Annotated in this window: 105 protein-coding genes, 2 tRNA genes and 4 pseudogenes (1 of these 111 running past the window's edge); 52 read left to right on the plus strand and 59 right to left on the minus strand. The window is 59.0% G+C overall.

Annotation, left to right across the window (positions count from 1 at the left end):
- Positions 1-922: pseudogene (locus tag B150_RS23385) on the minus strand (IS3 family transposase); the annotation flags it as partial.
- Between the two features lie 258 nt (positions 923-1,180).
- Here B150_RS23385 and B150_RS0111585 point away from each other — a divergent pair.
- Positions 1,181-2,611, plus strand: a complete 1,431-nt coding sequence (locus tag B150_RS0111585; protein ID WP_026168338.1) for a mannose-1-phosphate guanylyltransferase/mannose-6-phosphate isomerase — start codon at positions 1,181-1,183, stop codon at positions 2,609-2,611.
- Here B150_RS0111585 and B150_RS0111590 read toward each other — a convergent pair.
- The 4 genes and pseudogenes from B150_RS0111590 to B150_RS23635 form a co-directional block, all read right to left on the minus strand.
- Positions 2,603-2,959: pseudogene (locus tag B150_RS0111590) on the minus strand (IS66 family transposase); the annotation flags it as partial. The gene B150_RS0111585 and the pseudogene B150_RS0111590 overlap by 9 nt on opposite strands.
- A gap of 74 nt (positions 2,960-3,033) precedes the next feature.
- Positions 3,034-3,462: pseudogene (locus B150_RS20785) on the minus strand (IS21 family transposase); the annotation flags it as partial.
- A 555-nt stretch (positions 3,463-4,017) separates the two neighbouring features.
- The gene (locus tag B150_RS20790) at positions 4,018-5,229 is read right to left on the minus strand and encodes an Arm DNA-binding domain-containing protein (RefSeq protein ID WP_025896760.1); all 1,212 of its coding nucleotides are present in this window, start codon (positions 5,227-5,229) and stop codon (positions 4,018-4,020) included.
- A gap of 1 nt (position 5,230) precedes the next feature.
- Positions 5,231-5,449: a hypothetical protein gene (locus B150_RS23635; RefSeq protein WP_020400099.1), complete on the minus strand. Its 219-nt coding sequence runs from the start codon at positions 5,447-5,449 to the stop codon at positions 5,231-5,233.
- 116 nt (positions 5,450-5,565) lie between these two features.
- On the opposite strand from B150_RS23635, the gene B150_RS0111615 reads away from it, so the two are divergent.
- Complete coding sequence (locus B150_RS0111615) at positions 5,566-5,796, plus strand: helix-turn-helix domain-containing protein (RefSeq protein ID WP_025896761.1); 231 nt, start codon at positions 5,566-5,568, stop codon at positions 5,794-5,796.
- Positions 5,797-5,922: 126 nt separating this feature from the next.
- Here the strand turns inward: B150_RS0111615 and B150_RS0111620 are convergent.
- Positions 5,923-5,998, minus strand: a tRNA-Ala gene (locus tag B150_RS0111620).
- Positions 5,999-6,144: 146 nt separating this feature from the next.
- The gene (locus B150_RS0111625) at positions 6,145-6,477 is read right to left on the minus strand and encodes an FYDLN acid domain-containing protein (RefSeq protein WP_020400101.1); all 333 of its coding nucleotides are present in this window, start codon (positions 6,475-6,477) and stop codon (positions 6,145-6,147) included.
- A 144-nt stretch (positions 6,478-6,621) separates the two neighbouring features.
- On the opposite strand from B150_RS0111625, the gene aroA reads away from it, so the two are divergent.
- Positions 6,622-7,947: a 3-phosphoshikimate 1-carboxyvinyltransferase gene (gene aroA, locus B150_RS0111630; RefSeq protein ID WP_020400102.1), complete on the plus strand. Its 1,326-nt coding sequence runs from the start codon at positions 6,622-6,624 to the stop codon at positions 7,945-7,947.
- On the opposite strand, the gene B150_RS0111635 is transcribed toward aroA, so the two are convergent.
- On the minus strand, positions 7,948-8,340 hold the full coding sequence (locus B150_RS0111635) for a VOC family protein (RefSeq protein WP_020400103.1): 393 nt from the start codon (positions 8,338-8,340) through the stop codon (positions 7,948-7,950).
- A 139-nt stretch (positions 8,341-8,479) separates the two neighbouring features.
- Here B150_RS0111635 and cmk point away from each other — a divergent pair, with 139 nt between their 5' ends.
- The 5 genes from cmk to pyrF all read left to right on the plus strand — a co-directional run bounded on the left by cmk (position 8,480) and on the right by pyrF (position 12,761).
- Positions 8,480-9,121: a (d)CMP kinase gene (gene cmk / locus B150_RS0111640; RefSeq protein WP_020400104.1), complete on the plus strand. Its 642-nt coding sequence runs from the start codon at positions 8,480-8,482 to the stop codon at positions 9,119-9,121.
- A gap of 202 nt (positions 9,122-9,323) precedes the next feature.
- Positions 9,324-11,027 carry a 30S ribosomal protein S1 gene (gene rpsA / locus B150_RS0111645; protein ID WP_020400105.1) on the plus strand — a complete coding sequence of 568 codons (1,704 nt, stop codon included), beginning with the start codon at positions 9,324-9,326 and terminating at the stop codon, positions 11,025-11,027.
- Positions 11,028-11,277: 250 nt separating this feature from the next.
- Positions 11,278-11,556, plus strand: coding sequence for an integration host factor subunit beta (locus B150_RS0111650; protein ID WP_020400106.1), 279 nt, complete (start codon positions 11,278-11,280; stop codon positions 11,554-11,556).
- A gap of 65 nt (positions 11,557-11,621) precedes the next feature.
- The gene (locus B150_RS0111655; RefSeq protein WP_020400107.1) at positions 11,622-11,999 is read left to right on the plus strand and encodes a DUF1049 domain-containing protein; all 378 of its coding nucleotides are present in this window, start codon (positions 11,622-11,624) and stop codon (positions 11,997-11,999) included.
- Between the two features lie 36 nt (positions 12,000-12,035).
- Positions 12,036-12,761 carry an orotidine-5'-phosphate decarboxylase gene (gene pyrF, locus B150_RS0111660; RefSeq protein ID WP_020400108.1) on the plus strand — a complete coding sequence of 242 codons (726 nt, stop codon included), beginning with the start codon at positions 12,036-12,038 and terminating at the stop codon, positions 12,759-12,761.
- A 9-nt stretch (positions 12,762-12,770) separates the two neighbouring features.
- Here the strand turns inward: pyrF and B150_RS23260 are convergent, their stop codons facing one another.
- Both B150_RS23260 and B150_RS0111670 read right to left on the minus strand, forming a co-directional pair.
- Positions 12,771-13,169, minus strand: a complete 399-nt coding sequence (locus B150_RS23260; RefSeq protein WP_020400109.1) for a DUF3052 family protein — start codon at positions 13,167-13,169, stop codon at positions 12,771-12,773.
- Between the two features lie 9 nt (positions 13,170-13,178).
- On the minus strand, positions 13,179-14,039 hold the full coding sequence (locus tag B150_RS0111670) for a TraB/GumN family protein (RefSeq protein WP_020400110.1): 861 nt from the start codon (positions 14,037-14,039) through the stop codon (positions 13,179-13,181).
- Positions 14,040-14,266: 227 nt separating this feature from the next.
- Here B150_RS0111670 and rpmI point away from each other — a divergent pair, with 227 nt between their 5' ends.
- The 6 genes from rpmI (at position 14,267) to acs (ending at position 21,696) form a co-directional block, all read left to right on the plus strand.
- Entirely contained in the window at positions 14,267-14,458 is a 192-nt protein-coding gene (gene rpmI / locus B150_RS0111675; RefSeq protein ID WP_369408039.1) for a 50S ribosomal protein L35, read from the plus strand.
- A 37-nt stretch (positions 14,459-14,495) separates the two neighbouring features.
- Positions 14,496-14,855: a 50S ribosomal protein L20 gene (gene rplT / locus B150_RS0111680; RefSeq protein WP_020400112.1), complete on the plus strand. Its 360-nt coding sequence runs from the start codon at positions 14,496-14,498 to the stop codon at positions 14,853-14,855.
- 150 nt (positions 14,856-15,005) lie between these two features.
- Positions 15,006-16,085: a phenylalanine--tRNA ligase subunit alpha gene (gene pheS / locus B150_RS0111685; protein ID WP_020400113.1), complete on the plus strand. Its 1,080-nt coding sequence runs from the start codon at positions 15,006-15,008 to the stop codon at positions 16,083-16,085.
- On the plus strand, positions 16,082-18,481 hold the full coding sequence (gene pheT / locus B150_RS0111690) for a phenylalanine--tRNA ligase subunit beta (protein ID WP_020400114.1): 2,400 nt from the start codon (positions 16,082-16,084) through the stop codon (positions 18,479-18,481). Before pheS ends, pheT begins: the two co-directional genes overlap by 4 nt.
- A 130-nt stretch (positions 18,482-18,611) precedes the next feature.
- Positions 18,612-19,607, plus strand: a complete 996-nt coding sequence (locus B150_RS0111695) for an SAM-dependent methyltransferase (protein ID WP_020400115.1) — start codon at positions 18,612-18,614, stop codon at positions 19,605-19,607.
- A 151-nt stretch (positions 19,608-19,758) separates the two neighbouring features.
- Positions 19,759-21,696: an acetate--CoA ligase gene (gene acs, locus B150_RS0111700; protein WP_020400116.1), complete on the plus strand. Its 1,938-nt coding sequence runs from the start codon at positions 19,759-19,761 to the stop codon at positions 21,694-21,696.
- Here the strand turns inward: acs and B150_RS0111705 are convergent.
- The gene (locus tag B150_RS0111705) at positions 21,693-23,999 is read right to left on the minus strand and encodes a hybrid sensor histidine kinase/response regulator (RefSeq protein WP_020400117.1); all 2,307 of its coding nucleotides are present in this window, start codon (positions 23,997-23,999) and stop codon (positions 21,693-21,695) included. The genes acs and B150_RS0111705 overlap by 4 nt on opposite strands.
- A gap of 221 nt (positions 24,000-24,220) precedes the next feature.
- On the opposite strand from B150_RS0111705, the gene B150_RS0111710 reads away from it, so the two are divergent.
- Positions 24,221-24,901, plus strand: coding sequence for a glutathione S-transferase family protein (locus B150_RS0111710; RefSeq protein ID WP_020400118.1), 681 nt, complete (start codon positions 24,221-24,223; stop codon positions 24,899-24,901).
- A 37-nt stretch (positions 24,902-24,938) separates the two neighbouring features.
- Positions 24,939-25,778 carry a class I SAM-dependent methyltransferase gene (locus B150_RS0111715; protein WP_020400119.1) on the plus strand — a complete coding sequence of 280 codons (840 nt, stop codon included), beginning with the start codon at positions 24,939-24,941 and terminating at the stop codon, positions 25,776-25,778.
- 14 nt (positions 25,779-25,792) lie between these two features.
- On the opposite strand, the gene B150_RS0111720 is transcribed toward B150_RS0111715, so the two are convergent.
- Complete coding sequence (locus B150_RS0111720) at positions 25,793-26,416, minus strand: alpha/beta fold hydrolase (RefSeq protein WP_020400120.1); 624 nt, start codon at positions 26,414-26,416, stop codon at positions 25,793-25,795.
- Between the two features lie 90 nt (positions 26,417-26,506).
- On the opposite strand from B150_RS0111720, the gene B150_RS0111725 reads away from it, so the two are divergent.
- The 3 genes from B150_RS0111725 to B150_RS0111735 all read left to right on the plus strand — a co-directional run bounded on the left by B150_RS0111725 (position 26,507) and on the right by B150_RS0111735 (position 28,485).
- Positions 26,507-27,028, plus strand: coding sequence for a SixA phosphatase family protein (locus B150_RS0111725; protein ID WP_020400121.1), 522 nt, complete (start codon positions 26,507-26,509; stop codon positions 27,026-27,028).
- 126 nt (positions 27,029-27,154) lie between these two features.
- Positions 27,155-27,700 (plus strand): tetratricopeptide repeat protein, encoded by a 546-nt coding sequence (locus tag B150_RS0111730; protein WP_081611430.1) that lies wholly within the window; start codon positions 27,155-27,157, stop codon positions 27,698-27,700.
- A 119-nt stretch (positions 27,701-27,819) separates the two neighbouring features.
- Positions 27,820-28,485 (plus strand): hypothetical protein, encoded by a 666-nt coding sequence (locus tag B150_RS0111735; protein WP_020400123.1) that lies wholly within the window; start codon positions 27,820-27,822, stop codon positions 28,483-28,485.
- 29 nt (positions 28,486-28,514) lie between these two features.
- On the opposite strand, the gene B150_RS0111740 is transcribed toward B150_RS0111735, so the two are convergent.
- From B150_RS0111740 to tsaD, 6 genes are all read right to left on the minus strand, one after another.
- The gene (locus B150_RS0111740; protein ID WP_020400124.1) at positions 28,515-28,826 is read right to left on the minus strand and encodes a DMT family transporter; all 312 of its coding nucleotides are present in this window, start codon (positions 28,824-28,826) and stop codon (positions 28,515-28,517) included.
- A 114-nt stretch (positions 28,827-28,940) separates the two neighbouring features.
- Positions 28,941-29,324 (minus strand): Rieske (2Fe-2S) protein, encoded by a 384-nt coding sequence (locus B150_RS0111745; RefSeq protein ID WP_020400125.1) that lies wholly within the window; start codon positions 29,322-29,324, stop codon positions 28,941-28,943.
- 5 nt (positions 29,325-29,329) lie between these two features.
- Positions 29,330-29,737, minus strand: a complete 408-nt coding sequence (locus tag B150_RS0111750) for an EVE domain-containing protein (RefSeq protein ID WP_020400126.1) — start codon at positions 29,735-29,737, stop codon at positions 29,330-29,332.
- Between the two features lie 13 nt (positions 29,738-29,750).
- Positions 29,751-30,050 (minus strand): YciI family protein, encoded by a 300-nt coding sequence (locus B150_RS0111755; RefSeq protein ID WP_020400127.1) that lies wholly within the window; start codon positions 30,048-30,050, stop codon positions 29,751-29,753.
- A 26-nt stretch (positions 30,051-30,076) separates the two neighbouring features.
- A complete protein-coding gene (locus B150_RS0111760) occupies positions 30,077-31,069 on the minus strand; it encodes an NAD(P)H-dependent glycerol-3-phosphate dehydrogenase (RefSeq protein WP_020400128.1) in 993 nt (330 codons plus the stop codon).
- Positions 31,070-31,135: 66 nt separating this feature from the next.
- On the minus strand, positions 31,136-32,257 hold the full coding sequence (gene tsaD, locus B150_RS0111765) for a tRNA (adenosine(37)-N6)-threonylcarbamoyltransferase complex transferase subunit TsaD (protein WP_020400129.1): 1,122 nt from the start codon (positions 32,255-32,257) through the stop codon (positions 31,136-31,138).
- Positions 32,258-32,375: 118 nt separating this feature from the next.
- Here tsaD and hemC point away from each other — a divergent pair, with 118 nt between their 5' ends.
- The 7 genes from hemC to arfB all read left to right on the plus strand — a co-directional run bounded on the left by hemC (position 32,376) and on the right by arfB (position 38,774).
- Positions 32,376-33,335 carry a hydroxymethylbilane synthase gene (gene hemC, locus B150_RS0111770; RefSeq protein WP_020400130.1) on the plus strand — a complete coding sequence of 320 codons (960 nt, stop codon included), beginning with the start codon at positions 32,376-32,378 and terminating at the stop codon, positions 33,333-33,335.
- Positions 33,332-34,039 carry a uroporphyrinogen-III synthase gene (locus tag B150_RS0111775; protein WP_020400131.1) on the plus strand — a complete coding sequence of 236 codons (708 nt, stop codon included), beginning with the start codon at positions 33,332-33,334 and terminating at the stop codon, positions 34,037-34,039. The genes hemC and B150_RS0111775 overlap by 4 nt, the downstream gene beginning before the upstream one ends.
- Positions 34,040-34,057: 18 nt before the next feature.
- Positions 34,058-35,260 (plus strand): COG4223 family protein, encoded by a 1,203-nt coding sequence (locus B150_RS0111780; RefSeq protein ID WP_020400132.1) that lies wholly within the window; start codon positions 34,058-34,060, stop codon positions 35,258-35,260.
- Positions 35,257-36,639 (plus strand): heme biosynthesis protein HemY, encoded by a 1,383-nt coding sequence (locus B150_RS22425; RefSeq protein ID WP_020400133.1) that lies wholly within the window; start codon positions 35,257-35,259, stop codon positions 36,637-36,639. Before B150_RS0111780 ends, B150_RS22425 begins: the two co-directional genes overlap by 4 nt.
- A gap of 108 nt (positions 36,640-36,747) precedes the next feature.
- A tRNA-Thr gene (locus B150_RS0111790) sits at positions 36,748-36,823 on the plus strand.
- A 185-nt stretch (positions 36,824-37,008) separates the two neighbouring features.
- Complete coding sequence (locus tag B150_RS20800) at positions 37,009-38,247, plus strand: HD domain-containing phosphohydrolase (RefSeq protein WP_020400134.1); 1,239 nt, start codon at positions 37,009-37,011, stop codon at positions 38,245-38,247.
- Between the two features lie 32 nt (positions 38,248-38,279).
- On the plus strand, positions 38,280-38,774 hold the full coding sequence (gene arfB, locus B150_RS0111800; RefSeq protein ID WP_020400135.1) for an alternative ribosome rescue aminoacyl-tRNA hydrolase ArfB: 495 nt from the start codon (positions 38,280-38,282) through the stop codon (positions 38,772-38,774).
- Between the two features lie 11 nt (positions 38,775-38,785).
- Here the strand turns inward: arfB and B150_RS0111805 are convergent, their stop codons facing one another.
- From B150_RS0111805 to B150_RS0111845, 9 genes are all read right to left on the minus strand, one after another.
- Positions 38,786-40,246 (minus strand): TrkH family potassium uptake protein, encoded by a 1,461-nt coding sequence (locus tag B150_RS0111805; RefSeq protein WP_020400136.1) that lies wholly within the window; start codon positions 40,244-40,246, stop codon positions 38,786-38,788.
- Positions 40,247-40,387: 141 nt separating this feature from the next.
- Positions 40,388-41,374: a glycosyltransferase gene (locus B150_RS20805; protein ID WP_162139695.1), complete on the minus strand. Its 987-nt coding sequence runs from the start codon at positions 41,372-41,374 to the stop codon at positions 40,388-40,390.
- A 149-nt stretch (positions 41,375-41,523) separates the two neighbouring features.
- Positions 41,524-41,850 (minus strand): HesB/IscA family protein, encoded by a 327-nt coding sequence (locus B150_RS0111815; protein ID WP_020400138.1) that lies wholly within the window; start codon positions 41,848-41,850, stop codon positions 41,524-41,526.
- 35 nt (positions 41,851-41,885) lie between these two features.
- Positions 41,886-42,434, minus strand: coding sequence for an SUF system Fe-S cluster assembly protein (locus B150_RS23050; RefSeq protein ID WP_025896770.1), 549 nt, complete (start codon positions 42,432-42,434; stop codon positions 41,886-41,888).
- Positions 42,434-43,678 (minus strand): cysteine desulfurase, encoded by a 1,245-nt coding sequence (locus B150_RS0111825; RefSeq protein ID WP_020400140.1) that lies wholly within the window; start codon positions 43,676-43,678, stop codon positions 42,434-42,436. Before B150_RS0111825 ends, B150_RS23050 begins: the two co-directional genes overlap by 1 nt.
- An 8-nt stretch (positions 43,679-43,686) precedes the next feature.
- Entirely contained in the window at positions 43,687-44,985 is a 1,299-nt protein-coding gene (gene sufD / locus B150_RS20810) for a Fe-S cluster assembly protein SufD (protein ID WP_020400141.1), read from the minus strand.
- Between the two features lie 19 nt (positions 44,986-45,004).
- The gene (gene sufC, locus B150_RS0111835) at positions 45,005-45,742 is read right to left on the minus strand and encodes a Fe-S cluster assembly ATPase SufC (protein ID WP_020400142.1); all 738 of its coding nucleotides are present in this window, start codon (positions 45,740-45,742) and stop codon (positions 45,005-45,007) included.
- Between the two features lie 15 nt (positions 45,743-45,757).
- Positions 45,758-47,227 carry a Fe-S cluster assembly protein SufB gene (gene sufB / locus B150_RS0111840; RefSeq protein ID WP_020400143.1) on the minus strand — a complete coding sequence of 490 codons (1,470 nt, stop codon included), beginning with the start codon at positions 47,225-47,227 and terminating at the stop codon, positions 45,758-45,760.
- 48 nt (positions 47,228-47,275) lie between these two features.
- Positions 47,276-47,728 (minus strand): SUF system Fe-S cluster assembly regulator, encoded by a 453-nt coding sequence (locus B150_RS0111845; RefSeq protein ID WP_020400144.1) that lies wholly within the window; start codon positions 47,726-47,728, stop codon positions 47,276-47,278.
- 268 nt (positions 47,729-47,996) lie between these two features.
- Between B150_RS0111845 and B150_RS20815 the strand changes: the two genes are divergently transcribed.
- The 3 genes from B150_RS20815 to B150_RS0111860 are packed head-to-tail and all read left to right on the plus strand — an operon-like array spanning position 47,997 to position 50,612.
- Positions 47,997-48,941 (plus strand): thiamine pyrophosphate-dependent dehydrogenase E1 component subunit alpha, encoded by a 945-nt coding sequence (locus B150_RS20815; RefSeq protein WP_020400145.1) that lies wholly within the window; start codon positions 47,997-47,999, stop codon positions 48,939-48,941.
- Entirely contained in the window at positions 48,941-49,945 is a 1,005-nt protein-coding gene (locus B150_RS0111855; RefSeq protein ID WP_020400146.1) for an alpha-ketoacid dehydrogenase subunit beta, read from the plus strand. Before B150_RS20815 ends, B150_RS0111855 begins: the two co-directional genes overlap by 1 nt.
- A gap of 13 nt (positions 49,946-49,958) precedes the next feature.
- Positions 49,959-50,612, plus strand: a complete 654-nt coding sequence (locus B150_RS0111860) for a cytochrome b/b6 domain-containing protein (protein WP_020400147.1) — start codon at positions 49,959-49,961, stop codon at positions 50,610-50,612.
- Between the two features lie 60 nt (positions 50,613-50,672).
- On the opposite strand, the gene B150_RS22435 is transcribed toward B150_RS0111860, so the two are convergent.
- Positions 50,673-51,146, minus strand: coding sequence for a c-type cytochrome (locus B150_RS22435; protein WP_020400148.1), 474 nt, complete (start codon positions 51,144-51,146; stop codon positions 50,673-50,675).
- A gap of 134 nt (positions 51,147-51,280) precedes the next feature.
- Positions 51,281-51,697: a GcrA family cell cycle regulator gene (locus B150_RS0111870; RefSeq protein WP_020400149.1), complete on the minus strand. Its 417-nt coding sequence runs from the start codon at positions 51,695-51,697 to the stop codon at positions 51,281-51,283.
- Between the two features lie 182 nt (positions 51,698-51,879).
- Between B150_RS0111870 and B150_RS0111875 the strand changes: the two genes are divergently transcribed.
- Complete coding sequence (locus B150_RS0111875) at positions 51,880-52,713, plus strand: ABC transporter permease (protein ID WP_020400150.1); 834 nt, start codon at positions 51,880-51,882, stop codon at positions 52,711-52,713.
- 3 nt (positions 52,714-52,716) lie between these two features.
- Here B150_RS0111875 and B150_RS0111880 read toward each other — a convergent pair whose 3' ends face one another.
- Positions 52,717-54,039, minus strand: coding sequence for a mechanosensitive ion channel family protein (locus tag B150_RS0111880; RefSeq protein WP_020400151.1), 1,323 nt, complete (start codon positions 54,037-54,039; stop codon positions 52,717-52,719).
- Positions 54,040-54,362: 323 nt separating this feature from the next.
- On the opposite strand from B150_RS0111880, the gene B150_RS0111885 reads away from it, so the two are divergent.
- From B150_RS0111885 to B150_RS0111905, 5 genes are all read left to right on the plus strand, one after another.
- Positions 54,363-55,553, plus strand: coding sequence for an aspartate aminotransferase family protein (locus B150_RS0111885; RefSeq protein WP_020400152.1), 1,191 nt, complete (start codon positions 54,363-54,365; stop codon positions 55,551-55,553).
- A gap of 64 nt (positions 55,554-55,617) precedes the next feature.
- Positions 55,618-56,559, plus strand: a complete 942-nt coding sequence (gene argF, locus B150_RS0111890) for an ornithine carbamoyltransferase (RefSeq protein ID WP_020400153.1) — start codon at positions 55,618-55,620, stop codon at positions 56,557-56,559.
- 66 nt (positions 56,560-56,625) lie between these two features.
- A complete protein-coding gene (locus tag B150_RS0111895; RefSeq protein ID WP_020400154.1) occupies positions 56,626-57,615 on the plus strand; it encodes an Hsp33 family molecular chaperone HslO in 990 nt (329 codons plus the stop codon).
- 71 nt (positions 57,616-57,686) lie between these two features.
- Positions 57,687-58,430 carry a subclass B1 metallo-beta-lactamase gene (gene bla / locus B150_RS0111900; protein WP_020400155.1) on the plus strand — a complete coding sequence of 248 codons (744 nt, stop codon included), beginning with the start codon at positions 57,687-57,689 and terminating at the stop codon, positions 58,428-58,430.
- 116 nt (positions 58,431-58,546) lie between these two features.
- Positions 58,547-58,987 carry an NIPSNAP family protein gene (locus tag B150_RS0111905; RefSeq protein ID WP_081611431.1) on the plus strand — a complete coding sequence of 147 codons (441 nt, stop codon included), beginning with the start codon at positions 58,547-58,549 and terminating at the stop codon, positions 58,985-58,987.
- 101 nt (positions 58,988-59,088) lie between these two features.
- Here B150_RS0111905 and B150_RS0111910 read toward each other — a convergent pair whose 3' ends face one another.
- Positions 59,089-62,076 carry a TonB-dependent receptor gene (locus B150_RS0111910; RefSeq protein ID WP_025896777.1) on the minus strand — a complete coding sequence of 996 codons (2,988 nt, stop codon included), beginning with the start codon at positions 62,074-62,076 and terminating at the stop codon, positions 59,089-59,091.
- A gap of 295 nt (positions 62,077-62,371) precedes the next feature.
- Here B150_RS0111910 and B150_RS0111915 point away from each other — a divergent pair, with 295 nt between their 5' ends.
- From B150_RS0111915 to B150_RS0111925, 3 genes are read left to right on the plus strand one after another with little or no spacing between them, the layout of a single operon-like run.
- The gene (locus B150_RS0111915) at positions 62,372-63,532 is read left to right on the plus strand and encodes a DUF819 family protein (protein ID WP_025896778.1); all 1,161 of its coding nucleotides are present in this window, start codon (positions 62,372-62,374) and stop codon (positions 63,530-63,532) included.
- Positions 63,533-63,541: 9 nt separating this feature from the next.
- On the plus strand, positions 63,542-64,996 hold the full coding sequence (locus B150_RS0111920) for a C40 family peptidase (protein WP_211205943.1): 1,455 nt from the start codon (positions 63,542-63,544) through the stop codon (positions 64,994-64,996).
- A gap of 20 nt (positions 64,997-65,016) precedes the next feature.
- The gene (locus B150_RS0111925) at positions 65,017-66,111 is read left to right on the plus strand and encodes a dipeptide epimerase (RefSeq protein WP_020400160.1); all 1,095 of its coding nucleotides are present in this window, start codon (positions 65,017-65,019) and stop codon (positions 66,109-66,111) included.
- Between the two features lie 46 nt (positions 66,112-66,157).
- On the opposite strand, the pseudogene B150_RS0111930 reads toward B150_RS0111925, so the two are convergent.
- A pseudogene (locus B150_RS0111930) lies at positions 66,158-66,520 on the minus strand (sugar transferase); the annotation flags it as partial.
- A 677-nt stretch (positions 66,521-67,197) separates the two neighbouring features.
- Here B150_RS0111930 and B150_RS23320 point away from each other — a divergent pair.
- Complete coding sequence (locus B150_RS23320; protein WP_162139696.1) at positions 67,198-67,977, plus strand: O-antigen ligase family protein; 780 nt, start codon at positions 67,198-67,200, stop codon at positions 67,975-67,977.
- 171 nt (positions 67,978-68,148) lie between these two features.
- Here B150_RS23320 and B150_RS0111940 read toward each other — a convergent pair whose 3' ends face one another.
- Positions 68,149-69,693: a serine hydrolase gene (locus B150_RS0111940; RefSeq protein WP_020400163.1), complete on the minus strand. Its 1,545-nt coding sequence runs from the start codon at positions 69,691-69,693 to the stop codon at positions 68,149-68,151.
- Between the two features lie 21 nt (positions 69,694-69,714).
- A complete protein-coding gene (locus B150_RS0111945) occupies positions 69,715-71,097 on the minus strand; it encodes a Na+/H+ antiporter NhaC family protein (protein ID WP_020400164.1) in 1,383 nt (460 codons plus the stop codon).
- A gap of 152 nt (positions 71,098-71,249) precedes the next feature.
- On the opposite strand from B150_RS0111945, the gene lysA reads away from it, so the two are divergent.
- Positions 71,250-72,530, plus strand: coding sequence for a diaminopimelate decarboxylase (gene lysA, locus B150_RS0111950; RefSeq protein WP_020400165.1), 1,281 nt, complete (start codon positions 71,250-71,252; stop codon positions 72,528-72,530).
- A gap of 23 nt (positions 72,531-72,553) precedes the next feature.
- Here lysA and B150_RS20825 read toward each other — a convergent pair whose 3' ends face one another.
- The 6 genes from B150_RS20825 to B150_RS0111980 form a co-directional block, all read right to left on the minus strand.
- Positions 72,554-73,408 carry a MurR/RpiR family transcriptional regulator gene (locus tag B150_RS20825; RefSeq protein WP_020400166.1) on the minus strand — a complete coding sequence of 285 codons (855 nt, stop codon included), beginning with the start codon at positions 73,406-73,408 and terminating at the stop codon, positions 72,554-72,556.
- A gap of 156 nt (positions 73,409-73,564) precedes the next feature.
- Complete coding sequence (locus B150_RS0111960; protein ID WP_020400167.1) at positions 73,565-74,965, minus strand: serine hydrolase domain-containing protein; 1,401 nt, start codon at positions 74,963-74,965, stop codon at positions 73,565-73,567.
- Positions 74,966-75,119: 154 nt separating this feature from the next.
- On the minus strand, positions 75,120-76,616 hold the full coding sequence (locus tag B150_RS0111965) for an N-acyl-D-amino-acid deacylase family protein (protein ID WP_020400168.1): 1,497 nt from the start codon (positions 76,614-76,616) through the stop codon (positions 75,120-75,122).
- Positions 76,616-77,809 (minus strand): serine hydrolase domain-containing protein, encoded by a 1,194-nt coding sequence (locus tag B150_RS0111970; RefSeq protein ID WP_020400169.1) that lies wholly within the window; start codon positions 77,807-77,809, stop codon positions 76,616-76,618. Before B150_RS0111970 ends, B150_RS0111965 begins: the two co-directional genes overlap by 1 nt.
- A gap of 24 nt (positions 77,810-77,833) precedes the next feature.
- The gene (locus tag B150_RS0111975; RefSeq protein ID WP_020400170.1) at positions 77,834-78,997 is read right to left on the minus strand and encodes an NAD(P)/FAD-dependent oxidoreductase; all 1,164 of its coding nucleotides are present in this window, start codon (positions 78,995-78,997) and stop codon (positions 77,834-77,836) included.
- A 127-nt stretch (positions 78,998-79,124) separates the two neighbouring features.
- On the minus strand, positions 79,125-79,985 hold the full coding sequence (locus tag B150_RS0111980) for a LysR family transcriptional regulator (RefSeq protein WP_020400171.1): 861 nt from the start codon (positions 79,983-79,985) through the stop codon (positions 79,125-79,127).
- Between the two features lie 114 nt (positions 79,986-80,099).
- On the opposite strand from B150_RS0111980, the gene B150_RS0111985 reads away from it, so the two are divergent.
- Positions 80,100-80,312 (plus strand): hypothetical protein, encoded by a 213-nt coding sequence (locus tag B150_RS0111985; RefSeq protein ID WP_020400172.1) that lies wholly within the window; start codon positions 80,100-80,102, stop codon positions 80,310-80,312.
- Between the two features lie 5 nt (positions 80,313-80,317).
- On the plus strand, positions 80,318-80,941 hold the full coding sequence (locus tag B150_RS20830) for a 2OG-Fe(II) oxygenase (RefSeq protein ID WP_020400173.1): 624 nt from the start codon (positions 80,318-80,320) through the stop codon (positions 80,939-80,941).
- Between the two features lie 30 nt (positions 80,942-80,971).
- Here the strand turns inward: B150_RS20830 and B150_RS20835 are convergent, their stop codons facing one another.
- The 3 genes from B150_RS20835 to B150_RS20840 all read right to left on the minus strand — a co-directional run bounded on the left by B150_RS20835 (position 80,972) and on the right by B150_RS20840 (position 85,010).
- Complete coding sequence (locus tag B150_RS20835; RefSeq protein WP_020400174.1) at positions 80,972-81,949, minus strand: calcium-binding protein; 978 nt, start codon at positions 81,947-81,949, stop codon at positions 80,972-80,974.
- A gap of 189 nt (positions 81,950-82,138) precedes the next feature.
- The gene (locus tag B150_RS0112000) at positions 82,139-84,526 is read right to left on the minus strand and encodes a bifunctional diguanylate cyclase/phosphodiesterase (RefSeq protein ID WP_020400175.1); all 2,388 of its coding nucleotides are present in this window, start codon (positions 84,524-84,526) and stop codon (positions 82,139-82,141) included.
- Between the two features lie 232 nt (positions 84,527-84,758).
- Entirely contained in the window at positions 84,759-85,010 is a 252-nt protein-coding gene (locus B150_RS20840) for a DUF2934 domain-containing protein (RefSeq protein WP_020400176.1), read from the minus strand.
- Between the two features lie 541 nt (positions 85,011-85,551).
- Here B150_RS20840 and B150_RS0112010 point away from each other — a divergent pair.
- Together B150_RS0112010 and B150_RS0112015 are read left to right on the plus strand one after the other, a co-directional pair.
- The gene (locus tag B150_RS0112010; RefSeq protein ID WP_020400177.1) at positions 85,552-88,332 is read left to right on the plus strand and encodes a TonB-dependent receptor; all 2,781 of its coding nucleotides are present in this window, start codon (positions 85,552-85,554) and stop codon (positions 88,330-88,332) included.
- A 109-nt stretch (positions 88,333-88,441) separates the two neighbouring features.
- The gene (locus B150_RS0112015) at positions 88,442-90,106 is read left to right on the plus strand and encodes a family 43 glycosylhydrolase (RefSeq protein ID WP_026168349.1); all 1,665 of its coding nucleotides are present in this window, start codon (positions 88,442-88,444) and stop codon (positions 90,104-90,106) included.
- Positions 90,107-90,262: 156 nt separating this feature from the next.
- Here B150_RS0112015 and B150_RS0112020 read toward each other — a convergent pair whose 3' ends face one another.
- The 5 genes from B150_RS0112020 to B150_RS0112040 are packed head-to-tail and all read right to left on the minus strand — an operon-like array spanning position 90,263 to position 94,821.
- Complete coding sequence (locus tag B150_RS0112020) at positions 90,263-91,138, minus strand: DUF6807 family protein (protein ID WP_020400179.1); 876 nt, start codon at positions 91,136-91,138, stop codon at positions 90,263-90,265.
- Positions 91,135-92,415 (minus strand): TRAP transporter large permease, encoded by a 1,281-nt coding sequence (locus B150_RS0112025; protein ID WP_020400180.1) that lies wholly within the window; start codon positions 92,413-92,415, stop codon positions 91,135-91,137. Before B150_RS0112025 ends, B150_RS0112020 begins: the two co-directional genes overlap by 4 nt.
- Positions 92,405-92,929 carry a TRAP transporter small permease gene (locus B150_RS0112030; RefSeq protein ID WP_020400181.1) on the minus strand — a complete coding sequence of 175 codons (525 nt, stop codon included), beginning with the start codon at positions 92,927-92,929 and terminating at the stop codon, positions 92,405-92,407. Before B150_RS0112030 ends, B150_RS0112025 begins: the two co-directional genes overlap by 11 nt.
- A 42-nt stretch (positions 92,930-92,971) precedes the next feature.
- Positions 92,972-93,964 carry a TRAP transporter substrate-binding protein gene (locus tag B150_RS0112035; protein ID WP_020400182.1) on the minus strand — a complete coding sequence of 331 codons (993 nt, stop codon included), beginning with the start codon at positions 93,962-93,964 and terminating at the stop codon, positions 92,972-92,974.
- 17 nt (positions 93,965-93,981) lie between these two features.
- Entirely contained in the window at positions 93,982-94,821 is an 840-nt protein-coding gene (locus B150_RS0112040; RefSeq protein ID WP_020400183.1) for a 2-keto-4-pentenoate hydratase, read from the minus strand.
- 214 nt (positions 94,822-95,035) lie between these two features.
- Here B150_RS0112040 and B150_RS0112045 point away from each other — a divergent pair, with 214 nt between their 5' ends.
- The 7 genes from B150_RS0112045 to B150_RS0112075 all read left to right on the plus strand — a co-directional run bounded on the left by B150_RS0112045 (position 95,036) and on the right by B150_RS0112075 (position 102,938).
- Complete coding sequence (locus B150_RS0112045; protein ID WP_020400184.1) at positions 95,036-96,406, plus strand: pectate lyase family protein; 1,371 nt, start codon at positions 95,036-95,038, stop codon at positions 96,404-96,406.
- Between the two features lie 122 nt (positions 96,407-96,528).
- A complete protein-coding gene (locus B150_RS0112050) occupies positions 96,529-97,545 on the plus strand; it encodes a LacI family DNA-binding transcriptional regulator (protein ID WP_020400185.1) in 1,017 nt (338 codons plus the stop codon).
- A 126-nt stretch (positions 97,546-97,671) separates the two neighbouring features.
- On the plus strand, positions 97,672-98,514 hold the full coding sequence (kduI, locus tag B150_RS0112055) for a 5-dehydro-4-deoxy-D-glucuronate isomerase (RefSeq protein WP_020400186.1): 843 nt from the start codon (positions 97,672-97,674) through the stop codon (positions 98,512-98,514).
- Between the two features lie 11 nt (positions 98,515-98,525).
- Positions 98,526-99,284: a 2-dehydro-3-deoxy-D-gluconate 5-dehydrogenase KduD gene (gene kduD, locus B150_RS0112060; RefSeq protein ID WP_020400187.1), complete on the plus strand. Its 759-nt coding sequence runs from the start codon at positions 98,526-98,528 to the stop codon at positions 99,282-99,284.
- 11 nt (positions 99,285-99,295) lie between these two features.
- A complete protein-coding gene (locus B150_RS0112065) occupies positions 99,296-100,306 on the plus strand; it encodes a sugar kinase (RefSeq protein WP_020400188.1) in 1,011 nt (336 codons plus the stop codon).
- A gap of 43 nt (positions 100,307-100,349) precedes the next feature.
- Positions 100,350-101,915: a carboxylesterase/lipase family protein gene (locus B150_RS0112070; RefSeq protein ID WP_020400189.1), complete on the plus strand. Its 1,566-nt coding sequence runs from the start codon at positions 100,350-100,352 to the stop codon at positions 101,913-101,915.
- A gap of 12 nt (positions 101,916-101,927) precedes the next feature.
- Positions 101,928-102,938, plus strand: a complete 1,011-nt coding sequence (locus B150_RS0112075) for an alpha/beta hydrolase (protein ID WP_026168350.1) — start codon at positions 101,928-101,930, stop codon at positions 102,936-102,938.
- Positions 102,939-102,940: 2 nt separating this feature from the next.
- Here the strand turns inward: B150_RS0112075 and B150_RS0112080 are convergent, their stop codons facing one another.
- The 5 genes from B150_RS0112080 to B150_RS0112100 form a co-directional block, all read right to left on the minus strand.
- On the minus strand, positions 102,941-103,438 hold the full coding sequence (locus tag B150_RS0112080) for a hypothetical protein (protein WP_020400191.1): 498 nt from the start codon (positions 103,436-103,438) through the stop codon (positions 102,941-102,943).
- Positions 103,439-103,452: 14 nt separating this feature from the next.
- The gene (locus tag B150_RS0112085; protein WP_020400192.1) at positions 103,453-103,872 is read right to left on the minus strand and encodes an invasion associated locus B family protein; all 420 of its coding nucleotides are present in this window, start codon (positions 103,870-103,872) and stop codon (positions 103,453-103,455) included.
- 30 nt (positions 103,873-103,902) lie between these two features.
- On the minus strand, positions 103,903-104,409 hold the full coding sequence (locus B150_RS0112090; RefSeq protein ID WP_020400193.1) for a hypothetical protein: 507 nt from the start codon (positions 104,407-104,409) through the stop codon (positions 103,903-103,905).
- Positions 104,410-104,418: 9 nt separating this feature from the next.
- Positions 104,419-104,796: a hypothetical protein gene (locus B150_RS0112095; RefSeq protein ID WP_020400194.1), complete on the minus strand. Its 378-nt coding sequence runs from the start codon at positions 104,794-104,796 to the stop codon at positions 104,419-104,421.
- A gap of 272 nt (positions 104,797-105,068) precedes the next feature.
- Entirely contained in the window at positions 105,069-106,925 is a 1,857-nt protein-coding gene (locus B150_RS0112100; RefSeq protein WP_020400195.1) for a tetratricopeptide repeat protein, read from the minus strand.
- A gap of 284 nt (positions 106,926-107,209) precedes the next feature.
- On the opposite strand from B150_RS0112100, the gene B150_RS0112105 reads away from it, so the two are divergent.
- Positions 107,210-108,019 carry a ferredoxin--NADP reductase gene (locus B150_RS0112105; RefSeq protein WP_020400196.1) on the plus strand — a complete coding sequence of 270 codons (810 nt, stop codon included), beginning with the start codon at positions 107,210-107,212 and terminating at the stop codon, positions 108,017-108,019.
- 6 nt (positions 108,020-108,025) lie between these two features.
- Here B150_RS0112105 and B150_RS0112110 read toward each other — a convergent pair whose 3' ends face one another.
- The 6 genes from B150_RS0112110 to B150_RS0112135 all read right to left on the minus strand — a co-directional run.
- Positions 108,026-109,687: a hypothetical protein gene (locus tag B150_RS0112110; protein ID WP_020400197.1), complete on the minus strand. Its 1,662-nt coding sequence runs from the start codon at positions 109,685-109,687 to the stop codon at positions 108,026-108,028.
- A gap of 143 nt (positions 109,688-109,830) precedes the next feature.
- Positions 109,831-110,391, minus strand: a complete 561-nt coding sequence (locus B150_RS0112115; protein ID WP_020400198.1) for a TMEM165/GDT1 family protein — start codon at positions 110,389-110,391, stop codon at positions 109,831-109,833.
- Positions 110,392-110,622: 231 nt separating this feature from the next.
- Positions 110,623-112,014 (minus strand): P1 family peptidase, encoded by a 1,392-nt coding sequence (locus tag B150_RS0112120; RefSeq protein WP_020400199.1) that lies wholly within the window; start codon positions 112,012-112,014, stop codon positions 110,623-110,625.
- Positions 112,015-112,133: 119 nt separating this feature from the next.
- The gene (locus B150_RS0112125) at positions 112,134-113,102 is read right to left on the minus strand and encodes a LysR substrate-binding domain-containing protein (RefSeq protein ID WP_020400200.1); all 969 of its coding nucleotides are present in this window, start codon (positions 113,100-113,102) and stop codon (positions 112,134-112,136) included.
- 109 nt (positions 113,103-113,211) lie between these two features.
- Entirely contained in the window at positions 113,212-114,570 is a 1,359-nt protein-coding gene (locus tag B150_RS0112130) for a peptide MFS transporter (RefSeq protein WP_020400201.1), read from the minus strand.
- 18 nt (positions 114,571-114,588) lie between these two features.
- Positions 114,589-115,343 carry the 3' portion of a serine hydrolase domain-containing protein gene (locus tag B150_RS0112135; protein ID WP_020400202.1) on the minus strand. It continues 391 nt past the right edge of the window, so only the last 755 of its 1,146 coding nucleotides appear in the window; its start codon lies beyond the right edge, outside the window; its stop codon occupies positions 114,589-114,591.

The raw sequence follows: 115,343 nt of genomic DNA on the forward strand, positions 1-115,343 counted from the left end.
AAGGATTCGATGAAAGCATTGTCCGTAGGCTTACCCGGTCGGCTGAAGTCCAAGGTCACACCCTTCTGGTATGCCCACAGGTCCAGGTCACGCGAGATGAATTCCGAGCCCTGGTCGACCCGGATCGTCTTGGGGTAGCCAGTGCTGCGGCAGATCTGCTCAAGGGTTCGCACCACGTCTTCACCGCGATAACTGCGTCGCGGATCAGTCGCAGGCGAGAAGCGTGACCAGGTGTCCACCACCGTCAGGATGCGCAGCTTCTCACCGGTCACCAATTGATCATGTACAAAATCCATGGCCCAAACCTCATTCGGGGCAGCGGCCGCTTGCCGGTCATCCCTCAGCTTGGCCTTGACCCGCCGCTTCGGTGTTTTGTTCCTGAGTTGGAGCCCAAGTTCCCGGTACAGCCGCCGTATCCGTTTGATGTTCACCTGCCAGCCCTCCCTGACCAGAAGCGTGTGTATGCGCCGGTAGCCGTAGCGCACCCGCACCTCGGCAAGCTCCTTGATCCGTTTCTTGAGTTGGGCCTGATCGGGCCGTCTGGCCTTGTAGACATAGCTGGCGCGGCAGGCCTGCAGAACCTGACAAGCCCGCCGTGTGCTCACGGACCAGACGGCACGCACGTCATCGATGATCGTGCGGCACCGGTCAGGCCCTACAGCTTTCGTTTGATCACATCCTGCAGCATCGCCTTGTCCAGGCTGAGGTCGGCTACCAAGCGCTTCAGCTTGGCATTCTCTTCTTCCAGCAGCTTAAGGCGCTTCATCTCCGATGGCATCAGCCCAGCATACTTCTTGCGCCAGTTATAGAAGGTGGCCTCAGCGATGCCTGCCTTGCGGCAAACCTCCGAGATCGGTGTCCCTTCCTCGGCCTGACGCAGGATGAAGGCAATCTGCGCCTCCGTAAACTTCGACTTCTTCATGGAATTCTCCTCCTCCCCACACGGGGATCATAATTGGAAAATTCCAGCTCAAAATGGTCTAAATTCCGGGGGGCAGGTCAACCATAAGCGGTGTAACAAAAGCGCGCAACAAATACACCAGTTTTGTTGCGTTGATGTATTGGGCGAGTGTATCGGGTAAGGCTTGTTCGGTCGGGATAATTTCTATAGATTTGCGGCGGGAAGTCTTTTTTGGCCTTGGCCCGTTTGTGTTTTTATTTGCTTTATTCAGGACAGTCGATGTTTAGAGATATTTACCCGGTCGTCATGTGTGGGGGGTCAGGCACCCGGCTTTGGCCTTTGTCACGCTCTGGTATGCCCAAGCAGTTCCTGCCGCTCGCCGGTGACAAGAGCCTGTTTGTGCAGGCGCTTGAGCGTGTCGGCCACCGCTACGGCTTCAAGGCACCGATTGTCATTGCCAACAACGAGCACCGTTTCCTCCTCGCCAAACAGGCGGATGACGCAGGGCTTGCACGTGGCCGTATCATCCTTGAGCCCATGGGCCGCAACACCGCACCTGCTGTGATCGTCGCGGCACTCGAGGCTATCGCGCAGTCGCCGGATGCCAACATCCTTGTGCTGAGCGCCGATCACCTGATCACCGATGTGCCCGCCTTCCACGACGCGGTGGAACGTGCTGCCGCTGCCGCGCGGGGCGGCTATCTCACCTGTTTTGGTATCCACCCCACCTCGGCCGAGACCGGCTATGGCTACATCAATCCTGGCGAAGCGCTAAGCGGCACCGCTGGTGCGCACCGCATCGCAAGCTTCAAGGAGAAGCCCGACGCCGCAACCGCACAGGCGTATCTCGCGTCAAAGGAATATCTCTGGAACAGCGGCATGTTCATGTTTGGCGCCCAGACACTTCTGGATGAAGCCGAGCAGCATGTGCCAGAAATGGTAGCCGCCTGCCGCGATGCCTTCGGTGCGCTTGAGAGCGACCTGCAGTTCCACCGCTTGCCCGAAGACCGCTTCGCCAAGGTGCCTGCCAACTCCATCGACTATGCAATCATGGAGAAGACGAGCAAGGCGGCAGTAGTGCCCTGCGCCATCGGCTGGTCGGACCTTGGCAGCTTCTCCGCCCTTCATGACACCGGCGAGGCGGACGGGCGCGGCAATGTGACCAAGGGGGATGTCACCCTCCTCAATTCAAGCGACTGTCTCGTCTATGCCGACAAGCGCCTTGTCACTGCCACTGACATCAGCAACCTTGTCATTGTCGCGACCGACGATGCAGTCATGGTCACCCCCAAGGACAAGGACCAGAACGTCAAACAGATTGTCGAGGCACTCAAGGCCAACGGCCGGGACGAGGCCAAGCTCCATACCACCGTTTACCGCCCGTGGGGTTTCTACACCTCGCTCGCCATCAACAGCCATTTCCAGGTGAAGGAACTGTGTGTCTATCCCGGCAAGCGGCTCAGCCTGCAGTCCCACAACCGCCGGGCCGAACACTGGGTGGTGATCGAAGGTCAGGCCACCGTCACCCGTGATGATGACATCATCACCCTGAATGCCAACGAATCCGTCTACCTGCCAGTGGGGACACGCCACCGCCTAGAGAACAAGAACACAGGCATGCTCCGCCTCGTTGAAGTGCAGACCGGCGACTATTTCGGCGAAGATGACATCATCCGCTACGAAGACGACTACAGGCGGAGCTCAGTGTAAGCGGTGATTTTCCCCCATAGCCTTGATTGGACTACTGTTAACGGGATGCAACTTTTTGATGTTGGTTTCCCTGTTCTTGGCAACGATAGGCGAGAGTGTCCGGCTGAGCCAGTCCTTGAAGGCGTCCACCAGCGGTTTGGCCCGCGCGTGTCTCTCTTTCATGCGCACGGCGGCGCTCTGGCCTTGGATGGCGGCCTCGACACGATACAGGGCCGCGATGCGCTTTAGGCCCTCGTCGGCGATCGGAGCGAATTTGTTCTTGGCCACGTCCATTCGCTTACGGCGGGCACGGGCCCAGAAATAGGCGAGCATGAGCGGCGCCTCCACCCGCTTGGCCAGGCGGTTGTAGCCCGCATAACCTACAGAAAACCCTCGAAGCCATCGAGCTTAGTCTCGCCATGCCGGTCGCTGCGGCCGGGCGCATAGGTGAAGGCCACGCCTGGCGCGCAGGACAAGGGCACGAAGGTACCTCGTCCGCCCAGATGCTGCTGACGACGATAGTCCTCATGCCTGGGCCGGGCAAAAGCCGCCACACGTCCGTAAGAGCCCTCGTAGCCGAGGATCACCAGATCGGCATGCAATTGCTTGATCGTCTGCTTCTGCTTGCGGCGGCGGCCCTGTTCCCGTTTCAGCCAGAGCGAAAGCTGCTCGGCATATGGGTCCAGCTTGCTCGGCCGCTCCGGCACCCTGAACTGTGGTTCGATCGTGTCCGATGGCAGATATTTGCGAATGGTATTACGTGATAGTCCTGTCCGCCGCGCTATCTCCCGGATCGACAGATGATCCCGGTGATGCCAGCGCCTGATAACGCTCAAAACGCCATGTCCAACACTCCATCTTCCCCTGCTCATCAAAGCCAGGGGGGAGTTCCACATGGGTCAATGCTCAATGGAAATTTATCACTCTACCGGATCAATTCTCAGTCGAAATCAACAGACGACATTGCATGTGGTGGTGCGTTGTTAAGTGTCGGGGAATATTTTCTGGATCTAACGATATTGCAGAACGGTTCTCAGCATATATTTCTGGCTGCCAGAATAAAAAATTTCACAGATATGAAGAGTTCCTTGGAAACCATAAGCCAGCATATGATCCAACAGGCTGTTACCTTCAAGCGCCAGATTCGGTGTGTGTAGCCAAATGATGGCTTATTCGGTAGATGCATAAGCAATTGCGAGCAACCGATTTAGCTCAACGAGCGCTGTAAGGCGCTGGCATACATCGAGTCCTAACGTGGAGAACGCTTTATGTTTCCACATTTGATACTCAACCGGCTTTGCAACCCCGACAGCTTGAACTGGACGCAATCATCAAGCTGCTACTGTGTCATAATCACACAAGCCAATTCTGCGATGACCTTTTGGCGAAACGGATCCGGCATTAGAAAGTCTGTGTTTACTGCGTCTTCACTTGACATGTTTTTCATAGCGGCAATTTTTATCTGTCGTTTTGAGGTTGGTGCCAAATTCAGCTTTCAGAAGCTGTTCGAACGCGGAGCCATCTCTGCGGGTGAGGTTTGGTACATAGCGGCTGTACACCTCGAACAGCATTTTCGTGTTGCTATGGCCCATCTGCCGCGCAATCCATTCCGGATTTTCGCCGGCTGCCAGCCATAACGTTGCTGCGGTATGGCGGGTTTGGTACGGGCGCCGTTTTGCAAGGGACAAGTGGCGTAATAAAGGATACCAGACACGTTGTGTGACATTCCGATTTTGCAGAGGAGTGCCATCGCGAGTGCAGAACACAAACCCTGACCTGTCTGGCGTATTGTCATACATACGCTTCAGGCAGTCATGCACTTGCGTGCACATATCAACTTCACGGCTTGATCCATCTGTCTTTGTGCCCACCAGCCGACCCTGAACGAGCGCTTCCCGCACCAGAATTTGGCGTCGTTCAAAGTCCAGATATTTCCACTGCAGGCCATCGATTTCACTGGATCGCAAGCCAGAAAAAAAGCGAACGATGTAATATGGTTTAAATTCGGGCCGGACTGTTTCAAGAATCGCTTGAACTTCCCGCAGGGTAAAAGGATCAACTTTAGGCTTTGCTTCTTTGAGCCTTTTGATGTTTACCCACGGATTTCTGAAACCATACCGCTCGGCTGCTTCCGCCAAGATCATGCGAAGGGGGATCATGACGTGGTTGATTCTGGACGCTGACAACGTACCGTTACCATGCCCGGGTTGTTCGGCAAGAAAAGCGCGAAATTGCAAAATCATGCCTTTGTTGATTTCATCAAGCCTCTTGCCCTTGAAGTGCGGGATGATGTAGCGGTCGAGCGTGGCGCGGTTGATATCCCGATAAGACTGCCGCCATTCGACTTCTCGTTCGGTAAACCAAAGCTCAGCAAAGGTTTCAAAGGCATCAGCCGCACTTCTGGATTCAAGCGTTCGCATTTGTTGCGCCGCGAATTTACTTGCGGCGCGCCCATCAGGGAAATACTTGAGATAGCTAAACGTCCCGAGTGTAATCTCGGCTTCCATGCGCTTCAAAAGTTGCTGAGCTGCTCTTTGGTTCGCCGGTGTATCTTGTGCGCCGGTGTATTCTTTGTATCGAATTCCCTGGTAGCGGAAGTCAATATACAGTCGTCCATTCCGAGACCCGATTGCGGCCATCTTAAACCGCCAGACTCGAGAAGCTTGTGGGTAGGCTGTGCTGCTCGCGCATATCTCTTTCAATAGTTTCCCAGAGATAGAGAATTTTGCGCCCGCCGAACGGCCGAATGTAATGAACCCCCTCCAGAAGGACGCTATCTTTCAGGCGTTCACGGATAGTGCGGACATCGTATTTGATTCTACTAGCCAACTCTTCGGTTGTTAAGTATGTTGGGCTCATCTTTTGTTACTCCCACGCGGCTAATGATGTGTATACGCATCTTTTATATCGCCGCAATGATGTATGTCAACAAAAAAAGATGTTCATAAGCATCATTTGATGAGTGTAAGTTGCTGATGATTCGTTTTCGCTTGAGAGAGGTAATGGCTGACAAGGGCTTCAATGAAGGTCGTAAGGTCACATTTGACGAGGTGTCCCGGGAGACCGGCATTCATCGGACGACGTTGACCAAGGTCGCGAACCAGAAGGGCTATAACGCTTCGACGGAGATCGTTGACAAGCTATGCAATTACTTTCGGGTGCCGGTTGAAAAGCTGGTCGAGCATATTCCTGACCGTACCGACTAACTTGTATAGAGATCCGGAAATGTAGGAATGCGAGTTCTACAAACTTCACTGGTCCTGTCATGGTCCCTTTGGTGGTCCCACAAAGAATAAGGGCCCAGGAAATGCTTCCTAAGCCCTTGGAATTATTGGTGGAGCCGATCGGGATCGAACCGACGACCTCTACACTGCCAGTGTAGCGCTCTCCCAGCTGAGCTACGGCCCCATGATCAGATATGATCTGCTGGTAGTGTTCCGTCTCCGGAACGGCGCGGACTATAGGCGGAGCCTTTTGGACGCGCAAGAAAAAAAACGACCGCCGTTTTCGGCGTGTTCCGGGCGGCTTATAGGCCGCCCGAAGCCAAACTATGCTTAGGTCTCGTCGTCCGAGAGCGAAGTGTCAACCATGCCGGTGACTTCGTCATCATCGTCATCGTCGAGGCTCACGTCGCCGAGCATATCGTCATCGTCATCGATATCGATATCATCCTCGTCGTCGTCGAGGTTCACATCATCCTCGTCTTCGTCTTTGGCCTTGGTCGGTTTGTCTTCAACAATAACCGGCTGCTTGGCTTTCAGGATTGGCTCGGGCGCCCACTGGTTACCGCAATCGATGCAGGTTGCAGGGTCGTCCTTGCCCAGATCATAAAAGCGCGTGCCGCATTTCGGGCAGGTGCGCTTTGTGCCCCATTCGGGTTTCGCCACGTCTCTCTCCTTGCGTTTCCGCACTATCAGGCCTTGCGCTCACAGCGCTTTTCGGCCAAGAATTCGGCGCATCCCTTGCCATGATCGTTTGCGCCTGTCAAAGCATTAGTGTCTGTCCATACTTCTAAAGCCGGAATTCCCCTCGTGCCAAGCCTTATTTCTACTTCACGTAACCCGCTGACTGGTACTGTGAAAGTGCCGGGCGACAAGTCTGTCTCCCACCGTTCCATCATGCTTTCCGCGCTTGCGGTGGGCAGAAGTGAGGTCACGGGCCTTTTGGAAGGCGAAGATGTGCTCGCAACGGCCGAGGCCATGCGTGCCATGGGCGCGCGCGTTGAGCGACTCGGTGAAGGGCACTGGGTTGTGGACGGCGTGGGAATCGGCGGGCTGCAGACGCCTGATAATGTGATCGACATGGGTAATTCGGGCACCTCGACACGCCTGATCATGGGCCTGATCGCGAGCCATGATATCACCGTCACCATGACCGGGGACGCGAGCCTGCGCGGTCGTCCCATGGGCCGGGTGATTGACCCGCTCACCTCCATGGGGGCTGAATTCAGCGCGCGCGACGGCAAGTTCCTGCCGCTCACCGTAACAGGGTGCCAAAATCCGCTGCCGATTGATTACACCACGCCGATGGCAAGCGCGCAGGTGAAGTCTGCTGTGCTGCTGGCGGGCCTCAACACGCTGGGCGTGACGACGGTGCGCGAGAAGGTTGCCACGCGCGACCACACCGAACGCATGCTCAAATCCATGGGCGCGGAGATTGAAACATCAGAGGAAGACGGGCTTTATGTCGTGCGCCTCACCGGCCAGCCTGAGCTGAAGCCGGTGAACTTCGAGGTGCCGGGCGATGTGTCCTCAAGCGCGTTCCTGCTGGTCGCCGCCTCGATCATCCCGGGTTCCGACATCGTTGTTGAGAATGTGGGCATGAACCCGCTGCGCACCGGCATTGTGCATGCGCTGAAGGCCATGGGCGCTGACATTGAAATCATGAATGGGCGCACCCTCGGTGGTGAGCCGGTGGCGGACCTGTGTGTGCGCGCGGCGAAGCTCAAGGGCGTGTCCGAATTGCCGGTCGACCCATCAACCATGATTGATGAGTTCCCGGTGCTTTTCTGTGCCGCGGCGGTAGCTGAAGGTACCAGCCGCTTTAAGGGGCTTGAGGAACTGCGGGTCAAGGAATCTGACCGCCTTGCTGTGATGGCTGCTGGCTTGCAGGCCAACGGGGTTGAGCTGACCGAATTTGAAGACGGGATCGAGATCAAGGGCGCGGGTGGCATGGTCAAGGGCGGCGGCACTGTCGCCACCCATCTTGACCACCGTATCGCCATGAGCTTCTCGGTCCTCGGCCAGATGGCGGAGGGCGCCATCACCATTGATGACGCCGCACCCATCCAGACAAGCTTCCCGGTTTTCATCGACCTGATGACAGGCCTTGGTGCCGGGCTCGCGCTCGGGAGCTAACTAGCCCTCGGCTTCTTCCGCGAATTCAGCGAAGGTAACGATATGGCCGCCCGGCTCGCGGTAGCCGATTTCGCGTGCGCCATAAAAGGTGGTGCGCTCTTCCATCACCACTTCATAACCCTCCAGCGCTTTTTTGCAGGCCTCAAGGTCGTCCGTTTTCAGGAACATTAGTACGGGCGCGCCCTCGCCAGGGTTCGGGAGCATGCCACTGTCTTCCTGAATGCTGGTGCGGGTCTGGTACATCAGCTGCACACCACCCTGCATCAGAATGACAAAACCCAGATGGTCGCCCTCCGGCACCTCGACGATCTTCTCAAAGCCGACGCGGGCAAAAAATTCGAGGCTGGGTTCAATGCGGTCAACCGGCAACACTGCCGTTGCGCTCTCAATCATGGTCCGTCCCTTCTGTATAAATGTTCACTATTTGTTCTGTTTTTATCAGGACACATACGAAGAGTCGAATCCTTTTAGGCTGGTCACCTTGGCTGACTGCATTTATTAAAAAGGCAAGGAACAGGAAGGGTGATTCGCATTGATTATCGCAATTGACGGGCCGGCGGCGGCTGGCAAGGGCACTTTGGCGCGACGGCTGGCGGACGAGTTTGGCTTCGCCTATCTCGACACTGGCGGGCTATACCGTGCTGTGGGCCTCAGCGTACTGCGCGCAGGCGGCAACCCTGCCGATGCCGGTGTGGCGGAGGAGCAGTCAAAGGCCCTCGACCTTGCGCTGCTCAGTGACCCCGAGTTGCGCGCGGAGGAGACAGGCAATGCGGCCTCCAAAGTGGCGGCGCTTCCCGGCGTTCGTGCTAACCTTCTGGAGTTTCAGCGTAATTTTGCCGTGAGCCCGCCTGAAGGTCGCCCTGGGGCGGTATTGGATGGTCGCGATATCGGCACGGTGGTGTGCCCGAATGCCGACCTCAAGCTCTTTGTGACTGCGAGCGCAGAGGTGCGCGCCAAGCGCCGCTTCAAGGAGCTGGAGGAACGTGGCGTCGAACCCGATTTTCATGTTATACTCGCCGACGTACGCGAACGGGACGAACGCGATATGAACCGCGAGGATGCGCCCCTGAAGCCCGCGGAAGATGCCCTCTTGCTTGATACGAGCAATTTGGATATAGACGCCGTGTTTTTAAGGGCGGCGGCACTTGTGAAAGAACGCATGGCGCCCCAATAACCGATGACGCTTTACGAGAGCGACTCCCGGACCAGTAGCTTACCGATAAGGAAGCTTGGCCCGAGGGGTCAGAATTTGTTGGTGTTTGAGGCTTCCGGACCACAGAGAAGCGCGGGGTGGTCCCGCACTTGAGAAACCCGGAAGAAGACCGCCGGAGCCAACCGGCTGGCACGAATAGTATTGACCTGAAAGGAAGACATAGATGTCTGAAGCGGCAAAAATGCCGAGCCTCGACGATTTTGAGGCACTGCTGAACGAAACCCTCCCCTCGGAAGACGATGGCTTTGAAGGCCGCGTTGTACGGGGTACTGTCGTCTCCATCGAGAACGACTTTGCGATTGTGGACATTGGCCTCAAAGCTGAAGGCCGTGTACCGCTCAAAGAATTTGCCCCGGCTGGCAAAGCGGCTGAGATCAAAATCGGTGACACCGTAGAAGTATTCGTAGACCGCGTTGAGAACGCGCTCGGCGAAGCTATCCTGTCGCGCGATAAAGCTCGTCGTGAAGAAGCTTGGGAAATGCTTGAAAAAGCATTTGAAGGCGACGCACGTGTTGACGGCGTTATCTTCGGCCGCGTTAAAGGCGGCTTCACGGTTGACCTCTCTGGCGCTGTTGCATTCCTGCCGGGCAGCCAGGTTGACATCCGTCCGATCCGTGACGTGACCCCGCTCATGAACATCGAGCAGCCGTTCCAGATCCTGAAGATGGACCGTCGTCGCGGTAACATCGTTGTATCCCGTCGTGCCGTCCTCGAAGAAGACCGTGCTGAGCAGCGTGCTGAGCTCATGGGTCAGATCCAGGAAGGCGACGCTGTTGAGGGCGTTGTGAAGAACATCACCGATTACGGTGCGTTCGTTGACCTCGGCGGTATCGATGGCCTGCTGCACGTGACCGACATCTCCTGGCGTCGTGTGAACCACCCGTCGGAAGTTCTGTCGATCGGCGAGACCGTGAAAGTACAGGTTGTTCGCATCAACCCGGAAACGCAGCGCATCAGCCTCGGCATGAAGCAGCTTGCAGCCGATCCGTGGGATGGCATCGAAGCCAAATACCCGGTTGGCGCCAAGTTCACCGGTACGGTTACGAACATCACCGACTACGGTGCGTTTGTTGAGCTTGAAAGCGGCGTAGAAGGTCTCGTACACGTGTCCGAGATGAGCTGGGTCAAGAAAAACGTACACCCGGGCAAAATCGTATCCACGAGCCAGGAAGTCGAAGTTATGGTTCTCGAAGTTGATCCTTCGAAGCGCCGTATCTCCCTCGGCCTCAAGCAGTGTGGCGAAAACCCGTGGGAAGCTTTTGCTGCCAAATTCCCGACCGGCACCGAAATCGAAGGCGAAGTCAAGAACATCACCGAATTCGGTCTGTTCATCGGCCTCGATGGCGATGTCGACGGCATGGTTCACCTCTCCGACCTCGATTGGGAGCGTTCGGGCGAAGAAGCCATCCAGGAATTCAAAAAGGGCGACATGGTCAAAGCTGTTGTGCTCGACGTCGATACGAAAAAAGAGCGTATCTCCCTCGGCATCAAACAACTGTCCGGCGACCCGTTCACCAACGTTTCTTCCAAGAAGAAAGGCGAACAAGTCACCTGTGTGGTTAAAGCTGTAAACGAGAACGGCATCGAAGTTGAAGTTGGCGACACGGGCGTTACCGCGTTCATCCGCCGCTCTGACCTCGCACGTGACCGTGGTGACCAGCGCCCAGAGCGTTTCGCTGAAGGCGACAAGGTTGACGCCATGGTTACCGGCATGGACAAAGGCAGCCGCAAGCTGAACCTCTCCATCAAGGCCCTCGAAGTTGCTGAAGAAAAAGCAGCTGTTGAGCAGTATGGTTCCGCCGATTCGGGCGCAAGCCTCGGCGATATCCTCGGTGCTGCACTCGAGAAAGCCAAAGAAGACAAATAATCTGTTTTCATACAGATTGATGTTTCGGGAAGGCCGTCCAATTTGGGCGGCCTTTCTTATTTTTGCCGCACTCCGCACGACAATTTGATCAAATGTCGTCGTATTGATACAAAAAACCCGTGACAAAAGCCCTTTCCGTAGAAAGGCTTATCTTGACGTGTGCGTTTTCAGGTGGCACGCTTAAGCCACTGGACACGGGTAGCTTCGTTCTGAGTGTTGGTGACAAGATTGCCCCGAGGGGAGGACCTAGATGATAAAGTCCGAGTTGATTGCAAAAATTTCCGAAGCCAACCCCCATCTCTATTACCGGGATGTTGAGCGCATCGTTTCCAAAATTTTTGATGAGATTACCGCAGCCCTCGCTCGTGGGGACCGGGTGGAATTGCGCGGTTTTGGTGCCTTTTCCGTAAAGAAGCGGCCCTCAAGGGTTGGCCGTAACCCGCGCACTGGCGAGAAGGTTGAAGTGGCCGAAAAATGCGTGCCCTACTTCAAGACCGGCAAAGACCTGCGCGAACGTCTGAACGACTAGAAACCGACGGCAGCCGTGCGGGACGCGCGCGGCTGGAGCCGCAAATAACTAATCGAAAGAGTGTCATGGCACAGTCTCTTGGCAGCCTGATTCGCCGCGTTTTCTGGTTTGCGCTTGCGCTTCTTCTCATCCTTTTCTCGATTTCCAACCGCCAGCATGTGGTCCTGAGCCTTGAGCCCTTTGGCGCGCTGATGGCACCGGTGCCAGTGTATCTGGTTCTGTTCCTTGGCATTTTCATCGGCCTTGTGATTGCGGGCGGTGTCACCGGCTGGCTCCGGCTCAAGGGTTTTGCGCGCCGCCGCAAGGCTGAGCGCCGCGCCGACTATCTTGAAGGCCAGGTCTCGTCACTGTCTGAAGATGTGCACAAGGCGCAGGCGACACGGGCCCACGAAACCGTGAGCCGCGCCACCGAAGCCTTGCCAAAAGGGGGCAAAGAGGGCTAATCCGGGGCTCATGCCCGGCGAAGAAGGAATATGCCCATGCCCGAGACCCTGAAACCCAGTGGCCGCATCTACTGCGCGCTTGATACCGTTGATGTGGCGCAGGCGCGTGCGCTTGCCGAAGCGCTCAAGGGCAGCGTGGGCGGCATCAAGCTCGGGCTTGAGTTTTTCTGCGCAAACGGCGCGGACGGTTTCAAACGTGTGGCAGACGCTGGCCTGCCCATCTTCCTCGACCTCAAGTTCCACGACATCCCGAACACGGTGGCGGGCGCCATCCGCGCGGTGGCACCGCTTGGGCCCAAGCTTTTCACCATCCACACCCAGGGCGGGCCGGAAATGATGCGCCGCGCGGCTGAAACCGCAGCAGAGGAAGCAGACAGACACGGCCATGTCGCCCCGTGGGTGATTGGCGTGAGCGTGCTTACGAGCCTTGATGGCAGTGACCTCAACGCCATCGGCGTGGTGGACGCGGTTGAAGCACAGGTCGCGCGCCTTGCGGGCCTTGCCAGAACCAGTGGGATTGATGGCCTTGTCTGCAGCCCGCGGGAAATCACCTTGGCGCGCAAAGCGGGTGGCGCAGACTTCAAGCTTATCGTGCCCGGCATCCGCCCGGCTGGTAGCGCGGTCGGTGACCAGAAGCGGGTGATGACCCCCCATGACGCGGTGACAGCGGGTGCGGATATTCTGGTGATTGGCCGACCGATCACGCAGGCCGATGACCCGGCTGCGGCCGCGCGCGCGATTGCGGACAGCATTAACGGCTAAGGGCAGTGCCTAGCGCAGTTCCTTGCGGATGACGAGCTTGAGGCCGGACCACACCTCATCAACCGCACATACCTTCACGTCCACAAGGCCTAAGGGGAGCGCCACTTCGCGCACCACGTCCTCGGTCATGTCGGTTGGGACTTTCGATGCCTTCTTAGGCCATGAAATCCAGATCATGCCGTCCCGCTTGATCGCGCCCATCAAGCTTTCAATCTCATCGGCGAACAGCGCACGCTCCTTATAAAAGGCATGGATGAAGTCGCACTCGCGCGCTGCCTCCTCGGTACCAATCGGCAAGGGGCCGAGGAGATCACTGTACTGCTCTGGCGCGTGCTCAAGCCGCAGGCGGAAGCCTTCCTTGATTCCCAGTTTCTTGATGAGCGGTGTGCCGGAATAGCCTGCGGTCATGGCGTTTGCCTACTCAATGCGCGCCGCGGGCACGCCCATGCCCTCAAGCAGCTTGATGACCGAATCGTCCCCGGTAAGGTGCCCGGCACCAACAGCGACAAAAAACTTGCCGGGGCGGTCCAGCATCTGCATCAGCTTGTCAGCCCAGTCTCGGTTACGCGCGCTCAGCATCTTTTCCCTGAGTTCAGGCGCAATGGCCAGCGCGTCATTAAGGATGTGGTCAAGTTCCGCCACATTGCCGGAAAGCCAAGCGCCCTGCATGGAAGCATAATACACATCGAGCTGTGCGTTCTGCTGCAGCGTGTCGACCAGAAGCGCCTTCTCCTGCTGCACTGTCAGGCTCTGAAAGAGCGCAACCTGCTGTGCCGCGGTCTCGAGCCCAAAAACCGGTTTGCCCATGCCCTCAGCCTGCGCGATGAAAAACTTGTCCGCGCCGCTTGCCGGGTTATAGCCCGCTTTGACCAGCCCAATGACCGTGAGTGAAAGCCCGGTGAACCAGGGTGTGTTCTCTGCAAAATGGTTGGCAGGCAGGCCAAGTTTGCGCGATAGCCGCTCCACATCATTATATATGCCGTTGCCTACCAGTTTACGCAGGCTTTGCCCTTCGGGCAGCTTGCCCGCAACGGTGAACAGGGGCCCCGCGCGGTCAATCTCCTCACCGCTCAGCTCCACAATCAGGGCGCCCGAATCCATGAAAGCTACACGCGCTTCGGGTGACAGCCATTCCATCCCGTCCGAAAGAATATGCAGCGTGCCGAAGAGGTGGATTTCCGTGTCGCTGTCTGCTACCCGCCATAGCGCCGGCGTGGCATGGGCGGCCTGCGTGAACGCCATGAAAATAATAAGGAAACAACTGCGGATCAGACGCATGGTAAGCTCTCTCCGATGGGGGCGGTGTGTCTTCATCGCGCCAGTGTTTCACGGGGACCATGCGGATGCAAGGGAGCGAGGCGGAAATGCGCTGAATCTGCTTGCAAACCGGGCGTTCCGGCGCTATACACCCCACTTCATCGAACCGACCGGCTTGATTAAGGGCTGCCGTGCCGGTTCAAAAATGTCGAACTTGCAGTTATAGAAGTGAGGACAAAATGCCCAAAATGAAAACGAAATCGAGCGTGAAAAAGCGTTTCAGCTTGACCGCGTCAGGTAAAGTTCGTGCCAACCAGGCTAACAAACAGCACGGTATGATCAAGCGCACGAACAAGCAGATCCGTAACCAGCGTGGCACCACTATCCTTGCCGATTGTGACGCCAAAATCGTCAAGAAGTTCATTCCCAACGGCCTTTAAGGCTTTTCGGGTCCTTCAAGGTTAAGGAGAAAATACCATGGCACGTGTAACACGCGGACTGACGTCCCACGCCCGTCACAAAAAGGTTCTCGAGCAGGCTAAAGGCTATCGGGGCCGTCGTAAGAATACCATTAAGGTTGCTCGCCAGGCTGTTGAAAAAGCCGGCCAGTACGCATACCGCGACCGTAAAGCGAAGAAGCGCACGTTCCGCGCTCTCTGGATCCAGCGTATCAACGCCGGTACCCGCGCTCTCGGTCTCCAGTACGGCCAGTTCATGCACGGCCTCAAGCTCGCAGGTGTTGAGCTTGACCGTAAAGTCCTGAGCGACCTCGCGATCAAAGAACCGGCTGCTTTTGAAGCGCTTGTGGATCAGGCCAAGGCCGCCCTCGCGAAGTAAGCTGGTTTTTGCGACACTCGTCGCAGCACCAAGACATCAAGGGGCCTGGCCGTTGGCGGGGCCCCTTTTTATTTGCGCCTGTAATATTCCCGGTGCAGATTTCAGCGACTTTAGAAACACTTGATTAGATCATCCCGAAGCGGAAGAGACATGCAGGAACAAATCTCAGCCCTGAAAGAGGACATCACCGCCCGCATCGACGCGGCCAGTGACCTTGCCGCGCTTGAAGACATCCGTGTTGCGGCACTTGGCAAAAAAGGCAGCGTGTCGGAGCTGATGAAAGGCCTTGGCCGCATGAGCCCCGAAGAGCGCAAGGAAATGGGCCCCGCGCTCAACAGCCTGAAGAATGACGTGGCGGATGCCATCACCGCGCGCAAGGACGTGCTTGAAGAAGCTGCGCTTGATGCGCGCCTCAAGTCGGAGAAGGTGGACATCACCCTGCCGGTGCTTGACCACGCCGCGGGCAGCGTGCACCCCATCAGCCAGGTGATGGACGAGATTGCAGAGATTTTCGCCTCGCTCGGCTTCGATGTCGCGGAAGGGCCGGATATCGAAAGCGATTTCCATAACTTCACCGCGCTCAATATCCCGCCGGAACACCCGGCACGGCAGGACCATGATACCTTCTACCTGAAGCCGGACGCAAACGGCGACCGCAAGGTACTGCGCACGCATACGAGCCCGGTACAGATTCGCACGATGCTCTCCAAAGAGCCGCCGATCCGTATCATCGCGCCGGGCCGTACGTACCGTTCAGACTCGGACGCGACTCACACGCCGATGTTCCACCAGGTGGAAGGCCTCGTGATCGACCGCGACACCCACCTCGGTCACCTCAAAGGTACGCTCGAGGCTTTCCTCAAGGCTTTCTTTGAAGTGGACGCGGTGACGCTTCGTCTCAGGCCCAGCTATTTCCCCTTCACTGAACCGTCCATGGAAGTGGACGTGCAGTGCAGCTTTGAAGGCGGCACAGTCAAGATCGGTGACGGCAACGACTGGCTTGAGATTCTCGGCTCCGGCATGGTGAACCCGAAGGTTCTCGAAGCCTGTAACCTGGACCCGAACGTGTATCAGGGTTTTGCCTTCGGCTGCGGTATCGACCGTCTTGCCATGCTGAAATACGGCATGAACGACCTGCGTGCCTTCTTTGACGCCGACCTTCGTTGGCTCAAACACTATGGTTTCCGCGCACTTGATCTGCCCACGATTGCTGGAGGGCTCAGCCGATGAAATTCACCCTTAGCTGGCTCAAGGACCATCTCACCACGGATGCGAGCCTTGATGACATCCTGAAAAAACTGAACGCCATCGGCCTTGAGGTTGAAGGGGTCGAGAACCCGGCAGACGCGCTTGCGCCCTTCAAGGTTGCGCATATCCTCTCCGCCGAGCCACACCCGGACGCTGACAAGCTGCGGGTGTGCAAGGTGACGGACGGCACAAACGAGATGCAGATCGTCTGCGGTGCGCCTAACGCGCGCGCGGGCATCAAGGTCGTGCTTGGCCAGCCGGGCGACTATGTACCGGGCCTCGATTTCACCCTTGGTAAAGCCAAGATCCGCGGTGTCGAATCGTCCGGCATGATGTGCTCCTACCGCGAACTTGAGCTCGGTGACGACCATGACGGCATTATCGAGCTGCCGGAAGATGCGCCCGTGGGCACGTCCTTCGTGGAGTATGCCAAGCTTGATGAGCCGATGATCGAGATCGCGATCACACCGAACCGGCAGGACTGCCTTGGTGTGTACGGCATTGCGCGCGACCTTGCGGCGGCTGGTCTTGGTACTCTGAAGCCGCTCTCTGACGCTGCAGTCGCTGGCACATTCGAAAGCGACGTGAAGGTTGCCATCAACCTGCCGGCCGATCAGGCACATGCCTGCCCGCTGTTTGTCGGCCGCAAGTTCACGGGCGTGAAAAACGGCCCGAGTCCGAAGTGGCTGCAGGAACGGCTGAAGGCCATCGGCCTGCGCCCCATCTCGGCGCTTGTGGATATCACGAACTATATCTCCTACGACCTCGGCCGCCCGCTCCACGTCTATGACGCCAACAAGCTGAGCGGCAACCTGCAGGCCCGCCTTGCGAACGCGGGCGAGAGCTTCCTCGCGCTCGACGGCAAGACCTATACCTGCAAGGGTGGCGAGACCGTGATTGCGGACGACACAAACGTGCTTGGCTTCGGCGGCGTGATCGGCGGCGAAGACAGTGGCTGCACCGAAGAGACCACCGACGTGGTGCTCGAATGCGCGCTCTTTGACCCGATCGCCACGACGATGACCGGCCGCGCCCACGGTATCAACACCGATGCGCGCTACCGGTTTGAGCGTGGTGTCGACAGCCAGTTTGTGCATCAGGGTTTCGAGATCGCGAGCCAGATGATCCTCGACCTCTGTGGCGGTGAGCCGAGCGAGCGTTTCGAGGCTGGCGCGACCCCTGACTGGAAACACACCGTGCCGTTCCGCTCGGAGCGGGTGAAAACCCTCGGTGGTGTTGACCTGCGTGCGGAAACCAGCGTGGCGATCCTCGAGAAGCTTGGCTTTGAGGTTGTCGGCAGCGACCCCTACACCGTGCATGTGCCGTCGTGGCGCGTGGACGTGGTGGGCGAAGCCGACATCGTTGAAGAAGTGCTGCGCATCCATGGCTATGATAATATCCCGAGCGTGCAACTGCCCGCGACGGACCACAAAGCCGGCACAACCCTTAGCGCGCGGCAGAAAACCTCCCGCGCGGTCAAGCGCCGGCTGGCGTCTGTCGGCATGCATGAGGCGGTGACATGGTCCTTCATGAAGCGCGAAAATGCTGTGCTGTTCGGTGGTGGTGACGAGAGCCTTGTGGTCGATAACCCGATCTCATCCGAGCTTGATTGCATGCGCCCATCTGTGCTGCCAAACCTTATTGAAGCCGCTGGCCGCAATGCGGACCGCGGTGCGGCGTCCGTGGCGCTTTTTGAAGTGGGCGGCGTTTATAAGGACGACAGCGAAAACGGCCAGCACTTGATTGCGACCGGTATCCGCGCTGGCGACGCGTCCCCGCGCCACTGGGAAGGTGGTGCCCGCAAGGTCAATGTGTTTGACGCCAAACGCGATGCACTCGCGGCACTTGAAGCGGCCCTCGCGCCGGTTGCCAACCTGCAGGCCTTTGACGAAGCGCCGGATTATTACCATCCGGGCCGCTCCGGCACGCTGCGCCTTGGCCCCAAGAACATCCTCGCGAGCTTTGGTGAGCTGCACCCGCGTGTGCTGAAGGCGCTGGATGTGGATGGCCCGGTTGTCGGTTTTGAGGTTTACCTCGATGCGATCCCGGCGCAGCGCAAGTCCGGTGCCGCGAAGGGCGCGATGAATGTATCCAAGTTCCAGTCGGTCGAGCGTGATTTTGCTTTCCTTGTGTCTAAGGACGCAAAGGCGGGTGATCTCATCCGTGCGGTCAAGGGTGCGGACAAGCAGTTCATCACCGATGTGACGATTTTTGACCTCTATGACGGCAAGGGTGTGCCAGAGGGCCATACCTCCGTTGCGGTGACCGTTACGCTTGAGCCGAAGGGTGAAACCTTCGCCGACAAGGACATCGAAGCCATCGCAGCCAAGGTTGTGGCCGCCGCAGAAAAGGCGGTTGGCGCGACTTTGCGGGGCTAAGACGAGTAAAAATCGATAAAATTTGAATCGATCGGGGCTTGCAAAAAATTCCCGATCGGTTTTCATACTTATTAAGAAAGACTTCGGATGATGGGGTGTTATCCGAAGTTTGCAGATATGGGTGTGACACTTGGCAACAAAACCGCAGAAAGGCAAGGACGCTTCTGTCCCTCTGAAGCTGCGCCTTAAGGCGTGGTGGGAAGGCTATGATCCTGACGATATCAAAAAACGCCTGAGCGAGCGTCAGCCACACGAGGAACAAAAAGCGGATACACCTGCATTCGAGGCACCGAAGGCGCCTGCGACGGCGGAAAACCTTGACCCATGGGACAACGCTACCGTCGATATCGCTCAATATATCTGGGGTAAGGGTTTCTGTGGTCCGGGGGGGCCAGACTATATTGTCTCGCTCTCCAAACTCCTGGCGCTCAGCCCCGAGATGTCCATGCTGCAGATCGGTGCGGGGCTTGGTGGCCCGGCCCGCGTTCTTGTGGACCGTTTCGGCGTCTGGATCACCGGATTCGAGGAAAGCCAGAATCTGGTCGATAAGGGCCGCAAGCTTTCCAAGATGGCGGGTCTCGAGAAAAAAGCGCAGCTTGAACAGTACGAGCCGGAAACCTTTGACGGGTTTGACCGCAAGTACGACCGCGCGCTCTCGAAGGAAGCGCTCTATACCATTGAAGACAAGGCGGCGATGATCGCCAAGATCGAGGACAAGCTGAAACCCGGTGGGCTGTTCCTGCTGACGGAATATGTCATCTCATCCGATGCGGTGCTCGGCAAAGACCGCTACAAGGAATGGGTTGTCGGCGAACGTTCTCACCCTTATCCGGTGCTGTCAGACGACCTTGTCGAGATGCTGAAGAAAAACCGCCTGCAGGTGCGGGTGTCCGAGGACATCAGCATGCAGTATGTGGACATGATCAACAAGGCATGGGCCGGGGCGGACGAAGTGGCGGCCAAGCTCGCGAAGCGCGAGGACGGCACTATCATGATCCAGACGCTGATGCGCGAGGCCGAATTCTGGACCCGGCGCAAGAAGATGCTCGAGACCGGCGACCTCAAGCTGTGGCGTATTGTGGCCAACAAGAAGTCCGGCGGCCCTTCCATGATGTCTGACTGGTAGCTTCAGCTGCCGCGGACACCTTCTGATCACTCTTCCGAGCGCGCAGAAAACCGCCAAATCACAAAAATGACATCGTTGCCATCGAGGGGGTTGCAAGACCGCCCGTGAGCCGTCATGATCCTTCCCCAGCTTACTGGAGGGAGTAACCGGAATGAGTGAAGGTCTTAAGTTTCCGGTGCCTGCGCATGCGCTTGAGGGCACCCATTGCACCAACGAAAAATATCTGGAGATGTACCAGCGCTCTATAGACGCGCCAGAGGAATTCTGGGCGGATGAGGGCAAACGCATCGACTGGATGAAACCCTTCAGCAAAGTGAAAAACACGAGCTTCGAAGGCGATGTTTCGATCAAATGGTTCGAGGATGGCACACTCAATGCCTCCGCCAACTGTATCGACCGTCACTTGCCCGAGCGCGCGAACGACGTGGCCATCATCTGGGAAGGTGATGAGCCGACGGACGACAAGCACATCACCTATGGTGAGCTTTATGGCGAGGTTTGCCGGTTCGCCAATGTGCTCAAGGACCGGGGCGCCAAAAAGGGCGACCGTATCACCATCTATATGCCGATGATCCCCGAAGCGGTGTACGCCATGCTGGCCTGTGCACGCATCGGTGCGGTGCATTCGGTGGTCTTTGGCGGCTTCTCGCCCGAGGCGCTGGCGGGTCGCATCCTTGATTGTGGCTCCACCTTTGTGATTACCGCGGACGAGGGGCTCAGGGGCTCCAAACGGGTGCCGCTCAAGGCCAATGTGGACGAAGCGCTTACCCAGTGCCCTGATGTGAAGAGCGTTGTGGTGGTCAAGCGCACCGGCGCCAATGTGGCGATCACGGAAGGTCGCGATATTTGGTACCATGAAGCGAAAGCTGGCGTGGCTGCAGACTGCGCGCCCGAGGAAATGAAGGCCGAAGACCCGCTTTTCATCCTTTATACCAGTGGTTCGACCGGTAAGCCCAAGGGGGTGCTGCACACCACGGGCGGTTATATGGTCTGGGCATCGATGACCCATGAATATGTGTTCGACTACAAGCCTGGCGAGATTTACTGGTGCACGGCGGATGTGGGCTGGGTCACGGGCCACAGCTATATTGTCTATGGCCCGCTTGCGAACGGCGCTACCACCCTGGTGTTCGAAGGGGTGCCCACCTACCCTGACGCAGGCCGTTTCTGGCAGGTTGTTGAGAAACACAAGGTCAATATCTTCTATACAGCGCCGACGGCCATTCGCGCGCTTGAGCGCCTTGGCGATGAGCCGGTCAAAAAACATGACCGCAGTTCGATCCGGCTTCTGGGTTCTGTGGGTGAGCCCATTAACCCTGAAGCCTGGCTCTGGTATCACCGCGTGGTGGGTGAGGAGCGCTGTCCGATTGTTGATACGTGGTGGCAGACGGAAACCGGCGGTGTGATGATCTCCCCGCTGCCGGGCGCGACCGACCTCAAACCCGGTTCAGCCACCCGGCCTTTCTTCGGTGTGCAGCCAGCGCTGGTGGATCAGGACGGCAAGTTCCTTGAAGGGGCCGCGTCCGGCAACCTCGTGATCACAGACAGTTGGCCGGGGCAAGCCCGCAGCGTTTATGGCGACCATGAACGCTTCATCCAGACCTATTTCTCAACCTACAAGGGCCTCTATTTCACCGGCGACGGCTGCAGGCGCGATGAAGACGGCTATTACTGGATTACCGGGCGGGTAGATGACGTGATTAACGTGTCCGGCCACAGGATTGGCACGGCCGAAATTGAAGCGGCACTTGATGAACATGAAGGTGTGGTGGAAGCCGCTGTGGTTGGTTTCCCGCACGATATCAAGGGGCAGGGCATCTACGCTTTTGTCACCCCGCCACAAGGGGTGGAGCCGTCTGACGAGCTGCGTAAGGAGCTGGTTGCCTTTGTACGCAAGGAAATCGGCCCAGTGGCGACGCCAGACCATATCCAGTTTGCCCCCGGTCTGCCAAAAACCCGTTCCGGCAAGATCATGCGCCGAATTCTGAGGAAAATTGCCGAGAATGAGTATGGCAACCTTGGCGATACATCAACGCTTGCAGACCCGGGCGTCGTCGACGACCTGATCGCGAATCGCTTGAACCGTTAATGGGTAAGGCCCGGTGGTTGTGGCCGCCGGGCATATTCCGTCACAGTTTTGGCCAGCAGGTCGTATTTGATCGGCTTCGAGACAAAGCCGTCTATGCCATACTCTTTTGCCATCTGCCGTGTCTCGAAAGACGTGCTGGCGGTCAGGGCAATCACCGGGGTCTCTTTCGCGAGACCCATGGCCGTGCGGCGACGGTTAAACTCGAACCCGTCCATATCCGGCAGATTGATGTCGAGCAGGATGAGGTTGTAGCGGTTGTCGCGCAGTTTCTCGAGCGCGGTTTTACCGTCAAAGGCGAAGGACAGCTGTGTGATGCCCATGCGCGCCAGCATGCGTTTCACGATTTCCTGATTGAGCTCAAGGTCTTCGATGCACAACACGCGAACGTCCTTAAGGTCAGGCGCATCGCCTTCAAGGCTTTGTTTCGGCCGCGCCGGCGTCGAGGTCTGTTCAGCATCTTTCGGAATGTGCAGCGGCACTTTGATCCAGAACTGACTACCGCGCCCTTCCGCACTGCGAACGTCAATCTCACCGCCCAGTTCTTCAATAATGCGGCGAGAGAAGGCAAGCCCGATGCCCGAGCCTTCAATGGAGCTGGTCTCCACGCCAAGGCGTGTAAACGGCTCCCAAAGCTTGGGTAGGTCTTCCGGTGCAATGCCGCGGCCGCTGTCTTCCACACCGATCTTGAGGCTGGTGGCCTCTATGGAGGCACGCAGGGTTACGAAGCCACCCGCGTGGTTATATTTGATCGCATTTGACAGCAGGTTCAGCAGCACCTGCCGCAGCCGGGTCGGGTCGGTCCAGATATGGGGCAGGCTGCGCAGGTCGTCATTACCGCAGCGCAGGGCGATATCATGCTTTTTTGCAGCTTGCTCCATCATTGAGAGGCTCTCGGCGATGACGACACCCACAGGCACCTTCTCAAACCGGAAGGAAAGCGCGCCTAGGTCCAATTTGGCAAACTCCAGTACCTCGTCCACCAGCTTCAGCAAGTGTTCGCCGCTTTGGTGAATGTGGCCAAGCTGTTCCACATGTTCCGGGTTCGCCTGCACGCTTTTTTCCTGTAGCAGCAGGTCGGAAAATCCGATCACGGCATTCAGCGGCGTGCGCAGCTCATGACTCATGGAGGAGAGGAAAACCATCTTGGACTGGTTTGCATGTTCCGCCTGATCAAGTGCGTTCAGGATTTCCCTTTCCTGCGCATGGCGCTTCATGCGGTAGCGGTGCTGCAGGATGGCAAGGGTGATGAGCAACAGGATGATACAGCCAGCAAACAAGCGGATGGTCATCAGGCTGGTATCAAGGCCCGCATAGGCTTCCTTGACGCCAATCTCACTCGCCACACCAAAACCCAGATATTCGTCCCACGCCCAAGCGCCGAGAACTTCCCGGCCCAGATAGTTGCGGTAACCCGTCAGGTTCTGACCGTCCTCGAGCGTGAGCAGTTTTGCCGTCATGGCGGTGGGCGGGCTCATCGCCATATCCACCTCGCGGGAGCCGTCAAACGCGTTCACACCCGGATCATTGACAGGGATGTCCAGCATGCTGGTCTGACCCTGTTTGATGAGGCCGATGAGGCGCAGTGTGTCGCGGAAGCGGCTTTCGCTGATCATGATGCCGTCGCGGTTGACAGCATAAGTCTCGCCCGTGCTACCGCTGCGGTGCCGCGCGAAGATGGACGAAAACTCAGCCAGCGGGTTGATGCGCAGGGTAAACACACCAAGGATTTGCCCTTCAAGGTCGCGAATCGGTGCCATGGCAAACATGGTGGGTGCGGCAGTGGAGACTACGCCGTCAGCACCCACAACGGGCACATCGGTCCTGATCGGTTCGGTCACCAGCGCTTCACCTGCAAGCGCGCGCTCGAAGTAGGAGGTGGCATTTTCGGCAATCAGGTTGGTGGTGCCCACATTGGCGTCGCGCATGGAAGCCACGCTGCGGCCATCGGGTGCGATAATGAAAAAGCCAAGATAGCCGTAGTTGGCCAGCTGTTCGGTCAGATGGCTACGGGCTTGCGCAAGCGCGGAGGAGTTCAGCAGCGACTCGCGGTCAGTCTCACCCGTCAGGGAACGCGCTGAACGCAATAATGTCGGGTGCTGGGCAATATTGCTGATCTGGGTGATGTGGCGCAGTTCCCAACGCTTGGCTTCGGCGCGCGCGCTATCAACAGAGGCCTGAAGGCTTTGACCGATCTGGTCTCTTGCCATGCCTGTCAGCGTGCGTTCCTGCACATACGCAATGGCCAGCACTACAAGAGTTGCCACTACAAACGGGATGATCGTCTGCCACTTCCGGCCGGTCATAAATCCCCCATTCAGATCATGAGCCAAGAGATCAACTATAACCCAAATCAACGAGCAGTATAAGTTGTGTTTTATACATTATGGATATTTGACTGGATCACTTTATGAGGATTTGCCTCGCTCAATGCCTGTGGTCGCAAAAATGTTATCCCGCGTGATCTATGCGCGGGCGCCATACGCGCTATTTTATCGCGCTCAGACAATCCGGGAGCCCCGCCACCATGATCACACTCTATTCTGCCGCCACACCCAATGGCTACAAGGCCTCCATCGCGCTTGAGGAAATGGGCATCGACTATGAGCTCAAGGCCATTGATCTCTCCTCCGGCGATCAGAAGAAAGACTGGTTCCTTGCCATCAACCCCAATGGCCGCATCCCGGCGATTGTGGACCACGGCAACGACGACTTCGCGGTCTTCGAATCGGGCGCCATCCTTATTTACCTCGCCGAGAAAACCGGCATGCTGATGCCGGCGGATGCGCGCGGGCGCTCGGTCGTGCTGCAGTGGCTGATGTTCCAGATGGGCGGTGTAGGCCCCATGCAGGGCCAGGCCAATGTGTTCTACCGCTATTTCCCGGAGAAAATCCCGGCGGTGATTGAGCGCTACCAGAATGAGACCAAGCGGCTTTACGGTGTGCTTGACCGCCGCCTGCGCGAAAGCGCCTATCTGGCGGGGGAGGAGTATAGCATCGCCGATATTGCCAACTGGGCATGGGTGCGGGCGCACGCCTGGGCTGGCGTTGAGCTGGACGGGCTTGATGCGCTCAAGGCCTGGCTCGACCGTATTGGCGAGCGTGAAGCCGTGAAACGCGGTCTCCAGAACCCGCCGCGCCCCAATCTTGAGGAAAAATCCTCATCCGAGAAATTCGTCAAAGCAGCGCAGCAGATGCTGCAGCGATAAAACTGGTATCCAGAATTTTACCGAGGGAGAGTTGAGAATGAATTTTGTAAGAAACTGGGGTTTTGCGGCAGCTGCCGCAATCGGCATGACCCTTGGTGGCGCAGCGCTGGCTGAACACCATGAAGATGCCATCTATAAAGCCGTGCATGAAAACAGCGCTCGCAAGGACGGTGAAGCCGCCCGCGACAGCGCCCGCCATCCGGAAGAGCTGTTGCGCTTCTTTGGCATCACGCCGGACATGACGGTGGCGGAAGTGAATCCGGGCGGTGGCTGGTATAGCCGCATCCTCGGCCCACTCCTCAAGGACAAGGGTCATTATGTCGGGCTTGAGCACCACCCGGAGGAATACAAGGAATATGCAAACTATTCCGCGAACCTGCGTGCCTACCCTGAAAAATTTGAGGAAATGCGCGATGTGATGGGGCCCAATGCAAAGGCAACCTGGATCCCCGCGCAGGAAGGCCTGCCCGTGGACGCGGGCAGCCTTGATGCCATCATCATCGTGCGCGCGCTTCATAACTGGCACCGCCGCAATTTCTTTGACCGGGGGATGGAGCAGGCGCACGCCATGCTCAAATCCGGCGGCGTGATGGGTGTGGTCCAGCACCGTATGCCGGAAAGCTTCGAGGGTGACCGTGATGCAGCCGCGGGCAAAGGCCGCTGGAAACAAAGCGATCTTGTGGCCGCGATTGAGGCCCACGGCTTCAAGCTTGTGGAAGCGTCAGAGATGAACGCGAACCCCAAGGATGAAGCCAACTACGAGAAGGGCGTTTGGACCCTGCCGCCGGTTTACGCCCTTGGCGAGACCGACCGGGCAAAATATGAAGCCATCGGCGAATCGGACCGTATGACCCTCAAGTTCGTGAAGGTCGACTAAGCGTCAGCCGACAATTAACCAAAATACCGGGCGGCCGTATCCATTGCGGTCGCCCAATTTTTTTCCGCCGTCGTGCCGGAAGCCTTCCTTGGGCTCAGGTCATGGTTGCCGTCCGTGGCCCAGGCGGCCTCAAAGCTTGCGGGCAGTGTGATGCTGTCCAGAAGCGCACGGCCGCCAAAGGGGTCACGCTCGCCCTGCACCACCAGCGCCTTGCAACTGATATCGCTCAGGTGCTCAGTGCGCAGCTTCTCCGGCTTGCCGGGTGGGTGGAAGGGGTAGCCAAGGAGCAGCAGGCCATCCGCTGCCGCCTTATCCTCCGCCGCAACCATGCTCGCGATACGTCCGCCCATGGACTTGCCGCCGATGATCAGCTTGCTGGGTTTATGTTTTGCGCGCACCTCTGCAATCACCTCGCGGTAGGCATCCATCAGTTTGGGCGCACGGTCCGGCGGGCGTTTCTTGCCGTCCTGCCGCCGCGCTGCCATATAGGGAAACTCGAACCGGATGACATGGAAGCCCCGTGTGGCGAGGCCGGCGGCGAAGGCTTCCATAAAGTCGCTGTCCATGCCGGCGCCAGCGCCATGAGCGAGTATGACCGTGCCAAGCTTGGCCGTTCCGTTTTCCAGAAAATCTGTCATCATGGGTCTCCTCAGGCGTTTTCACGTGGAACATCAGGTTGGTGCGCGTGATGGCGGCAATGGGCGCGAACATGAAGTGGGTGGGTATTTATGGCAAATCTTTATTTGTTGCGGCACGCGAAATCCGACTGGGGTGACCCGAAGCTTTCGGACCATGACCGTGTGCTGAGCGAACGTGGCATCAAGGACGCGGGACGCATGGGGCGTGCGCTGGCGCGCCAATCCCTCGCGCCCGAGATTGTCATCTGCTCGACCGCGACCCGCGCGCGCCAGACGCTTGAACTTGTCATGGACGCGGGCGGCTTTGACTGGCAGGTGCAGTATGAACCTTCGCTCTATATGGCGTCGGTCAGCAATATCCTCAGTGTTATCAAGTCGGACGCGGGGGAATGCGCGAGCGCGCTTTTGGTCGGCCACAACCCGGGTTTCCACTCAGTAGCGCTTGATCTCATCCGCACGGGTGCGCCTGAGCTTGTGCATGCGCTTGACTATAAATACCCGACCGGCACCTTCGCCGAGATTACCTTTGACGAAGCGCGGCTTGGTGATGTGGAGCCGTCCACCGGTGCGTTGAAACAATTCCTGAAGCCCAAGGACCAAACCAAGGCTTAGTTGCTTTTGGGCTTAGCTTGTTATAAGGTAACATTAACCCACTAAGGTGAATACAATTACTTGTGATTGGCCAGGTCGGGGGAGACCTGTGGTATAGTGGGGTTCGGCACTTTGGGGGTCGAACTGATGGGGAGCAGTAAAGTGGAGGTCGTAATGCGTCTTACCTACCGTCTTATGCTTGCTCTGGCCTGTGTTTCTGGCACGGCTATAAGTGCAAGCGCTGACCGCATGGCATCTGAAGCGATGCCGAAGCTGGAGATTATTCTCCGTGCATCCGAATTTCTCAGTAAGGGCAATGAGCTGGTGATCAGGGGCGATGCCCTTGGTGCCCGCGAGGAATATGCCCGCGCGCTCCGTGGTGAGTTGACGGTGCAACAACGCGCCCGTGCCTACAACGGCCTGTGTGTCACGCACATCATGGAAGAAGAATGGTCCGATGCACTCAAGCAGTGCAACATCGCCATTGCCATCGCGCCCAACAATTGGCGCTTCTACAATAACCGCGGCAACATCTATCTGGAAACCGGCGAGATTGACCGGGCTCAGGAAGAATACCAGCGCGGTCTGGAGCTGGCGCCCAATTCCATCGTCATTCGCAACAACATCAAGCTGGCGGACGGTCGTGCGCGCGGCTTGAAAGTTGATTCGCCGCAAATGACCCGCCCGGCCTAAGCTGGCGCGCCTGAACACCCTTTCGGGCTGTGCACAGGGGGTGCACGGCCCTTGAGGCTTCCCAGCAACCGCGTTGGGTGATATGAGGGGCTTGAGGATAGAAAGTGGAGGCAAAGTGCGTGCCCGTCATCTCACGCTTGTTTGCAGCGTTGGCCCTGATATTTCTTGTCGCCTGCGACCCTGTCGCACGTGCGCCTGAAACACCGACCGCTATTGTCGGCACCCGCGCTGTCATCCAGCGTCACGGGCAGGAGCTTTATGCCGAAGTCACGGGCGTGAATGGCAAGCTCGTCACCACCGAATATTACTGGCAGGACGAACGCGTCGTCATCCACAACTATTACCGCGGCCTTTATAACGTCAGCGGGACCGAGTTTGGCTACCAGTATGAAGCCGACTTCGACTATTCCGTGCTTGAAAAGCTGTTCCCGCTCGCGGTCGGCAAGGAAGTCAGCTTCTCCGGCAACACCAAGAATATCAACCGTGGCAGCGCCATCGACTTCTGGGCCAACATCCATGTAATTGGCGAGAAGACGATTTCGCTCTCATCTGGCGACCGCAAGGTGTTTGTCGTTGATATCGTCACCGAATATACCAAGGGCAACAACTCCAAGCGCAAGACCAACACGGTCTATTATGACCCGGAGCTGTCGATGGTGCTCAAATCCGTCATCCATGAAGACGGCTACCAGAGCTATTGGCGCGTGGTGACGGTTGAACGCCCCGGCAATGCCCGCACGCCTTCCGCCATCCAGCAGCGCCGCGCTGGTACGGTGATGATCTAAACCGGGCTTACGCCAGTTTCATCCCCGGCCTAGGCCAGCTTCATCAAGGTAATGCCCGAGACAATCATGGCTGCCGCCATCACACGCATCGGCGTAAGCGCTTCACCCAGAAGCCACACACCGGCGATGAAGGCCCCAACTGCGCCAATACCGGTCCAGACCATATAGGCGGTGCCAAGCGGCAGGCTTCGCATCGCAAGCGCCAGCAGGCCGAAGGAGCCTATGGCGGCAATGGTCATGGTGATGGTGGGGATAAGCCTCGTGAAACCGTCCGACTGTTTCATCGCGAACGCCCACACAACTTCAAGAATACCAGCGATAATCAGAATAACCCAAGCCATGGTATGATCCTTCCATGATCGGGCCGTCCCGCATGATTCCCGTGCGTGGGGGAGGTCGTCCTCCTTACCCTCATATGGGACAGGATGCCCGGTGTTCAAGGCCAATTGGCGTGATCAGGCGCTATAGATCACACCGTCCTCGATCGTGACGGCAACGGGCCGCAGATAGTCACCCTTGCAAGGGCCGCGCACACATTTGCCGCTGTCCGTCTCAAAAAGCGCGCCGTGCGTGCGGCATATGAGCCGCCTGCCGGTGATATCAAGGAATTTGTCGTCGAACATATTAAGCGGCGTGCCGGCGTGCGGGCAGCGGTTCTCATAGACGACTGCGCTCGCGTAACCGGTGCGCTGCACGATAAGCCGTAGCACCATCGTGCCGTCACGGAACACCAGTTCCTTGCCGCCGTGGGGTGGCAGGTCTTCAAGTCGCGCCAGCAGGGTGCCTTTCGGCGGGCCAGCGGGCGCGTCCTCTAGTTCCAGGGGGCTTGGGGCTTGCATCGGCGCTAAAGCCCACCCTTGGCGCAGATCAGCTGCCAGCTTGCCGCGTCAATCGGCATCACGCTCAGGCGTGACTGGCGCACAAGCGCGAGGTCGTGCAGGCGTTCGTCGGCTTTGATGTCAGCCAGGCTCACCGGCTTTGGTACCGGGCCCTTGGCCTTGAGGTCAACGAGACAGAATTTGCCTTTCTCGTCCGCCGGGTCGTCGTACGGGCCTTTGGCGACAGTGCAGATACCCACGATCTCCCGCGCCTTGCCGGAATGGTAGAAGAACACCTCGTCGCCCACAGCCATCTTGCGCATGTTGGCTTGCGCCTGATAGTTCTTCACGCCGGTCCAGGCTTCGGTCTCTACCCCGCACTGGTCATCCCATGACCAGTCCTCGGGTTCCGATTTCACCAGCCAATAGGCCATCCGTCCTCTCCCGTCAGTCCTTCGGCACCCACTCGCCGGTCACCTTCAGCCAGTGACGGATTTCGACACTCTCGAACAGGCCCGCCGTGGCATAGGGGTCGTTTTCACAGAAAAGCTGAACGGCACCTTCGCTCGCGGCATCAATGATGATCATGCTGCCAATGGGCTTTGGCTCATCTCCCGCGGACAGGATAGGCCCCGCCACTTTGATACGGTTCCCCGCGCCCTTGATATAGTCCAGGTGCGCGGCGCGGTTCGCCATGCGCAGCTCGAGGCTGTTCGCCTTGTCTTTGGCCAGAATCATGAACAGCATGGCTGTCTCCCGCTTGTTGCTATTGCCTAGTTGTTTTCATTGGTGAATGGCCGCGCCATCAACTCGTCCATGACGGTTTTGGCGTCGCGCCCTTCCTTGAGGATATGGTAGACCGCGCTGGTGATGGGCATCTCAAGGCCCTTCTCAATCGCAATCTTGTGCACAATCTCGACCGTATGCGCGCCTTCGGCCACCGAGTTGCGCTCCGCCATGATCTCTTCCATCGTGCGGCCTTCGCCGATGGCTTTGCCAAGCGACATATTGCGCGACTGCGTGCTTGAACACGTGAGGATCAAATCACCAAGGCCGGACAGGCCCATGAGCGTTTCGGTTTTGGCGCCGTAAAGTTTGCCGAAGCGGATGATCTCCGCCAAGCCACGGGTGATCACCGCCGCGCGGGCGTTTTCGCCCACACCCAGCCCTGCCGCCATGCCGGTGGCAATGGCCAGCACATTCTTGACCGCGCCACCAATTTGCGCACCCACAATGTCGCTGTTGTAATAGGGGCGGAAGGTGGTGTGTCCAAAGGCTTCCACAAGCGCCATGCCAACCGTCTCGTCGCGGGTGGCAAGGGTCAGCGCGCACGGCAGGCCGCGCGCCACTTCAATCGCAAACGTGGGGCCGGAAAGCACCGCAACCGGGTTGTTCGGTGCCACTTCTTCAATGGCCTGGCTCAGCAGTTTACCCGTCGCAACCTCAATACCTTTGGAGCAGATCACCAGCGGCACACCGTCCGGCACATGGGCCTTGAGGCTGCGCACCATCGCGCGCAAATGCTGGGCTGGCGACACCACAAGGATCGCGTCGCGGTCAGCGAGGGCAGCGAAGTCACTGGTGGCCCTCAGTTTCGGGTCGAGGGTGACGGCAGGCAGGAACAGTTTGTTCACATGCTCGGTGGTGATGGAGGAGACAACCTCCTCCTCACGGGCCCATAAAATCGTGTCGCGTCCGGCGCGTACGCTCGCAACAGCAAGCGCCGTACCCCATGCTCCCGCACCCAGAACACCGATCTTTTGCAAGGCCCTCTCCTTTTATTTTTGTCTTGACCCTAGACTGCCCTTTCCGGGGCCGGGCGGCAAGGGCGCTTATGCTTTCGCGCCCTTTTTCCCTTTGCCTACCATGGGCTTGGCATCACCGTCGAGCGGCCAGCGCGGACGCACGGAAACATCCATGTCATCCCCAAAATCATCGCTCAGGAAACGCTCAAGCCCGGCCCATGCGATCATGGCACCATTGTCGGTACAAAGGCTGAGCGGCGGCGCCACGAAGGTCAGCGCGTTTGCGCTTGCAAGCGTCTCAAGCTTGCCGCGCAGGTAGGCGTTCGCCGCCACACCGCCCGCGACCACCAGCGCATGGTCGCCCGCGCCCACTTGCTCGCGAAAGAGGGTGATGGCGCGCTTCAGCCGGTCCACAAGGCAGTCGGCAATTGTCATCTGGAAGGCGGCGCAAATGTCCGCGCGGTCGGTTTTGAGCAGTACACCCTCGCGTTCCACACATTCTTCCGCCAAGCGCCGGACTGCGGTCTTGAGGCCGGAGAAGGAGAAATTGCAGTGCGGCTTGCCCACCATGGGTTTCGGCAAGCGGAAGCGCTTGGGGTTGCCTTCGCGCGCCGCGGCTTCAACCGCCGGGCCGCCGGGGTAACCAAGGCCCAAAAGCTTGGCGGTTTTATCGAACGCCTCGCCCGCTGCGTCGTCAATCGTGGTGCCAAGACGGGTATAGTCGCCCGGTCCCGCCACGCTCAAAATCTGGCAGTGTCCGCCTGATACCAGCAGCAGCAGGTAGGGGAATTTCACCTCATTGGTCAAACGCACCGTCAGCGCGTGGCCTTCAAGGTGGTTGACTGCCACAAAGGGTTTGCCCGCTGCCTTGGCCACGGCCTTTGCCGTCATCACGCCCACCATCAGGCCACCCACAAGGCCCGGACCGGTGGTGGCCGCCACAGCGTCAAGGTCGCGGAAGGTCAGCCCAGCTTCATCCATCAGGTCCTTCAACAGGTGGTCAAGGTGGCTGATATGCTGGCGCGCGGCAATCTCGGGCACCACGCCGCCAAACTCGGCATGGTCGTCAATCTGAGACAGGACCTTGTGCGCAATAACCTGCCGGTCGGCGGACACAATGGCCGCCGCCGTTTCATCACAGCTTGTCTCGATCCCCAGCACAAGCGGGCGCGTATAGGCCGCCTTCGTGCTTTCATTTGTCGCGGGCATGATAATTCCTGTCTTTGGGCTTGGGCCGCCGCTTCATAAGCTCTATAAGCCAAAAGGAGAAAAGCTTCAAAAGGAAGTGACGCCAAACAGGCGTCCGATAGCACCGAGAGAGGGTTCAGTGCAACACAGCATTAAAATCGGTACACGTGGCAGCCCGCTTGCGCTTGCGCAGGCCAATGACGTGAAGGCGCGGCTCATTGCAGCCCATGACGACCTGAACGCGGACAATGTGCATATCGTCGAGATCAAAACCACCGGTGACCGTATCCTTGACCGCCACCTGATGAACGCGGGCGGCAAAGGCCTTTTCACCAAGGAGATCGAGGATGCGCTTCTCGCGCGGGAGATCGACTGCGCGGTGCATTCCTCCAAGGATATGCCGACAAGCCTGCCGGACGGCCTCATCCTCTCCACTTTCCTTGAGCGTGAAGACCCGCGCGATGTGTTCATGAGCGCGAAATACGCGTCCTTCGCTGACCTGCCGGAAGGCGCGACCCTTGGCACCGCATCCTTGCGCCGCCGCGCCATGGCCCTCCGCGTGCGGCCTGACCTCAAGGTTGTTACCTTCCGCGGCAATGTGCAAACCCGTATGCGCAAGCTGGCTGACGGTGAAGCCGATGGCACCTTCCTCGCGCTCGCCGGGCTTAACCGCCTTGGCATGCCGGAAGCGGCCACAGAGGTACTTAGCTTGGCTGACTTTCTGCCCGCCCCCGCCCAAGGGGCAGTGACAGTCGAAATCCGTGAGGATGACGCAGAGATGGCCGCGCGGCTTGACCCGCTGCACTGCGCCAAAACGGCCGTGGCGGTTATTGCAGAGCGTTCCTTCCTCAGCGCGCTTGACGGTTCCTGCCGCACGCCGATTGCGGCTTACGCAAGCCTTTCGGGCGAAAGCCTTATGATGCACGCCATGCTGCTGTCGCTCGACGGGAAAACCGTGTTTGACCAGACAGGCACCTGTGCGGCCAGCCTTGATGCTGCCGCCATCCTCGGGCAGGATATGGGTGCCGCGATCCGGGGGGACGCGGGTGAGGCCTTCTTTGAGGCGCTCGCAAGCGATATCGAAGCGGAGATTGCATGAGCACAATCCTAGTTACCCGCCCGATTGATGAGGCGTCGGCCACGGCCGAAAAGCTGGAAGCCATGGGCCATACTGTGATCATCGCGCCGATGATCCGCATCGATCCGGTCTCGTTCGAGATCCCGGCGGACAACCGCAGCCTTATCGTCACCAGCAAAAACGGTGCACGCTACGGCCTGGCCAATATTGGCAACAAGGCGCGGCCTATTTTCGCGGTGGCTGAAGAAACGGCGGCGGAAGCACGCCGCCTCGGCTTCACCAATGTGGCGGTTGGCCCCGGTACGGTGCGCCAGCTTATGCCCATGCTGCTGGAGTGCGGCATCTCCGAGAAACGCAAATACAGCTACCTTTGCGGCAACAATATCTCCTACGACATCTCCTCCGCCCTCAATGCCGAGGGCATCGACAGCGAGAATGTCATCACCTACCAGTCGCGCCCCTTGCGGGCCTTCTCTGGCGGGGTGCAGGACGCCATGGAAGAAGGCGAAATCGATATCGCCCTCTTTTATTCGCCGCGTACGGCCACCACATTCGAGGAAACGGCAGCGGAATACGGCCGGTCTGATTGGCTGAACAAAATTGATGCTGTGGCGCTCTCGACCCGGGTGAAAGAACAGCTCATCGGCCCGTGGAAAAGCGTGCGCTACGCCATCATGCCGACGGAAAAATCCGTGATGGCGCTCATCGAGGATATCGCGCGCTAGGCGGCAGGGGACAGAATAGTGGCAAGCGACGACAAACAAACACCTACTCCGGACGTTGAAGCGGTCCCGGCGGACGAGAAAGATTTCATCGACGCCGAGGTGATCGCCGAACATCCCGCGCGAGACAGCAAACCGGCCCGCCAGGGTGCCAGCTTCATGGCCAAGGCCGGCTGGTTCCTCGCCTTTGGTGTCAGCGCGTTTGCGGCTGGTGTGTATTTTGCGCCGAAATTCGATCCCGGCCTCGTTTATCTGGGCCTCAAGGACGAAGCGCCGGCGGTGGTTGCTGCTGCGGGCGGTGACCGCACAGATGTCGCACAGATTATGCACAGTGTGCAATCGCTCGAGGACGCCCTTAAGCGCCAGCAGGAAATGCTCGCCCAGCATGAAGAAGCGCTGAAATCAGCCATGTCCGAGCGCCAGAAGCTCGCGTCCGACATGGGTGTGATTGCGGACGCGGGTTCGCGCACATCCGGCACAGTCACCGACGCTGCGGAAATCGCCAAACTCCAAGGGGATATCACCCGGCTGACGGAAGATATCGCCCGGCTTTCCGCGCTTGGGAACGCGGAGGACCCTGAGGTTTCCCGCCTCACCGGGGCGCTTGCCATCGCGCGTGCTGAAAGCAGCCAGCTCAAGTCCCGGCTCGATACACTTGAACAATCCATGAAAGCGGTGGAATCCGGCGCGCTTGAGGCCAGCCCGCGCGGCCGCCTTGTGCTTGCCCTTGGTCGCATCAAGGACCGCGCGCTTGTGGGCCTGCCGTTTGGTAGCGAACTCGCCGCCCTCCGGCCTGATTTTGCCGCCCTCCCGGCGCTTGACCAGCAAATGATTGGCGCTGACCTCGCCACGCTCACCGAACACGGCGCAGGCATCATGCCCTATGAAACCCTTGTGCGCGACTTTGACGCCATGGCCTCCGCCGCCTTGCAGGCGACCGACAAGGCCGAGGGTAATTTCCTCAACAAGCTTTTCACCGTGCGCCGCACCGACGCCGGCGCCACCGGGCTTGATGCCCAGCTTCTGAAGGCTGAGCGCGCGCTTGCCGCCCGTGATATCGCGGGTGCGGTCGCGGCGCTTGAAAGCCTTGAAGGTCCGGCGCTTGAAGCCACAGCCACATGGCGCACGCAGGCCAAGGCCCATGTGGCAACCGCACGCGCCTTCGACCGGCTGGTGACAGGTGTGGCGAATGCTGGTGAGGCACGCGAGGGGCAACCGTCGTGACGCGGATCGTTCTCTGGTTCATTGCCATCCTCGCCCTTGCCATCGGTGCCGCCTGGCTTGCCGACCATCCGGGCGACGTGGTGATCGACTTTGAAGGCTGGCGTTTCTACACGTCTTTTGCAGCGCTCGCGGCATTTGCCGTCATCGCCATGGCGCTCGCAGCGCTCATAGTGTGGCTCTATGGCTGGCTCCGGCGCGATATGCCCTTCTTTGGCTCCAATCAGGTGGTGAAGCGGCAGGGGCGCGGGCTCAAGCTTCTGAACCAGTCGCTTGTGGCACTGTCGGCGGGGGATCACCGGCTCGCGGCCAAGCTGATTGAACAGGCCGAAGTTCTGCTGCCGCCGCAGCCAATGGTGCATCTGATCGCGGCCGAGGCTGCCGCGCGCGCTGGTGACCACGCGGCCGCATCCAAACGCTATCAGGCGCTTGAGAGCACCGACGATGGCCGCTTCCTTGGCCTGCGCGGCCTTGTGGGTGAAGCACAGCGGCAGGGGCGTGAGAACGAAGCGCTGCGCCTTGCCCGCACCGCCTTCAATGAAAACCGCAAAAGCCCGTGGGTTTTGCGTACGCTCTTCTCGCTCGAGGTCGCCGCCGGCAACTGGGCGGAAGCTGGCACAGCGCTTGATAAAGTGGTGCGTGAGAAACTGATCGACCCGGCTCGGGCCAGCAAACATAGGGGCGCGCTCGCGTTCGCGGAAGCCACAGAAGCCAACCTGCGCGGCGATGTGGCGGCGGCCAAAAAAGGCTTCAAGAAGGTGCTGTCACACCGACCGGATTTTGCGCCCGCGACCGCGGCGCTCGCCAAAATCGAATACGCCAGCGGCAACCGGAAACGCGCCACCAAACTGATTGAGGACGCATGGCAAAACCAGCCGCACCCCACGCTTGCACGTGTGTTCAAGGAGCTGGACGCCGCAGAATCGGCGCGTGATTGGCTCGCGCGGGTGCGTGCACTGACAGCGTCCAAACCCGATCATCCGCAGTCGATGATGCTGATGGTCGATGCACTGATGGACGCACGCGAGTATCAGGTGGCAAAACCGCTCCTCGACAAGCTCATCAAAGCCGCGCCCACACGCGCCGCGTGGCAATACCGCCTCGCACTTGCCCACGCGCTGGGCGAGGACCCGGACCCGATTGAGGCCGCGCTCGCAACGGCGGAAGCAGGCGAAGGCTGGCGCTGTGATGCCTGTGGGCACACGCCGCACGCATGGTCGCCGCTCTGCCCATCGTGCGGGGCGTTTGATACCGTTGACTGGCAGGATATGGGCGGCACGGTCGCGCCGCGTAAAAGCTTCCGCGCGGAGGAGACCATCGCGCTTCTCGGCAGCGACAGCGCGACCGATACCCCTCGCGGGCGGGACATTCACAGCCCCTGATCGAGGGTACCGGGCACGGGGCAAAAAAGGCTTGCCCAGCGCCCGGCCATCCGTTATACAGCCCGCCTGTAACGCCCCTATGGGGCCCATTCGCACGCAAGCTGCGACGCCGCTTTAGCTCAGTTGGTAGAGCACATCATTCGTAATGATGGGGTCACGTGTTCGAGTCACGTAAGCGGCACCACTTTCCTCCATATAGTCTCTCCGCGATATTGTTTCGGGCGTCAAGAAAGCGCGAGGCATTGACGGTTTATTAATCTGCCTGAGATAGAACTGCCCACTACAGGCGGGTGTGACAATTTTTCATCTCTCATCTTTCTCTTCATTACTTCATTAGACAGCCAACCCTTTTTTCTTTCGGGGAAAAATATGAACAAGCGTAGGTACCAGAGGCTGGTGTTCACTTATATGTTCACTTGTACTCTTTGGGTTGCAGGTAGCGACTGGCTTCTGGCGATGCTGATAGTCGACGATGCTTTGGCGGCGAGCGTTTCAGCGGCTAAGGGCGTTGTATTTGTCATCGCCATGTCGGGCTTGCTCTATATCTTGCTGATGCGTCTCAACCGTGCTGAGCTCACGGCGAGCAGGGCTGATATGTCGAACCAGATGCTGCTCGACAAGATTCCCCGCTTTTTTTCCGCCGTGCCCGTGATCATCTACGCGGTCGAGATTCATGAGAAGCGGCGCCGCACCCTGTGGGTCAGCGAGAATGTCCAGCGCATTATGGGATATGGCGTTGATGAAGCAATGGAGGCCGAGTGGTGGGAACAACAGATTCACCCAGATGACCGGCTTCGGGCTCTTACGGAAGCTGAAGAAATTTACCGAAAGGGCGGCGGCGACCAGAAATACCGTGTGCGACACAAGGACGGCCACTATGTCACCGTACATGACGAGATTAGGTCGATCCAGAATGGCGAGGGGCCGCAACGCTTTATCGGAGTGTGGGCGGATGTCAGCAAGGAGCAACTGGCGGAAACCAAGATCCAGACCTATTCGCACCAGCTGGAACGGGCCATCTTCGGTACAGTATCGTCGGTTGCCAAAATGGTGGAACTGCGGGATCCTTACACTGCGGGCCATGAGCAGAGAGTTGGTAATATCGCTGCAAAAATCGCTGCTGAAATGGGGCTGGACGAGAATGTTCAATATGCGCTTCGCATGGCAGGGCTTGTGCATGACATTGGCAAGATCAGTATCCCGCCGGAATATCTGACGAAACCTACGCGTTTGACCGAGCATGAGTATAACATCCTGAAAACGCACGCTGAACATGGCTATGAAATCCTCAGAAATGTGGATTTTCCTTGGCCTATCGCCGATGTGGCGCATCAGCACCACGAACGCATGGACGGCAGCGGCTACCCGCGTGGGCTGAAAGGGAAGGAGATCATTCTCGAAGCCCGGATCATCGCGGTCGCCGACGTGATCGAATCGATGGCGACGCCAAGGCCCTACCGTACAACGCTCGGTTTGGACAAGGCGTTGAAGGAAATCGAGGATAATGCAGGCAGACTCTATGATGCCGAGGTTGCGGCCGCCGCGATCAGGCTGTTCCGCGAAAAGGGCTATAATCTGAGCTTGGCGGGCCAGACTGTCAAAGCCTAGTCGGTCATAGAATATATACCCGTGACCTTTATATGGCGCCGATCAGCACCGGTGCTGCAAATCCTGCAATTGCACGCTTTGTTAGCTTGCCTTACAGTCGCGGCATGATCGAGATTGCACCCCATATCCAGATTGATGAGGCGGAGATTCTGCTGTCGGCCAAACGCGCGTCGGGGCCGGGCGGTCAGCATGTCAACAAGGTCTCAACCGCTGTTGAGCTGCGGTTTGATGCGCGGGCGTGTGCGGCGATCAGTGCCGAGATGCTCATTCGCCTGCGCAAGATTGCCGGGAGCCGCATGACGGCGGACGGCGTGATTGTGCTGACGGCTGAGGAAAGCCGCAGCCAGATTGATAACAAGCGCGCGGCCACCAAGCGGCTTGTGGATATGCTGAAAAAGGCGAGCAAGCGGCCCAAGTTCCGGGTGCCGACGAAGCCGTCAAAAGCCGAGAAAGAACGCCGCATTACCGCCAAGAAAACCACGGGCGAACGCAAGAAGATGCGCGGCAAACTGAAGCTGGTGGACTAGCGCGTCCCGCCTCAGTCACGCCAGAAGTGTGGGTCAAAGAGCAGCAGCAGGGTGAAAATCTCCAGCCGGCCAAGGAGCATGGCGAAGGAGAGCACCCATTTGGCCGCGTCCGGCAAGCTGGCGAAATTGCCCGCCGGGCCAATGATATCGCCAAGCCCCGGCCCCACATTGGTGATGGCGGTGGTTGCGGCGGTGAGTGCGGTGACAAAGTCAATCTCAAGCAGGGTCAGGAGGATGGTCACCGCGATGACCGACGCGAGGAATACCGCAAGGAAGGCGAGGACCGAGACCGGCAGGTCCGGCGGCAGGCGGCTGCCATGGTAGCGCATGATCACCACCCGGTTCGGGCTTGAGAGGCGCAAGAGCTGCTCCCGCATCGTCACCCACAGCACCTGAAACCGGTAAATCTTGATCGCGCCTGAGGTGGAGCCCGCGCAGCCGCCCACAAAGGTGAGAATGAAGAAGGCTGCCGCTGCAGCCGGACCCCATGTCGTATAGTCGGTCGAGGCAAAGCCCGTGGTGGTGACGACCGAGACCACGTTGAAGGCCGTGAGCGTCAGCGCGCCAAAGAAGGAGATATCCTGCCGCAGCATGAGGTAGACGGTCATGATCACGATCACGATAAACAGGAAACGCACAAATGTCTGGATCTGCGGGTCGGAAATGAACGGCCGCCGGTGTCCGCGCACAAATTTGATATAGCTGATGAACGGCAACCCACCCGCCAGCATGAAGAGTGTGCCCGCCCACTGGGTGGAGAGGTTGGGGAAATAGCCAAACGACGCATCGTGTGTGCTGTAGCCACCGGTCGACAGCGCGGTCATGGCGTGGTTGACAGCGTCAAAGCCCGTCATGCCGGTCATCATGAAGACGATGGTGGCGAGGAGCGTGAGGCCCGCATAAACCCCCATGATCCATTTCACCATGCTCGCCGCTTGCGGCATGATCTTCTCTGATTTGTCAGAGCTTTCGGTCTTGAAAAGCTGCATGCCGCCGATCCTGAGGAATGGCAGCATGATGATCGCCATCACGATGATGCCGACGCCGCCAATCCATTGCAGCAGCGAGCGCCAGAGGAGGAGGCCGGGCAGCAGGCCATCAAGACCGCTCATGACCGTCGAGCCGGTTGTCGTCATGCCGGAGACGGTCTCGAACACTGCGTCGGTGAAGGTGAGGCCAATGTCAGGCGAAAGGCCAAGGCCCATCAGCGGCAGCGCGGCAAAAACGGGCAGCACAATCCACGACAGCGCGGTCAGGAGGAAGGCCTGCCGCACATCAAGGCTGAACGGCTGGTTATCTCGCGTGGCGAAGGTGGCAAAAAGCCCAGCGGCGGCGCAAAAGGAGGCGGAGAAGATGAACTCATAGGGCATTTGCCCGGTCATCATTTCCTCAACCACGGCCGGGATCGCCATGATGACGGCAAGGCTCGTGAGCATAAGGCCAAGCACGTGCAGGATAGGGTTAAGGCGCATCGGGAGTGTCATTGCTGGTCAAGTGGCTGACGCGTAACGCGTTCGCGGGTCCCTGTATGGTGGCGGCATGGTGGCCGAACAAGTCCTTAAAGAACGGGAAGATGCCCGTTTTGTCAAACACAGAAATCTTGTCTAGAGGCCCTAGGCCTTCAATTCAGGAAAGTCCCGGACGATGGCGGCGGTGCGCTCATACCGTTCCTGCCAAAGCATATCATACCATTCAAGCCGCTTGTGGATGTGCTGGCTCAGCATCCGCTCAGTGCGCACATAGCGGTGGGCGTTTGTGCTCAGCCGCTCGCGTTCTGTGTCATCATCCAGAAGGCGAGTGAGCATGTTTTGCCAGTCGTCGGGCGTCTTGGCGATCATGCCGGTTTCACCGTGCCGGATGGTGTCGCCGTAAACCGTGGGGCTCGCAAGGCTTGCGGCGCCGCAAATGGAAGCCTCAAGGAATTTGATATCGCTTTTGCAGCGGTTCTGCGGGGTGTCGTCCAAGGGCATCAGCACTACATGGGCGCATTTGAGCTGATGCATGTAATCCTGGTAGCTGGCAAGGTCGATGAAGCTTTTATGGTTTACCGCCAGCGCGTCGTGGAAGGCGCGGTCATGTAGCACAGTCGCGCTTACATCGTCACGCCCATTGAGGGCGGCATTGATGGCGGGCATCAGTGGCTGCCATGTTGCCTGACGGTTCAGTGCAGCGAACACGATGTGTTTTTTCGCAGACCTCTGAATCATGTGAAGCGGGTAGCTGTATATCTGGTTGGGGAACATGCCCACACGCGGGTTCAGCTCGCTAAAGAAGCGTTCAAGCTGCGGGGTGCTGGTTTGCACGCCGTGGCACATGCGCAGTGAATCCAGTCCCATTCCGGCATTGAACGTTTCCTTGATGGGGCTTGGCAAGAGCTCCGGGTGGTCATCAAATTCCACCACCAGAACCCAACCGCGTTCAATAGCGGTGCGCACAAGGCTCAATCTCACGCTGCGGTCCAGCATGGGGCGCTGTACCACGAGGATTCGCTTGGCTCCCTTTGGTGCCCGACGCGGCACGTTCAGCGCTCTGTCGATGCGCCGAATCTCGCAGCCAAGCCCGGCCATGGCGGCGAGGGGGTCATCCACCCGCACAGTCATAAAGGATGGCGCCATGGCGCAAAGGGTGATGCAGAAGTCGTGATACATACGCACCGGCTGATGGTTGCAAATTACACTTCTGCCTATAAGGCGCGGGGTGCGCCCCTGTCAAAATTTACTATGTGAAAAGTTCGCGTGAGGACGCGGGGCTAGACGTGGAAGCTTTCGCCGCAGCCGCAGCGGCCCTTCTCGTTCGGGTTGGTGAACTTGAAGCCGGTTGCGAACATGCTGTCTTCCCAGTCCATCTGGGTGCCGAGCAGGAACAGCAGCGACTTGCGGTCGACAAAAACCTTCACGCCCTTGTCTTCAACGAGTTCATCGTCCGCTGATGGTTCCGACACATAGTCAACCGTATAGCCAAGGCCCGAACAGCCATGTTTGCTGGTGCCGAGGCGAATGCCCACAGCGTTGTCACTTTTAGCGAGCAGCGCGCGGATATGGTCTGCCGCCTTGTCGGTAATATTGATCACTGCCACTTTAAAAACCTCGTTTCATACGTGTTAACGTGGGGTCAAAGAAGGCCGAGTTCAAGCCGGGCCTCGTCCGACATCTTGGACATATCCCACGCCGGTTCCCATACAAGCTTCACATCGCAGCCGTTCACGCCAGCCACGGTGTTGACCTTCAACTCCACCTCGCCGGGCATGGATTCTGCCACCGGGCAATGCGGTGTGGTGAGCGTCATGGTCACGCGCACGCGCCAGTCGTCGTCGATATCCACACCGTAAATCAGGCCAAGCTCATAGATATTGACCGGGATCTCAGGGTCGTAGATTTCCTGGAGGGCTGCAACAATATTGCCTTCAAGCTCTTCCTTCGATGCGGGCTTGTCGCCAGCGGGCGCGGGTGCTGCGGCTGCAGCTTCCGCTTCCTCGGCGGCCTTTTTCTCGGCGTCGCCTTCGAGGAATTTATTGAGGAAATAGCCGCCCTCTTGCGGGCTAACGCCCGATGTATCCACACGCGGACGCTCAACATCCTGCTTCGGCATATTCTCTGCCGGATAGTCAGGGGTTTGAGGGGCGCTGACGTCCATGACGTCCCGTTTTTGATCGTTATCCATCATCCAAAGATGTCCACAACTTTCTTGAGGCCCGCCACCAAGCGGTCCACGTCGGTTTTGTCGTTATAAATGCCAAAGCTTGCCCGCACGGTGCCAGGAATGCCGAAACGGTCCATCACTGGCTGCGCGCAGTGGTGCCCGGCGCGCACGGCAATGCCCTGCCGGTCGAGGATGGTGCCGATGTCATGCGGGTGTGCGTGCTGCATGGTGAAGCTCACGATCGCGCCTTTGTCGGGCGCGGTGCCGATGATTTTCAGGCTGTTGAAGGCCGAAAGCTCACGCGTTGCGTATTCCAGCAGCTCATGTTCGTGCGCGATGATATTCTCGTGGCCCAAAGCCGTGATGTAATCGAGCGCGACCTTCATGGCGATGCCGCCCGCAATGTTGGGCGTGCCCGCTTCGAACTTGTGCGGCAGGTCGTTATAGGTCGTCTTCTCGAACGTCACGACCGAGATCATATCCCCGCCGCCCTGCCATGGCGGCATGGCGTCCAAGAGCTTTTCCTTGCCGTAAATCACGCCGATACCCGTGGGGCCATAGGCCTTGTGGGCGGAGAAGGCGTAAAAATCGGCATCAATATCGCGCACATCCACCTTGAGGTGGGGCGCAGCCTGACAGCCATCGATGAGGATCACGGCACCGGCTTCATGGGCCAGGCGGGCGATTTCCTTCACCGGGTTCATCACGCCGATCGCGTTCGAGATATGACCCACGGCAACAATCTTGGTGCGCTCGGTGAGCAGTGTTTTGTAAGTCTCAAGGTCGAGCGAGCCATCGTCGAACATGGGGATGACCTTGATGGTTGCCCCCTTTTCCTCAGCCAGCATTTGCCACGGCACGATGTTCGAATGGTGCTCCATGTAGCTGAGGATGATTTCGTCACCCGCGCGTACATTCGCCCGGCCCCATGTCTGCGCCACAAGGTTGATGCCCTCGGTGGCGCCGCGCACAAAAATGCACTCCCGCGCTTTTTCGGCATTAATGAAGGCGCGCACCGTTTCGCGGTTGGCTTCATAAGCCTCGGTCGCGTCCTGGCTGAACTTATAGACCCCGCGGTGGATGTTGGCGTAATAGCCCTCATAAAGCGCGGTCTCAGCCTCGATCACCGCACGCGGTTTTTGCGCGCTCGCCGCCGTGTCGAGGAAGGTGAGCGGCTTGCCGTAAACCTCTTGCGCGAGGATCGGGAAATCCGCCTTGATCTTCTCGACATCGAGACCGGGTTTTATGATCGCTTGAGTGTTCATCACGTCGCTTACGCTTCCTGTACTTCTGCTACCGTGCGGTCAGCGCGGCTCGACATCCAGGTGCCGATCCGCTCCATCATCGCGTCGCGGATGCTGTCTACCGTCACGCGCTCCAGCGCGCCTGCGGTGAAAGCTTCCACCAGCATGCGGCGGGCGGTGACCGGGTCAATGCCGCGGGAGGTCAGGTAGAAAATCGCCTTGGCGTCCAGCTCACCAATGGTGGCACCGTGGCTGCATTTGACATCGTCGGCGAAAATTTCAAGTTCCGGCTTGGCGTTCGCTTCCGCCGTGCGGTCGAACACCAGCGCCTTGAAGCTCTGGTCCGCTGCGGTTTTCTGCGCGTCCTTGGCGACCGTTACCTTGCCGGCAAAAGCAGTTTTGCCGCGCGCGTCGGCCACAGTGCGGAAAATCTGGTCGCTGGTCGCGAACGGCACCACATGGTCAACATGCGTGAGCGTGTCATGCACTTGCCCCGTGCCGGTGAGTGCAACACCGTCAACAGTAGCGTCAGCCTCTTCACCCAGCATGCGCACGTGCGCTTCAAAACGCGCCATCTTGGCGCCCATGGTCATATTCATGACGTGGTACTGGCCGCTCGCGTCCACATTCACATAAACCTTGGCGGTATGAACGGCGCCCAAGCCCTCTTCCTGAAGGCGGAAATGGCTGAAGCTTGCGCCTTCGGCCACACGGGCCTGCAGGATGATATTTTGCCAGTAAGCGCTGTCGTCGCCAATGAAACGTTCCAGCACCGTTAGTTTGGCACCCTCACCAAGCTCGATCACATGGCGGAGATGCGCGGCCTGACCGGCGGCTTCCGTCATGATGTGCACAATCTCGACCGGATCATCAATCTCGACACCAGCGGGCACGGAAATCACCATGCCGTCGCGCAGCAGCGCGGTATTGAGAAGCGCGATACCGTCCTTGCCGCGCACCAGTTCGTCGGTGCGGGCGCTGCTCGATGAGAAATGGTTTGCAATCGGGCGGATCGAGGCCGCCTGCCACAGGTCACCAAGGTCAGAGAGATCTTCCGCATAGCGGCCGTTCACGAACACAAAGCGTGCAGCGCTCTCGCCCATGGCTGCAGGCACTTCCGGCGCTACCTTCGGTGCATCCACAGGCGCATAAACACCAGCGCGCAGCGCCTTGAGGTCGCTGTAGCGCCAGTCTTCGGCCTTCGCATGCGGGAAGCCTTGGGCGCCAAAATCTGTCATGGCCTTGGCGCGCAGCGCGTCAGCGCCCGGTACGGTGCCCTTCAGGGCTGCCGATTGTGCGCTATAGCCGGTTGTCAGGTCGTCTTGCATAAACTGCTACCCTTAATCCTTACGCGACGTCAGCGTAGCCTTTTTCTTCAAGCTCAAGCGCCAGTTCCTTGCCGCCCGATTTCACGATGCGGCCGTCGATCATCACATGCACCACATCCGGCTGCACGTAAGAGAGCAGGCGCTGGTAGTGGGTGATCAGCAGGATCGCTGTATCATCGCGGCGCTGGGCGTTGATGCCCTCGGCGACGGTTTTGAGCGCGTCGATATCAAGGCCGGAATCGGTCTCGTCAAGGATGGCAAGCTTGGGATCAAGCACAGCCATCTGTACCATCTCGTTCCGCTTCTTTTCCCCGCCCGAGAAGCCCACGTTGACAAAACGCTTGAGCATTTCAGGGTCCATGTTCAGCGCCTTGGCTTTTTCGCGCACCAGCTTCATGAACTCGGCCGCTGACATCTCATCAAGCCCGCGATATTTGCGGATGCTGTTGAGAGCCGTGCGCAGGAAATTGAGGTTCGACACGCCGGGAATTTCCACCGGATACTGGAAGCCGAGGAACAGGCCTTCACCCACACGCTCGTGCGGTTCAAGCTCCAGAAGGTCCTTGCCTTCGAACTCGATGCTGCCGGAGGTCACATCATAATCGTCGCGGCCCGCGATGGTGGCGGCGAGGGTGGATTTACCCGCGCCATTGAGGCCCATGATCGCGTGGGTTTCGCCCGGCTTGATCTCAAGGCTCAGGCCTTTGACGATTTCCTTGTCGCCGACACTGATATGAAGGTCGTTGATCTTAAGCATTTTTCTTGTCCGTCCTTAACCCACGCTGCCTTCAAGGGAGATACCGAGAAGCTTCTGCGCTTCGACGGCAAATTCCATTGGCAGGTGTTGCATTACTTCCTTGCAGAAACCGTTCACGATCATTGCGACGGCTTCTTCTTCGCCCAGACCGCGCGCCCGGCAGTAGAAAAGCTGGTCTTCCGAGATCTTGGAGGTGGTGGCCTCATGTTCGATCTGCGCGGTGGGGTTTTTCACTTCGATATAGGGCACCGTGTGCGCGCCGCATTCGCTTGAGACCAAGAGGCTATCGCACTGGGTATAGTTGCGTACGTTCTCAGCACCCGACAGCACCTTCACAAGGCCCCGGTAGGTGTTCTGGCTTTTGCCTGCCGAGATACCCTTGGAGATGATGGTGGAGCGCGTGTTCGGCGCCATATGGATCATCTTGGTGCCGGTATCGGCCTGCTGGTAATTGTTGGTGACGGCAACGGAATAGAACTCACCCACGCTGCCTTCGCCCGCGAGCACGCAGGATGGGTATTTCCACGTAACGGCGGAGCCGGTCTCAACCTGCGTCCAGCTGACTTTCGAGTTCTTGCCTTTGCAGAGCGCACGTTTGGTCACGAAGTTATAGATGCCGCCCTTGCCGTTCTTGTCGCCCGGGTACCAGTTCTGCACCGTTGAATATTTGATTTCCGCGTCATCAAGTGCCACGAGTTCCACCACAGCGGCATGAAGCTGGTTTTCGTCGCGCATCGGCGCGGTGCAGCCCTCAAGGTAGGAGACATACGACCCTTCATCGGCCACAATCAGCGTGCGCTCAAACTGGCCGGTGTTCTCCGCATTGATGCGGAAATAGGTCGAAAGCTCCATCGGGCAGCGCACACCCTTGGGCACATAAACAAAGGTACCGTCGGTGAACACAGCGCAGTTGAGCGCGGCGAAATAATTGTCACGCACCGGCACGACGGACGCGAGGTATTTTTTCACCATGTCCGGATATTCGCGGATCGCCTCACTGATCGACATGAAAATCACGCCGGCTTTCTTGAGCTCTTCGCGGAAGGTGGTCGCGACCGAGACACTGTCGAACACTGCGTCCACGGCGACCTTGGCGGAGCCCTGAACGCCTGCGAGTACTTCCTGCTCCCGGATCGGGATACCAAGCTTCTCGTAGGTGGCAAGGAGCTCAGGGTCTACTTCGTCGAGGCTTTTGGGGCCGTCTTTCTTCTTCGGTGCGGCGAAATAATAAGCGTCCTGATAGTCGATCTTGGGGAAGCTGACCTTGGCCCAGTCCGGCTCTTCCATCTTGAGCCACATGGCATAGGCCTTCAGCCGCCACTCAAGCATCCACTCGGGCTCTTCCTTCTTCGCGGAAATGAAGCGGATCACCTCTTCGGACAGGCCTTTGGGTGCCATATCCATATCGATATCGGTGACAAAGCCGTATTTATAGTCGCCGGTGACTTCAGCGATCTGTTTTTGTGCTTCAGCGGTTCCAGCCATAACGGCGGCTCCTTACATCAAAGTTCAAACTCATACGCCTGAAATGCTTCAGGCAGATTTCGCGCGTTTTTCAAACCGCGCTGCAATTTCTTCGCCCGACCCGAAGGAGGCGATGGCGGACAGTTTCACATCTGCCAGTGCACTTTTGACCGCGCTGTTGATCACCTGCCAGCGCGGGCGCATCTGGCAAATGTCGTCAAAGCAGCAGTCGCTTGTGCCGGTGTCGGCGCAGTGGGTCAGCGAGATCGGGCCATCAATGGCCTCAATGATATCCGCGACCGTAATCTCGTCCGCACTGCGTGCGAGTGCAAAACCGCCCCTGAGCCCGCGGTGGGACTTCAAAAGCTCCGCCCGCCCGAGCGCATTCAGGATCTTGGCGACCGTCGGCGCGGGGATGCTGGTGGCGGCGGAAAGGTCCTGCGCGCTCAGCCTGTCATCCGTGTGCGACATTTCGCACATCAGCACCACGGCGTAATCTGCTAGGTTTGTAAGCCGAATCACGGCATCGATCCTTGTGTGATTCTCTGTTATCGCGGCGCAACACTTGGGTTTCCAAGGCTGCCGGATAAATCATACCAATTTACTCAGGTTTTACATATGGGGAGCGAGGGCTCTGAGTCAATGGCAATTTCACGGGGAAGCCGTGGGCTTATGACCTATTTTGCCAAGGATTGCACCACTTTATTGTGATTTTGATAACCAACATGGTTAACACTGGGCGAAAGGCCCGGTAGAAACAGAGGTAAGGCCGCATAGACCCTGAGGATATATGAACGATACCGAGCTGATATCATTCTTTGAAAAGGCGCATTTCATTCGCGCGTTTGAGGCGCGTATTGCTGTCGCGGCGGACGCGGGTGCAGTGCCCGGTCTCGTGCATCTGAACTCAGGCGCCGAACTTGTGGAACTTGCGGTCATTAACCTCCTTGATGGCCCGAAGGATCAGGTCACCGGCTCGCACCGCAGCCATGGCCTAGCGCTGGCCTGCGGGGTGGACCCGCTGGCACTTGCGCGTGAAATTCTCGGTCGCAAGGGCGGGCTGTCGGAAGGCCTTGGCGGGACGCAGCACCTGATGGCCCCTAGCGTGGGTTTCCTCACCTCGAACGGGATTGTTGGCGGGCAGGTGCCGCTGGCGGCGGGTGCGGCGCTCAGCGCCAAAACCAAGGGCACGGGCGGTATTGCTGTCACCTTCATGGGCGACGGCGCCGGCAATCAGGGCGTGGTGATGGAGACGCTCAACCTCGCGGCCTCCCTCAACCTGCCGCTTCTGTTTGTGGTTATCAACAACGGCTTCGGTCAATCGACGCCCAGTGAAAAGGTCACCGGCGGGTCGCTCATTGGCCGCGCGCGGGCCTTTGGTCTTGCTGCCGATCAGGTGGACGGCACGGACCCCGTGGCCATGTTCAAGACCGCGGACCGTATGGTCGGCTGGGTCAGGAAAACCGCAAGCCCCGCGTTTATCGAGGCCAAGATCTCGCGCCTGAGCGGCCACTATCACGGTGACGCGGAAGTCTACCGCGCGGACGGTGAGCGGCAGGACGCGCTCAAACGCCTGCGGGACATGCTCATCAAGAAAGAAACCGATGAGGCAACGCTCGACACCATCGTCGCCGCTGCTACCTCAAAGGCGGACAAAATTGTCAGCAAGGCCGAAAAGTCGAAGGACGGCAGCGCTGAAGCCCTTGCGGCATGGCAAGCGGCGGGAGGTTTCTGATGGCCAAAATGACGATCAGGGACGCGCTGAATACCGCCATGCATGAGCTGATGGCCGCGCATGACAATATGGTGGTGCTGGGCGAGGATATTGTGGGCGGCGCAAGCGCTGACGGCACGGACGAGATGGGCGGCCCCTTTGGGGTGACCCGTGGCCTGGCCGCAAAGTTTGGCCGCGAGCGGGTGATAGACACACCCATTTCCGAGGCTGCTTTCCTTGGCATGGCCACGGGTGCGGCCATGACCGGGCTCCGGCCCGTGGTCGAGATCATGTTCTCCGACTTCCTCGGTGTGTGTTTCGACCAGCTGATGAACCAGACCGCGAAATTGCGGTTCCTCTCAAACGGGCGGGTCAAGCTGCCGCTTGTCATCCGTACCACCATGGGCGCGGGGGACGGCTCAGGCGCGACACATAGCCAGTCCTTGCACGGCCTCGCAGCCAGCATTCCCGGCCTTATTGTCGCAGCACCGGCAACAGCGGCGGACGCTGCGGGTCTTCTCAAGGCCGCTCTCGCCAGCGACGCGCCGGTGATGCTGTTTGAACACAAGGGGCTCTATGGTCTTGAAAGTGAGGTCGCGGACGGCCTGCCTGCCGCGAGGCTTGGCGAAGGGCGCATTGCCCGCGCGGGTGAGCATGTGACCATCGTCGCGGCCTCCGCCATGTTGCATCAGGCACTTCAGGCGGCGGATGCGCTGGCGGCGGACGGCATCAATGTGGAGGTCATCGACCCGCGCACCATCCAGCCGCTTGATGCAAAGCTGATCCTCTCAAGTGTTATGAAAACCGCGCATCTGCTCGTGGTGGATGAAGGCGCGGCCTTTGGCGGTTTTGCCGATGCGGTACTGTCGCTCGTCGCGCAGGAGGCATTTGGTGCGCTGAAGGCAGCACCGAGGGCGCTGACGCCGCTGCATACGCCGGTGCCCTATGGCCGTGCGGCGGAAGCGGCGTGGCTACCGAACGCAGATAATATCGTGACGGCCATCGAGGCCATGTTGGCTGACTAAGGGGAAACGCGAGATGAAGATCAAGGTTTGGGACGGTGGCACACGGCTTTTTCACTGGGTGCTGGTTCTCCTGTTCGCACTCTCCTCCTATTCCGCCTTTCAGGACAAATTCGGCATCTATGCCGACATCCATGTCTATTCGGGCGTCGCGATCCTCGCGCTCGTGATCTGGCGCGTACTGTGGGGTCTGATCGGCTCGGAAACGTCACGCTTCAGCCATTTCCTGCGCGGGCCCAAGGCAACGCTTGATTATGCCAAAGGTGCCATGCGCGAAGCGCCCTATGCGCGGGTTGGCCACAACCCCCTTGGCGGGTTGTCGGTTCTACTGATGCTCCTGCTCCTCGCGGCGCAAACGGTGCTCGGGCTTTATTCAACCGATGCCATGCTTTTCTCTGGCCCGCTCGCTGACAGTATCGACAGCGGCTTCGCCGAAGACCTTACGGAAGTGCATGAGATCATTGGTTTCACCCTCATGGGCCTTGTGGGCGTGCATATCCTTGCGATCATTGCCTATGGGGTCAGGCGCAAGGCCAACCTTGTCGGCCCCATGATCACCGGCACACGCGAAGTGAATGAAGGCGTTAGCGCGCCGAAGATTGCTAATCCACTTCTTGCGCTTGTGCTTTTCGCCGCGGTGGCAGCTGCCGTCTGGTACGGCATTTTCTAACCAATAAAAAAGCGCGCCCGTGGTGGCGCGCTTCTCTGTCTCTGCTGCAGGAGAGACCGCTTATTTGCGGTATTCGTCGTGGCAGGATTTACAGTTGCTGGTCGCTTTCTTGAACGCCGGGCCGATCTGGCTCATGTCGCCAGACTTCGCAGCGTCAGCCAGCGCACGGGTGTCAGCGGCATATTTGTCCATCCGGTCCGCGAAATCGTCCCAGTTGTCCCAGATGCCGTCTTTGGCTTCGGTGTGGCCTTCCATGCCGCGTGTGTCTTTTTCGAACGCCGCTTTGGACATTTCAGCCGACAGCGCCATCACTTCCGCAAGTTTGGCCACGTCGCCTTCCTGGGATGCCTTGCCTTGCAGGTGCTGCACAATGTTGCTGAGCGAATATTTCGCCAGTTCCATCACGTCATGACGGTACTGCGATTCGGCAAAACGTTTTTCCTCGTCGCCGTGCGCGGACGACATGCTGCTCGCGGCAAAAACCACGGCGGCGGTCGCGGCGGCTACCAGTGCACGTTTGCTGGTCATTTTCATAAAATCCCCTCCTGAAGGATGCCTGACAGTTGCTGATAAGATTAGCGCCTGCCCTTTGGGGGGCAAGCGCTAACTAAAAATCTGACAAGTTCGTGATGGCCGCCGGCCTACCGAATCGAATCAGCGACTGCCTATTAAAGGATCTGCTGTTTCGGTTGCGGGCGACGGTCGCGCCGCGGCGGCTGCGCCTGATAGGCTTCCGCGCAGTGGCCTGCGCAATATGGCATGCCGGGCTCGGACGCCTTGCCACAGAAATGGAAATCAGCATCACCCGGGTGGCCAAGCGGCCATTTGCACATGCGGTCCGTGAGGTCGAGAAGCGTGACAAGCTGCTTGTCCGACTTCTTGGCGACCTTCTTCGGTGCGGCTTTTTTCTTCTCTTTGTCGGTTTTCACCGGCGACGGGCGGGACTTGAGACCAAGCCGGTGCGCCTTGCCGATGACCGCGTTCCGCGTCACACCTTCGCCCAGTTCCTTGGCGATCTGGCTTGCGCTCAGGCCGTCGTCCCAAAGTTTCTTGAGCTGGTCAATCCGCTCGTCCGTCCATGCCATGATGGTATCCTTATCTTGTTACCTGGGGGTGCGGCGCTCTCGCGCACCCGAGTCTTTCCCCGCTTATATCGCCCTGATAGGGCACTTGCCAAGGGAACATTCATACCCATATGGTGTTGCCGGGTCATTCGGCCCCCTAATGCCCACAAGAGATAAGCACGCGAGCGGAAGGAACAAGTCCCATGAGCGCGACCCTGCATGACAATTCGGAAAGCTTCCCCGACCTTGGCGCCCGCACCATCGGTGCAGTGAACTGGATCGGCCTCTGGACGCTTTACCTGCGCGAAACGCGCCGGTTCATGAAGGTCTGGGCGCAAACGCTTGCGGCACCTGCGGTGACAACCATCCTCTTCATGATTATCTTCACCCTCGCGCTTGGCGGTGAAGGCCGCCAGATTGCTGGGCTTCCTTACGCACAGTTCCTCGCCCCCGGCCTGATTGTCATGGCCATGCTACAGAATGCGTTCGCGAACACATCGTCCTCCATCCTTATTGCCAAGGTGCAGGGCAATATTGTCGACACGCTCATGCCACCCCTCTCCGCGCTTGAGCTTACCATCGGTTTTGTTGCGGGCGGCATTACGCGAGGTCTTGCGGTTGGCATGTCGGTCGGTCTTGCCTTTGTGCTGATGCCCGGTGTGCCCATGACGGTCGCACATATCTGGCCGATCCTCTATTTCTCGGTCGCGGCCTGCACCATGCTGGCGCTTGTTGGTGTGTTCACCGGCGTGTGGGCGGAGAAGTTCGACCACGCGGCCGCCATCACCAACTTTGTGATTGCGCCCTTAAGCCTTCTCTCCGGCACCTTTTATTCGATTGAGCGCCTCTCCACCTCGTGGCAGGTGTTCAGCCACCTGAACCCGTTCTTCTATATGATCGACGGCTTCCGTTATGGCTTTATCGGCACCGGGGACAGCAACCTCATGATCGGCCTTGCCTATACGCTCGGCATCAACCTTGTGCTCACCTTTGCGGTCTACCGCGTGTTCAAAACCGGCTACCGCCTGAAGGCTTAGGGCTCACTCCTGCGCGGCATGTTCGCTGAGTAAGTCCTCGTCGCCGCCTTCGTCACGTTCGGCTTCCACTTTCTCTTCCACCGGGTCGGCGAGGCTCGGGCTATGCACATTGACGGGCGGTGCGGCGCTTTCCGGACTCCTCGGCTTTGCGGGTTTTGGCATGGGCTCCGCAATATCCTCCTGCACCATGCCGGGCATCATGCCCTCGAGCTTGAGGCGGTAAATCGGCTCAGGCAGCTCAAGGCCGCCGGCCTCCATCGCATCCTTCGTGACGCGGATCGCTTCACCGCGCGCGGCAAAGAAATTGGTGGTGCGTTGGTCGATCCAGCCGCCGAACCAGAGGATGATACTCGAATCGCCCACTTCCTCCACGCGCACCATGGGGGCAGGGTCCTTCAGCACAAAGGCGAGTGAACCCAGCGCCTCAAGCCCCAGATGGATGGCTTTCTGGATGTCCCCGTCCGCATTGATGCCAAGGGTGAAATGGAAGCGCCGCTCTGGCGCGCGGGTGTAGTTGATGATCACGCCCTTGAACACCTTGGCGTTTGGGATGCGCACATGGTTGCCTTCCTGCGTCATCAAAATCGTCGCGCGGGAGGTCAGGCGCATCACCCGTCCTTCAAAGCTGTCGATTTTCACAAGGTCATTGGGCCGGAATGGTTGCCGGACCGATAGCATGACGCTGGCGATATAATTCTCGATGGTGTCCTGCACCGCAAACCCGATGGCAAGGCCCACAATGCCTGCCGCCCCGAGGATGGTGCCGAGAAGAGCTGTCGCGCCAACGATGTCGAGCGCGACGACAAAAGCGACAATGAAAAACACAATGCGCACAAGCTGGCGCAACAGGTCTTCCACAAATTCGTTGGGTGCAATGCGGCTATAAGGCCACTCGAACCGGGTGAGGATAAAGCCAAGCGAGATGATGACGGCAAACACCACAATACCGACGCCAATCAGCGGCAGCATGCTGATCGCCTGCGTGGTGCGTTCGTGCAGGCGTTCAAACGCGGGGCGCACCCGTTCCGCGACCGACGTGTCGAGCGTGATGTGGTTCTCCACATCAATTACGCCACCTACCTTGCGGGCAAGCTCTTCCGCTTCGCTGATCTGTGCGGTCTCGAGCACGGTGCCCGACAGGGTCACCACCCCGGCGCTAACCGCTGCTTCCACCTGGGAGAAGCGGTCATAACTGGCGTAAACGGCCTCAATCTGCGCTTCAATCGCACGGTCGTCGCGCCCAATGCTGGCCTCCTGCGCCCGAAGCGGTGCCGTCAGTGCAAGGGCACTGAGAATTATGAAAAGAAAGAATGCGCGCAACTGCATAAAGCCCCCATAGCTTGTGCCTGAACCATCTGTACTGACAGCCTATCATGAAAGAGGGGTAAGGCAGTAATGGGGCGGCCTGTCAGGCGATAGCCGAACTTACGCAACGCTCCAGAAAATAAAGCGAAAAAGCCCGGTTTCCGCCGCGTCACCCCATTGACTTCGTTTGCCCATACCGGCATCCTCTGGCGCTCAAGCCGGGGCGCGACCGCGTTCCGGCTATCGCCTTTTTTTCGCACATCATTTGCACACGCGGGAAAGAGGGGAGGGACCCCAATGGACAAGGATCGAGGAGCCCGAAGCGGCCCCGAAGGAGAGAAGACGTGATTGCGCCCCTGATGCCAACTTATGCCCGTATTCCCGTTGCGTTCGAGCGCGGGGAAGGCATGTATCTCTTTGACGAAAACGGCAAGAAATACCTCGATTTTTATTCCGGGATCGGTGTGATGTGCCTTGGCCACAGCCACCCGACGCTTGTAAAGGCGATCCAGGATCAGGCCGCCAAGCTTTGGCACACCGCCAACACGTATGAAATTCCGCTGGGCAACAAACTGGCGAAACGCCTGACCGAAGCCAGCTTCGCCGACACGGTGTTTTTCACCAACTCGGGCGCGGAATCGATCGAATGTGCGATCAAGATGGTGCGCAAGTATCACTATGACAAAGGCAACAAGGGCAAATACCGCCTGATCACCATGGCAAACGCCTTCCATGGCCGTACGCTTGCGGGTATCGCTGCGGCGGGCCAGGAAAAGCTCACCAAGGGTTTCGAGCCGCTGCCGGACGGTTTTGACGTTGTGCCTTTTGGCGACATTGATGCGGTAAAGGCCGCCATCGGCCCCGAGACAGGCGGCATCATGGTTGAGCCGGTGCAGGGTGAAGGCGGTATCCGCCCACTCTCAAAGGAAAAGATGCAAGCGCTCCGTGACCTTTGTGACGAGAACGGCCTCCTGCTTGTATTCGACGAAATCCAGTGCGGCATGGGCCGGACCGGCAAGCTGTTCGCCCACGAATGGTCCGACATCAAGCCGGATATCGTAACCGCAGCCAAAGGTATCGGTGGTGGTTTCCCGCTCGGTGCCTGCCTTGCAACCGAAGAGGCCGCCAGCGGCATGACTGTTGGCACCCACGGCAGCACCTATGGCGGCAACCCGCTCGCTATGGCTGTCGGTAACGCGGTGCTTGATGAGATGCTGAAACCCGGCTTCCTTGAACACGCCAAGAACATGGGCGACAAACTGCAAGCCCGCCTGGGCGCCCTGCAGCAGAAACACGGTGACTTTATCTCGGAAGTGCGCGGCATGGGCCTGATGGCTGGCCTGCGTATGCCGGACGTGCCGACCCGCGGCGCGGTGGTGGACCTGATTGGTCGCGGCATGCTGCCGGCGGTTGCCGGTGACATGGTTCTCCGTATGCTGCCGCCGCTGATTATTGAAGATGAGCACCTCGATGAAGCCATCGAGAAGCTTGATAGCGCCATGAACGATTGGCGCGAAAAAGGTGTACCGGCGTAGATCGCCGGTACTTTTTATGCCCGGTGGAAGGTTCCCGGGCCCTGTAGATGAGGAAAATGACATCATGACAACTGTGCCTAAAACCAAACACTTCCTTGACCTCAAGGATATCCCTGCGGCGGACCTCCGCCTCATCCTCGAGACTGCCAAGGAATGGAAAGAGGCACGACGCGGCTGGCCGAAAGGCAAGGTCGACGCGAATGCCCCGCTTGAGGGCTATAACCTCGCGATGATTTTTGAAAAATCATCCACCCGCACCCGCATCAGCTTCGAGGTGGCAACCCGCCAGCTCGGCGCATCACCCATCATCCTGCAGGGCAGTTCCATGCAGCTTGGCCGCGGGGAAACGATTGGCGATACCGCCAAGGTGATGAGCCGCTATGTGGACGCCATCATGATCCGCGCCAACACGCACGAGGCTGTGCTGGAACTGGCGGAAGAAGGCGACGTGCCGGTGATCAACGCGCTCACCAACCATTCGCACCCCTGCCAGTTGATGGCGGATGTGATGACGATCGAGGAACATCTGGGCCCGATCAAAGGCAAGAAAGTTGCCTGGGTCGGGGACGGCAACAATGTCGCTACCTCGCTCATTGAAGCGGCGGTGAAGTTCGAGTTTGCCCTTGTGCTCGGTTGCCCTGAAGCGCTGGCGCCCTATGACGATGTGCTCTCATGGGCGGAACGCGAAGGCGGCGACGTGCGTGTGGTCACCAGCGCCGAGGAAGCCGTGTGGGACGCGGACGCTGTCATCACCGACACCTGGGTGTCGATGGGTGATGACCGGACTGGCTCCCGCGTGCGCGCGCTCGAACCCTTCCAGGTGAACCGCGAGCTGATGAGCAAGGCGGCCGAGGGTGCCGTGTTCCTGCACTGTCTGCCCGCGCACCGCGGCGAGGAGGTCACCAATAACGTGCTGGATGGCCCGCAGTCCGTGGTGTGGGACGAGGCGGAAAACCGCCTGCACGTGCAAAAAGCCATCCTTGCATGGTGCCTCGGGAAGCTATAAAAGCGCCCCGAAACGTGAACAAACGGGCTCGCGGCATGGTCGCGGGCCTCAAATGGAAGAGATCCCATGGTCGATATCCCGTCTCAGGACAATATCCAGCGCCCCATCGTCATTCAGGACCCTGAAGGCAGCCGCGACAATGAAGTGCGGCCCTTTGCCATTGAGGGCATGGACGTGCGCGGCCGCGCGGTGCGCCTCGGCACGGTGACAGACCAGATCCTCTCCGCCCACAATTACCCGGAGCCGGTGGCGCGTATCCTGGGTGAGTTCATCACGCTCGCCGCCCTCCTTGGCAACATCATGAAGTTTGACGGCATCGTCACCCTGCAGACCAAGTCACAGGGCCCGGTGCCGATGATGGTCGCGGACTATGAAGCCAAGGGCGACGGCCTTGGCCGCCTGCGCGGCTATGCCCAGCTTGATGAAGAACGCCTCAAAACTTACGGCAAGAACCCGAGCTTCGAGGGCCTCATCGGCTCCAAGAACGGGTACCTCGCGCTCACCATCGACCAGGGCGCGGATATGGAGCGCTATCAGGGTATCGTGGAACTGAAGGGCGAAACGCTCTCTGACGTGGCGCGCAACTATTTCCTCAATTCCGAACAGACGCCGACGGAAATCCGCCTCGCCTGCGAGCGTGACGCCGTGACCGGTAACTGGCGTTCGGGCGGCATCATGGTGCAGCATCTGGCGCGCGGTGAAGTGGGGCAGGAACGTATCCTCGACCGCGAAACCGAAGAGCAGTGGAACCGCGCCTCGGTGCTGATGCACAGCGTGAAGACGGACGAGCTTCTCGACCCCGCGCTTGACCTCGACCAGCTCCTGTTCCGGCTTTATAACGAAGACGGCGTGCGTGTGTTTGAAAGCGCCCACATGATCAAGGGCTGCCGGTGTGAGCGCGAACGGCTCCTGAGTGTGCTCAGCCAATTCCCCGAAGACGACATCGACCATATGATTGAGGGCGGCAAAATCGGCATGAACTGCCAGTTCTGCAACAAGACCTTCGATTTCACCGGCGAAGAAGCCCACGCCGCGCGCAAGGCAGCGATGGAATAGGCCTGCCGCGCCATGTTTTTGCCCCGGTTGATGCCTAGCAATTCCTATGCGTTTTCACCGGGGAGGATTTGATGCGCTTTCTTCTGGCTTTTGCCCTCATGTTGCTCGCGCCCATCGCCCATGCGGCGGATGAGGATGATGTCAAACTTGTGCCGCTCATGGACGGCGTGTGGATGCATGTGTCCTATGGTGACTTTAACGGTCACCGGGTCTCGGCGAACGGGCTTGTGGTCAAGGAAGGCGATACACTTTTCATCGTCGACAGCGCCTGGGGTGACGCCAACACCGAAATCCTTCTTGATATGATCGAGCGCGAGATCGGCCTGCCGGTTTACGCCGCCGTCGCCACCCACTTCCATGAAGACCGCGCGGCGGGGGCGGAAGCCTTCAAGGCGCGCGGTATCCCCTTCTACGCGTCGGCCAAAACGCGCGAACTGGTTGAGAGGGCGGGTCGCGTGCCGCCAGCGGACGTTATCACCGTCAGCCCCCGGCCGGGTGGCATGTCCCCCCTCGGGCCGCTCACGGTCATGTACCCCGGTGCCGCGCACACGACCGACAATCTTGTTGTTTGGCTGGCTGAACAAAAGCTGCTGTTTGGCGGCTGCGCTGTGCGCGCGGCCTCAGCTAAGAACCTCGGCTACTATGCCGATGGTGACCCGGCGCACTGGGACGACGCCATGGAGCGGGTGCTGAAAACCTTCAGCGAGGCAGAGACCGTGGTGCCCGGCCATGGTGCCGTGGGTGGGCCGGAGCTTCTGACCCACACCCGCGACCTTGCGCTTGCCTTCAAAGCGAAGGAGAAAGCAAGCGATTAGCGCTTGGCCGCATGCGTGCAACGCTCCGTCGCATCACCCCCTTGCGGCGCTGTGCTACACTGGGTGAGGGTTCGCGCACGCCCATTACGCCACCAATGAATGCTCAGGAGGCAACCATGATCACTAGACGGTCCCTTACAGGATTTTTTGCTGCAAGTGCTTTGGCGTTTGCGGCATCCACCCTCACGCAGGCAGCGGCGCTGACCGAGAGCCCGATCCACCAGCTACGCATCTATGAGATTTTTGACACCAACAAGGATGCGTTTCATGACCGCTTCCGCGACCATGCGGCGCGCATCATGAAAGACCGCTACGGTTTCAATATTCTTGAAATCTGGGAATCGAAAACGGCGCAGAAAACACGCTTTGTCTATCTGCTCAGGTGGGATAATGAGGCCGCGCTTCAGGACGGCTGGGCAGGTTTCATGGCTGATGAGGAATGGAAGCAGATCAAACGCGAAACCGGGGCGGTGCATGGGTCCTTCGTAGGCGGCATTGACGACCTGACACTGAGGATGACCGACTATTCACCCGGCAAGGTGAAACCGGTGGAGTAAAGAATACTTCGGCCAAAAAAAGAAGGGCACCCTTGGGTGCCCTTTTGTACTCGGAACTCAGTTTCTTTGGGAAACGCGTTACGCGTTATCGGCTTCGGAACTTAGAACTTGAAGCCGACATTCAGCCGTACCGAACGCGGTTGTGCCGCGCTACGGACCGCGAGGAAATCCTCGTTCGGGCCGTTGAAGCCGTCGGTGATGATTTCATACACACGGAAAGCTTTCTGGGTGTTCAGTACGTTGAAGATGTCAAGACCGGCATAGAACTCGTAACCGTTGATGTCGGTCGTGTAGTCGAAGCTCAGGTCAAGGCGAACCTGCCACGGCGTGGTGCCGTACTGGCCGCGCTTGATATACTCGAACTCACGGTCCTGGCTCGTCCATGTGCCATCACCCGGATCGATACAGTTGGCAACGCAGAGGTAGTTGCCTTCTTTACGGGTCTGGCTGTTGAACGGGTTGCCGTACGCACGGGCGTTGATCGGCGCGCCGGAGATCAGGGAGAAGTTTGCACCCATCGTCAGCTCAGGCGTGATGGCATAAGCGCCGTAAGCCTTAAACTGGTGACGGTGGTCGTTCGCCATGACGCCATAGTTGGAGTTGATGAACATCACGTCATCGCCGGATTCGGTCCATCCCGGGATGTCGTTGCCGGTGTCGGAGTTCACGCCGCCCTCATAGTTACCCGTGCTTTTCGACAGGGTATAGGAGAGGCGGGTCATCCAGGTGTCATCCCAGTGACGGTTGGCAACAAACTCGAGCGCGCGGTACTTGCGGATCGGGCGGTCGGAGCCAATCGGGTCCGGGTTGCCGTCGCCGTCAAGGTCGTAACCGAAGGCCTGTGCTTCGCCAAGGTCAACCGTCACGGTCTGAACGTTGCCGTTGTCGCACTCATGGTCGATCGTCAGCTCGCGGCCCACGTTACCGAACACCCACTTGGAGATGTTGCCGCAACCGGCCACGTCCACATCGATGCGCATGTCCTCGATTGCGTCACGGAATTCACGGTAGATACCACGAACGCCGAAGTCCCACTGGTCGTTCATCTGCATCTCGAAACCGAGGATGAACTCGTCCTGACGCGAAGCCTCAAGGTCCTGGTCGACAACAAATTTTTTGTCGTCACGGCCTTCGCCGCTACCGAACTGAACCACCTGGCCGATCTGCTGGCCAAGTTGTGGCGTGATGTTAGTCAGGCCGGAAGAGGTTTCGTTTTCAAGGAGACCCTGAAGGGCATAGTAGGTGCGGGTATCAACCGTACCGCCACCTTCACGCGCCGCAAGACCGTTCGCAATCGGGAAGTAGTAACGGCCAGCGTTGGCATAAAGCTTCATGCGGCCTTCACCACCGATATCCCACGCAACGCCAAGACGCGGCGAGAACATGTTGGATACCTTGATGAAGGAATTGCCTTCAGCGTCCTTGCTGTCGAAGCGGTCCCAGCGAACGCCGAGAGTTGCGGTCACTTCGTCGTTCACCGTCCATACGTCTTCGAGGTAGGCCGCGGAGGTGTTGGCATCAAAGGTGCCGCCGCGGATTTCCTGACGCGCGAGAACATAGGCGTAAACCCCGTCTGGTACGGAAACGTCGTTCACGCTGTCGCCCGGCTGGGTGTCATAGATGGTGAAGTTCGCCATCTCTGGGCCCACGGACGCCCGCTCCATGAAGGTGGTGCGTTTTTCGTGGTCGAAACCGAAGCGCAGCAGGTGATCGCTCACTTGCCATTCAACGTCCACACGCAGCGCATCGCGCGAGTTGATGCGGTTGTCGTTCCGGAACTGCGTGGTACAGCCGATGTTGGTGTCCACACCCTCGCGGTCGTCATACACGCGGTTACACTCGGTCGAGATGTTGGTGTAGTCGTTCGAGTTGCGCTTGTTCTGGCCATAAAGGACCTTGGCGGTCAGATTGTCGGTGAACTGGCCGGTGTAGGTCAGTGCCCAGTTGGTGCCGCCGCGTTCGCTCGTGGCCGTCTCGGCATAGGTGCCGCTCTGGAAACGGTCGGTGACTTCCTTGTACTCGTCCGAGAAGATGAAACCCTCGATCGAGTGGTTGTCGGTGATGAACCAGTCAACCTTGCCGCCCCAGAAGCTCGAATTGTCTTTATAATCCGAGAAGCTGGTGCCGGTGTTGTTGTAGTATTCGCCGTTGTTGATGCGCGGCTGGAACAGGGCGTAGAAGAATACCTTGTCCTTGATGATCGGGCCGCTCAGGTGGATGTTGGCTTTGAAATTGTTTTCAACATCGTCGCTGCGGTAGATCGTTTTGTCGCCATCACGGTTATAGAAGTCGTTGGCGGAACCGCGGAGCGCATTTGGCTCCCAGAACACTTCGCCGCCACCGTGGAATTCGTTGGTACCGGACTTCAGAACCGCGTTCACCACGCCGCCTGTCGTACGGCCAAATTCAACGGAATAACCGCCGGTCTTGACCTGGAATTCCTTGAACATGGCAAACGGTACGTCGGAGAAGCCGACACCCGTTTCCACGTCGGATACGTTGAGGCCGTTCACGAAGATGGAGTTTTCACCCACCGACGAACCGCCGAACGAGATACCGCCGAAGGCCGGGCCCTGCACCACGCCGGGTGCCAGAAGCGCGACCGCGTCCGCGGAACGAACGATCGGCAGATCCTCAAGGGCGGCTGCCGTGATGTTCAGGGACGATTCGGTTGATGTCATGTCGATGCCGCGCATGGAGCCGGCGGAGACAATGATCTCCTCCATCGCCATGTCGCCTGCGCTCATGGCAACGTTGAGGTCCGTGGTGCCACCGATGGTGACGCGCACTTCCTCATATACCGCGCGCTCGAAGCCGTCCTTGGAGACGGTTACCTTGTAGGTACCCACCGGCAGGCGTGCAAAACGGAACTGGCCGTCCGACCCTGCGGTGACCGAGCGGCGGAAGCCGTTCTCTTCATTAAGGACCGTAATGGTGGCCCCTGCCAGCGCAGCATTGCTCTCGCTGGAGACGACACCCGCGATGGAGCCGTCGCTGTTGGCGGCAAAAGCGCCATGTGTTGAAAGGGCGGCGGTGCTGACCCCCATCCCCAGTATCAGTGCGTATTTTCGCAAATTCCGTGCGTTCATTTCCTCACCCATTCGCTTTTGTTGCTGCGGCAGCGCCCCTCCGCCCCGCCACAAGAATATGGAAGAATAATTTATGCGATGAATTATTCCTTCTGTAAAGAATTTTTATTCCTAGCGTCCTTTTTCTGTCAAAAAAAGAGGCTTTTCTGCAACGTTTCTATCTGATAGAACCGGTCTGGGAAGATGGAATAAATAATTCCGGGCACAATTCAGGTCGAACGTGCAACTAATAGAGTTCAGTTTGGCGGGAATGAGCGCGAGTATCGCGGCTCAAGGTTACTGGGAGGTTAACACCTTGATCACAGACGGATTTCAATATCTGGCGCTTCTGATGCTCATCGGCGGGTCGATCCGCCTTTTCGAGACCAAGAGCAAATCGCGTCTGTTTGATTACCTGCCCGGTGTGGTTGCGCTTTATTTTATTGTCATGGTCATGGCCGCCGTCGGTGTGTGGGAACAGTCTGAGAGCGTGAACAAGACCTATTCGGGCGTGAAGAACAATCTCTTGCCCGCCATGATCTTCCTCATGCTGATGAAGGGTGATCTCAGGAAGATCATCGACCTCGGCCCGCGCATGCTGCTCGCATTCGCTATCTCAGCCATCAGCATCGGCCTTGGTTTTGTCATTACCTATGCCGTCCTTGGGCACTGGCTCGCGCCCGATGCGTGGAAAGCCTTTGCGGCCCTTTCCGGCAGCTGGATGGGCGGCATGGGCAACATGGCGGCCATCCAGGGCGCACTTCAGGTACCCGATACCGCCATGGGTTACGCACTTCTGATGGATTCGGTTGATTATGCGCTCTGGGTTATCCTCCTCCTCGCGCTCGTGCCCTATGCGGCGGCCTTCAACCGCTGGACAAAAAGCAACACCGATACCATCGACCGTATCGGCGAGAAGCTTGAGGCTGAAGCGGCGGAGGCCGACAAACCCATCGATTTCACCGCGCTTGTGTTCCTTCTGGGTGCGGCGCTTGGTGCCAGTGCCATAGCGCAAGCCATCGCGGGCGTGCTGCCAGCCACCAGTTTCTTTACCGCCACCACATGGGCGGTGCTGATTGCCACCGTCTTTGGTGTGATCGCCGCCATGACGCCCATGGGCCGCATGGCGGGCTCAAGTGAGCTCGCGAATGTGATGCTCTATGCCATCATTGGCCTGATCGCCTCCCGCGCGGATCTTGCCGGGCTTGGCGCCGCGCCCATTTATGTTGTTGCCGGGCTTATGGTGCTGGCGGTGCACGGCCTTGCCATGGTGGCGGCGGCAAAAGTCTTCAAGCTTGACCTCTTCTCGCTCGGTGTGGCGTCGCTTGCCAATATCGGCGGGGTGGCGTCGGCGCCTATTCTTGCGGCCGCCTATTCCCGCGCGCTGATCCCCATCGGCGTCCTGATGGCCATGCTTGGTTATATCATCGGCACGGGCGGTGGCCTGCTTGTCGGTAAAATCCTGTCACTGCTTTGATTGAGGTTCATGATGTCACGTTCACTCCTGACAACCGCCCTTGCCGCCATGGTGGCACTCGCCGCCTGCAGCCCATCGGACGAGCAGAAAACGGACGCGCGCGAGGTGCATGACGCGGTGATGGAAGGCCTTGCCGACCCGTTTGTCTCGGACGTGATTGGTGTTGAGGAAAAACACCTGTCGCAGGATTTCTGGACAGCTGCTGCGGGCGCGGATAAAAGCGCGAGCGGTGTGCTCTTGAGCGCGGCAGAGATTGACGCGATGAACGGCGAGAGCGTGGCGGGCGACCCCACCATGTTCGACCTGGCAAGCTTCCCTGAGAGCCTTTCGGGCGAAGAGGTGAAGGCGCGCCTGCGTTCGATCAGCAATGTGCCCTCGTACCCGCGCATCTATATGAACGGCCGCACGCTGACGGAAGCGGACTTTGCCGCCTATGAGGCGACGCTTGCGGAAGATCAGATTGCTGATGAGGTGCCGCTACGCTTCGCGCTGGCTGTCCGCCGCACGCCCATGCGCACCTACCCGACGATGGACCGCATCTTCAGCGAAGGGGCTTCCAACTTCGATATCGACCGCTTTCAGGAATCGACCCTGTTCCCCGCAGACGTGGTGGTCATCCTCCATGAAAGCGCCGACGGGCAGTGGTATCTGGTCCAGAGCCACAATTATATCGCCTGGGTGCAGAAGCGCGATCTCGCCATCGGCCCCAAGGAAGCCATCCTTGATTATAAAGCGGCGGAGAATTTCCTTGTGGTGACGGGGGCGAAAGTCTTCACCGTCTATAACCCGGAAATGAGCGCGGTCTCGGAAGTGCAGCTTGATATGGGCGTGCGCCTGCCGCTCGACCGCCCCGCGGAGCTTGCACATAACCTTTACGGCCAGAACCCGTATCTCTCCCACATGGTGGTGTTGCCCACGCGCCTTGATGACGGCAGCCTTGAGTTTCGCCACGCGCTTATCCAGCGCAATCAGGATGTCCGCATCGGCAGCTACCTGCCGTACACAGAAGAGAACATCATCCGTCAGGCGTTCAAATTCCTCGGCGAACGCTACGGCTGGGGCCACAGCTACAATGGCCGCGACTGCACGGGGTTTGTGTCGGAAGTGTACCGCAGCATGGGTATCATCCTGCCGCGCAATTCGGGTGATCAGGGCAAAAGCACGATCGGCATCAACAGCCGGTTCGAGAAAGATACCCCGCGCGAGGACAAGCACAAGTTGCTGCGCGCCGCGAACGTGGGTGACCTCGTCTATATCCCCGGCCATGTGATGATGATCCTCGGCCAATATGAGGGCAACCCCTACGTCATCCATGACGTGACAGGCCTCAATTATCTCGGTGAAAATGGCGAAATCTACAAGGGCACCCTGAACGGTGTGTCGATCACGCCGCTTCTCACCCTTCAGTCTTCACTTGAACGCACCTATGTTGATGCGGTCTATAATGTAAAATCGATCCGGTAAGCTGACAGGTAGGCAGTCCCATGAAAATAACAGGCTATAAACTAGGTATGCTGCGGGTGCCACTTGTCACCCCGTTCAAGACAGCGCTCAGGACCGTCGATCATATCGAAGACATCGTGCTGACGATCGAGACCGACACCGGCCACACCGGCTACGGCAGCGCGTCCGCGACCGCGGTGATCACCGGCGATACGCACGGCTCCATTCTTGAAGCCATCCGCACCTATATCATGCCGCGCCTTGTCGGCATGGAAATCACCGCGCTCAATGAGATCACACAGATTGTACAGGGTGCGCTCGTCAACAATTTCTCCGCCAAGGCGGCGGTTGAGATCGCGGTCTATGATCTCTTTGCGCAGTTCTACGACGCGCCGCTTTACAAAATTCTGGGTGGCGGGCAGCCGCGGCTCTCGACCGACCTGACCATCAGTGTGGATTATATCGACAAAATGGTCGCGGACAGCATCCGCGCCTGTGACATGGGCTATGAGACCCTCAAGATCAAAGTCGGCAAGGACATCGGTGTCGACGTCAAGCGCGTGAAAGCCATCTATGCCGCGGTCAAGGACCGTGCGCTCTTGCGCCTTGATGCCAACCAGGGCTGGTCGCCGCGTCAGGCGGTGGCCGCGCTCCATGAGCTTGAAGCCGCGGGCGTTGAGCTGGAGCTGATTGAGCAACCCGTGAAGGGCGAAGACCTCAAGGGCATGAAATATATCACCGAACGTGTACGCACCCCGGTGATGGCGGACGAAAGCACTTTCGGCCCGCGTGAGGTGATTGAGCTTATCCAGATGCAGGCGGCTGACATCATCAACATCAAGCTGATGAAAACCGGCGGCCTCTCGAACGCGATCAAGATCGCGGACATCGCCTCCGTCTACGGTGTGGAATGCATGATCGGCTGCATGCTCGAGAGCAGTATTGCCGTCACCGCCGCCGCCCACCTCGCGGTCGCCAAACCGAACGTGATCACCAAGGCTGACCTTGACGGCCCGTCCCTATGCCAGTTCAACCCGGTTGGGGGTGCTGCGAACTTTGACGCGTCCGAGATCACCCTGCCGGACACGCCAGGCCTCGGCATCAAGTCGATTGAAAATCTGGAAAAGCTGGGCTGATCATCCTCTGAATAAACCCCCGTGCGTCAGCGTGCGGGGTTTCGCTTTAGTAAGCGTTGTCTTTCTCGAAAAACAGCACATAAGCGGTTTTAAGAAGAATGAAGAGGTCAAGCAGCAGGCTCCAGTTGCGGATATAATAGATATCGCACTCCACACGCTGTTTGATCTTGTCTTCCGTATCAGTCTCACCACGCCAGCAGTTTACTTGTCCCCAGCCGGTCACGCCCGGTTTTACCCGGTGGCGTACGGCATAGTTGTCCACCCCTTCCTCAAACAGCTTGCCCGGCGCCTTGGTGGCTGTGGCATGCGGTCGTGGCCTCACCAGCGACATGGAACCACCGAGCACGTTCAGAAGCTGCGGCAGTTCATCAATGCTGGTTTTGCGGATGAACTTGCCCACACGGGTTACCAACCAAAGCTAGAAAATAAGACAGTCAAGTTGCCAATTCACTTTAAATCACAGCGCCTTTGTGCGACCAGTATACAGCGCGAATTTTGCTAAGGGCGTGAGCAATCAACGGCATGAAGATTATATTATACTCATTAATACTTCTTATCCCACTACCCTTTGCTAGCGCCAGACCCATTTGGCAATGGATTTGGGTGGTACATGTGGCTCTCAGTGGTCTCATTTACCTCTATTGGGCACGCAAACGGTCGACACCGCAGCTGCCCCCGCCATTTTGGTTTGCTGTAGCGACGGGTATTGGACTCTCCCTTTGGGGACTGGCGCAGACTCTGCCTGTATTGGGCGACAGAAGCATAATAAGCGCGAACGTGGTGTTGACCCACGACTTTTCGCTCTTCGTTTTAGCACATATTGTGTGGTTGGTTCTTGTTGCGGCGTTTGCGACGCCGCGACGGTCTGGCCGCGGGAGCGGCGCGCGCGCGCGCAACCTTATTTTATTTTTTGCCCTGACTGGCATTGCCTATGCGGCATATGGGCTCGTCGCCTATGTGTTTGGAGACAATTACATTCTGTGGTTTAAGAAGGAATTTTCTAAGGGCTCTCTGACTTCTACTTTTGTCAACCGCAACAATTACGCAGCTTACTGCGGCCTCGCACTGCAGTGCCTTGCGGCACATATGCTCTATCGTTTCCGCATCAGCGGCGGGGAGTGGAGTAGGGGTGCTTTCGGGCATGAGGCCGTGCGCTTCGCATGGTGCTGCCTCGGGGCATTCCTGTTGGTCTCGGCCCTGTTTCTGACCGGTTCGCGCGCTGGGGTTTCCTCCTCGCTCCTCGGGCTTGGTCTACTGCTGACGTGGGGCTTTCAGATGCCGCGGGCCGGGGTGGCACCACAGGCAGGCAAGGACGGCCTGCGCAACTTCGCTTTTGCCGCAGCCTTTATCACCGCTTTTGTGCTCATCTACTCGGTCAGCGGATCTCTGCTCGATAAGCGACTTGCTGGCGGCGTCGATGATGAGGTGCGCTTCCAGGCCTTTGCCCATATGATGCGCGCAATTGCTGACCAGCCATATACGGGTTTTGGCCTCGGAACCTTTGAGGAAGTGTTCCGTGGTTACCGCGGCACAGACATCCCTGTGGTTTTCGACCGTGCCCATAGTGAGTATCTGGAGCTTGCCATGACGGCAGGCATCCCGATGGCGGCGCTGGTGTGCCTCGCCACGCTCCTTGTCTGTGTCTATTTCATCTTCGCTACCCGCGCCTCTACCCGGCATGCCATTTATGTGCTGCTGGGGCTCACCACCAGCATCCAGATTCTCACCCATGCGGTGATCGATTTCCCGGTACAGATTCCGGCGGTGGCCTATAGTTACCTGCTGATTGTCGGCTGTGCTTTTGCGCTCGCGCCAAAAGCCGAAAAGTCGGACACACGGAGGCGGTCGTCAGGTCAGCGTGGGTAAGGCGGGGGCATGTGCGGGGCCTTGGAATAATCGCACACTTCCCGCACAAAACCCGCGCATATCCCGCACACTTTCCGCAAAAAATCGGGCTTTTTGGGCCGATTTCACGCACAGGTTTTGCGCAATTTTCGCGTAGGTTTTCAGGAATATTCCTGAATATGCACCCTCTTTTTATTCCGCACGAATAAAGTTGAGATCCTGGATGTCGAAGCTGAAATCAAAATCGCTGGTCATATGGTGCATCGTCATGCCGGTGACCTTGCCGGAAATATCGGTTTCAAACCGCACGAAGGCGTCCTCGCCCACCAGCTTGTCATCCCAGCGGATGATGAAAGTGTTTTGCTCATAAGGCTCCAACTTGCCTGTCAGTTTGGCTGACTTTTCGCTCGCGAACCGCAGTTCTGTGCCCTTGAGCGCGACCTCGGCTTTGCCGAACCAGGTATCCTTGTAGGTGCCGGCGTATACCTCGAGGCTCAGGAACATCTGGCCTGAACCCTCGCGCCGCTCATCTTTCTGGGCCTTGGCCGCTTCGCGCGCGGCCAGCCAATCGGCGTAGGTTTTCACCCAGTCGCGTTTCTCACCGCCCAGATAACCATGCAAAATCGCCTGCATCACCGCTGTCCGCGCCCCATAGTGGCTGCCGTTATTCAGGAGGATGATGCCAAGGTCCAGCTCGGGCACGAGGCTCAGGTAGGCCTGCATGCCGGAGAGTGTACCGGTGTGGGAAATCACCTCATAACCCAGCACGTCAGCCTTGCGCCACGCCAGCGCATAGGTGCGGAAATGGGTGTTGTTCCAGTCGCGGTCGAGGCTGCCAACGCCAAGAAGCGTCTCGGATTTCCACATCTCGTCGCGACGTGCTTCGGAGAAAATCCTTGTGCCATTAGGGCTTACACCGCCCTCAAGCTGCGTCAGCATCCATGTGGCCATGCCGCGCACATTGCAGACCATACCGCCCGCAGCCGCCGACACCGTGGCTTTGCCGGTGATGGCGTTCCGGGGCACCGTGACCTGTTTGCCGTCCAGCCAGCTATGGGGCGTTGCCACATCGCCAAGCGCTTCCATCGGCGCGTCACCCGAATAGCAGCCCATCTGAAGCGGGTTCAGGATGCGGGTTTGCACGAACTCTTCCCACGACTGGCCGGTGACAGCCGGCACAATCTCACCCGCCACGATATAAAGCAGATTGTCGTAGGCATAGTCGCTGCGGAAACTGGAAACCGGCTTCAAGTGCCTGAGATTATGGAGGATTTCGTCGCGTGAGAAGCCCGAAGGTTCCGGCCACAGCATCAGGTCGCCCGCGCCTGCGCCAAGCCCGCTCCTGTGGGTCAGGAGGTCACGGATGGTAAACTCGCGCGTCACCCATGGGTCCATCATGCGGAAGTCGGGCAGGTGGTCGATCACCTTGTCGTCCCAGGTGATTTTGCCTTCATCCACAAGGATGGCGAGCGCCGCAGATGTGAAAGCCTTGGTGGTGGAGGCAATACGGAACAGGGTGTCGGGCGTCACCGCCTCTCGGCTGTTCATGTCCTTGATCCCGTAGCCCGCGAGATGCACCACCTTGCCGTCTTTGACGATGCCGACAGCCATGCCCGGTGTCATGAAGCTCTCGAGCGCGTCATCAACGACAGCTTTGATCTCCGTGTTCTTGAGCGCGTCCGCTTCCGCCACGGGCGCGGTGAGAAGGAGGGTGGCGAGAGCAAGCTGTCTAAGCATGGTGGTTGCCTTTTTCGGGTGTTAGATCAGGAAGATACCGGTGACGAGGTAAAGCACGATGGTGATGGCGCCTGCGGTCAATGCGTATGGGAGCTGCGTGCGGACGTGGTCCAGCAGTTCACAGCCCGCTGCGAGCGAGGAGACGAGCGTGGTGTCTGAAATTGGTGAACAATGGTCCCCAAACACGCCGCCACCGAGGATGGCCGCGAGCAGGAAGGCGGGCGGCAGGTCGAACACACCCACAAGCGGCATGGCAAGCGGGATGAGGATGGCGAAGGTGCCCCAACTGGTGCCAGTGAAGAAGGAGATCATGCCGCCCGCGATAAACAACAGCGGTGCGAGCAAGAGCGGGTGCAGGTTCTCGCCCACAATACCCGCGATAAACTGGCCGGTGCCAAGGCTCTTGAGGCTGGCGCCGAGCGCGATCGATAGCAGCAGCAGGAGCGTGATCGGCAGCAGTTCGTTCATGCCCTTGATGCCGATGTCGACAATATGTTTGTGGCTGAAATTCTTGTCCATGATCAGCAGGATATAGCCGGTGAGGCAGCCAAGTGCGGTGGCATAGAGGATCGAACGCGAGCCGCTGCCTGCTGCCATATCGCCGTTCCCGGTCCAGAGCATGAAGCCGATCATGCTGGTGATCATGACAAAGAGCGGCAGGATCATGAAACGCGCGCGGGTGGCCTCATACTGCTCCTCCACCACTTCGTTTTCTTCCAAATCCGACACGTCCTTGTTCTCGGACCGCGCGAGCGGGCCATAGAATTTGCCGGTGATGGTCGAGTAGAAGACGATAATGAGCGTCACAATGGCGTAGAAGTTGAAGATTACCGAACCCCAGAGGATCTCGGCCGCGCTCATCTCGAAGTCATAGGCGTTCAGAAGCGCAAGCACAAAGGCGCCCCAGCCGTTCAGCAGGATAAGGATGCACACGGGGGCCGAGGTGCTGTCGATGAAATAGGCGAGCTTGGCGCGGCTCAGGCCGTAGCGGTCAAACAGCCCGCGCGAGACAAGGCCCGCGGTCAGCACGCTCAGGTTCGATTCCACAAAGACGATCACGCCCACGATGGCTGAGGTGAGGCTGGCCTGCCGCCCGGACTTGACCCAACCGCGTGAGACGATGATATCCACAACAGCCGCCACCCCGCCGGAGCGGTACATGAAGGCCAAGAGCGCACCGATCATCAGCGCGAAGGTCAGCAGGCGGGCGTTGTCAGCGTCCGTGAGCACCGCAACGATACGGTCCATCATGGCGAGGCCCGCGATGGGCATGTCGGTGATGATGTTGGCCTGCTGCAGCACTTCCGATGCGAAGATGGCGAGGATGAGGGCCAGTAGCACCTCCTTGCGCCAGAGCACGACACTGATCGCGATGATCGGCGGCAACAGTGATAGCCAACCCATGAATAGTCCTCCCCTCAGACGGAATTATTCCGCTTATTCTTGAGCAGACTGCCCAAGTTTCCTGTTGTATTCAAGCCAATTATTCCTGTAGGAATAATATATTCAATAATGGTATCGGGCCCGATTGTCCCGACAGCGCGAGGAACATGGCCATGGCGGCTGACTATAAAGATGGCGACCTGATGATGGAAGGCGTGAAGCTTGCCACTGTCGCAAGTGTGATGGGCACGCCGGTTTATTGCTATTCGCGTGGCCGCATCGAGGCCGCCTACCGCGCGTATGAGGATGCGTTCGCGTGCTTGCCCGGCACCATGATCTGTTATGCCGTCAAGGCCAACACCAACCAGGCGGTGATCGGCACGCTCGCCGCCCTTGGTGCGGGGGCGGATGTGGTCTCTGAAGGCGAGCTTCGTCGTGCGCTCAAGGCAGGTGTGCCCACAAGCCGCATCGTATTCTCGGGTGTGGCAAAAAAGCCAAGCGAGATGGAATTTGCGCTTAAGGCAGGCATCTACCAGTTCAATGTGGAATCAGAACCTGAGCTGATGGCGCTCAGCAAAGTGGCGGCGCGCTTGGGCCTTGAAGCCAGTATTGCCCTTCGGGTGAACCCGGATGTGGACGCACGCACGCATGAAAAGATTGCGACCGGCAAGTCGGAAAACAAGTTCGGTATCCCGTGGCGGCGGGCCCGGGCCTGTTACCGGCTTGCCGGTTCGCTGCCCGGTATTCGCGTGCAGGGTATCGCCATGCACATTGGTTCCCAGCTGCTGTCGCTGGAGCCCTACCGCGAAGCGTATAGCCGCCTCGCGGAAATGGTGGCCGAGCTTGCAGAAGACGGCATCAAGCTTGAAAGCATCGATATCGGTGGTGGCCTTGGCATCGCTTATGAAGACGGCACTGTGCCGCCAAGCCAAGCGGCGCTTGCGGCACTTGCTGAAGAATGCCTGGGGCGTCTGGATGCCCGGCTGATTATTGAGCCCGGTCGTTCCCTGGTGGGGGCGGCAGGTGTGCTGCTGTCTGAAGTGATTTACGTGAAGTCAGGCGAAAGTCGCGATTTCATGATTATCGATGCGGCGATGAACGACCTGATCCGCCCCGCCATGTATGACGCGTATCACGGCGTAAAGCCGCTCAAGACAAAGGCAACCGCCGTGCGGTCCTATGATATCGTGGGCCCCGTTTGTGAAAGCGGGGACACCTTCGCCAAAAGCCGTGTGGTGCCTGAGGTGAAAGCCGGTGATCTGATCGCTTTCTTGGGCGCGGGCGCATACGGCGCGGTGATGGCCGGCACCTACAATAGCCGCCTTCTGGTGCCTGAGGTGATGATCGCGGGGGACAGCTTTGGCGTGATCCGTCCACGGCCAACCTATGATGACCTCATTGGCCTCGACACGCCGTGGCAGGTGATTGACGAGAAGGAAGAAAGGTCCGCCTGAGATCTTGGTCTTTGGGCGGGCCTTTAGAGGTTTTCGACTGCACGCTGGCTAAGGATCAGCAGCTCACGTCCGTGGGTGTCGCGGCTTGAAAGCACCATATAAAGCGCATCAATCAGGTGTTGCAGCGCAACGCGAGCCACAATATGAGGTGCGCCGCCAAACTGTGTCGCTGCGCGGTCGTCAAAAGTGAAGAGGCTATAGTCAGCCATCAGGCTCAGCGGGTTCACATCATATTTGGTGAGCGAGACAATGGTCAGCCCGGCTTCCTTGGCCGCTTCCGCAAGCTCGTTCACATGCGCGTTCTGGCCCGAGACCGAGAGCGCAAACAGCACATCGCCGCGGCGCATGGATGCGAGGTTAGCGCGCTGCACAAAGGGGTCGCTTTCCGCCACCACCGACTTGCCCATGATCATAAGTTTGAGCGCGAAGTCCTTCACCACAAGCGAATAACCGCCGGCCGCCACAAACTGGATGCGGTTGGCTTGCTCAATGGTGCGCACGACTTCAAGCAGAGCATGTTCGCTATTCAGTTCGGCGATTGAGCGCACAACGTCGGCTTTGGTTTGCGCCAGCTCTTCAAAGATGGTGCCGCCACCCTCAACCGGGCTTGGTGTCGGGATCTGGCTGATGTCCACCTGAGCGCTGCCACGCGCCAGCTCCTCGCTGACAGCAAGCTTGAGCGCGGGATAACCGCGGTACCCGAGTTTCTGGCTGAATTTGACGACGCTCGACTGGCTGACACCAACGGCTTCGGCGAGCTGCTGGGAGGAATAGTCCCTCAGGAGTGGTGCGTTGTTCAGGATAAACTCGGCCAGCTTACGTTCATTTGCAGACATGCCGCTCACTGCCCGCCGGATATTTGCCAAACAATCGTTCATATGAACCGCTCACCCCGCCTTGTGTCGCACCGTGGTGGACGAAACCTGTTCGCCCCTGATGGTGTGCCAAACTCCCTCTCCTTCATTCGTTTAGGCTGAAAGCAGCCTTAACTCAAGCATTACGGTGCGCGGGCCGGTTTACCGTCGCCCGCGCGCTCAATCGTCGGCCTTGTTGCCAAACCAGCGCCACCACCAGCGCAGCACTTCGTCTTCCGCGCGGTACATCGGCGTAATGCCGGTGCCGGCTGCCGGGTCGTCCGCTGTGCCGGTGATGAGCGCGATGAGCGCTGCGTTATTTTCAAAGTCGATCCAGAATTGGCCCATCAGGCCGTAGGCGTCGCCAAGGTGGCCAACAAGCACATGGCTGTCGTCGCTCACGCCCCAGTCGCGCAGATCAACGACATGGGTCGAAAGGCCGTAAGCGTTCATCAGGCGTTTTGACGGGCCGTTCGGGTCCAGGTCTTCGCCGGTGGTGTTGCCGTTCTCGGCGCGTGCATCATAAACCCAGATCGGCTGCGCCATTTCGCCCACGGTTTGTGGGTCGAGGAGGCGTTTGCCATCTGTGGTCTCGCCACCCGCGAGCAGCAGCTGCGCCACTTTCGCGAGATCGCGGGCAGAGGCGCGCAGGCCCCCTTGTGGGGAGAAAAGCGTGGGGTTCTGCCCCGGCGTGTAATCTTCAAGGATAGCGCCGGGCGCTTCGCCGCGCGCCACAGGCTCCATACCGTAGTAGCAGGAGAAACGTTTGTCGTCGAGTTGCGGTACCCAGTCGCCCTCCGGGCGCCAGTTGCCGTCCTCGTCGCGCTTGCGGAACAGGCTGGCCATGGTTTCTGGCTCGTTGGCGCTGACATCGCACACATTATAACTCGCGCTCAGGCCAAGGGGCTCAAGCACGCTTTCGCGCATGTAGCGGTCGAAACGTTGGCCGGTGACCTTCTCGATCACCCCGGCCATGATGCCGAAGTTGAGGTTTGAATAGGTGAAATATTCACCCGGACCCTTGTTGCCGCCGTGTGCGAAATGTGCGCCGCCGTCATAATGTTTGCCGTAGGGTTTGAAAAATTCCTCGAACTCTTCACCGCCCTTCAGCCAGTAATAGTCTCCGTCCCGGATGCTGGAAGAATGAGACAGGATTTCCCTCAGCGTGATTTGATCATTCGGGAAGTTGGGGTTGCGAAGCTTGAAGCCAAGATAGTCCGACACGTCGGTGTCCAAATTCACCTTGCCGGCTTCTACCAGCCGCATCAGGCCGATGGTTGCCACCAGTTTGGAAATGGATGCGATACGGACCTTGTGGTCGAGGTTAAGGGGAATGCTCTTCTCCCCGTCCACCCGCGCGATCCCGGCGGCATATTCAAATGTCGCCTTCCCGTCCTTGATGACAACCATCTGTAACCCGCTGATTTGTGGGGAACCGGGCACCTTGCCAGCCACGATGGCATCCAGTTCATGGCGCGCGGTGGGGGGAAGCGCGTCATGTGCCATGGTGGCGGGTGCAAGGGACAGGAGGAGCCCCGCAGCTGCAGAGACAGCCCTGGATTTGAGAAGGAGTGTTTTCAAAGGCTGTCTATGCATGGGTGCGGACCTGTGCGCTAGGGTTCTGTGGATGACCTGAATACATTATTCAAAATCGGGCACCGGCCCGCAAGTCATATTGAATATATTATTCCAATATCGTCAAGCCATATTCCCTTTTCCGTTACGGAATAGCTATTTATTCTGGCTTCAGCACATGGCCGGGCCGTGCGCCTGTGGGCTGGTTATTGGAATAGCTTATGACGCCGCCTACCATCACAAGGTCGAATCCGGTGGCGTTTTCGTGCGGGCTGACGAAGCTGGTTTTCTCCTGCACCTGTGTTGGGTCAAAGAGGACAAGGTCCGCTTTCATGCCGGGCTTGATGATGCCGCGGCCTTTCAGCTTCATGATTTCCGCAGGCAGGCCGCTGGCTTTATGGATGGCGGCTTCGAGGCTGAGCCCATGCCCGCATTCAACATAATACTCAAACAACCGGGCATAGGTGCCGTAGCCACGCGGGTGGCGCATGGTGGGGCTGCCGTCAGTCGAGAGCGCGACTTCGGGTGCTATCACAAGCCGGTCGACGAGCTTGCGGTCCATGACAAAATGCGCGGCGGACCCACCACGAGGGCCAAGGTCGGCGATAAGATGCGCAGGATCCTTGCCTCCAGCTCTGGCAGCGTCGGCGAGCGTTTGTCCCGCAAAAGGTTTGGTGCCGAAAAGCAGCGCTTCGGGCCCGCCGCGTTTGGTAATGCGGGCATTCAGGTAGGCGATCAACTCATCCTCACGCTCCGCGCGCACGGCTTTATAGTCCGTTGGTGGTAGTGCCCACTCGGGGAACAGGATGCCGATGCCGGTGAAGCTGGCGGCATAGGGGTAGATGTCAGCGCTCAGCTTTGTGCCCGACGCACGCTTGCCTTCCATGAAGGCAAGCAGGTCATCGGCGCGGTCCTCGCCCTTGCCGTACACCACCTTGAGGTGGGAAATATGCACACGGCCTGTGGGCGCCATGGCGACAAGCTCATCAATGGCATCTTCCACATCCGCGTCATCCTCGCTGCGCATATGGCTCATGATGATGGCGTCATGATCGGTGATCACATCACCGAGCGCTTTCATCTCAGCGGCGTCCGAATAGACGCCGGGCACATATTCAAGCCCCATCGAAAGGCCGAACGAACCGTCAGCCAGCTCCTGCGCCATGGCGGCTTTGAGCGCGTCTTTTTGCGCGGACGTCAACGCCCGCACGCCGTCGCCGATGCCAGCCATCTGGCGCACGGTGCCGTGCCCAGTCATGGGAATGACGTTGAGCTCAAGGCCTTGCGTGCCCGCGCGGGCCTTCCAATCCACGTCCAGCCCGTCGCTGGAGCCGTCCATGCCCAATGTTACGGTAGTGACTCCCATGGCCAGGAAATTGGCGAAGGAGGTTTTGAGCGGATCACCGTGGGTATGGAGGTCAATGAAACCGGGCGCGAGCACACGGCCTTTGGCGTGAATCACCGCCGCATTTTCCGCCTTGCCTTCGCCGGGCGCGTAGATTTCAGCAATCAAACCGTCTGTCACCAGCACGTCGCCCATGAAGGCTTCAGCGCCGGTACCGTCAACGATTTGTGCATTGGTGAAAAGTGTGCTGTCGGCGAGGGCGCTGCTGGCCAGCAGGGCGGAGGCCGCGAGTGCGGTGATCAGGCGGCGCATCAGTTTTTCCTCTTCCTAAGGAACAGCGGGAACAGATGTTCCATCACATCCGCGCGGATGATCTCCCGCGTGCGGAAGGAGGCATCATCCGCTGTGTTGTTATTATAAATGGCGGCTGTTTTCGTTTCAGGGTTCACATAGACAAAGGCGGTGAAGCCAGCCTGGTCGCCGGTGTGACCGACAAGACGGAACGGCTTGCTGCTACCCGGCGCCTTGGCGTTGATGGTGAAAAACACCATGCCGACATATTCCTCCACCGACGCATCATCGGTGCGGTAGAGGGTTTGCCACATCTCGTCCAGAGTCTCGCGCTTGAGAATGGCGGGCGAGCTGCTGTCTAGCCCCAACCAGAAATTCAGCCATTTCACCATGTCCGCTACCGGGGCATTGAGGCCGCCATTACCGCTTGTGGCGCCCGTGTCGAAATCAAGACCGAAGGGAACCGGCGCACCGTCCTTGATGGCGTAGCTGTTCGCGCGCTCAGGCAGCAGGTGGTAGGGCGTGGTGTCAAAATAGCTGCGGGTCATGCCGAGCGGCATAAGAATATTCTTGGTGATATATTCCTCCACCGTGTCCCCACTCACAATCTCCACCACGCGGCCCAGCATGCTGATGCCGGGGTTCGAGTAGGCGTACCGGCTGCCGGGCTCGAAGTGGATGCGCGTGTAGGGCATCATGGCCGCGACCTGAGACCACTCGTGCGGCTCAAACGGGTACCAGTCCTCGCCCCAGCCCCATGGGAAAGTGCCGGAGCGGAAGCCGCCCACGTGGCTGATAAGCTGGCGCAGGGTGATGGTTTCCATACGGCCATAGGGGTTATGTACCTGCCGCACTTCCGGCAGGTATTTGACGATGGGATCGTCGAGCGAAAGCTTGCCACGGTCGCGCAGCTGCATCAGCGCGGTGGCGGTAAAGGTCTTGGTGATGGAAGCCCAGTGGAAAATGCTGTCGGCATCTATCTTGCGGCCGCTCTCTAGGTCGGCATCGCCGCGCAGGTGGCGGGCGATGATGTTGCCGTCCTCGAGGAACACAAGGGTGCCACCAACGCTGCCCACCTCATCCATGCGGGCGTCAAAACGCTCGGTCACACTTTGCCAGGCGGCATCAAACCCTTTTGGGGGCTCGGCGCTGGCAGTGCCAAGGCTGACGCTTATCGTGAGCGCGACCCATAGTCCCTGATACCGTTTCACCATCGTTCCCCCCTTTGTGCGTTTCCCTCAGCCTGACGCCAGCAGCCGGTCAGGTGCGAGCGCTGATGCGTCGACACCAAAGTCCGCGAGGCGCGCAGGCACCGTGCCGTCAAGGATAAGGCTGGCTGCCAGTTCGGCCATTGCGGGCGCGGTCTGAATACCGTAACCGCCTTGGCCTGCGAGCCAGAAGAAACCTTTGAGCTTCGGATCATAGCCTGAAACCGGGGTGCGGTCGGCGACAAAACTGCGCAGGCCCGCCCAGCTGTGGCTCACGCGGCGAATTTGCAAGGTGGTGGCGGTCATTACCCGGTCGGCGGCAATGGCGACATCCAGCTCTTCCGGTTGTGCGTCGCAGGCCGGGCTCTCGGTCTCGTCGCATGGTGAGACGAGCAGCATGCCTGCGTCCGGCTTGAAGTAAAATTCCTCGCCCACATCCATGATCATCGGCCAGCGCGCCGGGTTCATGCCCGCTGGCGGCTCGACCAGAATAGCGGTGCGGCGTTTCGGCATCAGGCCGATATCCTGTGCGCCCGCAAGCGCGCCGATCTGACCGGCCCACGCACCTGCCGCATTCACCACGGTTTTTGCTACGAAAGTACCCACGCGGGTTTTCACCTGCCAAAGCTCGCCTTCACGCGTGATGGCTTCAACATCTGCACCAAGCGTGAGCGCGCCACCGAGCGCACGGAAGCGCTTGAGGTAGCCCTGATGCAGGCCGTGCACGTCAATATCCGCCGAGGCGTCTTCAATCAGTGCGCCGATCAACTCATCGGCGCGTAGGATAGGGCACAGCGCAGCGGCCTCCGCCGGGCTGATCCAGCGCGTGCCGGCTTTGATATCTTCCTGCTGTTGCATCACGTCAAAGGCTTCAGCCTGCGCGGCGGTTGCCACAAATACCGTTGGCCGCGGCTCCAGCAGTGTGTGGGCGGCGAAGCTTTCGGGCGGGTGTTCAAGGAAGGCGCGGCTCGCACGCGTTAGCGCACGTACAGGCGCGCTGCCATAGATCTCGGAAAACAGCGCAGCAGACCGACCGGTGGAGTGGTAACCGGGTTGATCTTCGCGTTCAATCAGGTGGACGCTGAAATTTTCTGGACACTTTTCGGCAAGATGGGCGGCGACCGATGCGCCAGCCATGCCCGCGCCGATGACCAGAACGTCATGGACGGGACTTTCAAACTCGGGCGACTTCATGTGTTGACCTGTAAACTAGCCTCTGGCGGCCCCATACCGCCGTTTGGAATAATTTATACAAAAATGATCAGTCAAGGAATAAAAAATTACAAATTCGATATAATATAATCTTTTCAGATACTTGAGTTTAAATAACCGTGGGTGTGCGCTGTGCAACGGTCTCAATGCCCTCAAAGATCGTCGCCATCAATTCAGCGTCATGGTCTTCGGGGTAGGCTGCATAGACGGGATAGGTGAAGCTGGGTGCGTGTGCCACGAGCGTAAGGTCGCCTTGTGCCAGAAAGGGTGCCGCAATACGCTCCGGGAAATAGCCGGATGCCTTGTTTTCCAAAAGGAAGGAGATGCCGAGCGAACCCACGTTCAAGTTAAGGGGCGGGATAGCATTATCGGGGAAATTGAGGGCATGATCGGCCTGAAACTCGGGCCCCCAGTCGACAAAGATATAGTTGCCGCTACTCGGCCCGCCGCTGTGTTTGTCGCTGGTGACAAGCACCAGATGCTCCTCAAATATCTGCCGGATGATGATACCCGGGCGGGCGACAGGGCGGTACAGCACGGCCATATCCAGAAGGCCGTCCAGCAGTTGCTGCATAAGCGCGGGGGAGGAGGCAGTCATTTGCGCGCGCACAGCCAGTTCCGGCATGTGGGTCCTGAGCCACGGCAGCAGGCGCAACAGGAAGCCGTCCCAAAGGCTGGGCTGGCCACCAAGGGTAAGGCGGCGCTGCTGGTCTTCCGGCAGGGCAAGGGTGAGGCGGGCCTGGTCCCACATGCGTACAATGGCGGCTGCGTGACGGGCAAATTCGCGTCCCACCGGGGTTGGTGTCGCGCCCGATTTGTTGCGAATGAAAAGCTCCTGCCCGAGTGCATCTTCCAGCGCACGAATGCGGGTGCTGACGGTCGACTGCGCCACATTCACCCGCTCGGCAGCATGCAGGAAGGAGCCGGTTTCAAGAACGGCGAGGAAGGTGCGGGCCTGCGTTATATCCATGCTTTTGCTCAAGTATCGGAAATGCCGATATTATCTATCAAATATATCCGCTTTTCAAATACTAAAGACAGGAGCAGAACAAAAGGAGTGCGTTAATTCACAAGGAATACCAGAGTGCGCCGTGCAGAACTTTATGTGGATGGTCCGTCTTACGGCTATGGCGAAAACCCGTCCCAACCCTTCGATGTACAGTGGCCGCTGAGTGAGGTCATGCTCGAGGCGGAAATAAGCTGCGACCAGTCGTTCGAGGATATTGCGCAAAAATACGGGGTTACCGTCGCTGATGTGATGGCCCTGCGCGAGAAATACGAACTGGACTTCTGTTAAGCATCATGGCGCCCCGCGGCGATATCGCTTTTGCGCGGCCCATGGGCGGCGTGCGGCAGGCTTTCAGCCTTGAGCCGGCGATCCTTCATGGCTTTTTGAACGCGGATGAATGTGCGCTGCTGCAGCAGTATGCGGCAGAGCACATGATGGCACGAGCACGTCTTGCGGGCGGCATGAGCGAGCATGCGGTGCGCTCGGCTGGTGCACTGTGGCTTGATGACGACGAACTGCCTTGGCTGACAGCCAAGCTTGTGCGCGCACTATCTGACCTCAACCGCGAGCATTTCCCCTTTGCACTCGACGGCTTTGACGAGGGCTTCCAGCTCCTTCAGTATGACGGTGCGGTGGACGGTGCTTCGCGCGGCGATTTCTACGACTGGCACATTGATATCGGCACATCAGGCACGACCATGAGCCGCAAGCTCAGCATTGTGGTGCAGCTTAGCGACCCGGCTGACTATGAAGGGGGGCGGCTTGAGATCAACGCGGGCGGTGACGTGAAGGAAATGCCGGTTACCCAAGGCGCCTTGATCGCGTTCCCGAGCTTCGTGCTCCATCATGTGTCGCCGGTAACATCCGGCCGCCGTTTTTCCCTCGCCGCCTGGGTGCATGGCCCCGCCTTCCGCTGAAAGCAGGGCCTGCGGTTCTTTTATCTGAGCCTAGAAAAGCAGCGTGATATCGCCAAAGTCGTCGAGCGAAAGCCCGACGAGGAAGATGCTTCCATCTGCGCCGAGGTCGATCATCAAACCCTCTTGACCATTCACCACGGCCTCACCTGATGCCGCCAGGATGTCATCAAGGCTATCGAAGCCAAAATCACCGGAACGAAGGTCGAGTGTGTCGGTGTCGGTATCGAAGTCGGTAACGGTATCGTCGCCCACATTGTTGCCGAAGGCGAACCGGTCTGCGCCGTCACCTCCGAGCAGCTGGTCATCGCCCGCTCCGCCCCACAGCACATCGTCCCCCGCGCCGCCATCAAGGCTATCGGTGCCAGCGCCGCCAAAGATGGTGTCATCCCCCGCAGCACCAATGGCGAGGTCGTTGCCGCTGCCGGCATAAAGTGTGTCGTCACCATCACCTGCCGAAAGCGTGTCATTGCCGCTGCCGCCACCGAGGAGGTCGCTTTTCGTGCTGCCGAGCAGGCGGTCGTTGCCTGCACCACCCCAAAGCGTGCTGGCCATATCGCCCTGTTTCGCTTCGTTCACGTCAAACTGGTCATTGCCGTTCTGGTCAATCCAGTGACCTGCGAGCAGGCGGTCATCGCCTGCGCCGCCATAAAGCGTGTCGTGGCCCGTGTCGCCGCTCCAGGTTTGTGCGTTACCGCCGATCAGGAAATCGTCGCCCGCGCCGCCATAAAGGATGTCGTCATCCGCGCCGCCTGCAATGATGTCGTTGCCTGCGTCATCCTTGCCCGCATAGACAATGTCGTTGCCGGACCCCGCGAGCACGGAATCGTTCCCGCCGCCCGCGATAATGGTATCGTTGCCGGAGAGAGCCAGGATTTCATTGTCCTCAGCACCGCCCTTGATGAAGTCGGCGCTTGAGGAACCGGGGATATAGACAAAGTTTGCCGCGACAGTTTGTGTGGTTAGGTCTGCTGCCAAAGTGGCGATTGCGCCACCGTTATTCTCGTTCATTCTTATATGCCTTTTATTGCTGTTATTATCGCTTATTGGCGGCAAGGCATGGGCCCGACCGCTCATCAGGTATCTCTTCCGTCGTAGTACGAAAAAAGAAGCGATGGCGCTTTAGAGCATGCTCAAGATGAACGCAATCTGAATGTTGACGAGGATTTGAGATTTGCGATGAAGTGAGGACGCGTGGCGTCAGGCTGAACGGCCAGAGTAGGATTTTTGGCGGCCAACATCGCTTGCATAGGTCTCGATGCGTTCCGGGCGGCCAAGGAGGAAGCCCTGCACTTCGTCGCAGCGGTTGGCTTTGAGCATTTCAAGCTGGGTGGTGGTTTCCACCCCTTCAGCCAGCACCGGGATACCAAGACCGTGGGCGAGACCGATCACGCCTTTCACGATACCTGCGGAATGTGTGCTTTCGGCCATCTGCATGACAAAGGCGCGGTCGATCTTGAGTTTGTCGAACGGGAAATTCTGCAAATAGCTGAGCGAGCTGTAGCCGGTGCCAAAATCGTCCATCGCCAGGCGAATGCCAAGGGCCTTGAGCTCGGTCAGGATGGACAGCGCTTTGCCTTCGTCGGCAATTAGCACACCCTCTGTAATCTCGAATTCGAGCCGGTCCGGCGACAGGCCGTGTTTGCGCAGTTTGCGGGCAACCATATCCACCAGTCCTTCCTCAAGGAACTGAACGGGCGACAGGTTAACCGCAATGCCGACCGGCACTTCCCATGACGCCGCCTCGCGGCACGCCTCATTAAGGAGCCAGACACTGATCTCGTTGATGATACCGCTTTCTTCCGCGAGCGGGATAAACTCGGCCGGGGAAATCATGCCCTTGACCGGGTGCTTCCAGCGCAGCAGTACCTCAAAGCCAACCAGCGCTTCGTCAGCGGTGAGATATTGTGGCTGATAAACAAGGAACATTTCGCCGCGCTCAATGGCACCTTCCAGGTCCTGCTTGAGCGCGCGGCGTTCCTCGAGTTTTTCGTCAATGGCATGCTCAAAGAAGCTATAGCGGTCACGGCCTTCGCCCTTCGCGCGCTTCATGGCGATTTCGGCGCGGAGCAGCAGGTCTTCCACCTCCGTGGCGTCATCAGGGTAAAGCGCAATGCCGGTGCAGGCGGTCACGTGCAGGCTTTCGCCCTGTACCTCTATGGGTTTCGAGAGCTTTTGCCGTACCTTGAGAGCAAGGAAGTCCGCACCCTCACCGCTTTCGATTTCGTCCTGCACGATGCAGAACTGGTCGGCGGAGATTCGGGCCACGAGGTCGACCTCGCGGGCTGCTTCCTTAATGCGGCTCGCGACAGCTTTGAGTACTGCGTCGCCGCCCGAATGGCCAAGGCGGATGTTCAGGTCCTTGAACGAGTCCACATCGATGAAATGAAGGGCGACTTTCTTGCCCGAATTGCGCGCCACGTTGAAAGAGTGGGCCAGCCGGTCCGGCACCAGAAGGCGGTTGGCAAGGCCGGTTACGCTGTCGTGGCTTGAAAGATAGTCAATGCGCTGTTCCGCTGCGTGGCGTTCGCGAATGTCGCGCACGATGGCGACGGTGCGCGCGTCCGAATGGTCAGGCACTGGGCGGAAGAAAATCTCGGTCGGGATCTCGCGGCCTTCGGTACCGATCAGGATGGCGTCGTTCATATAACCGGCGGACCGGTGACCAGCGCCGAACTTCAGGTTCTGGAAACAGACAGCGAAGGACATGCCTTTAAGCGTGGCGAGATGACGGCCGCACAGGCCCAGGAAACTGAAATTGGCGTCCACGATGCGGCCTTCGCTGTCGAGGAGCACAATACCTTCCATCGCAGCGTTCGCAAGGCCGCGCAGGCGACGGGTTTCCTGTGCGCGGCGCTCGGCCATGTGGCGGTCGAGCGTCGCGCCAATGAGGCTGAGGGCCAGGATCAGAACGGTTGCGAGGGTCACGAACATGGCCAGCACCGAATCTGACACCACACCCTCATGCGCAGTGGCCGAAGGGTCCGCCTGCACACTGAGCGCGGTCATGCCGGAAAAGTGCAGCCCGCAAATCGCGAGAGTCAGGGCGATAGACGTCAGAATGAGCTGGCGTGGTCCTGACAGTTTCTTCAGGAGGTGCAGGGTGCCGATGGCACCAGTGATGCCGAGAATAAAGGATAGGGCGATCCAGACCTTGTCATAGCTCATCACGCCCCAGACGTGCAGGCCGGACATGCCGGTATAGTGCATGGCACCAATGCCAAGGCCGATGATGGCACCGCCTGTCACAAGGCCGCTACCCGACCGGTTGCGCAGATAGGAGCCGAAGCCGAGACCCATCAGGACAATGGCAATCACCACCGACAGCAGTGTGGGGAGAAGATCGTAGCTTTTGGCGAGGCCGATATCATAGGCCAGCATGGCAATGAAGTGGGTCGCCCAGATGCCAACGCCAGATGCCAGTGCGGTGAGAAGAAGCCAGCGCGACCGGGCAGCGCCATCGGTCTCTTCCGCGCGTAGTGCAAGGCTTACAGATGTGAAGGAAGCGAGCGCGCAGATAACTGCGGCCAACAGGACCAGTTTAATATCATGGTCGATGACAATACACTGGTACAACTCTTTGATCATACGGTCCCGTAAGTAGGCATCAAAAATAATCCGGCTATGAAGCTAACACGGACATCTTAACAGAACGTGTCAATCTGGCGGAGAATTCCCTGATCATGTCAGGTGTGGGACCGGTAGACAAGACCTATGCCAACCCCGTTGCGCTCGCCCGCTTGGCTGAGGCGATGCTACAAGGGCCGACCCTTCTCCGGCCCTTGGTGATGGCAGCCCAAGTCTGCTGTCCGGTGAGGGGCTATGCCTTTTTGGCCACGCGTTTGCTGGCTTTTGGTTTTGTGGTCTTGGTCGCCTTTTTGGTCTTTTCCGTACCGGCGGCTTTGATGCGCTTCTTTGGTGCGGCGGTCGCCTTTTTCCGCGGGGAGAAAAGTTCCGTGAGTTCACGCTCCGCCTGTAACCAGTGGTCGAGGGCCTGGCCACTTGGGCGGCCTTCCTGTTCCCAGATCATGAAACTGCGCTGGGCGATTTGCTCGTGTGAAAGTTGGGTCATGTGCTGCTCCTGTGCTGAAGGGTAAAACAGTGTGGAGTCTACGGCAGGGCCATTGTACCACAGTCACCACCCACGATCGCAATATTTCGTGTCATCACCATGACGGTATGCCGATTCGCCCGCCGGTACGTATGGACCAGCCGGTACCGGCATGGAATATCATCCATTTTAGCGCCGTCGCTGCAGGTCCAGGCGCATGGCCGTTTGTCAAACGGTTATGGATGGGCCGACAAAAACCGCAAAAAACGACAACACCTTTGCGCCCACAGCACTGCGCGCTCTTCCGCGGCTGAGGCTAAATCTAGGCCAGCTAACAATGACCCCGGTGTCATTTTTGTTGCAAAACACTTGTCGGTGAAAATTGTTTGCGTTATAAGATGGGGGAATGACACCGGTATCACGATTAATGACACCGGTGTCACTAGGTCACCGCCTTTGGGAAGAGGCAAGTGAATTCTGGATTTCCAGAGTGGAAGGTTCACAATTGGCGCAGTGCTCCTCGGGGGAGTATTCAGCGCTATAACCTGGGGAGGTTAATCAGATGAGGATTCTCACAAACAAGGGCCGCAGTGCGTTCTTTTTCGGCACTGCGCTTTCGTCCATGGTCGCCGCGGCTGCGCTCCCAAGCACCGTTTTGGCGCAAGACGCTGACACGGCATCAACTGTCAGCGATCTCGAAGAAATTACCGTTACCGGCTACCGCAGCAGTCTTGAAGCAGCCCTGAACGTCAAGAAAAACGCTGTTGGCGCTGTTGACGCAATCGTTGCCGAAGACATTGCAAAATTCCCTGACCAGAACCTCGCGGAAGCACTGCAGCGTGTGCCTGGTATTGCCATCCAGCGTGACGCCGGTGAGGGCCGCGCCATCACGGTTCGTGGTCTTGGCGCACAGTTCACGCGGGTACGCCTGAACGGTATGGAAACGATCGCGACGTCCACGGACGGCGCATCTGCCAACCGTGACCGCGCATTCGACTTCAACGTTTTCGCATCCGAGCTTTTCAACTCGATCGTGGTGCACAAAACGGCGGCGCCGTCGCTTGATGAAGGCTCTCTTGGTGCGGTTGTTGACCTCAACACAGGCAACCCGCTCTCCTACAAAGAGGGCTTCTCTTTCGTGGCGTCCGCTAAAGGCCAGTATAACGACCTGAGCGAAGACCTGTCGCCGCGTATTGCGACCCTCGGTTCCTGGGTCAATGATGACAAGACCTTCGGTATCTCCGCATCGCTTGCCTATGCGGATTACAAGACACTTGAGATGGGCAACAACAGCGTGCGCTGGCAACAAGCTCGTTTCCGCTCCGTCGAGGGCGTGAATTGCTTTGATAGCGGCGCTTATGTGCCAAGCACGGGCTGTGATGAAGCAGCGCTCGCCTTCCACCCGCGTATCCCGCGTTACGGCGAAATTAGCCACGACCGTGAGCGTCTGGGTGCCACCGGTTCCGTCCAGTTTGCGCCGAGCGAAAGCACAACGATCTCCATCGACGGCCTGTATTCCCGCTTCAAGGAGCGCCGTGAAGAAAGCTGGGGCGAGGTACTGTTCCGCGGCAACGAAGGCACGATGGACATCACCGACTATACGCTTGACGGCGATGGCAACATGATCTCCGCCACCGTGGATAACGCGTGGGTGCGCACAGAAGCTTACCGCCGCGACAGCGAAACCGAATTCTACCAGCTTTCCGGCCGTTGGGAGCAGGATGTGTCCGACACGTTCCGGTTCCAGGTTCTGGGTGGTTTCTCGCAGTCCGATGCTGATATCCCGGTTGAGACCACGATCATCTTCGACGACCGCGATGCAACAAACTACAGCTACGACTATTCGGACATGCAGCACCCGGTGCTGACCTTTGGCCCGGGCATTGACGATGCGTCAGCGTTCCAGTTCGCGGAGTTCCGTGATCGCCCGTCCTTCCTCACCAACAAGTTCCGCACGCTTGCCCTCGATACCGAATGGGATATGAGCGATAGTGTCACTGTTGAAACCGGCGCCATGTACCGCCGCTTCAAGTTCGACACCGTGGGTTACCGCCGCGACAGCAGCTACTGCTCCGCTTTCGCGTGTGAGCCGGGTACATACGGCGCGCAGGTAACGAACGGTATTGCGCAGCTCTTTGAGCTGGGCGACGCGGGCCAACCATCCGGCACCACGACAAGCTGGATCATTCCTGATATCGACGCGGCAGCAGACCAGATCGATCTCTATGGCCGCGAAGCTGCCTTCCGTCAGGGCGAAGACCGTGGTGTGACCGAAACCGTGAAGGGCGGTTACGTCCAACTGAACGCCGAAACCGAAGTTGGCGGCATGATGGTGATGATGAACGGCGGCGTGCGCTACGCGCATACCGACCAGAAATCACGCGGCTGGAACAACGGTGCCGAGGTAACGGTTGAGCGGTCCTATGACGACTGGCTGCCATCTGCCAACATCGCCATCTGGCCGACTGAGAAATTCGCGATCCGTGGCTCCATCGCCAAGGTTATCACACGCCCAAGCCTCGGCAGCCTGACACCGGGCGGTAGCGTGGACGGCTTCAACTACCGCGTTACCTCCGGTAACCCGAACCTGAACCCTTACCGCGCAACCACCTTTGACGTGTCGTTCGAGTATTATTTCGCCGAGCAGGCCATCGCATCCGTTGCGCTGTTCGCGAAAGACATCAAGAGCTTCCCGATCTCGACCACCATTCAGGGCACCTATGCCTCGACCGGCCTGCCGCTGTCGCTGATCCCGCCGGGGTCGCCTGCAGCCGATGCGCCGGAAGGTCGCCCATGGGAAATCCGCACCACGGGTGATGGTCCGGGCGGTACGCTCAAAGGTGCTGAATTCTCGATCCAGACACCGTTCACCTTCCTGCCAGGTATCTGGAGCCGCTTCGGCACCATCCTCAACCTGACCCTCGTGGACAGCGATGTGGACTATACCGTTGGCACCCCGGGTACGGATGCATCCGTGGCTTCCTTCCCGTCGCTTGGCAGCGAAGTGATCACCGAACGCCTGTTTGGTCTCTCGAAGCGGTCGGCAAACGGTACGCTCTATTATGAGGATGAAAAGTTCTCGGCGCGTGTGTCGGTGGCTTACCGCAGTGGCTATATCGATGCCACGAGCGCGACCGGCAACCGGTTCGAGGGTTACAACAGCTCGATGAACGTAGATGCGGCGCTTCGCTATGCGCTGACGGACAATATCGAACTGTCGCTCGAGGGCATCAACCTGACCGACGACTATCGTGAGCGTTTCACCGACCTCTATGTGGGCCGGAACTATGAAAACAACCACTATGGCCGCGTGATCCTGTTCGGCATTCGGTACCAGATGTAGGGGCACCTTCCCCCCTAATAGCCCGGAGTGCACCGGGCGAGCTAATGGCCGGGAGGCATCCTACCTGCGTCCCGGCCTTTTTTTGCCTATTTCAGATTGGGGAACGACGATGAACAGACGATCACTTTTGAAAGTGCTTTTGGGAACTTCTGCCCTCGCCGCGTTGCCCATAAACCCTTTTGGCGGTTCGGCTTCGGCACAAGGCTCGCGCGCGTCATCGTCACTGGACCCTTACGCCGCCATGCGCTGGGGGCGTGGTTTTGAAGGCCAGCGCAAAGCCGACCTCGGCGACGGTACCTTTCTCAATCCTGTTTTTGCGGGCGATCATCCTGACCCCACCATCATGCGCGACGGGGAGGACTATTACCTCACCTTCTCCAGCTTCGACAGTTATCCGGGCATTGTCATCTGGCATAGTCGTGATCTCGTGAACTGGCGGCCAGTGACGGCAGCGCTCACGAAGCCGATTGGCTCCGTATGGGCGCCGGAACTGACCAAACATGATGGCCGCTTCTACTGCTACATTCCGGCCCGCTTCCCGGACTACCGGTCCATTTATGTGATCCATGCCGAGCGCATCGAAGGTCCGTGGTCTGACCCCATTGACCTGAAGCTCCACCACCATATCGACCCCGGCCATGCGGTGGCTGAGGACGGTACACGTTATCTGTTCCTATCGGGTGGTGACCGGGTGAAGCTCTCGCCTGATGGCCTCGCGCTCGCGGGTGAGGTGGAGCACGTCTATGACCCCTGGCGCTACCCGGAAGACTGGGTGGTGGAAACTTTTGCGCCCGAGGGGCCGAAGGTTGTCCAGCGCGGGGAGTATTATTATATGGTCACGGCTGTTGGTGGCACCGCAGGCCCGCCCACCGGGCATATGGTGATCATGGCGCGGTCGAAAACCCTCGACGGTCCATGGGAAGATGCGCCGATGAACCCCATCCTGCGCACCGAAAGCGCGGTTGAGAAATGGTGGTCCCGCGGTCATGCGACACTCTTTGAAGGCCCGGACAGCCAGTGGTGGATGATCTATCACGGCTATGAGAACGGCTATTGGACCCTCGGGCGGCAAGCACTGCTCGAGCCGGTCGCGTGGGGCGATGACGGTTGGCCGAAGCCGCTTGGTGGTGACCTCTCGAAACCGATCAGGAAGCCGATTGACCTTGGCCCACAACCCCACGGCCAGCCGCTCAGTGATGATTTCTCAAGCAACCGGTTCGGCCTGCAGTGGGCTTTTTATGACCCCGCGCCCGATGAGATGAAGCGCGTGCGCTATGGCAACCGCGAACTTTTTGTCACGGGTAAGGGTACAGAGCCCTCCAACTGCTCCCCCATCACCTGTATCTCGGGGGACCAGAGCTACCGAATTGAAATGGATGTGGAAGTGGACGGCGCGACTGAAGCAGGCATGCTGCTTTTCTACAACCGCCGCCTCTATGCCGGGCTTGGCCTTGGACCAGATGGCCTCATGATGCACCGCTATGGCCTGCCGCGCCGCCGCGGTGCGGTGCCGGGCCAGCGTGACCCGGGTGCGCCCAAGGTCCCTGTGCGTTCGCTTCGGTTCCGGCTGACAAACCGACAGAATATCCTGACCATCCACACCAGTGTGGACGGCGGCAGCAGTTGGCAAAAATTTGATGTGCAGATGGAAGTGTCTGGCTACCACCACAATGTGGCCTATGACTTCCTGAGCCTTCGGCCCGGCTTTTATGCGGCGGGCAAGGGCACTGCGCGCTTCGCGAACTTCACCTACGAGGCGCTTTACGATGATTAGGTCGTAAACCACCTCCTGGTACCCAGATCAGGGCGAGCCCCCCTTCCGACTTGTCTCTCCCTGGTTCTCAACCTCTGCCTGAAGTGGGCCCTCCAAGCCGCTTCAGGCTTTTTTTATGCCGAAGCGGGTTGGGGTGCGAGATTAAGACTGTATGGGCTAGCGGAGGGTGATGTCGGCGCTCAGGACAACCGGACGGTCTGTTGGGATGGCGGCTGGGCTACGGCCGGGCCATGCGCAGTTTTGCATGCTCAACTCCTGCCGCAGGATCCAGTTGTGCAATGGTTTGTCATTCACCTCGCACGCAATGGAGAGCGATTGTGGCCATCCTGCCGGTGGGTTGCGGAACTGGAAGTCAACCTCGTCACCAGTTTCCACCGGGGCCGGTGTTGCGGTCAGGCTTTTGCCTTCTGACGAGATGTCCATCTTGTCAGCCCGTCCAAAGCGGAACGACAGCCCGCCATAGCCTTTTTCATTGTCTGACCCGGCAATGCTGACGCCGGGTACAAGCGCCGTTAGCGCGACGCGGAGCTGAAGGCGGCGGCTGCCGTCTTTCTCCGGCCAGACGGTGACGGTAGTTTCTTCCCGCAGGAAGTCTGTCGGCGTCTCAAGCGCGTCGGTGCGCCAAAGCGTGCCGGTTTCAATGCGCACACCGCCGTCGGACTGCTGGCCGTAGGACTGGAAGGTGGGCACATAGCTGATATGGTCGCCAACCCAGGCGTCTCCCACGCTTTTGCCGTCAACAAACAGGCCGCGCCACGACCAGAAGATGCCGCGGTGATGGATGTGATCCTCCGGCGCATTCTCCGTCACGATCGCGCCACTCGGTGAAAACACCGGGTGCAGGTAATTGGCGCGCCAGGGTTCGTCCTTGGAAAGCGCGGCGATCTGGTACCTCAGCACCGGGCCCATGTCGTCATGCACATCGATATGGTCGCTATCCCCATTCACCGACAAGACACTCTCGGGCGTGTCGGTGCAGGACAGAAGCGCGAGCGTGAGAAGGCCCGCGCCGATGTGCTTGAGTTTCGTCATTTCAGGAGGTTCGGCAGCCAGAGTGAGATGATCGGCACATAGGCTACGAGGATCAGCACCGCGAGGCCTGCGATATAGAAAGGCCACAGCGTTTTGAGTGTTTGCGCGATACTGATCTTGCCGATGGCGGTACCCACAAACAGCACCGATCCCACAGGTGGCGTGATGAGCCCGATGCCGGCGTTCAGCACAAGGATGATGCCGAACTGCACGGGGTCGATGCTGAAGGCCTTGGCGATCGGCAAAAAGATCGGTGTGCAGATGATGATAAGTGGCGCCATGTCCATGAACGTACCAAGGATCAGAAGCGCGATGTTGATCAGGATCAGGATGCCAAGCGGGCTGTCGGTCAGCGCGCTGATGGCTTCCACGGCTTTTGTGGGCACTTCAAGGTAGGCCATGAGCCAACCGAAGGCGGCGGCGGATGAGATCACGAACAGGATCACCCCGCTCATTTTTGCGGCGCGCATGCAGGCGGCAAAAAATTCGGACCACGGCAGGTCACGGTAGAGAAGGGCGGTGACCGCAAGCGCATAAAGCACAGCGACGGATGCGGATTCAACGGCTGTGAAGATGCCTGCTCGGATACCACCAAAGATCACGAAAATCAGCAAAAGACCCGGAAGCGCAGCTATAAAACGGATGGCGAGTTCCTGTAAGCCGGGGAACTTGGCCGTTTCATAGCCGCGCTTGCGAGCGATGATATACGCCGTGATCATGACCGATAGCATGAGGAGGAGTGCGGGGATGATGCCCGCCGCGAACAGGTCCGCGATCGAGATTGAACCGCCAGCTGACGCCGAATAAAGAATGAGGTTGTGCGAGGGCGGCACCAGAAGCGCCACCAGCGCCGAGGCGACAGTCACATTCACCGCATAGTCGCGGTCATAGCCGCGTTTGACCATCTGCGGGATCATGGCCCCACCAACGGCGGATACGTCCGCGAGGGCCGAACCCGACACACCGCCAAAGAACAGGCACGACAGCACGTTGACCTGGCCAAGCCCGCCACGGATATGGCCGACAAAGGCGGAGGCGAGTGCAATCAGCTTGGCTGAAATGCCGCCACTCATCATCAGTTGCCCGGCAAAGATGAAAAGCGGGATGGCGATGAGGGTGGAACTGTCGGTACCCGCGACCGTTTCAATCACAAACACATGGGCCGGCAGGCCAAGGTACAGCACGGTGACAAACGACGCGCTCGCGAGTGCGAAAGCAACCGGTACACCAAGGAGCAGCAGGATCAGGAAAACAAAAAACAGGATACTAATGGCCATGGGTCTGCTCCATCACTTGGGCGGCGGTGGAGGCCGGTGTGGTGGCGATGAAAAAGCGCTCGATGGCGAAAAGCGCAATGAGTGCGCCGCCTAAAGCGAACGGTACAAAATAGATGCCGGTGGGCATGGCAGCGCCCGCCACCTTGATACCCCAGGTTTCCCCCGCCATGATCGTGGACCAGATGGCAAGGGTCAGGCCGATAATGGCGCAGACAGCGCGGGCAAGCGCCTCAAGGCGTGGTCGCCAAACCTCGTTCGCGGCTTCAACAAGCAGAAGGAAGCGGAAGTGTGCTTCGCTGCGGATGCCGATGGCGGCACCCAGCATCAGCGCGAATTTGAGCATCAGGAGCGCAACAGGCTCGGTCCAGCTTGGCGAGTCGTTGAGCGCATAACGCCCGATCACCTGCCAGACTTCCACGAGCACCAGCAGCACCAGCGCGCTGCATGAACCAATGAGCGCCAGCAGCGCCAGTATCCTGAAGGGGCCTTTTTCGAGGCCATCACTATCTGTCATTCATCCCTCCCCAGGGTTCACATGAAGGCCGGTCTCTCTCGCTCAGGCCTGCGCGCGCACGGCGTCATACAGGCGGCGAATTTCCGGGTCCTTGAGGTATTGTTCGAGAAGCGGTTCGGCGGCCTTGCGGAAAGCTGGCTTGTCGACCGCGTTAATCTTCACGCCAGCCTCGGTTACTATGGAGCGCGACCTATCAACCGCGGCGTCCCAGTGTGTGCGCATCACCGGCACCGAGCGTTTTGCTGCATCAAAAATGACGCCGCTCACATCCGCCCCAAGCTCATTCGCGACCTTCTCCGACATCAGCAGCATGTCGGGCGCGAAAGAGTGTTCGGTCTCGGACCAATAGTTCGCAATCTTGTATTGCTGGCTGGTCTGGAAGCTGGGCCAGTTGTTCTCTGCACCATCAATCAGGTGGGTCTGAAGGCTTGAGAAAACCTCACCGTAGGAAAGCGGTGTCGGGTTGGCGCCAAGGCCAGCGACGGTCTCAATGAAAATATCCGACTGCGGCACCCGGAGCTTGAGGCCATGCAGGTCCTCAGGCATCTCAATGGGGTGGCGCGTGTTGTAGAAATTGCGCGAACCGGAATCATAGATCGCAAGGCCGACGAGGCCGATTTCGCGGCACGCAGCGAGGATCTCTTCACCCACCGGGCCATCAAACACCCGGCGCATATGCTCGGTCGAATCGAAAACATAGGGCAGCGACATGATGCGTGTGGCGGGCACCGCATTATTGAGCGCGGAACTGTGCACGCGAGTGCAGGCAAGCGCGCCGATGCGGGCAAGCTGGATGGTATCTTTCTCGCGCCCCAATTGGCCGGAGTGGTATACGCGGAAGCCGACCTCGCCACTGGTAGCGGCGCCCAGCTCCTTGTCCATCCACTGCATCGCTTTCACGGTCGGGAAATCGGACACATGCACTTCGGCAATGCGCAGCAGTTCAGCAGGTGTCGCGGCTTTGGCAATGCCCGCCATCAGGGGGGCAAGTGCGGTGCCAGTGAGGCCTGCAAGGAGATGTCGTCTGTTCAACATGTCGCCATCCACTCCTTTCAGTTCTCGAATGCGGCGGGGAATGCCTCCGGCTCTGCTTCACCTTTGACGGCTTGGCAGAAAATGTCACCATCTTTCCCGAAGCTGATGCGGGAGTTTTGGCCGGGTAGAATATCATGTACCCCAGTGATTGCCCCGCTCGAAACAAGGCAGCCGGCCTTGAGCGGCATGCCGCGTTTGGCAGACAGTTCCAGCAGGAAACGTACCGATTCGTAAGGACCACCGGGCAGGCCAGCCGCGGTGCCGGTGGCAATGCTCGCGCCCTCAATGAATGTCTCGGCCGTCCAGTCTTCAAAAGCGCGGTCCTGCCAGCCTTTGAGTTCGGGTCCCACGATCAGGCTCGCGTTGTTACCGAAGTCGGAGACAATCACCTTGGGGCCAAGCTCATTGATGGTGGCAAGCGGGCTGCTCGCGATCTCGACACCGATATAAACGTTCGAGACGACGGCGCGGGCTTCCTCGCGCGTCCAGCTTGTTTTACCTGTGGGTGTGTCTTCGCCAATTTCGAGCACAAATTCGGCTTCCACGGCGCCAAACCCACCTTCAAAGATGGCGGAGGCTGTGGGTTCGTCACTCGTGCGTACAATATGGCGGTTGAAAATGGGACCGACCAGCCGGTCCATGCCGAACTCGGTGGCTAGCGGTTCGCCGATCCGGCCCACTTTCCAACCACCTACTTCATCCTGCCAAAGCTCAATCGCCGCGTCCTGGATATGATAGGATTGGCTGATGTCATCAGGGATCGTGCCGGGATAGTCCGGGAGCGACTGGCCCTTGGCGCGGGCCGAAACAAAGGCGCGGGCAATCTGCCCGGCAGATGGATGTTTCATACTGTTCATACTTTCTTCCCTGTCCCCAAACCCTATCGGAATAAATTTATGGTAACCGGTGTCATTTTTTGGTTAAGTTAGACCTCAGGTACATATCCTTGCTTCCCACAAGGCAAAAGAAACGCTATAGGAAACCGGTGTCATTTGCAAATGTTATTGGTTCCTGTTTTAAGGTTTAGCCCCGAAGGTCAAGGTTCGCGGGGCAGAAAAGGGGAGAGATTCTATGAAGTTGCGTGTTGCACAGTTCGTGCGTCCGCTTGTTTGTGCCGCTCTGTTTGCGGTTGGGTCCACTTTTGCGGTCGCATCGGCCGCATACGCGGAAGATGTGGCGGCAAGCAGTCTTGCCTTCCCGGGCGCTGAGGGCTGGGCCAAAAACACACCCGGCGGCCGCGGTGGCAAGATTATCAAGGTCACCAACCTGAATGCAGGCGGTCCCGGTTCGCTTGTGGAAGCGCTGGCGGCTGAAGGTCCTCGTATTGTTGTTTTTGAGGTCGGCGGCGTGATCGATCTGGGCGCCAGTGAATTCAAGATCAAATCACCTTTCCTGACTGTGGCGGGCCAGACCGCGCCGTCGCCGGGCATCACCATCATCCGCGGCGGGCTGACCATCGCGACCAATGATGTGATCATCCAGCACCTGCGCATTCGCCCCGGTGAAGGTGGTTTCGCCAAACGCAGCGGTCACGACATTGATGCCATCACCACAACGGCGGGCGCCTATAATGTGATTGTGGACCACTGCTCGCTCACCTGGGCGACGGACGAGAATATGTCTGCTTCCGGCCCGCGCTTCACCGGCGAAACACCAGACGACTGGCGCAAAGGCACGAGCCACGCCATCACCTTCAGCCATAACCTTGTGGCCGAAGGGCTGTCGCATTCGACCCATGCGAAAGGCGAACACTCCAAGGGCTCGCTCATCCATGATAACGTCAGCGACATCCTGATTTACGCGAACCTCTATGCGCACAATTATGAGCGAAACCCGCTGTTCAAGGGCGGTGTGCGTGGCGCGGTGGTAAACAACTTCATCTATAACCCGGGCCAGCGCGGCATCCACTACAACCTTCAGGGGCTTGAGTGGGGCAAGGTTGCGCCAGTGAACGGCCACCTCACAGCAGTCGGTAACGTGCTGCGTGCGGGGCCAGACACACCAACACCGTCGTCCTTCCTGATGATTGGCGGTGTGGGTGACCTTGATTATTACAGCAAGGACAATGTGGCCGTTGACCGTATTGGTGAACCGATCCAGGAAGTGGGTCACTATACTGTCGGTGGCGGCAAGGTCTTGAAGGCAAAAAAGCCGCTTGATTGGCCCGCAGGCCTCAAAGCCAAATCGTCTGGTGAGGTGGAAACATGGGTACTCGCAACCGTGGGCGCCCGCCCGTGGGACCGGGACTATAACGACACCCGCATCCTGGCCGATGTGGCCGAAGGGCGCGGCGAGATCATCGATAGTGAGCAGGAAGTAGGCGGGTATCCGAAGATGAAGGAAACCCATCGTGCCTTCGACCCTGAGCTTTGGAACCTGCACGACATGACACCGCGTTCCGCCGATGCGCTCGATAGTGGCTCTAAGGCCAAAGGCACTTAAGCGGCGGAAAATTAGGGGCTGGTGTCGCGCGGACGTGCGCACTAAGCTCCCCGAAATCAAAGAAGGGCTGGGATGGGCCTGTCGCGGCGTTCGCGCCGCGACGAACTAGGGGAAGGTAAGCGTTGAAAACCAAACTGACGATCAATGACATCGCGCGGCTTGCGAATGTCTCGAAGAAGACCGTATCGCGCGTCATCAACGATTCGCCGCGGGTGCGTGCCGAGACGCGGGACCGCATCAAGGCCATCATCGCCGAGCATGACTTCTCGCCTGACCTGCAGGCGCGTGCACTGGCGTTCCGCCGCTCCTTCCTTGTCGCCATGATTTACGATAACCCGAGCCCGCAGTATGTGGTGAACATGCAGCGCGGCATCCTTGATACGCTCGAGGACACCGCCTACCAGCTGGTGGTGCGCCCGTGTGATCGGAATGCGCCGCGCTTCTATGAGGCTATGCAGGCCTTTCTCGAACAACAGCGCCTTTTTGGCGCCATCCTGCCGCCGTCGGTATCGGAAGATGAAAAGGTGGCTGAACTTCTGCGCGCCGCCAACTGCCCCTATGTGCGCATTGCCTCCGTCGTGCTCGATGAACCTGACCGCATGATCTGGACCCACGATGCCGAGGGTGCGGCACAGGCCGCCCGCCACATCGCCAAACTTGGCCACACACGGATTGCGCACATCCGCGGTCTTGAGACTTTCCGCTCCTCGCACGAGCGTCTACGCGGCTTCAAGTCCGGCCTTGCCGAGCATGGCCTAGACCTGCCCGACGATATGGTGATCGAGGGTGGTTATACCTTCGATTCGGGTGTGGAATGCGCGCGTATACTGCTGTCGCGCACTGACCGGCCGACCGCCATTTTTGCCGGTAACGACGAGATGGCGCTCGGTGTCTATCAGGTCGCGCGCGAGATGAAGCTGCGGGTGCCGTATGATGTGTCCATCGTCGGTTTCGATGACACACCGATTGCCTCGCGTGTGTCGCCGACGCTCACGACCGTGAAACTGCCGATCCGCGAGATGGGCAAGTCGGCCGCGGCCATGCTGCTCGCGCCCGCGGACGCGCCGAAACGCACGGAGCCCATCAGTTTCATGCCCGAAATTGTGGTCAGGGAATCGACCGCCAAACCGGCAAAATAAACCGAGATTTCATTTGCACGGCAGGGCCCAAGCATATATGTTTTTGAAAAATGACACCGGTTACCTTAATTCGAGACAAACCGGTTGAAGCGCGAGCACAAGCGCAAAGGATCAAAGGAGAAGAGCATGTTTGAAAAGACTTATCAGGCGACCCATCCGGTGATGATGGACGGCGCCAGCAACGACGACCTGCGTGAGCATTATCTCGTCACCGGTATGTTCAAGGCGGATGAGGTTACCCTCAACTATTCGCACAACGAACGTTTTGTCATTGGCGGCGCGGCACCTGTCACGAAAGCAGTGAAGCTGCCTGAGCAGACCGAGCCGGTTGCAGGCAAACCCTTCCTGGAGCGCCGCGAACTCGGTGCCGTGAACGTAGGCGGCGGCGCTGGCCGCATCACGATCGACGGCGAAAGCTATGATATGGCGCCGAAGGACGGCCTTTATATCCCGATGGGCTGCAAGGAGGTGACCTTCGAATCCGTGGACGCTGCGAACCCGGCGAAATTCTATCTCGCCTCCACGCCGGCGCACACCCGTTTTGACATCGTGAAAATCTCCATCGACAAGGCGGTGCCGCTGGAGCGTGGATCGCTTGAGACCTCAAACGAGCGCACCATCTACCAGTATATCGTGCCGGAGACCTGCAAGTCCTGCCAGCTTCTGCTTGGTCTCACCATCCTCAACACCGGCAGTGTGTGGAACACCATGCCGCCGCACCTGCATGACCGCCGTTCGGAGATTTATTTCTACTTCGATCTCGGTGAAGACAACCGTGTCTTCCACTTCATGGGCGAGCCGGACAAGGCACGTCATATCGTGGTTGAGAACGAGGAAGCTGTTATCTCCCCGCCATGGTCGATCCACATGGGTTCGGGCACGCAGAACTATGCCTTCATCTGGGCCATGGGCGGTGAAAACCTCGACTACACCGACATGTGCGTGCTTGATATCTGCCAGTTGAAATAAGGGCAGGGAAGATGAGCACAAATTTTGATCTCACTGGCAAGGTGGCGCTGGTAACCGGCGCCAACACTGGCCTTGGTCAGGCGCTTGCCGTTGGCCTTGCTCAGGCAGGCGCCGATATCGCCGCCGTTGGCCGCAGCGCCCCTGACGCCACCAAGGCAGATGTCGAAGCGCTCGGCCGCAAGTTCCACTTCATCAAGGCCGACCTTGGTGACGCGTCTGTTGTGGGTGCTGTGGTGGACGAAGCCGTGAAGGTTTTTGGCACGGTCGATATCCTTATCAATAACGCCGGCACCATCATGCGCAATGATGCCCTCGATTTCACTGAAGCCGAGTGGGACACGGTGATGAACGTGAATCTCAAGACCGCGTTTTTCCTCTCCCAGGCCTTCGCGCGCCATGTGACGGATGTTGGCAAGGGAGGCAGCATCATCAATATCGCGTCCATGCTGTCGTTCCAGGGTGGTATCCGTGTGGCGTCCTATACTGCGTCCAAAAGCGGTATCGCGGGCCTCACCAAACTGCTGGCGAATGAATGGGCATCAAAGGACATCAATGTGAACGCCATTGCGCCCGGCTATTTTGCCACCAACAACACCGAAGCTTTGCGTGCGGACGAAAAACGCAACGCGGAGATCCTTGGCCGTATTCCGGCTGGTCGTTGGGGTAAGCCGGACGATCTGGCGGGCGCGGCTGTGTTCCTTGCGTCCGACGCCGGGGCATATGTGCACGGTGCTGTCATCCCGGTGGATGGCGGCTGGCTCGCACGTTAGGAGCATTTGCCATGGCCGGTCGTATCGCATTTTTTGGTGAACTGCTCATGCGTCTCTCCACGCCGGGGCGGCAACTGTTGCTTCAGTCGCCGTCCCTAGACGCTTTTGTCGGCGGCGCGGAAGCCAATGTGGCGATCGGCCTTGCGCACCTCGGCCACAAGACGCGCATGATCAGCGCGGTGCCTGCAAGCTCGCTCGGCCGTGCCGTGGTGGGCGAAGTCCAGAAGCATGGCACCGACTGTTCGACCGTACTCCGCCTGCCCGGCCGCATGGGCTTATATTTTTTAACCCCCGGGGCGGGCCTGCGCGCTTCTGAAGTGATTTATGACCGCGCAGGCTCAAGCTTCGCGGAAGCTGCGCCCGAGAGCTGGGACTGGGAAACCCTCCTAGAGGGCTGCAGCCATTTGCACCTGTCCGGCATCACACCCGCGCTTGGTCCCGGTGCTGCGCAAGCAGCCATTACGGCAGCCGAATATGCACGCGCGAACGGTATCAAGATCTCCTTTGACGGCAACTACCGCGCCCGCCTGTGGGAAGCGTGGGACAGCAACCCGCGCACGGTCCTGAACGAGCTTGTGGGTTATGCCGATATCCTCATCGGCAATCACCGCGATGTGTCCTTGCTGCTGGACCGGGAGTTCTCTGGCGAAGGCCCGGTGCTCCGCCGCGCGGCCGCGGAAGCCGCATTTGATGCGTTCCCGAACCTGAGCCTGATGGCGTCAACCGCGCGCCATATTGACGATGCCGACCGTCACCGTATCGCTGCCCGCGTGGACCTGCCCGGGCATTTTGCCCAGACGGACGAGGTCGTCGTCTCCGGCGTTGTGGACCGCATCGGTACGGGCGACGCCTTTGCAGCCGGCGTGCTGCATGGTGTGCTCACGGGCGCGTCGCTCGAAGATACGGCGGAGGTGGGCCTCGCGCTTGCCTGCCTCAAACACAGCCTGCCGGGGGACGCAGGCATGTTCACCACGGGTGACATTGAAGCATTCAAGGAAGGTATCTCTGACGTGCGCCGTTAGGGCGTACAGTTTTGAATTCACCGCATTTTGGGAGGGATGCACCATGATCAACCGCCGCACCATGCTGGCTGGCACCGCCGCCACATTCGCGCTGGCCGCCGCACCCGTGAGCGCCAAAAGCGACCCCATTGTTTCCATACAAGAAGGCCGCCTGCGTGGTGCGCTTGAGGGCGGGTTATCGGTCTTCCGTGGCATTCGCTATGGCGAGGATACCGGGAGCACGCGCTTCCAGGCACCAGTACCCGCGAAAGCATGGTCAGGCGTTCGCGATGCGCTCTCCTTCGGCCCCGTATGTCCGCAACGCGGGGATCGTTACGCACCAGAAACAGAAGATTGCCTGTTCCTCAATGTCTGGACGCCGGGCTTGGACGTGCACGCCAAGCGCCCGGTCATGGTCTATTTCCATGGTGGGGCATATTCCACCGGCAGCGTGACCGACCCGATGAATGACGGCAGTCATCTTGCTGCCCGTGGCGATGTCGTGGTTGTGACCGTCAATCATCGCCTCAACGCCTTCGGCTATTTGTATCTTGCCGGGCTTGATGCGCGTTTTGCCGACAGCGGCAACGTGGGGCAGCTTGACCTTATCCTCGCGCTCCAGTGGATCAAGCGCAACATCGCCGCCTTTGGTGGTGACGCTTCCCGGGTGATGGTGTTCGGCCAATCCGGCGGGGGTGCCAAGATCGCGACGCTTATGGGCATGCCTGCCGCCAAAGGGCTTTTTCATTCGGCGGCGACCATGAGCGGGCAGCAGGTCACAGCCCAAGGCGCAATGAACGGCACCGCGCGCACCCGTGCCTATATGGCCGAACTTGGCCTTGGTGATGGCGACGTCGGAAAACTTCTGACCCTGCCGACGGAGGCACTCGTCGAAGCGCTGCACGCCACGGACCCGATCCTTGGCAAGAGCGTGTATTTTGGCCCGACCCTCGACATGAAATGGCTGGACCGCCACCCCTTCTGGCCGGATGCGAACCCGCAATCGAACGATATCCCCATGATCCTCGGCAACACGCACGACGAAACCCGCGCTTTTATCAGCCCGGATGGCGACAAGGTACGCGGCCTCAACTGGGATAATATCGCCGCGCGGCTGGGGCCTGAGCTTAAGATCGACCTGCCGCCCGACTGGGTGGTGGCGCAGTACCGCGACCATTTCCCCGACTATAGCGCCGAGCAGGTTTTTTATGCCGCGACAACGGCGGGCCGCAGCTGGCCGGGGCAGGTGATCGAGGCCGATGCGCGCGCAGCAGCCGGTGCCAAAGCCACATGGGTCTACCAGCTTGATTTCCCGTCGCCCCTTGAGCCGCGCCGCGGTGCCTTCCATACCCATGATATCCCGCTCGTGTTCGGCACGCTTGACGCCGAAGGCTCTCGCACTGGCACGGGCGCGGATGCACGTGCGGTGAGTGAGAAGATGATGGACGCCTTCATTGCACTCGCCCGCCACGGCAACCCCAATCATTCTGGCATGGCTGAGTGGCCGAGCTACACGCTGCCTGACCGCGCGACCATGGTGTTTGATGCCCATACGCGCGCCGTGAATGACCCACGCAAGTGGCAGCGCGAACTGTTCGCTCGCGCGCCTTATATTCAACCCGGTAGTTAGGAGACCAAGACCATGAAAGCCAATCGCAGATCAATTTTGATGGGCAGCCTGGCGGCAATCCTGACACCGCTTGCGGCCCGCGCACAAACGCCGCCGCCCCATGTGAAGGGCGGCGACTTGCCGCCCGGTCTGCCGCAACCGGATGAGACCATCGATCTGTGGCCCAATGGCCTGCCGGGGGGCGAAAATCCCGCAATCAGCGAGACAGTGATCGAACGCAGCAAGGACCGGCTGGTGACCGACCGTGCCGTTTACGGCATCACCCGCCCGCGCATGGCGGTTTTCCGGCCGCGTAAGCCGAACGGCGCGGCGGTGATGATCACCCCGGGTGGCGGTTATAAATGGGTGGTGGTGGACAAGGAAGGTTATGAGGTCGGGAGGCGCCTCAGCGCGCAGGGCTATACTGTTTTTGTGCTTTTCTACCGCTTGCCGCACGAAGGCTGGAAAGACGGTGCCAACACGCCGCTCGCTGACGCGCAGCGCGCCATGCGGCTGATCCGTGCCAACGCACAGGGCTATGGCATTGACCCTGAGCGCGTGGCGGCCATGGGGTTCTCGGCTGGGGGTCATCTGTGCGCTGACCTTGGCACGCGCTATGATACCAAGGTCTATGAACCCATGGACGCGGCGGACGAGCTTTCGGCCAGGCCTTTCCTCGCCGCGCCCATCTATCCGGTGATTTCCATGTCAGCGCCCAACGCGCATCCTGGTTCACGCGAGAAACTGGTTGGCGCGGACGCTGATGCAGTGCGCGAGGCCGCACACTCGCCGCACATGAATGTGCCGGATGGTGCGCCGCCCTTTTTCATTCTGCATGCGGAAGACGATGACGTGGTGCCTGCGGAAAACGCAGTCCTACTGCGCGCGGCGCTCAAAGCCAAAGGCACGCTTGTGGAAACACATCTGTTTGCCCATGGCGGGCACGGCTTTGGCCTGAGGAAAGCCGTGGGCAAGCCGGTTGAAGGCTGGCTTGACCTCTTCCTCAATTTCGCGCAAGCGGTGCGGTTCGCGAACCGCTACTAGCCTCAGTTCGCGAACGGGTCTTTTTCGCTTTCGCCGGATAGGTCTTTCAAGTGCTGGATGGCATTGACCGCCCGGTCCGTATTCCGGCAGGAAAGGTTGGCATAGGTCATATGGCTGGTGCCTGACTTGTTGCCCCAGGATGGCTGCCGCCTGCGGCCGTCTGTGCCCAGATAGAAGCCCTCCACACTCGCGCAGTTATAGTCGCACTGAAGCTGCAGGAAAGTGCCGAGCGCGTCGATTTTCTTGACATCCCGAAGGTCGATTGTGCGGACCTCCTGCCAGAAGGCAACATCGCCCCTGGCGGATGCGTCGACGGGCACACCTTCGGTGAAGCGGAGGACCGTCCCCTCAATTTGCACGTTGCTGGTAACCGGCCCCGATCCGGTGGGCGTGCCTTCACACTGCTTCTGGATATAGGCGACAGTCTTATCGCGACTCGGTGCCGACTGCACACCTGTGGTCAGCAGGGCCGCGATACTCGCTGCGGCGAGGTATTTCATTATATTTTCCTTCATCAGGTGTTCGGCATGCGCACATTGACAAAGCGGATGCCGCCACGTGTCAGACGTTTCTGGGATGCGAGATAATTGCGCAGGTCATCCTCGGCTTCCCGCCGCGAGGCGTGGCAGTGAGACTCGCGCCCGTTCAGGGTCAGGCTTAGCTGAAGTTGCACTTCGTCAAAGAAGACCGAGGCCGGATAACGCCCGTTGTTCCAACCATCATAGAAGACGTTTGAGGTGATCACCACAGTCTGTGTTTCGCGCCCTTCCGGCACTTCGCAGACATTTTTGGGCTTCCAGGACACTTCTTCCTGCACACAGGTTTGCCAGATGTAGACATAGCCGCCTTCTGTGCCGCATGCCGCCTGAGCCGCGGTGCTGAGGCCTGTCATCGCAAGGGCGGAGAGGAAGGGGAGCAGGGCTTTTTTTGTCATGGTCTCACCTTTTTGAAACGTTGATCGGTGTCAGCCCGCGAACGGGTCTTTCTTGCGCCCGCCCGCAAGATCCTGCAGGTGTTTGAACGCGTTCAATGTCTTGGTGGCCTCGCGGCACTTTAGCGCCGCGCGGTCGCGCGCGCCGTGTTTTGGTTCAAGGCCATATTTGCTCAGGATACCGTTCGCGCCAACATGCTGCGTGGTCGAACGGATACACCGGCCTGCACAGGAAAAGACAATCTCTTCCGTGGCTTGCAGGATGTCTGTCTCGCGGAGGTCAACGGTAAATACCTCTTGCGCATCCACCCAGCCGGCCTTGCTGTCGCGTTTGGTTTGAACCGTGAAGGTAAAGAGGTTTGGCGCGCCTTGTTGCCCTACATAGTAGCGGGTGCCGTAACCGTTTGGTCCCTGGTTGTCGTAGATGTCATTGCAGCGGCCAAAAATATAATCGCGGGTCTCCTGCAGGCTCGGGCCCTCAGCCGCCACAGTGTGGCTGAGCGAAGCAAGGAGAGCGGCGACAAATATTTTCTTTTTCATGGGCTTACCTCAATAGTAGCCGGAATTGTTGCGCATGGGTTTGGGCAGGCAGGGACGGCCGTTCAGGGTCGAATCCCAAGTGCCAAAAAGCGCAGGCGGGCGACCGTCCGAGAAGAAGGTGGCGTTATAGCCATTGCCGCCATTGGCCCAGTAAGGGCAGAAATTCACATATGGCCGGGTGCGGTAACCCTCGCCCAGTGCTCGCAGCGCGGCGCGGCGCTCCGCGAGGCACACGCTGTCATGGCCCACAAACCGGCCGTGCCGGTAGACGGCGCAGAGCTCATAATCGCCTTCCGACAGGTCTTGCGCATGTGCGGATTTCTGTGCGGGTGAAGGCCACACCGTAGCTGCTGCGAGTATCAGGAGTGACAATAGCGATTTTTTCATGGGCCTGCTCCCTTCCTGTTTGCTGCCGGGGGCGCGATCAGCGCCACCCGAAGGCGGCGCTGATGCTAGCAATGGCCTCCCCGTAAGGGGCGGTTTTGTGCCGGTTTGACCCACCAGACCTCCCCATCAAGGCTGGCGGCCGACAACGAAAACAAGGCTACTGCGATGCGAGCGGAAATGTCTTTCCCCGCGCTGTGAAACTTTCTGCCCATGCGCTGAAGAAATTATGACGAGTTATGACGAGCGCAGATTTCTGCGGCTCTCGGCCGGATTCAGCGGCCCATTTTTGGGTCGCGCACTGTGCGGAAAGTGCGCGGAATTTGTGCGAGATGTGTGCCGAACTTCGCGATGATGGCACGGGCCTCGATAATGGCCGGGTGTTTTTCAGGCAGGCTGGCGAGTAAAACGCTCAGGCACTGCCTCGCCTCGCGGAGGCCACGACCGTCATCCCCCTTACCGGCGGCGACACGCGCCAGCAGGCAATGGGCCTGACCGCGCCATGGGTGATCGTCGGCAAAGGTTGCGGCTAGTTTTGGTGCGGCCAGATCAAGCTCCGCTTGGGCGGCGTCCCAGTTGCCGAGGGCGAGTTCCACCCGCGCCCAGCGCAGATGGAAATGAACCGCTTTGGAGGCGCGATTATAAAGCAGGCGTTCGCCCGTTTTGCGCGCTTCCTTGAGGTATTGGTCAGCGGCGAGCCGATGATCGAGCTCGGCTTCCGCCAGCGCGAGTTCGGTGATGGTATAAAGTGTCCAGAGATGGTCTGACCCGATGGTGGCGCGCCAGCCAGCGAGGCGGGGCAGCAAAAGATCACGCGCTTGCACCCACTCATGCCGCCAGGCGTGCATTAGGGCGACGCTATAGCCGGGGGAAAGCGATTCGGGATGGTCGGGCCCGAGCGTGGCATTAAAAATACCCTGTGCCTTGGCCAGCACCTTCTGGCCGGTTTCAAAGTCACCGATATCAATCAGGAAATCACCATAGTCCGAATAGGCCCAGGCGGTGAGTGGGTGGGCATCGCCGTGGGTTTTGATCTGCAGCTCAAGGAGATCAAGGAAATCAGCTTGCGCCGCATCAAAATCAGCGAGTTTGCGCTCGCTGAGCGCGAGGAACCAATGCGCGTCAGCGCGGGTTTTGACACTGTTCTCGTCGGCGTCCGCTGTGGTGACAGGCCTGAGTATCTCGGTGGTGCGGGCATATTGACCATCTTCAAAGAGGGCTTTGGCGTAGGTCACCCGTGCAGGTGCCGTGGCAATGCCAGCAGCTTCCGCCGACGCCGTGGCGCTTTTGCAGGCATCAAGGGCCGCGCGCACATCCCCCGCGAGCCGGAGCTGTTGGCAGAGGCTGAGCTCCATCTCCGCTACATCGGCGAGGTGATCGCCGCCCAAGCCCGCATATAGGTCGCGCGCTTGGAACAAATGTTCGGCCGCGCGGGCGTATTCGCCCCAACCGCTGTAGGCATGGGCGACGGCATTATGGAGCTTGGCTGCCGCGCGTGGTGCGTGGTTGAACCGGTCCTCAATCGATTTGACGGTGCGTTCGACAAGCGTGCGGTCATTCAGCTCAAGCCGGTTGGTGCGGTAAGGGTTCGCGAGGCTGAGGATATCGTCCGCGACAAGGGAGGCGAGGGCTTCGGCGTCGGCCTCGGCTGCTGCCGCGCGGTTGCTGGCGCTTTGCGCCTGCCAGAGGCTGGCGGCAACAAGCACCGCTGCGATGATGGCCGCAAAGGGCTGCCAGCCGATGAGGCTTTTACGGTAATCCGGCACGCCGGGTGTGGGTTCCGCTGCAGCGTCCTCAAGCGGTGTGAAGCTCACTTCCGCCTGCAGCCGGTAGCCAAAACCGTGCACCGCTTTGATAAGGTCGCGCTCCTCCCCCATCAGCGTGCGCAGGCGACTGATGGCTTTCGCAAGCGTGTTTTCCGAGACAATGCGGCCCGGCCATGCGGCCGCGAGCAGGGTATCCTTGGAGACCGTTTCACCGGCCTGATGGGCAAGGGTACAGAGAATCAGGAAGCCGGCACGGTCAATGTCCGCGACCACGCCGTCCACGGTCACGGCACCTGTGCGCTCGTTCAATTCAATATTGGCGAAATGCCAGACCCCCGTCAGGCCTCCCGAGATGTCATTCTGCATCGGCTCTCAGCCTTTTGTGCGACTGCCCCCTTGACGGCAGCGCTCAAAGTTCCCAACTGTGCCTCACCACGAGTAGAGGATTGGTGAGTTTTGGTACCCTGTCAAGGTTTCGCAAGTTTCCCCAATAGCGCTCAAGCCGTGAAAGGCCCTTTTACACCAAAGGGTTATAAAAAGATAAATTAATACTTGCGAATGATTATTATTTGCAATACAACGCGGGCGACCGCGTCACCGGCGTGAGAGCGCTGGATCTACCAACTGTTGGTTTTTTTGAGGAGTATCCGATGAACCTGAACGTTAATCTGCAGGCGAAGCCCGTGTCGTCTAATGGGCCGACGCATGAGAAGGTTCTATCGGTGACCCATTGGACGGAAAACCTGTTTTCCTTCCGGATAACACGCCCGTCGGGCTTCCGCTTCCGCTCAGGCGAATTCGTTATGCTCGGTCTTGAAGTGAATGGCAAGCCTCTTTTGCGCGCTTATTCAATTGCAAGCCCGAACTGGGACGAAGAGCTCGAGTTTTTCTCGATCAAGGTGCCTGATGGCCCGCTCACCTCGCGCCTGCAGAAAATCGACGTTGGTGACACTGTGCTGCTGGGCCGCAAGCCGGTTGGTACACTCGTGCATGACGCACTGACGCCGGGCAAGAATCTCTATCTTCTCTCGACCGGTACGGGCTTTGCGCCGTTCGCAAGCATCATCCGCGACCCGGAGACGTTCGAGAAGTTCGAACATGTGATCGTGACCCACACCTGCCGCGAGACAGGTGAGCTGGCCTACAGCAAATTCATTGTTGATGAGCTGATGAACCATGAGTTCCTGGGTGAGATGGTGGAAGGCAAGCTGACCTATTTCGACAGCACCACGCGCGAGGAGCATGCGCGCATGGGCCGCATTACCAACCTCATTGAGAATGGTGAGCTCTTCAACGCTGTTGGCCTGCCGCCGTTTGACCCGGCGGTGGACCGGGCGATGATCTGTGGTTCGATGGACATGATTCGCGACACCAAGGCGCTGCTGGAAAAAGCTGGCCTCACCGAAGGCTCCAACGCGGCCCCGGCCGAGTTTGTGGTTGAAAAAGCCTTCGTGGGCTAAGCCCGATCAGGCAAGCCCAAGCTCGGTGAGGGTGTAGACAAGGATACGGCCGTCGAGACAACCGAACGCGACCCTGTCGCCCGCCATATCAAGCGAATAAACGACCGTTTCACACCCGTCCGGTGCGAAGCGGTCGATTTGTTTTATGAGCTCACCGCTTTCTGGGTGGACGAACCAGACCTCCCCGTTCAGGAAGGCGCAGGCGATGAGCGGCTTACTCGGGTGGAACGCCAGTATGCTCGCACCGCAGGGTGCGGCGTGACGCCACACATCCTCACCCCTATCCGGGCTGCGGCGGTAGAGGAAGCCGTGGTCTGGCTGCTTGGGTGACGGTGCGCCAAAATAAAGCCCTGCGATCACGATGGCAGGCCCGAAGCTGTCGCGCCCGTAACAGGTGGCAAGCTCCATCGCATGTTCGTCGCCGTCCAGAAGCGGCCAATGTTTGCTTTCCTTACCGTCCGCGTCCACGGAACAAAGATGTTTGCCCTTGTGGCTTTCCCGCGGTGTACCCTGAATGAAATACTGCCTGTCCGCCCCATCAAACCGCGCCCAGTGGTTGAAGCAGTCATAATTCCCGAGATCGAGGAAATTGAAGCCCGCGCCGGAGCCGGTGATAATCACATCCTTGCCGGCACCCTCCCGCCAGCCCACCTTGTCGCAGCGGCCCAATAGGGCGTTCTGCCCTGAGGCGGAGAACACATAGTCGTGGCTGAACGACCGCAGGGGTAGAAGCTCACCACCCGCAAGCTCATAAAGCTTGGACCCCTTGTAGGCAGCAGGGCTGTCGAGATCGTCGTCCAGTTCATGGTTACTGTGCACGAGGACCTGCGTGCCGGACACCAGAATCTGCACGCCCATTTCACCTGCGGCCTTGGGCATATGCCGGGCAATCGGGGACCCTTCAGCGTCAAATATATCCAGCAGGCAATCATCGTGCACAGCGGCAAGGGTGCCGTCCGGTAACCATTTGATATCCCAGATGGCGGAGCGCGATACAAACGGTGCACCGAAAGCCTGCGCAAGTTCCTGCTGCACCTTTTCCCGGTTTTGTGTCTCGGCGAGGGGTGCAAGCTCGGGTGCATCATCCGCAAGCGGTTCGGCACCCTCATAGGGCAGGTTAATAAGGTCGGCCAGCTTGGCATCGCCCGCGAGCACGCTAGCAATATGCTCGAGTTTGTCAGTGAGATAGGTTTTCCGAGGGTCGCGGCTGGGGTCCTCATTTGAGAACTGCTCATCGTGCCAGGGTCGGGTGATGATGCGCAGGCTTTCGCCACCATCTTCAAAGTCGCACCACATGACCTCGGGCACCGCGCGCCCGGCATTGGAGTTTTGGCCTGTTTGCCAGTTGAACAGCGTGAGCTCACCCATGAAGTCGGACCCGCCGTCATAGTCCCCGCCACCGATGGCAATCACCGGCTGCGTGGGATGGAAGGCGATATGGTGCGTGGGGAGGTGCAGGTCGCGCAGGACGGCAATAGGCTCAGCCACGCCTATGCGGTACAGCATGACAGCTTGATAAAGCGATTGCCCGCTATAGGATGCGCGCCCGTTCGGCCTGTCCAATTTGTCATAATAGCACGCGACCGCGAGCAGCGACCTGTCCGCGTTCCAGAAAACACCTGTGACATGACCAACCCCCGGCAGGGTCGTGGGCATAAAGCTTTGCATATTTTCCCCCATTCTGAACGTTACGCTCATAGCATGAAACGCCCATCGCACCGCCAATATTTGCGGCCAATTTGGGCGAAAGCGAGGCTATGGCACACAGGCTCGGTGTGACATGCTCCCACGCCCGCCCAAATGGAATAGCCTCAGAGGAACGCGGTGGCGATGGCCATCAGGAGGAAGAGCGCGCAGGCGGCGTAGCGCACATAGGCGAGGGGCACAAAGTCCATCGCTTTGCGGCCAAGGTAGATGACCGGTACGTTGGCCAGCATCATGCCTGCGGTGGTGCCAAGGGTCACCAGAAGTGCGCTCTCGTATTGGCCAGCCAGGATAACGGTTGCCACCTGTGTCTTGTCGCCAATCTCGGCGAGGAAAAAGAGCACAAGGGTCGCGAGGAATGGGCCATAGGCATAGAAGCGGGAGCTTTCCTCGTCGTCCTTATCCGGGATCAAAAGCCAAAGGCCGACGGCAAGGAAGGAGCCGGCCACAATCCAGGTGATCCAGCCTTCGGGGATAAAATCCACCAGCCACTGGCCGAGAAGGACGGACAGCCCGTGGTTGACAAGCGTGGCGATAAGAATGCCAAGGATGATTGAGCGCGCCGCATTGAAGCGGGCGGCAAGCACGAGGGTCAGCAGTTGGGTCTTGTCACCAATTTCGGCGAGGGCCACTGCGGCGGTGGGGATGATAAAAGCGTCGATTTCCATCACAAACTCCACGGCAGGACAAACGTTTCCAAAGGCAAACAGCCGCCGTCCTGCCATGGAAAGCGCCGTTTGCCTTAGGTCTCGCTGATGCCAATATGGAATGTGGCACGGACATGCCATGCACCTGTGGGTGCAAGTTTGTTGACATGCCCTCTCGGGTCGTAAGAGGTAGCTACTCCCCTAAGGTTGGCGGCTTGGTAGCACAGGCCGCCTGATTGCTCAAGTCTTGCGTTATTTGCGGGTGCCGTGCTGTTGCCAGTGGCCGGGGTTCAGCATCAGGCTGCCGTCTTCCTCGAAGTGGAAGGTAAGCGGGTAACGCCCCGGCACCATGAACTCCCGTGCGGAGACAGGCACAAGTTCGGTCGCTTCCTTGTGCGCAATGCCGAAGACAGTGCGTTCGCCGCTCGCTGTAGCATAGAGTTTGCCGTCTTTTGTGCTGATATTCAGGCTCGCAAACCGGCTGAATTCATAGTCGCCCGCGAAGCCCTTGAGGGCCGATGCATTATATTTCTGGTCCGGGTTTGGAGTGGCGGCTGCAGGCTGTTCCGGCACGGAGGCAAGCAGCGCATCCCACATCACTTCAGAGGCGATGACACCAAGGTCCGGCGACCAGAAGGCGGGCTTTTCAAGCTCCCCGGTGGAGACGGCGTAAAGCACGTCACCGTCAAACTGGGTCGCAAATGGCTGGATGCCGCGCCCCATGGAGGTGTGTACCTGCACCGCAAGGCGCTTGAGGTCCGCCGGGTCCATCTTCTGGTTCACCACAATCAGGCTGACGGTGGTGTTTTTGGCGCTTGCGGTCTCCTCAACTGCAGCCGTGCCGGTCTCGCGGCTTTCGGGGAAGCCCTGCATCAGCTTAGAGGTTTTCACCTCGCCGTCCGGCCATTTGTCAGACGTGTAGCAGGCGGCGACCTTTCCGTCCCGGTCGGTGATGACACCGTAAGGGTTCGCGATCACGAAGGCCGCAACCTTCAGGTCACCCACCTGTTTGAATGCGCCGCCCTGGCCTGAGAAAGCGTTGCAGCCAAAGAAGCCACCACTTTTGGCGAAACGGCCGGCGCCATATGCGCCAAGCGGGAAGGTGCCTGTTTTCGCAGCGCGGAAGGCCGCCTGCGCCAGCCGTTTATCTGGGTAAATCTCATTGAGGCGACGGGTGCCGAAGTCGAAGATGATCGAGCCCACAGACATGGCGATATTCACATCCTCGGTGAACACATTGCCGTCGCGCACGCCGTCATCCTTGAGCGCGGTGGCAACCGCTGTCACGGCCTCAAGCCCGTACCAGGAGCCACCTGCGAACACCACGGTGTCCAGTTCGGCATAGTTATAGCCAAGGTCCATATAGGGGGCGTTCACGGTGCCGGGGCCACCGCCCCGCACGTCCGCCGCCACCAGCACTTTCTTGTCAAACTGGAAGACGGTGACACCCGTGGGCCCAGCCTCATAGCTGCCGGTGCCAACCTTGAGGATCGGCCAGTCGTAGGAGAGCATGCGTACGCTTTCCGCATTGATGCTCATGGGCTCGTTTTGCTGGTCGTCGACCGCTGCGCTGCTGATGCTCAGGATTGCCGCGAGCGCAAGTGTGGAAAGGCCTGCCCCGATTGTGTGTGTCAGTCCCCGCATGGTTCGCTCCCCTTCTCTGATACAGGATCAATTGTTTGCCAGTTTCCGGCACCGGCACACGGCGCGCAAGATGCGTCATGGGTCGGGGCCGGTGCACGGCAGGCACCATGGCAATAGGCTCAGGGCAATTCCTTGGTGATGGCGGTATGGAGCCATGTGCGGAAACGGCGGATCGACGGCAGCTCCCACCGGTCAGCGCGCGCGAGGAACAGGTAATCACCGGGTGTCTTGCTTGCGAACGCAGGCTTGCCAGCGCCCACCTCCACCAGCCGTCCGGCTTTGAGGTCCTCGGCCGCCACCAGATGGTTGCTGAGCGCGATGCCGCGGCCATGGCGGGCGGCATCCATAGTGAGGTGCGCCTGCCACAACAGCGGCCCGCCAAGTTCACCGTCCTGTTTCACACCATGCGCGCTCAGCCAGTCCTGCCAGTAGGAAGCGTCTTCCTCATGCAGCAGTTGGTGCGCCAACAGGTCAGCGGGTTTTTCAAGTGCCGGGCTGCCCTTCAGGTAGTCGGGGCTTGCGACCGCAATGATCGGCAGCCGCGCGAGTTTGAGTTTGCGCACACCCTGCGGCACATGGAAGGCGGCACCGTATTGCGGCACAAAACGAATATCGATGTCGGCCTCATTGGCGACAAGGTCGGGGCTCACGTCCGTCGGGCGCACCTCGGTGCGCACACCGGGATAGGCGGCCTCGAACGCGCCAAGCCTGCCTGTCAGCCAGTGGAAGGCCAGGCCTGGCATGCACCAGATTTGCACCGGCTGGTTGTCGCTTCGTTTCATCATGTCGAGTGTGGCGTTGGCGAGCGCGTCAATCGCTTCCGCGATGCGCGCGTGATACTCGCGCCCCTCTGCGGTCAGCGCGATGCCCGTGGGCGTGCGCTCCACCAGTACCGCGCCGGTCCAGCTTTCAATGGTGCGAATGTGGCGGCTGATCACTGCGTGGTCACGCTCCAGCCCTTGGGCTGCCTTCCGGATACCGCCAAGCCGCGCGACAGCGTCAAATGCGCGCAGCGCCTCGAAGGGCGGCAGGGCTTTGCGGGAGGGCAGGTGCGGGCTTATGGCCGGTTTTTGGCTTGGGGCGGTCATATCTTTTCTGGCACCTCGTGAAAACTGATAACGACTATCAAGTGCAAGATACGATCTTGGCGGTGATCTCCCGTCGCTGTCAAGCGGTTGCCCTTAGTGAAAGGTGACATTAGTGCAGCCGGAGCACCACTTTGAAGGGCCGGTGCAACACAAGCACCAGCACTGCGGCAAGGCCCACAATCGCCCCGTGCATCAGCCAGAAGCCGGCGTCGGACATGGGTTCATAGAACCGGCCGAGCCATCCACTCGCGATACCGCCAAAGAAAAGTGAAAGATAGTAGGAACCGACCATCATGGCGTTCACGGCCTCAGGTGCTGCGGAGGATACAAGCGCGAGCATGATCGGCCCCACATATAGGTAGCCAACGGCGCAGATGAAATGGAACACCACGGGCCAGAACAGAGAGACCTGACCGCCGCCCGCAGCAAATTCACCAAGCGCCAGCCATACGCAAGCAAGGGTAAACATCGCGCAGCCGAGGATGACCTTCATCAGGTCGCCGGGTTCGGCTTTGCGGTCGCGCTGGCGTTTCCAGTACCACATCACAAAGGGGCCGAGTACCAGTACAGCGAGGCTGTCGAACGACTGGAACCATGTGACGGGGACAGTGAGGTCAAAGATCTCCCGGTCTACCCGGTCGCGAATCCACAAGGGGTAGGTGTTCCACACTTGTGTCTGCGCGGTCCAGAATAGCGCGGCGATGACAAAGAGCAGCAAGATAGCGGCGATGACCTTGCCGTCACCCTTCTGAAGCTTGGGCCTCGCAGTGCCTGCGTCTGCCATGGTATCAGGCGGCAGGAAATGCTGGCCGCGCAGGTAAATGACGATGCCGACCATCATGCCCACGCCCGCCGCGCCAAAGCCGTAGTGCCAGCCGTAAAGCTCGCCAAGCGTGCCGCAAATAAGCGGGGCGACAAAGGCGCCCACGTTGATCGACATGATGTAAAGCGAATAGGCGGTATCGCGGCGCTGATCGTCCTTTTTATAAAGCCGGCCCACTTGTGCGGCGAGGTTACCCTTGAGGAGGCCTGCGCCAAGAATGAGAGCCGAGAGCGCGAACAGGAACACCGCCTCAAACGCCATCAGGAAGTGACCAAGCGCCATGAGCGCCGCGCCGATTAGCACCGCCTTTTTCTGCCCCATCACCCGGTCGCCGATAAAGCCACCCAGCACGGGCATGAAATAGATGAGGCCGATATAAAGACCGAATATCTGGGTCGCGAGCGCTTGGGTGGACAAGGGGCCAAACACCGCCTCTAGAAGCGTGCGGAAACCCTCAAACGCAATCACCCCCTCAACTGCGCCGGGGTTCAGAAGGTGCCCGGCCATATAGAGCACCAGAAGCGCCTGCATACCGTAAAAGGAGAAACGCTCCCACGCCTCGGTGAAGACGATGTAGGCGAGCCCGCGTGGGTGACCGAAGATATCATCCTCGCGCCTCTCTGGTGCTGTCTGGTTTTGTTGCATTCTGTCCCCCCGGACTTGTTAGCCTATTGTTTTCACGACTGCGTTAAAAAAGTCATTATCCGGGATGACTTCGGAGCCAAGCGGCTTTGCCCGCGCGCTCCACACCACAATGAGGATACGCCGCGCCGGGTTGATATACATATATTGCCCGAAGATGCCGCGTGCGCTGAAACCGTCCTCGAACCCCGTACCCGCAGGCGCGCGCACCGGCCACCACATGAAGCCGTAATCAAGCGTTTGCCCGCCAATCTCGCGCGGGCTTCCGGCCTCCTTCACCCAGCCTTCCGTCAGGATGCGCTCCCCCGCGATGACGCCATCATTCATGATGAAATGGCCGAAGCGCGCATAGTCGCGGAGCGTAGCGGCAATACCGCTGCCGGCGACTTCAAGCCCGTCCGGCGCTTCAAGCCACCATGATGCATCCGACTCCATGCCAAGGCGTGACCATATCTTGCGGCTGAGATAATCCGACAGATATTCCCCCGTCGCGGCGCGCAACAGTTCTCCCACCACATGGGTCTCACCGGTGCTATAGTTCCAGTGCGTACCGGGCTCCGCCACCCGCTTGAGGCCGGACATATATTTGAGGATTTCACCGGGTTTTTGCGCGAGTTGAAGCTCAAGCACGGCGCGGCGTTCGGAATTCGGGTCGGTGTGGGTTTCGTCCCAGTGCGCGCCGGATGTCATCTGCAAGAGCTGTCTTATGCTCACACCGTCATAGGCACCGCCCTTCAGGATCGGCAGATACTTGCTCAAAGGGTCCTCAAGGCTAT

The sequence above is a fragment of the Kordiimonas gwangyangensis DSM 19435 = JCM 12864 genome (assembly GCF_000375545.1).
Taxonomy (GTDB): Bacteria; Pseudomonadota; Alphaproteobacteria; order Sphingomonadales; family Kordiimonadaceae; genus Kordiimonas; species Kordiimonas gwangyangensis.

Coding starts and splice junctions, on each gene's coding strand:
- B150_RS0112065 (WP_020400188.1), top strand. CDS start 99,296: ATGGCCGGTCGTATCGCATTTTTTGGTGAACTGCTCATGCGTCTCTCC.
- B150_RS0112105 (WP_020400196.1), top strand. CDS start 107,210: ATGAACCTGAACGTTAATCTGCAGGCGAAGCCCGTGTCGTCTAATGGG.
- B150_RS0111905 (WP_081611431.1), top strand. CDS start 58,547: ATGATCACTAGACGGTCCCTTACAGGATTTTTTGCTGCAAGTGCTTTG.
- lysA (WP_020400165.1), top strand. CDS start 71,250: ATGGCGGCTGACTATAAAGATGGCGACCTGATGATGGAAGGCGTGAAG.
- acs (WP_020400116.1), top strand. CDS start 19,759: ATGAGTGAAGGTCTTAAGTTTCCGGTGCCTGCGCATGCGCTTGAGGGC.
- B150_RS0112080 (WP_020400191.1), bottom strand. CDS start 103,438: ATGAAATACCTCGCCGCAGCGAGTATCGCGGCCCTGCTGACCACAGGT.
- B150_RS0111855 (WP_020400146.1), top strand. CDS start 48,941: ATGGCCAAAATGACGATCAGGGACGCGCTGAATACCGCCATGCATGAG.
- B150_RS0112115 (WP_020400198.1), bottom strand. CDS start 110,391: ATGGAAATCGACGCTTTTATCATCCCCACCGCCGCAGTGGCCCTCGCC.
- B150_RS20815 (WP_020400145.1), top strand. CDS start 47,997: ATGAACGATACCGAGCTGATATCATTCTTTGAAAAGGCGCATTTCATT.
- B150_RS0111635 (WP_020400103.1), bottom strand. CDS start 8,340: ATGATTGAGAGCGCAACGGCAGTGTTGCCGGTTGACCGCATTGAACCC.
- B150_RS0111670 (WP_020400110.1), bottom strand. CDS start 14,039: ATGCGTCTGATCCGCAGTTGTTTCCTTATTATTTTCATGGCGTTCACG.
- B150_RS20830 (WP_020400173.1), top strand. CDS start 80,318: ATGGCGCCCCGCGGCGATATCGCTTTTGCGCGGCCCATGGGCGGCGTG.
- B150_RS0112090 (WP_020400193.1), bottom strand. CDS start 104,409: ATGAAAAAGAAAATATTTGTCGCCGCTCTCCTTGCTTCGCTCAGCCAC.
- B150_RS0112100 (WP_020400195.1), bottom strand. CDS start 106,925: ATGCAGAATGACATCTCGGGAGGCCTGACGGGGGTCTGGCATTTCGCC.
- B150_RS0112070 (WP_020400189.1), top strand. CDS start 100,350: ATGATCAACCGCCGCACCATGCTGGCTGGCACCGCCGCCACATTCGCG.
- B150_RS0112095 (WP_020400194.1), bottom strand. CDS start 104,796: ATGAAAAAATCGCTATTGTCACTCCTGATACTCGCAGCAGCTACGGTG.
- tsaD (WP_020400129.1), bottom strand. CDS start 32,257: ATGCCCGCGACAAATGAAAGCACGAAGGCGGCCTATACGCGCCCGCTT.
- B150_RS20805 (WP_162139695.1), bottom strand. CDS start 41,374: ATGACTGTGCGGGTGGATGACCCCCTCGCCGCCATGGCCGGGCTTGGC.
- rpsA (WP_020400105.1), top strand. CDS start 9,324: ATGTCTGAAGCGGCAAAAATGCCGAGCCTCGACGATTTTGAGGCACTG.
- B150_RS0111825 (WP_020400140.1), bottom strand. CDS start 43,678: ATGAACACTCAAGCGATCATAAAACCCGGTCTCGATGTCGAGAAGATC.
- B150_RS0112000 (WP_020400175.1), bottom strand. CDS start 84,526: ATGATCAAAGAGTTGTACCAGTGTATTGTCATCGACCATGATATTAAA.
- B150_RS0111970 (WP_020400169.1), bottom strand. CDS start 77,809: ATGGTGAAACGGTATCAGGGACTATGGGTCGCGCTCACGATAAGCGTC.
- B150_RS22435 (WP_020400148.1), bottom strand. CDS start 51,146: ATGAAAATGACCAGCAAACGTGCACTGGTAGCCGCCGCGACCGCCGCC.
- B150_RS0112040 (WP_020400183.1), bottom strand. CDS start 94,821: ATGAACAGTATGAAACATCCATCTGCCGGGCAGATTGCCCGCGCCTTT.
- B150_RS0111710 (WP_020400118.1), top strand. CDS start 24,221: ATGATCACACTCTATTCTGCCGCCACACCCAATGGCTACAAGGCCTCC.
- kduI (WP_020400186.1), top strand. CDS start 97,672: ATGTTTGAAAAGACTTATCAGGCGACCCATCCGGTGATGATGGACGGC.
- B150_RS0112025 (WP_020400180.1), bottom strand. CDS start 92,415: ATGGCCATTAGTATCCTGTTTTTTGTTTTCCTGATCCTGCTGCTCCTT.
- B150_RS0112030 (WP_020400181.1), bottom strand. CDS start 92,929: ATGACAGATAGTGATGGCCTCGAAAAAGGCCCCTTCAGGATACTGGCG.
- kduD (WP_020400187.1), top strand. CDS start 98,526: ATGAGCACAAATTTTGATCTCACTGGCAAGGTGGCGCTGGTAACCGGC.
- B150_RS0112120 (WP_020400199.1), bottom strand. CDS start 112,014: ATGCGGGGACTGACACACACAATCGGGGCAGGCCTTTCCACACTTGCG.
- B150_RS0111715 (WP_020400119.1), top strand. CDS start 24,939: ATGAATTTTGTAAGAAACTGGGGTTTTGCGGCAGCTGCCGCAATCGGC.
- B150_RS0111940 (WP_020400163.1), bottom strand. CDS start 69,693: ATGCTTAGACAGCTTGCTCTCGCCACCCTCCTTCTCACCGCGCCCGTG.
- B150_RS0111805 (WP_020400136.1), bottom strand. CDS start 40,246: ATGCGCCTTAACCCTATCCTGCACGTGCTTGGCCTTATGCTCACGAGC.
- B150_RS0111925 (WP_020400160.1), top strand. CDS start 65,017: ATGAAAATAACAGGCTATAAACTAGGTATGCTGCGGGTGCCACTTGTC.
- B150_RS0111755 (WP_020400127.1), bottom strand. CDS start 30,050: ATGCTGTTCATGATTCTGGCCAAAGACAAGGCGAACAGCCTCGAGCTG.
- B150_RS20825 (WP_020400166.1), bottom strand. CDS start 73,408: ATGAACGATTGTTTGGCAAATATCCGGCGGGCAGTGAGCGGCATGTCT.
- bla (WP_020400155.1), top strand. CDS start 57,687: ATGCGCTTTCTTCTGGCTTTTGCCCTCATGTTGCTCGCGCCCATCGCC.
- B150_RS20835 (WP_020400174.1), bottom strand. CDS start 81,949: ATGAACGAGAATAACGGTGGCGCAATCGCCACTTTGGCAGCAGACCTA.
- B150_RS0112125 (WP_020400200.1), bottom strand. CDS start 113,102: ATGACCGCCCCAAGCCAAAAACCGGCCATAAGCCCGCACCTGCCCTCC.
- B150_RS0111720 (WP_020400120.1), bottom strand. CDS start 26,416: ATGACAGATTTTCTGGAAAACGGAACGGCCAAGCTTGGCACGGTCATA.
- B150_RS0111920 (WP_211205943.1), top strand. CDS start 63,542: ATGATGTCACGTTCACTCCTGACAACCGCCCTTGCCGCCATGGTGGCA.
- B150_RS0111745 (WP_020400125.1), bottom strand. CDS start 29,324: ATGCAAGCCCCAAGCCCCCTGGAACTAGAGGACGCGCCCGCTGGCCCG.
- B150_RS0111650 (WP_020400106.1), top strand. CDS start 11,278: ATGATAAAGTCCGAGTTGATTGCAAAAATTTCCGAAGCCAACCCCCAT.
- B150_RS0111945 (WP_020400164.1), bottom strand. CDS start 71,097: ATGGGTTGGCTATCACTGTTGCCGCCGATCATCGCGATCAGTGTCGTG.
- B150_RS20840 (WP_020400176.1), bottom strand. CDS start 85,010: ATGACCCAACTTTCACACGAGCAAATCGCCCAGCGCAGTTTCATGATC.
- B150_RS0112045 (WP_020400184.1), top strand. CDS start 95,036: ATGAAGTTGCGTGTTGCACAGTTCGTGCGTCCGCTTGTTTGTGCCGCT.
- B150_RS23635 (WP_020400099.1), bottom strand. CDS start 5,449: ATGAGCCCAACATACTTAACAACCGAAGAGTTGGCTAGTAGAATCAAA.
- B150_RS23320 (WP_162139696.1), top strand. CDS start 67,198: ATGCTCTATCGTTTCCGCATCAGCGGCGGGGAGTGGAGTAGGGGTGCT.
- arfB (WP_020400135.1), top strand. CDS start 38,280: ATGGCGCCGATCAGCACCGGTGCTGCAAATCCTGCAATTGCACGCTTT.
- B150_RS0111775 (WP_020400131.1), top strand. CDS start 33,332: ATGAGCACAATCCTAGTTACCCGCCCGATTGATGAGGCGTCGGCCACG.
- sufB (WP_020400143.1), bottom strand. CDS start 47,227: ATGGCTGGAACCGCTGAAGCACAAAAACAGATCGCTGAAGTCACCGGC.
- B150_RS0111870 (WP_020400149.1), bottom strand. CDS start 51,697: ATGGCATGGACGGACGAGCGGATTGACCAGCTCAAGAAACTTTGGGAC.
- rplT (WP_020400112.1), top strand. CDS start 14,496: ATGGCACGTGTAACACGCGGACTGACGTCCCACGCCCGTCACAAAAAG.
- B150_RS0111740 (WP_020400124.1), bottom strand. CDS start 28,826: ATGGCTTGGGTTATTCTGATTATCGCTGGTATTCTTGAAGTTGTGTGG.
- B150_RS0111895 (WP_020400154.1), top strand. CDS start 56,626: ATGGTCGATATCCCGTCTCAGGACAATATCCAGCGCCCCATCGTCATT.
- B150_RS20790 (WP_025896760.1), bottom strand. CDS start 5,229: ATGGCCGCAATCGGGTCTCGGAATGGACGACTGTATATTGACTTCCGC.
- pheT (WP_020400114.1), top strand. CDS start 16,082: ATGAAATTCACCCTTAGCTGGCTCAAGGACCATCTCACCACGGATGCG.
- rpmI (WP_369408039.1), top strand. CDS start 14,267: ATGAAAACGAAATCGAGCGTGAAAAAGCGTTTCAGCTTGACCGCGTCA.
- B150_RS0112130 (WP_020400201.1), bottom strand. CDS start 114,570: ATGCAACAAAACCAGACAGCACCAGAGAGGCGCGAGGATGATATCTTC.
- B150_RS0111705 (WP_020400117.1), bottom strand. CDS start 23,999: ATGACCGGCCGGAAGTGGCAGACGATCATCCCGTTTGTAGTGGCAACT.
- B150_RS0111910 (WP_025896777.1), bottom strand. CDS start 62,076: ATGAACGCACGGAATTTGCGAAAATACGCACTGATACTGGGGATGGGG.
- B150_RS0112110 (WP_020400197.1), bottom strand. CDS start 109,687: ATGCAAAGCTTTATGCCCACGACCCTGCCGGGGGTTGGTCATGTCACA.
- pyrF (WP_020400108.1), top strand. CDS start 12,036: ATGCCCGAGACCCTGAAACCCAGTGGCCGCATCTACTGCGCGCTTGAT.
- B150_RS0112085 (WP_020400192.1), bottom strand. CDS start 103,872: ATGACAAAAAAAGCCCTGCTCCCCTTCCTCTCCGCCCTTGCGATGACA.
- B150_RS20800 (WP_020400134.1), top strand. CDS start 37,009: ATGAACAAGCGTAGGTACCAGAGGCTGGTGTTCACTTATATGTTCACT.
- B150_RS0111585 (WP_026168338.1), top strand. CDS start 1,181: ATGTTTAGAGATATTTACCCGGTCGTCATGTGTGGGGGGTCAGGCACC.
- B150_RS0112075 (WP_026168350.1), top strand. CDS start 101,928: ATGAAAGCCAATCGCAGATCAATTTTGATGGGCAGCCTGGCGGCAATC.
- B150_RS0111980 (WP_020400171.1), bottom strand. CDS start 79,985: ATGGATATAACGCAGGCCCGCACCTTCCTCGCCGTTCTTGAAACCGGC.
- B150_RS23260 (WP_020400109.1), bottom strand. CDS start 13,169: ATGACCGCAGGCTATTCCGGCACACCGCTCATCAAGAAACTGGGAATC.
- B150_RS0111965 (WP_020400168.1), bottom strand. CDS start 76,616: ATGCGCCGCCTGATCACCGCACTCGCGGCCTCCGCCCTGCTGGCCAGC.
- B150_RS0111615 (WP_025896761.1), top strand. CDS start 5,566: ATGATTCGTTTTCGCTTGAGAGAGGTAATGGCTGACAAGGGCTTCAAT.
- pheS (WP_020400113.1), top strand. CDS start 15,006: ATGCAGGAACAAATCTCAGCCCTGAAAGAGGACATCACCGCCCGCATC.
- sufC (WP_020400142.1), bottom strand. CDS start 45,742: ATGCTTAAGATCAACGACCTTCATATCAGTGTCGGCGACAAGGAAATC.
- B150_RS0111860 (WP_020400147.1), top strand. CDS start 49,959: ATGAAGATCAAGGTTTGGGACGGTGGCACACGGCTTTTTCACTGGGTG.
- B150_RS0111750 (WP_020400126.1), bottom strand. CDS start 29,737: ATGGCCTATTGGCTGGTGAAATCGGAACCCGAGGACTGGTCATGGGAT.
- B150_RS0111730 (WP_081611430.1), top strand. CDS start 27,155: ATGGGGAGCAGTAAAGTGGAGGTCGTAATGCGTCTTACCTACCGTCTT.
- B150_RS0111975 (WP_020400170.1), bottom strand. CDS start 78,997: ATGAAGTCGCCCGAGTTTGAAAGTCCCGTCCATGACGTTCTGGTCATC.
- B150_RS23050 (WP_025896770.1), bottom strand. CDS start 42,434: ATGGATAACGATCAAAAACGGGACGTCATGGACGTCAGCGCCCCTCAA.
- B150_RS0112015 (WP_026168349.1), top strand. CDS start 88,442: ATGAACAGACGATCACTTTTGAAAGTGCTTTTGGGAACTTCTGCCCTC.
- B150_RS0111875 (WP_020400150.1), top strand. CDS start 51,880: ATGAGCGCGACCCTGCATGACAATTCGGAAAGCTTCCCCGACCTTGGC.
- argF (WP_020400153.1), top strand. CDS start 55,618: ATGACAACTGTGCCTAAAACCAAACACTTCCTTGACCTCAAGGATATC.
- B150_RS0112035 (WP_020400182.1), bottom strand. CDS start 93,964: ATGTTGAACAGACGACATCTCCTTGCAGGCCTCACTGGCACCGCACTT.
- B150_RS0112020 (WP_020400179.1), bottom strand. CDS start 91,138: ATGACGAAACTCAAGCACATCGGCGCGGGCCTTCTCACGCTCGCGCTT.
- B150_RS0112010 (WP_020400177.1), top strand. CDS start 85,552: ATGAGGATTCTCACAAACAAGGGCCGCAGTGCGTTCTTTTTCGGCACT.
- sufD (WP_020400141.1), bottom strand. CDS start 44,985: ATGCAAGACGACCTGACAACCGGCTATAGCGCACAATCGGCAGCCCTG.
- B150_RS0111655 (WP_020400107.1), top strand. CDS start 11,622: ATGGCACAGTCTCTTGGCAGCCTGATTCGCCGCGTTTTCTGGTTTGCG.
- B150_RS0111725 (WP_020400121.1), top strand. CDS start 26,507: ATGGCAAATCTTTATTTGTTGCGGCACGCGAAATCCGACTGGGGTGAC.
- B150_RS0111880 (WP_020400151.1), bottom strand. CDS start 54,039: ATGCAGTTGCGCGCATTCTTTCTTTTCATAATTCTCAGTGCCCTTGCA.